This window comes from Streptomyces sp. NPDC007983 (genome assembly GCF_042958345.1).
Taxonomy (GTDB): Bacteria; Actinomycetota; Actinomycetes; order Streptomycetales; family Streptomycetaceae; genus Streptomyces.
Map to the genome: position 1 here is coordinate 29,708 of NZ_JBIBJI010000016.1, position 111,080 is coordinate 140,787.

Annotated in this window: 108 protein-coding genes and 2 pseudogenes; 60 read left to right on the forward strand and 50 right to left on the reverse strand. The window is 71.3% G+C overall.

Annotation, left to right across the window (positions count from 1 at the left end; translation table 11 throughout):
* The 4 genes and pseudogenes from ACFZCY_RS34590 to ACFZCY_RS34605 form a co-directional block, all read left to right on the forward strand.
* Positions 1-363: pseudogene (locus ACFZCY_RS34590) on the forward strand (hypothetical protein); the annotation flags it as partial.
* Positions 364-697: 334 nt separating this feature from the next.
* Positions 698-1,870, forward strand: coding sequence for an ADP-forming succinate--CoA ligase subunit beta (gene sucC / locus ACFZCY_RS34595; protein WP_361475733.1), 1,173 nt, complete (start codon positions 698-700; stop codon positions 1,868-1,870).
* A gap of 21 nt (positions 1,871-1,891) precedes the next feature.
* Positions 1,892-2,776 (forward strand): succinate--CoA ligase subunit alpha, encoded by an 885-nt coding sequence (gene sucD / locus ACFZCY_RS34600; RefSeq protein WP_055546781.1) that lies wholly within the window; start codon positions 1,892-1,894, stop codon positions 2,774-2,776.
* A 191-nt stretch (positions 2,777-2,967) separates the two neighbouring features.
* Complete coding sequence (locus ACFZCY_RS34605; protein WP_391182356.1) at positions 2,968-4,770, forward strand: DUF6350 family protein; 1,803 nt, start codon at positions 2,968-2,970, stop codon at positions 4,768-4,770.
* A gap of 78 nt (positions 4,771-4,848) precedes the next feature.
* On the opposite strand, the gene ACFZCY_RS34610 is transcribed toward ACFZCY_RS34605, so the two are convergent.
* On the reverse strand, positions 4,849-5,766 hold the full coding sequence (locus ACFZCY_RS34610) for a hypothetical protein (RefSeq protein WP_391182359.1): 918 nt from the start codon (positions 5,764-5,766) through the stop codon (positions 4,849-4,851).
* Positions 5,767-6,117: 351 nt separating this feature from the next.
* Between ACFZCY_RS34610 and purN the strand changes: the two genes are divergently transcribed.
* The 15 genes from purN to ACFZCY_RS34685 all read left to right on the forward strand — a co-directional run bounded on the left by purN (position 6,118) and on the right by ACFZCY_RS34685 (position 24,579).
* Positions 6,118-6,765: a phosphoribosylglycinamide formyltransferase gene (purN, locus tag ACFZCY_RS34615; protein ID WP_391182362.1), complete on the forward strand. Its 648-nt coding sequence runs from the start codon at positions 6,118-6,120 to the stop codon at positions 6,763-6,765.
* Positions 6,762-8,327: a bifunctional phosphoribosylaminoimidazolecarboxamide formyltransferase/IMP cyclohydrolase gene (purH, locus tag ACFZCY_RS34620; RefSeq protein ID WP_391182365.1), complete on the forward strand. Its 1,566-nt coding sequence runs from the start codon at positions 6,762-6,764 to the stop codon at positions 8,325-8,327. The genes purN and purH overlap by 4 nt, the downstream gene beginning before the upstream one ends.
* Before the next feature lie 136 nt (positions 8,328-8,463).
* Positions 8,464-9,351: a bifunctional methylenetetrahydrofolate dehydrogenase/methenyltetrahydrofolate cyclohydrolase gene (locus ACFZCY_RS34625; protein ID WP_361475743.1), complete on the forward strand. Its 888-nt coding sequence runs from the start codon at positions 8,464-8,466 to the stop codon at positions 9,349-9,351.
* Entirely contained in the window at positions 9,341-9,910 is a 570-nt protein-coding gene (locus ACFZCY_RS34630; protein WP_391182368.1) for a DUF3017 domain-containing protein, read from the forward strand. The genes ACFZCY_RS34625 and ACFZCY_RS34630 overlap by 11 nt, the downstream gene beginning before the upstream one ends.
* 432 nt (positions 9,911-10,342) lie before the next feature.
* Positions 10,343-11,512, forward strand: a complete 1,170-nt coding sequence (locus ACFZCY_RS34635) for a DUF2690 domain-containing protein (protein ID WP_391182371.1) — start codon at positions 10,343-10,345, stop codon at positions 11,510-11,512.
* Positions 11,513-11,792: 280 nt separating this feature from the next.
* Complete coding sequence (locus tag ACFZCY_RS34640) at positions 11,793-12,782, forward strand: malate dehydrogenase (RefSeq protein ID WP_391182374.1); 990 nt, start codon at positions 11,793-11,795, stop codon at positions 12,780-12,782.
* A gap of 272 nt (positions 12,783-13,054) precedes the next feature.
* Positions 13,055-14,719, forward strand: a complete 1,665-nt coding sequence (locus ACFZCY_RS34645; RefSeq protein ID WP_391182377.1) for a hypothetical protein — start codon at positions 13,055-13,057, stop codon at positions 14,717-14,719.
* Entirely contained in the window at positions 14,706-15,137 is a 432-nt protein-coding gene (locus ACFZCY_RS34650) for a hypothetical protein (protein WP_391182380.1), read from the forward strand. The genes ACFZCY_RS34645 and ACFZCY_RS34650 overlap by 14 nt, the downstream gene beginning before the upstream one ends.
* Position 15,138: 1 nt before the next feature.
* A complete protein-coding gene (locus tag ACFZCY_RS34655) occupies positions 15,139-15,930 on the forward strand; it encodes a hypothetical protein (protein WP_391182383.1) in 792 nt (263 codons plus the stop codon).
* 93 nt (positions 15,931-16,023) lie between these two features.
* On the forward strand, positions 16,024-16,968 hold the full coding sequence (locus ACFZCY_RS34660) for a serine/arginine repetitive matrix protein 2 (protein WP_391182386.1): 945 nt from the start codon (positions 16,024-16,026) through the stop codon (positions 16,966-16,968).
* A gap of 160 nt (positions 16,969-17,128) precedes the next feature.
* Positions 17,129-18,631 (forward strand): aldehyde dehydrogenase family protein, encoded by a 1,503-nt coding sequence (locus ACFZCY_RS34665; RefSeq protein WP_391182389.1) that lies wholly within the window; start codon positions 17,129-17,131, stop codon positions 18,629-18,631.
* Positions 18,632-18,833: 202 nt separating this feature from the next.
* Positions 18,834-20,420, forward strand: a complete 1,587-nt coding sequence (locus ACFZCY_RS34670; RefSeq protein ID WP_391182392.1) for a GMC oxidoreductase — start codon at positions 18,834-18,836, stop codon at positions 20,418-20,420.
* The gene (locus ACFZCY_RS34675) at positions 20,420-21,520 is read left to right on the forward strand and encodes a betaine/proline/choline family ABC transporter ATP-binding protein (protein WP_391182395.1); all 1,101 of its coding nucleotides are present in this window, start codon (positions 20,420-20,422) and stop codon (positions 21,518-21,520) included. The genes ACFZCY_RS34670 and ACFZCY_RS34675 overlap by 1 nt, the downstream gene beginning before the upstream one ends.
* A 46-nt stretch (positions 21,521-21,566) precedes the next feature.
* Entirely contained in the window at positions 21,567-23,588 is a 2,022-nt protein-coding gene (locus ACFZCY_RS34680) for an ABC transporter permease subunit (protein ID WP_391182398.1), read from the forward strand.
* A 1-nt stretch (position 23,589) separates the two neighbouring features.
* Positions 23,590-24,579, forward strand: a complete 990-nt coding sequence (locus ACFZCY_RS34685) for a glycine betaine ABC transporter substrate-binding protein (RefSeq protein WP_391182401.1) — start codon at positions 23,590-23,592, stop codon at positions 24,577-24,579.
* A gap of 51 nt (positions 24,580-24,630) precedes the next feature.
* On the opposite strand, the gene ACFZCY_RS34690 is transcribed toward ACFZCY_RS34685, so the two are convergent.
* Both ACFZCY_RS34690 and ACFZCY_RS34695 read right to left on the reverse strand, forming a co-directional pair.
* Positions 24,631-25,431 (reverse strand): isocitrate lyase/phosphoenolpyruvate mutase family protein, encoded by an 801-nt coding sequence (locus ACFZCY_RS34690; protein WP_391182404.1) that lies wholly within the window; start codon positions 25,429-25,431, stop codon positions 24,631-24,633.
* A gap of 15 nt (positions 25,432-25,446) precedes the next feature.
* Positions 25,447-25,932 (reverse strand): carboxymuconolactone decarboxylase family protein, encoded by a 486-nt coding sequence (locus ACFZCY_RS34695; RefSeq protein WP_055547265.1) that lies wholly within the window; start codon positions 25,930-25,932, stop codon positions 25,447-25,449.
* A 47-nt stretch (positions 25,933-25,979) separates the two neighbouring features.
* On the opposite strand from ACFZCY_RS34695, the gene ACFZCY_RS34700 reads away from it, so the two are divergent.
* From ACFZCY_RS34700 to ACFZCY_RS34710, 3 genes are all read left to right on the forward strand, one after another.
* Complete coding sequence (locus ACFZCY_RS34700) at positions 25,980-27,452, forward strand: aminotransferase class I/II-fold pyridoxal phosphate-dependent enzyme (RefSeq protein ID WP_391182407.1); 1,473 nt, start codon at positions 25,980-25,982, stop codon at positions 27,450-27,452.
* A gap of 84 nt (positions 27,453-27,536) precedes the next feature.
* Positions 27,537-27,890 carry a hypothetical protein gene (locus ACFZCY_RS34705; protein WP_391182410.1) on the forward strand — a complete coding sequence of 118 codons (354 nt, stop codon included), beginning with the start codon at positions 27,537-27,539 and terminating at the stop codon, positions 27,888-27,890.
* A gap of 15 nt (positions 27,891-27,905) precedes the next feature.
* Positions 27,906-29,093, forward strand: coding sequence for a glutathionylspermidine synthase family protein (locus tag ACFZCY_RS34710; protein ID WP_391182413.1), 1,188 nt, complete (start codon positions 27,906-27,908; stop codon positions 29,091-29,093).
* Between the two features lie 47 nt (positions 29,094-29,140).
* Here ACFZCY_RS34710 and rocD read toward each other — a convergent pair whose 3' ends face one another.
* On the reverse strand, positions 29,141-30,367 hold the full coding sequence (gene rocD / locus ACFZCY_RS34715; RefSeq protein WP_391182416.1) for an ornithine--oxo-acid transaminase: 1,227 nt from the start codon (positions 30,365-30,367) through the stop codon (positions 29,141-29,143).
* Positions 30,368-31,010: 643 nt separating this feature from the next.
* Positions 31,011-31,568: pseudogene (locus ACFZCY_RS34720) on the reverse strand (RNA polymerase sigma factor); the annotation flags it as partial.
* A 232-nt stretch (positions 31,569-31,800) separates the two neighbouring features.
* On the opposite strand from ACFZCY_RS34720, the gene trpS reads away from it, so the two are divergent.
* The 3 genes from trpS (at position 31,801) to ACFZCY_RS34735 (ending at position 34,920) form a co-directional block, all read left to right on the forward strand.
* Entirely contained in the window at positions 31,801-32,814 is a 1,014-nt protein-coding gene (gene trpS / locus ACFZCY_RS34725) for a tryptophan--tRNA ligase (RefSeq protein ID WP_391182419.1), read from the forward strand.
* A gap of 311 nt (positions 32,815-33,125) precedes the next feature.
* Positions 33,126-33,728 (forward strand): 2'-5' RNA ligase family protein, encoded by a 603-nt coding sequence (locus ACFZCY_RS34730; protein ID WP_391182422.1) that lies wholly within the window; start codon positions 33,126-33,128, stop codon positions 33,726-33,728.
* 154 nt (positions 33,729-33,882) lie between these two features.
* Positions 33,883-34,920 carry a YhjD/YihY/BrkB family envelope integrity protein gene (locus ACFZCY_RS34735; protein ID WP_391182424.1) on the forward strand — a complete coding sequence of 346 codons (1,038 nt, stop codon included), beginning with the start codon at positions 33,883-33,885 and terminating at the stop codon, positions 34,918-34,920.
* Positions 34,921-34,962: 42 nt separating this feature from the next.
* Here ACFZCY_RS34735 and ACFZCY_RS34740 read toward each other — a convergent pair whose 3' ends face one another.
* Entirely contained in the window at positions 34,963-36,384 is a 1,422-nt protein-coding gene (locus tag ACFZCY_RS34740; protein WP_391182427.1) for a D-alanyl-D-alanine carboxypeptidase, read from the reverse strand.
* Between ACFZCY_RS34740 and ACFZCY_RS34745 the strand changes: the two genes are divergently transcribed.
* Complete coding sequence (locus tag ACFZCY_RS34745; RefSeq protein ID WP_055547269.1) at positions 36,323-36,574, forward strand: SCO4848 family membrane protein; 252 nt, start codon at positions 36,323-36,325, stop codon at positions 36,572-36,574. The genes ACFZCY_RS34740 and ACFZCY_RS34745 overlap by 62 nt on opposite strands.
* A gap of 117 nt (positions 36,575-36,691) precedes the next feature.
* Entirely contained in the window at positions 36,692-37,975 is a 1,284-nt protein-coding gene (locus ACFZCY_RS34750; protein ID WP_391182430.1) for a metallophosphoesterase, read from the forward strand.
* A gap of 18 nt (positions 37,976-37,993) precedes the next feature.
* Here the strand turns inward: ACFZCY_RS34750 and ACFZCY_RS34755 are convergent, their stop codons facing one another.
* From ACFZCY_RS34755 to ACFZCY_RS34780, 6 genes are all read right to left on the reverse strand, one after another.
* Positions 37,994-39,511, reverse strand: a complete 1,518-nt coding sequence (locus ACFZCY_RS34755) for a protein kinase (protein ID WP_391182433.1) — start codon at positions 39,509-39,511, stop codon at positions 37,994-37,996.
* A 149-nt stretch (positions 39,512-39,660) separates the two neighbouring features.
* Positions 39,661-40,434 carry a succinate dehydrogenase iron-sulfur subunit gene (locus tag ACFZCY_RS34760; RefSeq protein WP_391182436.1) on the reverse strand — a complete coding sequence of 258 codons (774 nt, stop codon included), beginning with the start codon at positions 40,432-40,434 and terminating at the stop codon, positions 39,661-39,663.
* Positions 40,434-42,188, reverse strand: a complete 1,755-nt coding sequence (gene sdhA, locus ACFZCY_RS34765; RefSeq protein ID WP_361475790.1) for a succinate dehydrogenase flavoprotein subunit — start codon at positions 42,186-42,188, stop codon at positions 40,434-40,436. Before sdhA ends, ACFZCY_RS34760 begins: the two co-directional genes overlap by 1 nt.
* Positions 42,189-42,212: 24 nt before the next feature.
* The gene (locus tag ACFZCY_RS34770) at positions 42,213-42,683 is read right to left on the reverse strand and encodes a succinate dehydrogenase hydrophobic membrane anchor subunit (RefSeq protein ID WP_391182440.1); all 471 of its coding nucleotides are present in this window, start codon (positions 42,681-42,683) and stop codon (positions 42,213-42,215) included.
* Between the two features lie 5 nt (positions 42,684-42,688).
* On the reverse strand, positions 42,689-43,069 hold the full coding sequence (gene sdhC / locus ACFZCY_RS34775; RefSeq protein ID WP_391182443.1) for a succinate dehydrogenase, cytochrome b556 subunit: 381 nt from the start codon (positions 43,067-43,069) through the stop codon (positions 42,689-42,691).
* 157 nt (positions 43,070-43,226) lie between these two features.
* Positions 43,227-43,847, reverse strand: a complete 621-nt coding sequence (locus tag ACFZCY_RS34780) for a 2-oxo-4-hydroxy-4-carboxy-5-ureidoimidazoline decarboxylase (RefSeq protein ID WP_391182446.1) — start codon at positions 43,845-43,847, stop codon at positions 43,227-43,229.
* Positions 43,848-44,038: 191 nt separating this feature from the next.
* Between ACFZCY_RS34780 and ACFZCY_RS34785 the strand changes: the two genes are divergently transcribed.
* From ACFZCY_RS34785 to ACFZCY_RS34800, 4 genes are all read left to right on the forward strand, one after another.
* Positions 44,039-45,700 carry a family 20 glycosylhydrolase gene (locus ACFZCY_RS34785; protein ID WP_391182449.1) on the forward strand — a complete coding sequence of 554 codons (1,662 nt, stop codon included), beginning with the start codon at positions 44,039-44,041 and terminating at the stop codon, positions 45,698-45,700.
* 330 nt (positions 45,701-46,030) lie between these two features.
* Positions 46,031-47,056, forward strand: coding sequence for a DUF4328 domain-containing protein (locus tag ACFZCY_RS34790; RefSeq protein WP_391182452.1), 1,026 nt, complete (start codon positions 46,031-46,033; stop codon positions 47,054-47,056).
* Between the two features lie 54 nt (positions 47,057-47,110).
* A complete protein-coding gene (locus tag ACFZCY_RS34795) occupies positions 47,111-47,755 on the forward strand; it encodes a sigma-70 family RNA polymerase sigma factor (protein ID WP_391182455.1) in 645 nt (214 codons plus the stop codon).
* Complete coding sequence (locus tag ACFZCY_RS34800; protein ID WP_391182458.1) at positions 47,755-48,957, forward strand: hypothetical protein; 1,203 nt, start codon at positions 47,755-47,757, stop codon at positions 48,955-48,957. Before ACFZCY_RS34795 ends, ACFZCY_RS34800 begins: the two co-directional genes overlap by 1 nt.
* 195 nt (positions 48,958-49,152) lie before the next feature.
* Here ACFZCY_RS34800 and ACFZCY_RS34805 read toward each other — a convergent pair whose 3' ends face one another.
* A complete protein-coding gene (locus ACFZCY_RS34805) occupies positions 49,153-50,061 on the reverse strand; it encodes a peptidoglycan-binding protein (RefSeq protein WP_391182461.1) in 909 nt (302 codons plus the stop codon).
* Positions 50,062-50,194: 133 nt separating this feature from the next.
* On the opposite strand from ACFZCY_RS34805, the gene ACFZCY_RS34810 reads away from it, so the two are divergent.
* Together ACFZCY_RS34810 and ACFZCY_RS34815 are read left to right on the forward strand one after the other, a co-directional pair.
* Positions 50,195-51,769: a methylmalonyl-CoA mutase family protein gene (locus ACFZCY_RS34810; RefSeq protein WP_391182464.1), complete on the forward strand. Its 1,575-nt coding sequence runs from the start codon at positions 50,195-50,197 to the stop codon at positions 51,767-51,769.
* Positions 51,770-51,814: 45 nt separating this feature from the next.
* A complete protein-coding gene (locus ACFZCY_RS34815; RefSeq protein ID WP_055546847.1) occupies positions 51,815-52,027 on the forward strand; it encodes a hypothetical protein in 213 nt (70 codons plus the stop codon).
* A gap of 16 nt (positions 52,028-52,043) precedes the next feature.
* Here the strand turns inward: ACFZCY_RS34815 and ACFZCY_RS34820 are convergent, their stop codons facing one another.
* Positions 52,044-52,754 carry a phenylalanine--tRNA ligase beta subunit-related protein gene (locus ACFZCY_RS34820; RefSeq protein ID WP_391182467.1) on the reverse strand — a complete coding sequence of 237 codons (711 nt, stop codon included), beginning with the start codon at positions 52,752-52,754 and terminating at the stop codon, positions 52,044-52,046.
* 52 nt (positions 52,755-52,806) lie between these two features.
* Positions 52,807-52,944, reverse strand: a complete 138-nt coding sequence (locus ACFZCY_RS34825) for an SCO1431 family membrane protein (protein WP_391182470.1) — start codon at positions 52,942-52,944, stop codon at positions 52,807-52,809.
* A 212-nt stretch (positions 52,945-53,156) separates the two neighbouring features.
* Here ACFZCY_RS34825 and ACFZCY_RS34830 point away from each other — a divergent pair, with 212 nt between their 5' ends.
* Positions 53,157-54,563, forward strand: a complete 1,407-nt coding sequence (locus tag ACFZCY_RS34830; protein WP_391182473.1) for an amidase — start codon at positions 53,157-53,159, stop codon at positions 54,561-54,563.
* Here the strand turns inward: ACFZCY_RS34830 and ACFZCY_RS34835 are convergent.
* Positions 54,560-54,772, reverse strand: coding sequence for a hypothetical protein (locus tag ACFZCY_RS34835; protein ID WP_391182476.1), 213 nt, complete (start codon positions 54,770-54,772; stop codon positions 54,560-54,562). The genes ACFZCY_RS34830 and ACFZCY_RS34835 overlap by 4 nt on opposite strands.
* Positions 54,773-54,835: 63 nt before the next feature.
* Between ACFZCY_RS34835 and ACFZCY_RS34840 the strand changes: the two genes are divergently transcribed.
* Positions 54,836-55,654 carry a HipA family kinase gene (locus ACFZCY_RS34840; protein ID WP_391182479.1) on the forward strand — a complete coding sequence of 273 codons (819 nt, stop codon included), beginning with the start codon at positions 54,836-54,838 and terminating at the stop codon, positions 55,652-55,654.
* A gap of 16 nt (positions 55,655-55,670) precedes the next feature.
* Here the strand turns inward: ACFZCY_RS34840 and ACFZCY_RS34845 are convergent, their stop codons facing one another.
* Positions 55,671-57,698 (reverse strand): BTAD domain-containing putative transcriptional regulator, encoded by a 2,028-nt coding sequence (locus ACFZCY_RS34845; protein ID WP_391182481.1) that lies wholly within the window; start codon positions 57,696-57,698, stop codon positions 55,671-55,673.
* A gap of 135 nt (positions 57,699-57,833) precedes the next feature.
* Here ACFZCY_RS34845 and ACFZCY_RS34850 point away from each other — a divergent pair, with 135 nt between their 5' ends.
* The gene (locus ACFZCY_RS34850) at positions 57,834-58,718 is read left to right on the forward strand and encodes an alpha/beta fold hydrolase (RefSeq protein ID WP_391182484.1); all 885 of its coding nucleotides are present in this window, start codon (positions 57,834-57,836) and stop codon (positions 58,716-58,718) included.
* 13 nt (positions 58,719-58,731) lie between these two features.
* Here the strand turns inward: ACFZCY_RS34850 and ACFZCY_RS34855 are convergent, their stop codons facing one another.
* From ACFZCY_RS34855 to ACFZCY_RS34865, 3 genes are all read right to left on the reverse strand, one after another.
* On the reverse strand, positions 58,732-59,361 hold the full coding sequence (locus ACFZCY_RS34855) for a methyltransferase domain-containing protein (RefSeq protein ID WP_391182487.1): 630 nt from the start codon (positions 59,359-59,361) through the stop codon (positions 58,732-58,734).
* Positions 59,362-59,509: 148 nt separating this feature from the next.
* Positions 59,510-63,064 (reverse strand): DNA polymerase III subunit alpha, encoded by a 3,555-nt coding sequence (gene dnaE, locus ACFZCY_RS34860; RefSeq protein WP_391182490.1) that lies wholly within the window; start codon positions 63,062-63,064, stop codon positions 59,510-59,512.
* On the reverse strand, positions 63,048-63,641 hold the full coding sequence (locus tag ACFZCY_RS34865) for a TetR family transcriptional regulator (RefSeq protein WP_391182493.1): 594 nt from the start codon (positions 63,639-63,641) through the stop codon (positions 63,048-63,050). The genes dnaE and ACFZCY_RS34865 overlap by 17 nt, the downstream gene beginning before the upstream one ends.
* A gap of 122 nt (positions 63,642-63,763) precedes the next feature.
* On the opposite strand from ACFZCY_RS34865, the gene ACFZCY_RS34870 reads away from it, so the two are divergent.
* Positions 63,764-64,144: a hypothetical protein gene (locus tag ACFZCY_RS34870; protein ID WP_391182496.1), complete on the forward strand. Its 381-nt coding sequence runs from the start codon at positions 63,764-63,766 to the stop codon at positions 64,142-64,144.
* 43 nt (positions 64,145-64,187) lie between these two features.
* Positions 64,188-64,934, forward strand: a complete 747-nt coding sequence (locus ACFZCY_RS34875) for a sigma-70 family RNA polymerase sigma factor (protein ID WP_391182498.1) — start codon at positions 64,188-64,190, stop codon at positions 64,932-64,934.
* A gap of 111 nt (positions 64,935-65,045) precedes the next feature.
* Here the strand turns inward: ACFZCY_RS34875 and ACFZCY_RS34880 are convergent, their stop codons facing one another.
* Entirely contained in the window at positions 65,046-65,612 is a 567-nt protein-coding gene (locus ACFZCY_RS34880) for a TetR family transcriptional regulator (RefSeq protein ID WP_391182501.1), read from the reverse strand.
* Between the two features lie 131 nt (positions 65,613-65,743).
* On the opposite strand from ACFZCY_RS34880, the gene ACFZCY_RS34885 reads away from it, so the two are divergent.
* Positions 65,744-66,682, forward strand: coding sequence for an NmrA family NAD(P)-binding protein (locus tag ACFZCY_RS34885; RefSeq protein ID WP_391182504.1), 939 nt, complete (start codon positions 65,744-65,746; stop codon positions 66,680-66,682).
* Positions 66,683-66,690: 8 nt separating this feature from the next.
* Here the strand turns inward: ACFZCY_RS34885 and ACFZCY_RS34890 are convergent, their stop codons facing one another.
* Positions 66,691-66,933, reverse strand: coding sequence for a DUF397 domain-containing protein (locus ACFZCY_RS34890; protein ID WP_391182508.1), 243 nt, complete (start codon positions 66,931-66,933; stop codon positions 66,691-66,693).
* A complete protein-coding gene (locus tag ACFZCY_RS34895) occupies positions 66,930-67,760 on the reverse strand; it encodes a Scr1 family TA system antitoxin-like transcriptional regulator (RefSeq protein WP_391182511.1) in 831 nt (276 codons plus the stop codon). Before ACFZCY_RS34895 ends, ACFZCY_RS34890 begins: the two co-directional genes overlap by 4 nt.
* A 135-nt stretch (positions 67,761-67,895) precedes the next feature.
* On the opposite strand from ACFZCY_RS34895, the gene ACFZCY_RS34900 reads away from it, so the two are divergent.
* Entirely contained in the window at positions 67,896-68,321 is a 426-nt protein-coding gene (locus ACFZCY_RS34900; protein WP_391182514.1) for an ATP-binding protein, read from the forward strand.
* Between the two features lie 274 nt (positions 68,322-68,595).
* Positions 68,596-69,489: a helix-turn-helix domain-containing protein gene (locus ACFZCY_RS34905; RefSeq protein WP_391182517.1), complete on the forward strand. Its 894-nt coding sequence runs from the start codon at positions 68,596-68,598 to the stop codon at positions 69,487-69,489.
* A gap of 5 nt (positions 69,490-69,494) precedes the next feature.
* Here ACFZCY_RS34905 and ACFZCY_RS34910 read toward each other — a convergent pair whose 3' ends face one another.
* From ACFZCY_RS34910 to ACFZCY_RS34925, 4 genes are all read right to left on the reverse strand, one after another.
* On the reverse strand, positions 69,495-70,781 hold the full coding sequence (locus ACFZCY_RS34910; RefSeq protein ID WP_391182520.1) for a DUF5933 domain-containing protein: 1,287 nt from the start codon (positions 70,779-70,781) through the stop codon (positions 69,495-69,497).
* A 592-nt stretch (positions 70,782-71,373) separates the two neighbouring features.
* Positions 71,374-71,988, reverse strand: a complete 615-nt coding sequence (locus tag ACFZCY_RS34915; RefSeq protein WP_391182523.1) for a hypothetical protein — start codon at positions 71,986-71,988, stop codon at positions 71,374-71,376.
* 100 nt (positions 71,989-72,088) lie between these two features.
* On the reverse strand, positions 72,089-72,571 hold the full coding sequence (locus ACFZCY_RS34920; RefSeq protein WP_391182526.1) for a GNAT family N-acetyltransferase: 483 nt from the start codon (positions 72,569-72,571) through the stop codon (positions 72,089-72,091).
* Between the two features lie 50 nt (positions 72,572-72,621).
* A complete protein-coding gene (locus ACFZCY_RS34925) occupies positions 72,622-73,260 on the reverse strand; it encodes a TetR family transcriptional regulator (protein WP_391182529.1) in 639 nt (212 codons plus the stop codon).
* Between the two features lie 126 nt (positions 73,261-73,386).
* Here ACFZCY_RS34925 and ACFZCY_RS34930 point away from each other — a divergent pair, with 126 nt between their 5' ends.
* Both ACFZCY_RS34930 and ACFZCY_RS34935 read left to right on the forward strand, forming a co-directional pair.
* Positions 73,387-74,406, forward strand: coding sequence for an aldo/keto reductase (locus tag ACFZCY_RS34930; RefSeq protein ID WP_391182532.1), 1,020 nt, complete (start codon positions 73,387-73,389; stop codon positions 74,404-74,406).
* A 222-nt stretch (positions 74,407-74,628) separates the two neighbouring features.
* Positions 74,629-75,012, forward strand: a complete 384-nt coding sequence (locus ACFZCY_RS34935) for a VOC family protein (RefSeq protein WP_391182534.1) — start codon at positions 74,629-74,631, stop codon at positions 75,010-75,012.
* 19 nt (positions 75,013-75,031) lie between these two features.
* On the opposite strand, the gene ACFZCY_RS34940 is transcribed toward ACFZCY_RS34935, so the two are convergent.
* Positions 75,032-75,607 carry a TetR family transcriptional regulator gene (locus ACFZCY_RS34940; protein WP_391182537.1) on the reverse strand — a complete coding sequence of 192 codons (576 nt, stop codon included), beginning with the start codon at positions 75,605-75,607 and terminating at the stop codon, positions 75,032-75,034.
* Positions 75,608-75,698: 91 nt separating this feature from the next.
* On the opposite strand from ACFZCY_RS34940, the gene ACFZCY_RS34945 reads away from it, so the two are divergent.
* Positions 75,699-76,718, forward strand: a complete 1,020-nt coding sequence (locus ACFZCY_RS34945; RefSeq protein ID WP_391182540.1) for an alcohol dehydrogenase catalytic domain-containing protein — start codon at positions 75,699-75,701, stop codon at positions 76,716-76,718.
* A gap of 42 nt (positions 76,719-76,760) precedes the next feature.
* On the opposite strand, the gene ACFZCY_RS34950 is transcribed toward ACFZCY_RS34945, so the two are convergent.
* Positions 76,761-77,471 (reverse strand): FCD domain-containing protein, encoded by a 711-nt coding sequence (locus ACFZCY_RS34950; protein ID WP_391182543.1) that lies wholly within the window; start codon positions 77,469-77,471, stop codon positions 76,761-76,763.
* A 170-nt stretch (positions 77,472-77,641) separates the two neighbouring features.
* Between ACFZCY_RS34950 and ACFZCY_RS34955 the strand changes: the two genes are divergently transcribed.
* From ACFZCY_RS34955 to ACFZCY_RS34970, 4 genes are read left to right on the forward strand one after another with little or no spacing between them, the layout of a single operon-like run.
* Positions 77,642-78,136: a gluconokinase, GntK/IdnK-type gene (locus tag ACFZCY_RS34955; protein WP_391182554.1), complete on the forward strand. Its 495-nt coding sequence runs from the start codon at positions 77,642-77,644 to the stop codon at positions 78,134-78,136.
* Between the two features lie 35 nt (positions 78,137-78,171).
* Positions 78,172-79,569, forward strand: coding sequence for a gluconate:H+ symporter (locus tag ACFZCY_RS34960; RefSeq protein WP_391182560.1), 1,398 nt, complete (start codon positions 78,172-78,174; stop codon positions 79,567-79,569).
* Between the two features lie 33 nt (positions 79,570-79,602).
* Positions 79,603-80,373 carry a glucose 1-dehydrogenase gene (locus ACFZCY_RS34965; protein WP_391182563.1) on the forward strand — a complete coding sequence of 257 codons (771 nt, stop codon included), beginning with the start codon at positions 79,603-79,605 and terminating at the stop codon, positions 80,371-80,373.
* Between the two features lie 26 nt (positions 80,374-80,399).
* Positions 80,400-81,455, forward strand: a complete 1,056-nt coding sequence (locus ACFZCY_RS34970; RefSeq protein WP_391182855.1) for an alcohol dehydrogenase catalytic domain-containing protein — start codon at positions 80,400-80,402, stop codon at positions 81,453-81,455.
* A 133-nt stretch (positions 81,456-81,588) separates the two neighbouring features.
* Here ACFZCY_RS34970 and ACFZCY_RS34975 read toward each other — a convergent pair whose 3' ends face one another.
* Positions 81,589-81,939 (reverse strand): MerR family transcriptional regulator, encoded by a 351-nt coding sequence (locus ACFZCY_RS34975; protein ID WP_391182566.1) that lies wholly within the window; start codon positions 81,937-81,939, stop codon positions 81,589-81,591.
* Positions 81,940-82,000: 61 nt separating this feature from the next.
* On the opposite strand from ACFZCY_RS34975, the gene ACFZCY_RS34980 reads away from it, so the two are divergent.
* Both ACFZCY_RS34980 and ACFZCY_RS34985 read left to right on the forward strand, forming a co-directional pair.
* Positions 82,001-82,576 (forward strand): alpha/beta hydrolase, encoded by a 576-nt coding sequence (locus ACFZCY_RS34980; RefSeq protein WP_391182569.1) that lies wholly within the window; start codon positions 82,001-82,003, stop codon positions 82,574-82,576.
* A 283-nt stretch (positions 82,577-82,859) separates the two neighbouring features.
* Complete coding sequence (locus ACFZCY_RS34985; RefSeq protein WP_391182572.1) at positions 82,860-83,801, forward strand: trypsin-like serine peptidase; 942 nt, start codon at positions 82,860-82,862, stop codon at positions 83,799-83,801.
* A 75-nt stretch (positions 83,802-83,876) separates the two neighbouring features.
* Here the strand turns inward: ACFZCY_RS34985 and ACFZCY_RS34990 are convergent, their stop codons facing one another.
* Together ACFZCY_RS34990 and ACFZCY_RS34995 are read right to left on the reverse strand one after the other, a co-directional pair.
* Positions 83,877-84,749 carry a D-alanyl-D-alanine carboxypeptidase family protein gene (locus tag ACFZCY_RS34990; protein ID WP_391182575.1) on the reverse strand — a complete coding sequence of 291 codons (873 nt, stop codon included), beginning with the start codon at positions 84,747-84,749 and terminating at the stop codon, positions 83,877-83,879.
* Positions 84,750-84,906: 157 nt separating this feature from the next.
* Positions 84,907-86,430 (reverse strand): FAD-dependent monooxygenase, encoded by a 1,524-nt coding sequence (locus tag ACFZCY_RS34995; protein WP_391182578.1) that lies wholly within the window; start codon positions 86,428-86,430, stop codon positions 84,907-84,909.
* Between the two features lie 68 nt (positions 86,431-86,498).
* Between ACFZCY_RS34995 and ACFZCY_RS35000 the strand changes: the two genes are divergently transcribed.
* Positions 86,499-87,152: a TetR/AcrR family transcriptional regulator C-terminal domain-containing protein gene (locus tag ACFZCY_RS35000; protein ID WP_391182581.1), complete on the forward strand. Its 654-nt coding sequence runs from the start codon at positions 86,499-86,501 to the stop codon at positions 87,150-87,152.
* 4 nt (positions 87,153-87,156) lie between these two features.
* Positions 87,157-88,485 (forward strand): CoA transferase, encoded by a 1,329-nt coding sequence (locus ACFZCY_RS35005; protein ID WP_391182583.1) that lies wholly within the window; start codon positions 87,157-87,159, stop codon positions 88,483-88,485.
* A gap of 11 nt (positions 88,486-88,496) precedes the next feature.
* On the opposite strand, the gene ACFZCY_RS35010 is transcribed toward ACFZCY_RS35005, so the two are convergent.
* A complete protein-coding gene (locus ACFZCY_RS35010) occupies positions 88,497-89,915 on the reverse strand; it encodes a helix-turn-helix domain-containing protein (RefSeq protein WP_391182586.1) in 1,419 nt (472 codons plus the stop codon).
* A gap of 198 nt (positions 89,916-90,113) precedes the next feature.
* On the opposite strand from ACFZCY_RS35010, the gene ACFZCY_RS35015 reads away from it, so the two are divergent.
* Together ACFZCY_RS35015 and ACFZCY_RS35020 are read left to right on the forward strand one after the other, a co-directional pair.
* Positions 90,114-90,755, forward strand: coding sequence for a DUF4232 domain-containing protein (locus ACFZCY_RS35015; protein ID WP_391182591.1), 642 nt, complete (start codon positions 90,114-90,116; stop codon positions 90,753-90,755).
* Positions 90,756-90,913: 158 nt separating this feature from the next.
* The gene (locus tag ACFZCY_RS35020; protein WP_391182594.1) at positions 90,914-91,477 is read left to right on the forward strand and encodes a dihydrofolate reductase family protein; all 564 of its coding nucleotides are present in this window, start codon (positions 90,914-90,916) and stop codon (positions 91,475-91,477) included.
* Here ACFZCY_RS35020 and ACFZCY_RS35025 read toward each other — a convergent pair.
* From ACFZCY_RS35025 to ACFZCY_RS35075, 11 genes are all read right to left on the reverse strand, one after another.
* Entirely contained in the window at positions 91,439-92,347 is a 909-nt protein-coding gene (locus tag ACFZCY_RS35025) for an oxygenase MpaB family protein (RefSeq protein WP_391182597.1), read from the reverse strand. The genes ACFZCY_RS35020 and ACFZCY_RS35025 overlap by 39 nt on opposite strands.
* Before the next feature lie 24 nt (positions 92,348-92,371).
* Positions 92,372-92,608 (reverse strand): hypothetical protein, encoded by a 237-nt coding sequence (locus tag ACFZCY_RS35030; RefSeq protein ID WP_391182600.1) that lies wholly within the window; start codon positions 92,606-92,608, stop codon positions 92,372-92,374.
* 63 nt (positions 92,609-92,671) lie between these two features.
* A complete protein-coding gene (locus ACFZCY_RS35035; RefSeq protein WP_391182603.1) occupies positions 92,672-93,316 on the reverse strand; it encodes a DUF4232 domain-containing protein in 645 nt (214 codons plus the stop codon).
* A gap of 124 nt (positions 93,317-93,440) precedes the next feature.
* Positions 93,441-93,818 carry a hypothetical protein gene (locus ACFZCY_RS35040; RefSeq protein ID WP_391182606.1) on the reverse strand — a complete coding sequence of 126 codons (378 nt, stop codon included), beginning with the start codon at positions 93,816-93,818 and terminating at the stop codon, positions 93,441-93,443.
* 312 nt (positions 93,819-94,130) lie between these two features.
* Positions 94,131-94,442 (reverse strand): hypothetical protein, encoded by a 312-nt coding sequence (locus tag ACFZCY_RS35045; protein ID WP_391182609.1) that lies wholly within the window; start codon positions 94,440-94,442, stop codon positions 94,131-94,133.
* 55 nt (positions 94,443-94,497) lie between these two features.
* Positions 94,498-95,349: a Scr1 family TA system antitoxin-like transcriptional regulator gene (locus tag ACFZCY_RS35050; protein ID WP_391182612.1), complete on the reverse strand. Its 852-nt coding sequence runs from the start codon at positions 95,347-95,349 to the stop codon at positions 94,498-94,500.
* Positions 95,325-95,849, reverse strand: coding sequence for a DUF6879 family protein (locus ACFZCY_RS35055; RefSeq protein WP_391182615.1), 525 nt, complete (start codon positions 95,847-95,849; stop codon positions 95,325-95,327). The genes ACFZCY_RS35050 and ACFZCY_RS35055 overlap by 25 nt, the downstream gene beginning before the upstream one ends.
* Positions 95,833-96,036, reverse strand: coding sequence for a hypothetical protein (locus ACFZCY_RS35060; protein ID WP_391182618.1), 204 nt, complete (start codon positions 96,034-96,036; stop codon positions 95,833-95,835). The genes ACFZCY_RS35055 and ACFZCY_RS35060 overlap by 17 nt, the downstream gene beginning before the upstream one ends.
* Positions 96,037-96,156: 120 nt before the next feature.
* Positions 96,157-96,672 (reverse strand): DUF6879 family protein, encoded by a 516-nt coding sequence (locus ACFZCY_RS35065; protein WP_391182621.1) that lies wholly within the window; start codon positions 96,670-96,672, stop codon positions 96,157-96,159.
* 60 nt (positions 96,673-96,732) lie between these two features.
* Positions 96,733-96,933 carry a DUF397 domain-containing protein gene (locus ACFZCY_RS35070; protein ID WP_391182624.1) on the reverse strand — a complete coding sequence of 67 codons (201 nt, stop codon included), beginning with the start codon at positions 96,931-96,933 and terminating at the stop codon, positions 96,733-96,735.
* Between the two features lie 12 nt (positions 96,934-96,945).
* Positions 96,946-97,797, reverse strand: coding sequence for a Scr1 family TA system antitoxin-like transcriptional regulator (locus tag ACFZCY_RS35075; protein WP_391182627.1), 852 nt, complete (start codon positions 97,795-97,797; stop codon positions 96,946-96,948).
* Positions 97,798-97,995: 198 nt separating this feature from the next.
* On the opposite strand from ACFZCY_RS35075, the gene ACFZCY_RS35080 reads away from it, so the two are divergent.
* Both ACFZCY_RS35080 and ACFZCY_RS35085 read left to right on the forward strand, forming a co-directional pair.
* A complete protein-coding gene (locus ACFZCY_RS35080; protein WP_391182630.1) occupies positions 97,996-98,325 on the forward strand; it encodes a hypothetical protein in 330 nt (109 codons plus the stop codon).
* Positions 98,326-98,891: 566 nt separating this feature from the next.
* Complete coding sequence (locus ACFZCY_RS35085) at positions 98,892-100,118, forward strand: hypothetical protein (protein ID WP_391182633.1); 1,227 nt, start codon at positions 98,892-98,894, stop codon at positions 100,116-100,118.
* Between the two features lie 31 nt (positions 100,119-100,149).
* On the opposite strand, the gene ACFZCY_RS35090 is transcribed toward ACFZCY_RS35085, so the two are convergent.
* The 6 genes from ACFZCY_RS35090 to ACFZCY_RS35115 form a co-directional block, all read right to left on the reverse strand.
* Entirely contained in the window at positions 100,150-100,713 is a 564-nt protein-coding gene (locus ACFZCY_RS35090) for a DUF6461 domain-containing protein (RefSeq protein ID WP_391182858.1), read from the reverse strand.
* A gap of 236 nt (positions 100,714-100,949) precedes the next feature.
* A complete protein-coding gene (locus tag ACFZCY_RS35095; protein ID WP_391182636.1) occupies positions 100,950-101,345 on the reverse strand; it encodes a VOC family protein in 396 nt (131 codons plus the stop codon).
* The gene (locus ACFZCY_RS35100) at positions 101,342-101,995 is read right to left on the reverse strand and encodes an MOSC domain-containing protein (RefSeq protein WP_391182639.1); all 654 of its coding nucleotides are present in this window, start codon (positions 101,993-101,995) and stop codon (positions 101,342-101,344) included. The genes ACFZCY_RS35095 and ACFZCY_RS35100 overlap by 4 nt, the downstream gene beginning before the upstream one ends.
* A gap of 43 nt (positions 101,996-102,038) precedes the next feature.
* Positions 102,039-103,253: an acyltransferase family protein gene (locus ACFZCY_RS35105; protein WP_391182642.1), complete on the reverse strand. Its 1,215-nt coding sequence runs from the start codon at positions 103,251-103,253 to the stop codon at positions 102,039-102,041.
* Positions 103,254-103,347: 94 nt separating this feature from the next.
* On the reverse strand, positions 103,348-104,787 hold the full coding sequence (locus ACFZCY_RS35110; protein WP_391182645.1) for a polysialyltransferase family glycosyltransferase: 1,440 nt from the start codon (positions 104,785-104,787) through the stop codon (positions 103,348-103,350).
* Positions 104,787-105,764, reverse strand: coding sequence for a glycosyltransferase (locus tag ACFZCY_RS35115; protein ID WP_391182648.1), 978 nt, complete (start codon positions 105,762-105,764; stop codon positions 104,787-104,789). The genes ACFZCY_RS35110 and ACFZCY_RS35115 overlap by 1 nt, the downstream gene beginning before the upstream one ends.
* A 223-nt stretch (positions 105,765-105,987) precedes the next feature.
* Here ACFZCY_RS35115 and ACFZCY_RS35120 point away from each other — a divergent pair, with 223 nt between their 5' ends.
* The 4 genes from ACFZCY_RS35120 to ACFZCY_RS35135 all read left to right on the forward strand — a co-directional run bounded on the left by ACFZCY_RS35120 (position 105,988) and on the right by ACFZCY_RS35135 (position 110,917).
* On the forward strand, positions 105,988-107,331 hold the full coding sequence (locus ACFZCY_RS35120; protein ID WP_391182862.1) for a DUF6716 putative glycosyltransferase: 1,344 nt from the start codon (positions 105,988-105,990) through the stop codon (positions 107,329-107,331).
* A 32-nt stretch (positions 107,332-107,363) separates the two neighbouring features.
* Positions 107,364-108,563 (forward strand): cytidylyltransferase domain-containing protein, encoded by a 1,200-nt coding sequence (locus tag ACFZCY_RS35125; RefSeq protein ID WP_391182652.1) that lies wholly within the window; start codon positions 107,364-107,366, stop codon positions 108,561-108,563.
* Entirely contained in the window at positions 108,564-109,496 is a 933-nt protein-coding gene (locus ACFZCY_RS35130; protein ID WP_391182655.1) for an N-acetylneuraminate synthase family protein, read from the forward strand.
* 167 nt (positions 109,497-109,663) lie between these two features.
* A complete protein-coding gene (locus ACFZCY_RS35135; protein WP_391182657.1) occupies positions 109,664-110,917 on the forward strand; it encodes a hypothetical protein in 1,254 nt (417 codons plus the stop codon).
* The last annotated feature ends 163 nt before the right edge of the window (positions 110,918-111,080 follow it).

The window sequence follows — 111,080 nt, forward strand, 5'->3', positions numbered from 1 at the left end:
CCGACCGACCTGCCGCAGGTCCCGGGCCAGCTGCCCACCGACCTGCCGAACGTTCCGGCTGACCTGCCGCAGGTTCCGGCCCAGCTGCCGACCGACCTGCCGCAGGTCCCGGCGCAGCTCCCGACCGACCTCCCGCAGGTCCCGGCCCAGCTGCCGACCGACCTGCCGCAGGTCCCGGGCCAGCTGCCCACCGACCTGCCGAACGTTCCGGCTGACCTGCCGCAGGTTCCGGCCCAGCTGCCGACCGACCTCCCGCAGGTCCCGGCGCACCTGCCGACCGACCTGCCCACCGTCCCGGCGCAGCTCCCGACCGACCTGCCCACCAACCTGCCGGGCGCCGCGGGCACCCTCCCGGCCGTCTGATGACCCAGGCCGTATAACCGCCGCGTACGGCGGCGCCGACTCCGCCGTACGCAGCCGCTTCATCTGATCGCGGGCAGTCCTCGTTGGGGAGGGGACTGCCCGCTTTCGGTTGCGAGATAGGTGGGTACGGTCGCGATCTGTGACCGTAATCACCGCTCCAGTGTGATCTGCGATTTAGGGGCACAGGTCTCGCGGTTATAACCTGCGAGACGGACATGCCGCGTACCCGGCGCACGTGTGCCGCCCTCGTTATAGATCGCGTCCTCACGCTGGCCACCGCGGCACGCCCGCGCTGATAACGACCGCGATATCCATGGAAAAGGGACGGACGCGCGTGGACCTGTTCGAGTACCAGGCGAGGGACCTCTTCGCCAAGCACGGTGTACCGGTGCTGGCCGGTGAAGTCATCGACACGCCTGAGGCGGCGCGCGAGGTGGCCGAGCGACTGGGCGGCCGCGCGGTCGTCAAGGCGCAGGTCAAGGTCGGCGGCCGCGGCAAGGCGGGCGGCGTCAAGCTGGCCTCCGACCCGGCCGACGCCGTCGAGAAGGCGACCCAGATCCTGGGTATGGACATCAAGGGCCACACGGTCCACAAGGTGATGCTCGCCCAGACCGCGGACATCAAGGAGGAGTACTACGTCTCCTTCCTGCTGGACCGCACCAACCGCACCTTCCTCGCCATGGCCTCCGTCGAGGGCGGCGTGGAGATCGAGGTCGTCGCGGAGCAGAACCCCGACGCGCTCGCCAAGATCCCGGTGGACGCCATCGAGGGTGTGACCCCCGAGAAGGCCGCCGAGATCGTCGCCGCCGCGAAGTTCCCGGCCGAGATCGCCGACCAGGTGGCGGAGGTCCTCCAGAAGCTGTGGACCGTCTTCATCAAGGAAGACGCCCTGCTCGTCGAGGTCAACCCGCTCGTCAAGACCGGTGACGGCAAGATCATCGCGCTGGACGGCAAGGTGACGCTGGACGCCAACGCCGAGTTCCGCCAGCCGGAGCACGCGGCGCTCGAGGACAAGGCCGCGGCCAACCCCCTCGAGGCGGCCGCCAAGGCCAAGGGCCTCAACTACGTCAAGCTCGACGGCGAGGTCGGCATCATCGGCAACGGCGCGGGTCTGGTCATGTCGACCCTCGATGTCGTCGCGTACGCCGGTGAGAACCACGGCAACGTGAAGCCCGCCAACTTCCTCGACATCGGTGGTGGCGCCTCCGCCGAGGTGATGGCCAACGGTCTTGAGATCATCCTCGGCGACCCGGACGTCAAGTCCGTCTTCGTCAACGTCTTCGGCGGGATCACCGCCTGCGACGCCGTCGCCAACGGCATCGTCCAGGCCCTGGAGCTGCTGAAGTCCAAGGGCGAGGACGTCAGCAAGCCGCTCGTCGTGCGTCTCGACGGCAACAACGCGGAGCTGGGTCGCAAGATCCTCACCGACGCCAACCACCCGCTCGTTCAGCAGGTGGACACCATGGACGGCGCGGCCGAGCGTGCCGCCGAGCTGGCTGCGAAGTAAGGGACGAGGTCACCAGAAACCATGGCTATCTTCCTCACCAAGGAAAGCAAGGTCATCGTCCAGGGGATGACCGGGTCCGAGGGGCAGAAGCACACCCGTCGGATGCTCGCCTCGGGCACCAACATCGTCGGTGGCGTGAACCCGCGCAAGGCCGGCACCAGCGTTGACTTCGACGGCACCGAGGTTCCGGTCTTCGGCTCGGTCAAGGAGGCCATCGAGGCCACCGGCGCCGACGTCACGGTCATCTTCGTCCCGGAGAAGTTCACCAAGAGCGCGGTCATCGAGGCGATCGACGCCGAGATCCCGCTCGCCGTGGTGATCACCGAGGGCATCGCCGTGCACGACTCGGCGAACTTCTGGGCCTACGCCGGTCAGAAGGGCAACAAGACCCGCATCATCGGCCCGAACTGCCCGGGTCTGATCACGCCGGGTCAGTCGAACGCGGGCATCATCCCGGCCGACATCACCAAGCCCGGCCGGATCGGTCTGGTGTCGAAGTCCGGCACGCTGACCTACCAGATGATGTACGAGCTGCGGGACATCGGCTTCTCGTCCTGCGTCGGCATCGGCGGTGACCCGGTCATCGGCACCACCCACATCGACGCGCTGGCCGCCTTCGAGGCCGACCCCGACACCGACCTGATCGTGATGATCGGCGAGATCGGCGGCGACGCCGAGGAGCGGGCCGCGGACTTCATCAAGGCCAACGTCACCAAGCCGGTCGTCGGCTACGTGGCGGGCTTCACCGCGCCCGAGGGCAAGACCATGGGCCACGCCGGTGCGATCGTGTCCGGTTCCTCCGGCACCGCCCAGGCGAAGAAGGAGGCCCTGGAGGCCGCGGGCGTGAAGGTCGGCAAGACCCCGACCGAGACCGCCGGTCTGGCGCGCGCCGCGCTGGCCGGCTGACGCCACCGCCTCACGCAGGCGCGGGCCCGTACCCCCGGATGGGTGGTACGGGCCCGCGCCTTTTGCGCTCCCGGGCCGTTTCCGTGGCCGTAGGACGCCGCTCCACAAAAGGTACATAAGCCGATTAGGCCCGACACGCGACCAATCGCTTGATGTGCGGATGAAACGACTGTTATTGGCAGCATGGGCCCGTGACCCAAACGACCGATCGCAGTCCATCGGTGTCCTCACGCGGCAGCGCCGGGCTCCAGCACCCCTCCGTCGCCAGGGAAGCGTTCCTCGGCGGCGTGGTGGCCGCGGGGCTCGGGCTGGGCACGCTCGCCGTCGTCGTCCTGCTGCTGTGGATCACCTCCTCGTCCCCTGAGAGCAGCCCCGACGGGGCGCTGCACATCGCCGCCGACCTATGGCTCCTCGGGCACGGCGCCGACCTCGTACGGACCGAGACGCTGGCCGGGCATCCGGCGCCCGTCGGGCTGACCCCGCTGCTCATCAGCGCGCTGCCCTGCTGGCTGCTCTACCGCGCCGCGCAGCACGCGGTCTACCAGGGCCAGGCGGAGGAGGCCGAGGGCCAGTGGGTGCCCGAGGACTCCCTCGTCGACCCCCGTATCGCCTTCGGCTGGGTGACGGGCGGCTATCTGCTCGTCGGCACGGCGGCCGTGGTGTACGCCACGGCCGGGCCGCTGCACATCGACCCGCTCAGCGCCGCGTGGCATCTGCCGCTCGTCGCCGCGGCCGTCGCCGCGCTCGGCGTATGGGTGGCCGACGGCCGGTGCCCGGTACGGCTGCCCGCGCGGGCGAAGGCCGCGCTGGACCGGATCCCCGGCGCCACCCGGCTGGCGGCGGGCGTCGTCACCTGCGCGTCGTGGCTGCGCGGAAGCTGGTGCCGACGGCGGCGGCTGCTCGCCGCGTGCCGCGCCGGGGCCAGCGGGCTCCTGGTGCTGCTCGGCAGCGGCGCCCTGCTCACCGCGGTCTCGATGCTGAGCCACACCGGCTCCGTGCAGCTGGCGTTCCTCCAGCTCAGCAACGTATGGCAGGGCCGCTTCGCGGTGCTGCTGATCAGCCTGGCGCTGCTGCCGAACGCCATCGTGTGGGGCGCGGCGTACGGCATCGGCGCCGGTTTCGCGGCCGGAGGCGGCAATGTGGTCGCCCCGCTCGGCGTCACCTCCTACCCCCAGCTGCCGCACTTCCCTCTGGTCTCGGCGCTGCCCGCCGAAGGCCCGCACTGGCCGCTGAACTGGCTGATCGGGGCCCTGGCGGGGGCGTCGGTGGCGTGGCTGACGGCGGTCGCGGCGGCCCGGAGGCCCGGCAGGGGCGTGCCCCGGCCCGCGTGGGGCTGGGGCGAGACCGCGGTGCTGGCGGCGCTCGCGGCGATCGGCTGCGCTGCCGTGATGGCGCTGCTGGCCGCCGTATCGGGCGGGCCGCTGGGCGTGGGCATCCTCGCCGACCTCGGCCCCGACTGGTGGCGTACCGGCACGGCCACGCTCACCTGGACCGGGTCGATCGCGGTGCCCGGCGCGCTGGTGGTGCGCTGGGTGCGGCTGTACGTCCCCTCCCGGGCGACCTGGGCGGAGTGGAAGGCGGCCCGCGCGGCGAAGGCCCGGGCCGGGGCGGAGGCGCGGGCGAAGCAGCGGGCGGCCCACGAGGAGGCGCTGGCCCGGGTGGCGCTGGAGCCGAAGCCGGAGCCGGAGGCCGAGCCGATCGACCTGCGGAAGGCCATGGCCGAGCCCTGGTGGCAGTGGCTGAAGCCGGGCCCGCGCCGGGGCGGCAAGCGGAAGCGCGAGCCGGAGCGCGCCCCGGACCCGGCGACGAGCCCGGGTCTCGGCTCCGGGGTCGGCACCGGCATGGGGGCGGGCACCATGGCCGACTTCATGGGCGGCATGGTGGGCGCGACCGGATCGATGGGTCAGCTGGGGCCGATGGGCCCGGTGGGCCCGGTGGACCCGCTGACGCCGCCCCCGCACCGGAAGCCGGACGGCGCGGAGGAGACCTCGTAGGCCGAGCCGCCGTGAGCCGGGGCGCCGCACCGAGTCCGGGGCGGCGCCCCACGGCGCGCTGTGCTGTGCGTCGGTGCGCTATTCGCCGGTGCTCAGGAGGGGCCGCAGCTCCTTGGGGAGCTGGGTCTCGCAGGCGTGCCGCGAGGTCTGGGTGAGGGCGTCGTCCACGCAGGTGTAGTAGTCCTTGTAGACGATCTGGAAGCTGAACGTCGCCGCCACGATGGCGAGCGCGAGCCCGCCCGTGACCAGACCGCTGATCGCCGCCGTCGACTGCGGCTTCGACGAGCCGGAGCCCGAGCCGGGCGCGGGCAGCCGGGCCGGAGTGGCGCCGGGCGGCGGGGGCGGGGCGTTGAGCGGGGCGTTCGCCGGGCCGCTCACCGCGGCGGACGTGGCCGTCGCGGTACGGCGCGGCTTGGCCCGTAGCGAGCTGATGCCCCAGTACAGGGCGAGCACGCCGAGCAGCAGCGCGATCTGCGCCAGGCTGAACAGGGCGAAGAAGAAGGCCCACATGCCCGCCAGCAGTGCGTACCGGGCGCGCCGCTGGGCCGGGTCGGTGGGATCCCAGCCGCGCGGACCGGCCGGTCCGCCGCCCTGGCCGCCGGGCCCGGGCGGGCGGTTGCCGCCGGTGCCGGGGCCGCTGCCGAAGCCGCCGCTCTGGCGGCCGGGCTGGCGGCTGCTCCACTGGCTGCCCCAGGCGGCGGGGGGCTGCTGCCGCTGATCGTCCTGGGAGCCCTGCCCGGCGCCGTTCTCGTCGCCGTCTCCGCTACTGCCGTGGCTGCCGTCGTCGGGCCGGTGCCGGGGCTGCCAGGGCTGGTCGGGCCTGCCCTCGGGCGGCGGCGCGAACGGATTGTCCTCGTGCCGGTCCTCGCCGTGGTGGTCCCCGGGGCCGTGGTGGTCCCCGGGCGAGGCGGAGGAGGACGAGGGGGACGAGGAGGACGACGGTGACTGCTGCTCGTGCAGCAGCGGCGTCGTACGCGACGTGCGGGCGCGCCTCATCGCCGCCCCCCGGTGCGGGTGGGGGTCGGAGTGGGGCGAGGTGCCGCGCGGCGGCGTCGGTCCGGCATCTGGAATGTGTCTTCCCCTTGTGTCGTCGTCCTGCACACCCGGTCCGGGTACGGCTCCTGCGCACGGCTCGGCGGGGCGGGCGCGACGGTCTTTCCCACGGCATCAGTTGGATTCGCAGTCCAGACGCTACCTCCCGTGCCCGCCCCCGTCCCCCGGGGGCCGCTTCGTGTGCCGGTATCGTTGCTGACGGTCGGCGGCTTCGTAGAGTTCCCCGAATTCGACGGGCCATGACCTTGTACGACCACACAAACGGCAGCACCGCCCGCGAGAAAGAGCCCCGCCGTGGCCTCCCCGCCCCTCCCCGCCCGTTCCGGGTCCCCTGCCCGCCTCGTCGTTCTCGTCTCCGGCTCCGGTACGAACCTGCAGGCGCTCCTCGACGCCATCGCCGACGAGGGCGCCGCGGCGTACGGCGCCCAGGTCGTGGCCGTCGGCGCCGACCGCGGCGACATCGCAGGTCTGGAGCGTGCCGAGCGCGCCGGCATCCCCACCTTCGTCTGCCGCGTCAAGGACCACGCGAGCCGCGCCGAGTGGGACGCGGCGCTGGCGCGGGAGACGGCCGCGTACGCGCCGGACCTGGTGGTGTCGGCGGGGTTCATGAAGATCCTGGGCAAGGATTTCCTGGCCCGCTTCGGCGGCCGGTGTGTCAACACCCACCCGGCCCTGCTGCCCAGCTTTCCCGGTGCCCACGGGGTGCGCGACGCGCTCGCGTACGGAGTGAAGGCGACCGGGTGCACCGTCCACTTCGTCGACGACGGGGTCGACACCGGCCCGATCATCGCCCAGGGCGTGGTCGAGGTACGGGACGAGGACGACGAGTCCGCTCTGCATGAGCGGATCAAGGAAGTCGAGCGCTCGCTGCTCGTCGAGGTCGTGGGGCGTCTGGCCCGTCACGGCTACCGCATTGAGGGACGAAAGGTAAGGATCCCGTGACCGCCGAAGGTACCAAGCGGCCCATCCGCCGCGCGCTGGTCAGCGTGTACGACAAGACGGGTCTTGAGGAGCTGGCCCAAGGGCTGCACGCGGCGGGTGTCCAGCTCGTCTCGACCGGCTCGACGGCCGCGAAGATCGCGGCGGCGGGCGTTCCGGTGACCAAGGTCGAGGAGCTGACCGGCTTCCCGGAGTGTCTGGACGGCCGCGTCAAGACCCTGCACCCGCGCGTCCACGCGGGCATCCTCGCCGACCAGCGCCTCGACGCGCACCGCGATCAGCTCGCCGAGCTGGGCGTCGAGCCGTTCGAGCTGGTCGTCGTGAACCTCTACCCGTTCCGCGAGACGGTCGCCTCGGGCGCCTCGCCCGACGAGTGCGTCGAGCAGATCGACATCGGCGGTCCGTCGATGGTCCGCGCCGCCGCCAAGAACCACCCGTCCGTGGCGGTCGTCGTCAATCCGGCGGCCTACGGGGACGTCCTCAAGGCCGCCGCCGACGGCGGTTTCGACCTGGAGCGGCGCAAGCGGCTCGCGGCCGAGGCGTTCCAGCACACCGCGGCGTACGACGTGGCGGTGGCCAACTGGTTCGCCGACGGCTACGCGGCGGCCGACGAGGGCGACTGGCCGGACTTCACCGGCGCGACCTTCACCCGCAAGCAGGTCCTGCGCTACGGCGAGAACCCGCACCAGCCCGCCGCGCTCTACAGCGACGGCAGCGGCACGGGCCTCGCGCACGCCGAGCAGCTGCACGGCAAGGAGATGTCGTACAACAACTACGTCGACACCGAGGCCGCCCGGCGCGCCGCCCATGACCACACCGACCCGTGCGTCGCGATCATCAAGCACGCCAACCCCTGCGGGATCGCGACCGGCGCGGACGTCGCCGAAGCGCACCGCAAGGCGCACGCGTGCGACTCGCTGTCGGCGTTCGGCGGCGTGATCGCCGTCAACCGTCCCGTGACGGTCGCCATGGCGGAGCAGGTCGCCGAGATCTTCACCGAGGTCATCGTGGCCCCCGCGTACGAGGACGGCGCGGTCGAGGTGCTGGCCCGTAAGAAGAACATCCGCGTGCTGCGCTGCGCCGACGCCCCCGCGGCCGCCACCGAGCAGCGCCCCATCGAGGGCGGCACGCTGGTCCAGGCGAAGGACCGGTTCCAGGCCGAGGGCGACGACCCGGCCCACTGGACCCTGGCGACCGGCGAGGCGCTGGACGCCGACGGCCTCGCCGAGCTGGCCTTCGCCTGGCGCGCCTGCCGGGCGGTCAAGTCCAACGCGATCCTGCTCGCCAAGGACAACGCCACGGTCGGCGTCGGCATGGGCCAGGTCAACCGCGTCGACTCGGCGAAGCTGGCCGTGGCCCGGGCGGGCGAGGAGCGGGCGGCCGGTTCGTACGCCGCCTCCGACGCCTTCTTCCCGTTCCCGGACGGCTTCGAGGTGCTGGCCGAGGCGGGCGTCAAGGCCGTGGTGCAGCCGGGCGGCTCGGTCCGCGACGAGCAGGTGGTCGAGGCGGCCGAGAAGGCGGGCGTGACCATGTACTTCACCGGTACGCGGCACTTCTTCCACTGAGCCGCCCCGCGCGACGTACGACACCGGAGGCCGCACCCCGAGACCCTGGGGTGCGGCCTCCGCCGCCCACCCCCGCTCCGCGCCCCCGAAGGGCCCTGAGTGGAATCGATGTCCCCGCATCCGGGAGGATGAAGCCATGACCGCCCAGATTCTCGATGGCAAGGCAACCGCCGCCGCGATCAAGTCCGATCTCGTCAGCCGCGTGGAGGCGCTGAAGGCCAAGGGCGTCCATCCCGGCCTCGGAACCCTGCTCGTCGGCGACGACCCGGGCAGCAAGTGGTACGTCGCGGGCAAGCACCGCGACTGCGCGCAGGTGGGCATCGCCTCCATCCGCCGCGACCTGCCCGACACCGCCACCCAGGAGGAGATCGAGGCGGCGGTCCGCGAGCTGAACGAGGACCCGTCCTGCACGGGCTACATCGTCCAGCTGCCGCTGCCCAAGGGCATCGACACCAACCGGGTGCTGGAGCTGATCGACCCGGCCAAGGACGCCGACGGGCTGCACCCGATGAGCCTCGGCAAGCTGGTGCTGAACGAGACCGCGCCGCTGCCGTGCACCCCGCAGGGCATCATCCAGCTGCTGCGCCACCACGGCGTGGAGATCAACGGCGCGCATGTGGTGGTCGTCGGCCGCGGCATCACCGTGGGCCGGTCGATCGGGCTGCTGCTCACCCGCCGCTCCGAGAACGCGACGGTCACCCTGTGCCACACCGGCACCCGCGACCTGTCCGCGCAGCTGCGCCAGGCCGACATCATCGTGGCGGCCGCCGGAGTGCGGCACCTGGTGAAGGCGGAGGACGTCAAGCCGGGCGCCGCGGTGCTCGACGTGGGCGTCAGCCGGGACGAGCACGGCAAGATCGCCGGGGATGTGCACCCCGATGTGACCGAGGTCGCGGCCTGGATCTCGCCGAACCCGGGCGGCGTCGGCCCGATGACACGCGCTCAGCTGCTGGTCAACGTCGTGGAGGCGGCGGAGCGGGACGCGAAGGCGGCCGCCGACGGCGGTGCCGGTCATGACGGCTGAGGCGAGCGGAGAGCCCGCGGCCGGAACGCCCGAGGCCGGTCAGGAGACCGCTGATCAGAAGACCGCTGATCAGAAGACGGCCGATCAGGCTCCGGCGGCCGATCAGGCTCCGGCGGGCGGCCGGGCCCCGGCGGGCAAGCCGACGGTCGGGGAGCTGCCCGGGCTGCTGCTCCGCAAGTCCCGCCGCTTCCCGCTGATCACCCGGGACACCGCGCGTCCGCAGGGCGGCGGCCGGGCCGCGCCCGGCAGCGCCCCGGCGACCGCCCGGCAGTGGCCGTTCCTGGCGGTGGTGGGCGGCGTCGCGCTGGGGCTGCTGATCGTCGCGCTGGACGGATTCCGGCTGGGCACGGCGCTGATCGGGCTGTCCCTGCTGGCGGGCGCGGCGCTGCGGTGGGCGCTGCCGGAGGTCGGGATGCTGGCCGTACGGTCGCGCTTCACCGACCTGCTGACGTACGGCGGGCTCGGCGCGGTGATCGTGCTGCTGTCGCTGATGGTCCAGCCGGACCCCTGGATCAAGCTCCCGTTCCTTCAGGACGTGGTGCACTTCACGGTCCGCTAGTCCGCGCCCTCCGCGCCCTCCGCGCGGCTGCCAACCGAACGGCGGCCCGTCCTCACCCCCCGCGGGAGGACGGGCCGCCGTTGGCTTGTTCGCATCCCTCCCGCGCCCCGGCGGCGGTCCGCCCTCTCCCCCGAAGAAGGACGGACCGCCTGGTGATCAGGGTTGTGTGTCAGCTGTGCGGGATCAATGGACGTCGACGGCCTGTGGCTCGGAAGTGACCGTTCCGCAACGAGGTATCGGCTGAGCAACGACGAGCGGACGCCGCGGGGGTGCGCTCCCGGGCCCGAAATGCTCCGATGCGCTCCCGCCGGAGGAGCTGACATCCTGGGGCAAGGCATCTCTTTGGGTAGTCAGATCGACGCCCGGGACGCCGGCAGAGGGACCAGAACAAGGGGAACCACCAGGTACGTACGGGGGGACAGGGGGAGGCACATGCCTCGTTGGAGGGACCTGCCCGAGGAACTCGACCCGCAGGTGCGGGAGTTCACCGGGCAGTTACGCGGGCTCGTCGACCACAGCGGGATGAGCGTCGTGGCCATCGCCGACCGCACGGGCTACAGCAAGACCTCCTGGGAGCGCTACCTCGGCGGCAGACTCCTGCCGCCGCAGGGCGCGGTGGAGGCGCTGGCCGAGGCGACGGGCGCGGACGCGGGTCACCTCGGCACTCTGTGGGAGCTGGCGGAGCGGGCCTGGAGCCGCGCCGAGGCGCGGCACGACGTCACGATGGAGGCGATCCGGGTCGACCGGGCGCGGGCCGCGCTGGAGGAGTTCGCGCCGCCGCCGGTGGAGAAGAAGAACGGGCGCAAGCCGGAGAAGTCCCGCCCGGCCGCCTCCCCGGGCGTCCGGAGTGGCCAGAGAGTCCAGGGCGTTGACGTGCCCGGACCCGAACACCCGCTGGTGGAGTCGGCTCCGGCGGCGTCATCGCCCGCGTGGCCCAGGTTGCCCGTACCGGACGCGACACCCACACCACCCGCCCCGCTCGCACCACCGGCATCGAACGCGCCGCCCGCGCCGCCCGCGCCGCCCGCGCCGCCCGTGGCCGACGAGCCGGGCCCGCCGCGTCCCGCCGGGCGGCCCCGGCGCCGTGTCGCGCTGTTCGCCGCGGGCGTCGTCGGCACGCTGCTGATCGTGGCCGGTGCCGTGGTCCTGACCGGCCAGGGCGACGACGGCCAGAAGCGGGCCCAGCAGCCGGTCAAGGCCCCGGCCACCACCGCCTCCCGGCTCCCGGCCGGGGTGAAGTGCTCCGGGAACGGCTGCGCGGGCAAGGACCCGGAGGCCATGGGCTGCGGCGGCAAGCACGCCAGGACGACCGCGGACGCGATGGTCGGGACGGCGTACGTCGAGGTCCGCTACAGCAGGGTCTGCGGTGCCGCGTGGGCCCGCATCGCCCAGGCGGCCCCCGGTGACCTGCTGAAGGTCAGCGCCCCCGCCAAGGGCGGCGGGCCGGGCCGTACCGAGCGCGGCAAGGTCGACGCGGACGGCGACGCGTACACCGGGATGGTCACGGCGGACGCCACCTCGCGGGCCACCGCGTGCGCGACCCTCACCGGCGGACAACGCGGCTGCACGGCGCGGCAGGACGCCCCGCAGGGCGCTCCGTAGGAGTGAACGGCCGGTGCGCCGGCCCCGCCGCGGATCCGTTCGGGGGAATTTTCGAACCGGGGGGAATGACCCCGGGGAATCGGGGCATGCGCACGCCGAGCCCCCCACGGGTGCGGCACCGGGCGGCCGCCTGTACTCCCCCTCCTGACAGGCGGCCGCCGGGGCGTGCCGGTGAGCAGCGACACAGAGGCCCGGGGATGCGAGCGCGGCGCCGTCGGATAGCCTGACGCCGGTATCTCGACACCAAGAGATCTCGGACAACACAGCGCAGGAGACCGCCATGACCCGCACTCCCGTCAATGTCACCGTCACCGGCGCGGCCGGCCAGATCGGCTACGCGCTGCTCTTCCGCATCGCCTCCGGTCAGCTCCTCGGCGCGGATGTGCCGGTCAAACTGCGACTTCTGGAGATCCCCCAGGGGCTGAAGGCCGCCGAGGGCACCGCGATGGAGCTGGACGACTGCGCGTTCCCGCTGCTGCGCGGCGTGGACATCTCCGACGACCCGAACGTCGCCTTCGACGGCGCCAACGTCGCGCTGCTGGTCGGCGCCCGCCCGCGCACCAAGGGCATGGAGCGCGGCGACCTGCTGGAGGCCAACGGCGGCATCTTCAAGCCGCAGGGCAAGGCCATCAACGACCACGCGGCGGACGACATCAAGGTCCTGGTCGTGGGCAACCCGGCCAACACCAACGCCCTGATCGCCCAGGCCGCCGCCCCGGACGTACCGGGCGACCGCTTCACCGCGATGACGCGCCTGGACCACAACCGCGCGCTGTCGCAGCTCGCCCAGAAGACCGGGGTGCCGGTCGGCGAGATCAAGAAGCTCACGATCTGGGGCAACCACTCCGCCACCCAGTACCCGGACGTCTTCCACGCCGAGGTCGCGGGCAAGAACGCCGCCGAGGTCGTCAACGACGAGCAGTGGCTGGCCGACACCTTCATCCCGACCGTCGCCAAGCGCGGCGCCGCGATCATCGAGGCCCGGGGCGCGTCCTCGGCCGCCTCCGCCGCCAACGCCGCCATCGACCACGTCCACACCTGGGTCAACGGCACCGACGCCGGTGACTGGACCTCGGCCGGTGTGGTCTCCGACGGCTCGTACGGCGTGCCGGAGGGCCTGATCTCGTCCTTCCCGGTCACCGCCAAGGACGGGCAGTTCCAGATCGTCCAGGGCCTGGACGTCAACGAGTTCTCCCGCACCCGCATCGACGCGTCGGTGAAGGAGCTGGAGGAGGAGCGCGAGGCCGTGCGCGGCCTGGGCCTCATCTGACGCGCCACCGCATCTGACGCGCCACCGCATCTGATGCGCCACCGCATGATGCGCCGCCGCATCTGAGCACCGCGCTGCGGACTTCCGAAGGGTCACCCTCCGTTATTCACTCCGGAGAGTGACCCTTCGGCTATTCCCTGTCCTTGCGCCCCACCTTCTCCTACCGTAAGAGGGGTTGACGCCGGCCTCGGGGGGAGAGCATGGGCTCAGGCAGTCGCAGTGATCACGCTTCCAGTCACGCTTCCAGCCACGCAGCCAGTGAGGCCACGCGTTTGCTGTGCGCGGGTGCGTATCTGGACGACGACTTCCGCGACGCGGTCGTGGACGAGCTGTTGGTCCACGAGGAGCGCGTGGTGGCGCCGTCGCTGGGCATCGACGCCTCCCGGGTGCTCGCCCACGCGCTGCGCGCCCGCCGTCTGGAGGCGGGCTGGATCCTGCTGTTGATCGCGCTCTGGCTGCTGCACGCGCTGCTGGCCAAGGGCTTCTTCCCCGTCTTCCTGCTGTCCTGCGGGCTGTTGCTGCTGGCGACCTGGGCCAGGGGCGGCGCCTCGGGCCCCTTCCGCGCCGACTATCCGGGCTCCGACGGGATCGCGCCCGCCCGGAGGCGGCTGGCCGCCGTCCTGCGGGTGGTCGGAGTGGTGCTGCTGATCGCCTATGTGTTTTCCGCGCTGGAGCTGGTCCTCGGGGACAAACCGGATCCGAGCGCCCTGGAGAGCGACGTGCTGCAGGGGCTGACGGCCGGGGCGGGTGCCGGTGCCGCCTGGGCCGCGTTGCTGATCCCCGCCGCGATGGCCGCGGCGGTCGCCCTGCACCGCGAGCATGTGGCCCGGGTGCTGTCCACCGACCTCGATCCCCGGACCTTCGCCGCTCCGGACGACGACCCCGCCGAGCGCTCCGGCAGCGCCCGTCTGCGGCGGGTGCGGGAGCTGATCCGGCGCGAGCAGCACGCGCCCGTGATCCTCTACCACGATCAGCACCCGTTTCTCGGGGCGGGCACCGCGCACGCCACCTGGACGCTCGCGGTCGAGCTGCGGCCGCGCGAGGGCCGTACGGCGGTGCCGCTGGACAACCGGGTGATCCTGGAGCGGATCCGGCCGCTGGTGGAGAATCTGCGCACCCCGTCCGCCCGGCCCCCGGCCCGGGACCCCGCCCGGAGCGCCTCGGTGCCGAGGCAGTCGGTCGAGGTCCGCGACCGGCTGCGCGGACTGGAGCTGGACGAGTGCGTGTTCGTGAAGGCCACCGGGTTGCGCAGCCGCTCGCTCGCGCCGCATGGCGAGGCGCACTTCGAGCGGGAGCGTGCCGAGGCGGTCGAGGAGGGCGGCGAGGTCCGGCGGCACTTCCTGCGCATCCGGGTCGGTGCCTGGCAGGAGGAGGTCGTCACCACCGTCTTCGTCCGGGTGCACACCCAAGGCGGCATGCTGATGGTGGAGTTCGCCCCGCACGTGCTGCGCCCGATCCGACCGGACTTCCGCGCGATCGACCGGCTCACCGACTCCCACCGCCGCGGCGGACTGCCGGGCAAGGCGCTGTGGGCGCTGGCCCGGACGCCCACGGCCGCGGGCCGCGTGCTGATCCACGGCTTCCGGATGATCGCCTTCTTCGTGCGGATGTACACGGGCGCCTATGGCGCGGCCATCCCCGACGGGCCCTGGAGATCCGTGCGCGAGCTGGGCAGCGACGGCAGCGCCTCGCTCTTCCAGGAGATGGACGTCAGCCGCTATCTGAAGAGCGTCGAGGACCGGGTGGCCAACGGGGTGCGGCAGGCGCTGGACGAAGCGGGATGGGAGACCGGCGAGTTCGAGCAGAAGATCATCAACGTGAGCGGTGGCGGCATCTTCATCGAGTCCGCGCAGGACAGCGCCATCACCGTCGGCGACCACAACACGGTCAGCAATACCAGGGGCAACGGAGGGGGAGGCGGCCATGGCGACGGCTGAGCGGGACGAGGAACGGGACGAGGAAAGCGGCGCGGGCGCGGCCGGAAGCCAGGGCGGGCGGCGGTTCGGGGACATCCGCATCGGCAATGTGCGCGGCGGGGTCGTCGGCATCGGCGACCACAACCACATCGTGAACGGTCCGCAGGGCGGCGCCGGTTGCGACCCGGCGTACGAGGAGTTGCTGAGCGCCGCCCGGCAGCTCTCCGCCGACCTGGAGCGGCTGGTGGCCAGCCCCGAGGTCAGCGCGCTGTCGGACGAACTGGCCGGCACCCAGGACGAGATCCGGCGCACCGGCCGGGCCGGTGCGGGCCGCCTCGCCCGGCTCCGGGTGCTGCTGCAGGACGCCGGGGCCGGTATCGGCATGCTGGCGTCGGGCGTTGCCGTCGGCCAGGCGGTCGGCGCGCTGCTGGGCGGCTGAGATGAGCACGCCGGGCGACGAGCGCGGCCCGCACTGGGACGAGGCCGCGCAGCGCTGGGTGGGGGAGGGCGCCGAGCCGCCCGCCCCGGGCAGACGGCCGCCGAGCCCGCACCGGGGGCCGGTGCTGCTCGTGGTGCTGGCCGTCGTGCTCATCGGCGGCATCGGCGTCGGCACCTGGCATCTGCTGTCGGGCAGCGGTGACGACACGGCGCAGGGGGACAGCGGCCCCAGCGCGACCTCGTCCGGCTGGGACAGCGGCTCGCCGTCGCCGTCCGATGGCGTGCCGTCGTCGGCACAGCCGTCCGCGTCGCCGTCCGATTCGGTCGCCGCGGGCAGCGGGCCACCGCAGGGGTATGAACGCACCACGGATCCGGAGGGGTTCAGGCTGGACGTCCCGGTGGGCTGGCAGCGCGTCAAGCGCGATACGGGGGTCTTCTACGAGTCGTCCGACGCGAGCCGGCTGATCCAGGTCTTCGCCCTGACCAGCCCACAGGTCACCCCGTACGAGGCGCTGAAGCAGGCCGAGACCAGCCTCAAGAAGAACCCCGACTACAAGCGGTACGGGCTGAAGCGGCTCGGCCCGGGCGACGACGCGGACGCGGAGCTGGAGTACGGCTATCGCAGCCCGAAGTACGGTCCGCGCCGCGTCCTCGACCGTGCCTTCACCGGGCCGGACGGGGTGCAGTACGCGGTGCTGGTGGCGGGCCCGTCCGATGAGTGGCCGCGTCAGGTGGAGCTGCAGCGCGTCGCGTTGGGCGCCTTCTGCCCCACCACGTACTGCCCGGCCACCTGAGCGGAGCCGAGATGAGCGTAGTGGGTACCCATATGTCGGCTAACGCGGTTAACTCTTCTTATCGGTAGAAGAATACGGTTTAGGGGGGCGGGCATGACTGACGGGGGCTCGGAGGGGCCGCGCAGGCCCGAGGAGCAGTGGGGCCCGGAGGAGTATCGGGGGCCGGGGGACACGCAGCAGTGGGAGACCCGCCAGTGGGGGCCCGACGAAAGCCCGCAGGGGCAGCCGGACGCCGGATCCGGCGCCGGACCGGGGGCCGAGACGCGGCGGGTGCTGCAGGCCGTGGCGGTCACGGTGTTCCTGACCGCCGGGATCGCGTTCTCCGGCTGGGTGGCGTTCGGCGGTGACGGGACGACCCGGAACCAGGCGGGCCCGCTGCCCTGGGAGCGCGGGACCCCCGTGCCCTCGGCGACCGCGAAGGCCACCGCGCCCAGCGATGTCTATCCCGCGCCCGAGACCGGTGCGCCCACGGATCTGCCGTCCGGAGTGCCGACCGCCGCGCCGTCCGGTCTGCCCTCGGCGGACCCGTCCGGGGCGCCGTCCGCGTCATCCCCATCGGCGCTCCCGTCCCTGACGGGCTCCGCACCGCCCTCGGGGTTCAGCACCGCGCGGGACCCGAAGGGCTTCGACCTCGCCGTCCCCGACGGATGGCGGCGGACGGTGGAGGGCCCGAGCGTCTTCTACACCTCGCCCGACGACTCCACCCAGATCCAGGTGTTCGAGCTGCACGGCCCCGAGGCCACGCCGTACGAGTCGGCGCAGGAGGCCGAGCGGCTGGCGTCCCGCAGCCGCGACTACGAGCAGATCACCCTCGCCCAGCTCGGCGCGGCCGCCATGGACCCGGCCCAGCTGGAGTACACGTACCAGAGCAAGGAGTCCGGCGCCCGCCGCATACTCGACCGCCGTTTCGCCGCGCAGAACGGCACCATGTACGCGGTGCTGATCATCGGCCCCGCCGGCGACCGGGCCGAGGAGCAGTCGCTCCACGACACCGTGCTGGAGACCTTCTGCCCCACCGCCTACTGCACCGCTTCGTAGCTCCCGAGGCCGCCGCCTCGGGCGGGCGCGCCCTCCGTCGCGCGTGAGCCGGGCCACTTTCAAGGAAAATTTGCGCATACGTTTCGTGCTTCCGGTAAGGGGTCCTTGTTGCTGGCGTGGCCAGCGGGAACGTTCGCAATACCGGAAGGCAGAGGTAGACGTGTCGGCAGTCGAGACCATTCATGTGGACGGGGTGTGGCGGGCGGCCGCATCCAGCGCGCAGCGGGAGGTTCTCGACCCCGCGGACGCCAAGACGCTCGCGATCGTGGCCGAGGGCGGCGCCGAGGACACCGACGCGGCCATCGCCGCCGCGCGCCGCGCCTTCGACAGCGGCCCCTGGCCGCACACCCCTGTCGCCGAGCGGGCGGCGCTGCTGCGGCGGGTCGCCGATCTGCTCCAGCGCGACCGTGAGGTGATCGCGCTCCTGGAGAGCCGCGACACCGGCAAGACCCTGGAGGAGGGCCGGGTCGACGTCGACGACGTGACCAACGCCTTCCGCTACTTCGCCGAGCTGGTCGCGGGCGAGTCCGCCGGCCGGGTGGTCGACGCGGGCAGCCCCGATGTGCACAGCGTCGTGGTGCACGAGCCGGTCGGCGTCTGCGCGATGATCACGCCCTGGAACTACCCGCTGCTGCAGGCCAGCTGGAAGGTGGCCCCGGCACTCGCGGCGGGCAACACCTTCGTCATCAAGCCCAGCGAAGTGACCCCGCTGTCCACCATCCACCTGGTGCAGCTGCTGGGCGAGGCGGGCCTGCCGAACGGCGTGGCCAACCTGGTGACCGGCGCCGGAGACCCGGTCGGCGCCCGGCTGTCCGAGCACCCGGATGTGGACCTGGTGTCCTTCACCGGCGGCCTGGCCAGTGGCACCAAGGTGGCCCAGGCCGCCGCGCCCAGCGTGAAGAAGGTCGCCCTCGAGCTGGGCGGCAAGAACCCGAACGTCGTCTTCGCCGACGCCTGCGCCACCGACGAGGGCTTCGACACCGCCGTCGACCAGGCCCTGAACGCCGCCTTCATCCACAGCGGCCAGGTCTGCTCGGCCGGCGCCCGGCTGATCATCGAGGAGTCGGTGCGTGAGCGGTTCGTCGCCGAGCTGGTCAGCCGCGCCGAGAAGATCAAGCTGGGCCGCGGCACCGAAGAGGGTGTCGAGTGCGGTCCGCTCGTCTCGGCCCAGCAGCTCGCCAAGACCCAGGCGTACGTGGCGTCCGCCCTGGAGGAGGGCGCCGTGCTGCGCTGCGGCGGCAAGCAGCCCGAGCCGTCCGACGTCCGCCCCGCGACCGGCTACTTCTACCTGCCGACCGTGCTCGACCAGTGCCATCGCGAGATGCGCGTCGTGCGTGAAGAAACGTTTGGGCCGATCCTTTCGGTGGAGACGTTCAGCACCGAAGATGAGGCCGTGGCCCTCGCCAACGACACCGAGTACGGCCTGGCCGGCGCCGTTTGGTCGTCCGACACCGCGCGCGCCCGCCGGGTCGCCGCGCGGCTGCGCCACGGCACCGTATGGATCAACGACTTCCACCCCTACCTCCCGCAGGCCGAATGGGGCGGCTTCGGCAAGTCCGGCGTCGGACGCGAGCTGGGCCCGGCGGGCCTGGACGAGTACCGCGAGACCAAGCATGTCTACGAGAACCTGCGGCCCAGCCCGGTGCGCTGGTTCGGCGGCTGACGCCCCACCGCCGGCCCCCGCCCGGGGCGGCACGGCCGGGCCCGGACCTCCCGCCGGGCCCGGGTCCCGTTGCGTCCGGTGACGGCGCCCGGCGTCTCTCCCCCTTCGTCCGTAACCCCCATCCCCTCCGGGGACGGCCCCAGGCCCGCACCCGTGTGGGCCGTCCCGGAAGACCGGAAGACCGCGAGGAGTAACCCCCACCATGCCCGTACCTGACGCATACGATTACGTCGTCATCGGCGGAGGCACCGCAGGATCGGTGATCGCCTCCCGGCTCACCGAGGACCCCGACGTTCGCGTCGCCGTCATCGAGGGCGGCCCCACCGACATCGACCGTCCCGATGTCCTCACCCTGCGCCGCTGGCTGGGGCTGCTCGGCGGCGATCTGGACTACGACTACCCCACGGTCGAGCAGCCGCGCGGCAACTCGCACATCCGGCACAGCCGCGCCCGGGTGCTCGGCGGGTGCTCCTCGCACAACACGCTGATCTCGTTCAAACCGCTGCCGGGCGACTGGGACGAGTGGGCCGAGGCGGGCGCCGAGGGCTGGGACGCCGCCTCGATGGACCCGTACTTCCACAAGCTGCGCAACAACATCGTGGCGGTCGACGAGAAGGACCGGAACGCGATCGCCCGGGACTTCGTGGAGGCCGCCCAGGCCGCCGCCGACGTGCCGCGCGTCGAGGGCTTCAACAAGCAGCCGTTCCACGAGGGCGTCGGCTTCTTCGACCTCTCGTACCACCCGGAGAACAACAAGCGCTCCTCGGCGTCGGTCGCCTATCTGCACCCCTTCCTGGACCGGCCGAACCTCCACATCATGCTGGAGACCTGGGCGCACAAGCTGGAGCTGGACGACAGCGGCCGGGCCACCGGAGTGCACGTCCGCACCAAGGACGGCGAGGAGATCCTCGTCCGGGCGACGACCGAGGTGCTGGTCTGCGCGGGCGCGGTGGACACCCCGCGGCTGCTGATGCACTCCGGTATCGGCCCCAAGGCCGACCTGGAGGCGCTGGGCATACCGGTCAAGGTCGATCTGCCGGGCGTCGGTGAGAACCTGCTCGACCACCCCGAGTCGGTGATCGTGTGGGAGACGGACGGCCCGATCCCGGACAACTCCGCGATGGACTCGGACGCCGGCCTGTTCGTGCGCCGCGACCCGGAGTCCAAGGGTCCGGATCTGATGTTCCACTTCTACCAGATCCCGTTCACCGACAACCCGGAGCGGCTGGGCTACGAGAAGCCCGAGCACGGCGTGTCGATGACCCCCAACATCCCCAAGCCGCGCAGCCGCGGCCGGCTATACCTGACGAGCGCCGACCCCGAGGTCAAGCCCGCCCTCGACTTCCGCTACTTCACGGACGAGGAGGACTACGACGGCCGCACCCTGGTCGACGGCATCCGGCTCGCCCGTGAGATCGCCAAGACCGAGCCGCTGGCCGGCTGGCTCAAGCGCGAGGTGTGCCCGGGCCCGGAGGTCACCTCGGACGAGGACATCAGCGAGTACGCCCGTAAGGTCGCGCACACCGTCTACCACCCCGCCGGCACCTGCAAGATGGGCGCCGCGAACGACGAGCTGGCCGTGGTCGGCCCCGATCTGCGCATCCGCGGCCTGTCCGGCATCCGGATCGCCGACGCGTCGGTCTTCCCGACCATGCCCGCTGTGAACCCCATGATCGGAGTGCTGATGGTCGGCGAGAAGTGCGCGGATCTGCTGGTCGGTGAGCGTGATCAGGTCAGGTACCGGTCGCGTGAACGAGCCGCCCAGCTCGCTCCGGGAGGTGAGGCGTGATGGCTGCGACTCTGGTCCCCGAGACGCCCGACGCCCCCAAGACCCCCGAGACCGGCGACCGCACCCCGGTGTTCTCGGTCCGTGACATGTGGAAGGTGTTCGGCCCGAAGGCCGAGCGCGTCCCCGGCTCGCCCGAGGCCGAGCTGCCCGCCGCGGAGCTGCGCGCCCGCACCGGCTGCACGGCCGCCGTCCGGGACGTCTCCTTCGACGTCGAGCCGGGTGAGGTGTTCGTCGTGATGGGGCTGTCCGGCTCCGGCAAGTCCACGCTGGTGCGCTGCCTCACCCGTCTGATCGAGCCGACCTCCGGGACGCTGAAGATCGACGGCGAGGACGTCATGGCCATGGACAAGTCCCGGCTGCGTGATCTGCGCCGGCACCGTGCCGCCATGGTCTTCCAGCACTTCGGTCTGCTGCCGCACCGCTCCGTCCTCGACAACATCGCCTACGGCCTGGAGATCCAGGGTGTCGGCAGGGCCGAGCGCCGCGCCAAGGCCGCCGAGATGGTGGAGAAGGTCGGCCTGGCCGGTCTGGAGCGCCGTCGCCCCGGCCAGCTCTCCGGTGGTCAGCAGCAGCGCGTGGGCCTGGCCCGGGCGCTCGCCGTCGACCCCGAGGTGCTGCTGTTCGACGAGCCGTTCAGCGCGCTCGACCCGCTGATCCGCCGCGACATGCAGGAGGAGGTCATCCGGCTGCACCACGACGAGGGCCGGACGATGGTGTTCATCACCCATGACCTCAGCGAGGCGCTGCGGCTCGGCGACCGCATCATGCTGATGCGCGACGGCGAAATCGTGCAGCTCGGCACCCCGGAGGAGATCGTCGGCTCCCCGGCCGACGACTACGTACGGGACTTCGTCCGCGATGTGCCGCGCGAGCAGGTGCTGACCGTGCGCCGCGCGATGCGGCCCGCGAAGTCCGACGAGAAGGACGGCGGCCCCGCGCTGACCCCGGGCACCACCGTCGCCGACGCGATCGAGGCCGTGGCCCGTTCCGGCGGCCCCGCGCGCGTCGTCGACGGCGGCCGCTGCCTGGGCGTCGTCGACCACGCCTGCCTGCTCAACGTCGTCGCGGGCCTGGAGGGGAAGGAGGCGGCCGCCGCATGAGCACGCCCCCGACCTTCTTCCCGCCGGGCGGCACCGGGAGGCGCGTGTGAGCGCGACGACCACCCGACCCCGTACCGACCCCGATACCGGGCCGTCCGCGGGCACGACCGCCGCGGACGAAGCGCGCCCCTCGCGCCTGCGCGCGGCCGTCGGCAGCCGGACCGTCCGCAAGCTCGCGGTGCTCGCCGTGATCGCCGCCGTGCTGATACCGCTCGCCCACGCCAAGTGGGCCGGCGCGAGCTGGCCGCACGCGCTGACCGTCGATGTGTCCGGGCCGCTGGGCAAGGCCAGCGACTGGATCCTCGACAACCGCGACAGCCACTGGATCTTCCTCTACTTCTTCGGCCACATCAGCCAGGCCATCATCATCGGCGTCCGGGCCGTCTACGTCGCCCTGCTCGCCCTCGGCTGGGCCGGTGTCACCGCCGGGCTGACCCTGCTCGCCTGGCGGGTGGCCGGGGTGCGGGTCGCGGTGACCACCCTCGTGTCCCTGGCGGTCTGCGGCGGCCTGGGCATGTGGGTGCCGACGATGCAGACGCTCGCGCTGATGGCCGTCGCCGTCACCGTCTCCGTCGTCATCGGCGGACTGCTGGGCCTGGCCGGCGGGCTCTCGGAACGGGCGTTCCGGGCGCTGCGGCCGATCCTCGACACCATGCAGGTGCTGCCCGCGTTCGCGTATCTGCTGCCCGTCGTGATGATCTTCGGCAACGGCGTGCCCGGCGCGGTGCTGGCCACCGTGATCTACGCGGCTCCGCCCATGGCCCGGCTCACCGCCCTCGGCCTGCGCGGCGCGGACGCCGGGGTGCTGGAGGCCGTGGCCTCGCTCGGCGCGACCTGGCGGCAGCGGCTGCTGTCCGCCCGGCTGCCGCTGGCCCGTAAGGAACTGCTGCTGGGCATCAACCAGACGATCATGATGGCGCTGTCCATGGCCGTGATCGCGTCCGTGATCGGCGGCGGCGGTCTCGGTGACCGCGTCTACCAGGCGCTGTCGACCGTCGACGTCGGCAAGGCGCTCGCCGCGGGGCTCCCGATCGTGCTCCTCGCCGTCGTGATGGACCGCACCATCGGGTCGGCGGGCGAGCGGCTCGGCGCGCCCCAGGCCGAGGGCGGGTCCCGGCTGCTGCGCGGCTGGCCCGCGTGGGCGGGCGTCGCGGTGATCACCGCGGTCATCGCCGTCGCCGGAAGGCTGGCCGGCTCCCAGACCTGGCCGGGCGGCTGGACCGTCGCCATCGAGGGGCCCGTCAACCAGTTCAAGGAGTGGATGGTCGACCACCTCTACACCGGGGTGCCGGTCGTCGGCGGTACCGCCGAATGGGCCGCGAACTACCTCAAGTGGATCCTCGACCCGCTGCGTGAGGGGCTGCAGGGCGTCCCGTGGTACGGAATCCTGCTGATCGTCGCGGCGCTGGCCTGGCTGATCGGCACCTGGGCCACCGCGCTGACCGCCACGGCCGCCATGGCCGCGATCGGTGTGCTCGGCGTGTGGCAGTCGTCCATGGACACCCTCTCCCAGGTGCTGGCGGCCGTCGTCGTCACGCTGGTGCTGGGCTTCGCGATCGGCATCTGGGCCGCGCGCAGCGCCCGGCTGGAGCAGATGCTGCGACCGGTGCTGGACGTGTGCCAGACCATGCCGCAGTTCGTGTACCTGATCCCCGTGGTCGCGCTGTTCGGTGTCGGCCGCGCCCCGGCGGCGGCCGCGGCCATCGTCTACGCGCTGCCCGCCGTCATCCGCATCACCACCCAGGGGATCCGGAACGTCGACCCGTCCGCGCTGGAGTCGGCGCGCTCGCTCGGCGCTACCCAGGGGCAGCAGTTGCGCCAGGTCCAGCTTCCGCTGGCCCGCCCGGCGCTGCTGCTCGCTGTCAACCAGGGTGTGGTGCTGGTGCTGGCCGTGGTCGTCATCGGCGGTCTGGTCGGTTCGGGCGCGCTCGGCTACGACGTGCTGTTCGGCCTGGCGCAGGGCGACCTGGCGACCGGTCTGGTGGCGGGCGCGGCGATCGTCTGCCTGGGTCTGATGCTCGACCGGGTGACCCAGCCGACCGCACGCCGCGAGAAGAAGGGGGCCTGAGATGGCTACGGCCCGTAACGCGCGCCGCCGGCAGCTGCTGATGGCCGCCACCGGGGTCACGGCCCTGCTCACCGCGACCGGCTGCGGCGCGGCGGACATGTCCAAGCAGTCCTCGCCGTACGCCAATGTGGGCGGCGCGAAGAGTGTGACGCTCTCCGTCCAGTCCTGGGTCGGCGCCCAGGCCAACGTGGCCGTCGCCCAGTACCTGCTGGAGCACGAGTTGGGCTACCACGTCGACACCGTCCAGGTGGACGAGGTGCCGGCGTGGGACGCGCTCAGCCAGGGCCGGGTGGACGCGATCCTGGAGGACTGGGGCCACCCGGAGCAGGAACAGCGCTACGTCAAGGACAAGAAGACGATCGCCTCGGGCGGCGGCCTCGGCGTCACCGGCCACATCGGCTGGTGGGTGCCGAAGTACTTCGCCAAGAAGCATCCGGATGTCCTCAACTGGAAGAACCTCAACAAGTACGCCAAGACCTTCAAGACCGCGGAAAGCGGTGGGAAGGGCCAGCTGCTCGACGGTTCCCCGTCCTATGTCACCAATGACAAGGCGCTGGTGAAGAATCTGAAGCTGAACTATTCGATCGTCTTCGCCGGTTCGGAATCCGCTCAGATCACCCAGATCAAGCAGTTCGCCAAGCAGAAGAAGCCCTTCCTGACGTACTGGTACACGCCGCAGTGGCTGTTCAACCAGGTTCCGATGGTCGAGGTGAAGCTGCCCAAGTACACCGACAAGTGTGCTGCCAAGGGTGAGAAGAACCCCGATTCCATCGACTGCGCCTACCCGACCACCCCGCTGCAGAAGTACCTCAACGCGGACTTCGCGAAGCAGGGTGGCAAGGCCGCCGCCTTCCTGAAGAAGTTCCACTGGACCAAGAAGGACCAGAACCAGGTGTCCGAGCTGATCGCCTCGGACGGGATGTCGGCGCAGGACGCGGCCAAGAAGTGGGTCACGGCGCATCCGGACGTCTGGAAGAAGTGGCTGCGCTAGCGGTCACCCCCTGAACGACGCGTCCGGCCCGGGCCCCGTCTCGTTCCCCCCTTATGGGGTGGACGGCGCGGGGCCCAGCCGCTGGGCGAGGTCCCGGGCGGCGGCCATCGTCTCGCGGAAGAGCCGGGGGCCGAAGGTGACGCGGGCGGCGCCGAGGCGGCCCAGCTCGGCGGGGGAGGGGCCGTCCGGGGCGAACGCCGACGCGTTGACCGGCACGCCGATGGCGGCCGCGAGCCGGGGCAGCAGCTCCGGGGGCGCGAAGATCGGATAGACGCAGTCCGCGCCCGCCGCCGCATAGGCCCGTCCGCGCTCGATGGCCGCCTCGGCCGCGCGCTCGGCGTCGTCGGCCCCGCCCTGGGCGAACTCCCCGCGGGCGAAGGTGTCGATCCGGGCGTTGATCACCAGGCCGTCGCCCGCCTCGGCCCGCACCGCCGCCAGCCGGTCCGCCTGCTCCCGCGGGTCGGCCAGCTGCTTGGTCTGCGCGTCGGAGTCCTCCAGGTTGCAGCCCACCGCCCCGGTCTCCAGCAGCCGCTCGACCAGCTCCTTGGCGTCGAGGCCGTAGCCGCTCTCCAGGTCCGCCGACACCGGCACCTCCACGGCCCGGACGATCCGGGCCACCGCGGCGAACATCTCCTCGGCCGGTGTCCGGCCGTCCTGGTAGCCCAGCGACGCCGCGATCCCGGCGCTCGGCGTCGCCAGCGCGGGGAAGCCCGCGTCCGCGAAGGCGCGGGCGGAACCGGCGTCCCAGGGGCCGGGCAGCACGAGCGGCGCCCCCGCCTCCCGGCCGTGGTGCATCGCCCGGAACGCCCTGGCCTCCCGCTCGTACGGCATGGCCGTGGCACTGATCGTCATGGGACCCCCTCCTCCTCAGCCCGCGGTCGGCTTGTAGGAGCCCGGGACCAGGCGGGTGGTCACCCCGATCCGGTTCCAGGCGTTGATGGTGAGGATGAGCGCGATGAGCTGGGCCAGCTCCTGCTCCTCGAAGTGCTTGGCGGCCCGCTCGTACACCTCGTCCGGGACGAAGCCGTCGGTCAGGACGGTGACGGCCTCGGTCAGGGCGAGCGCGGCCTGCTCCTTCTCGGTGTAGACGCCGACCGCCTCCTCCCAGGCGTTGAGCAGGTAGATCCGCTCCTCGGACTCGCCCGCAGCCCGGGCGTCCTTGATGTGCATGTCGATGCAGAACGCACAGTGGTTGACCTGCGAGGCGCGGATCTTGACCAGCTCCGTCAGCGCGGGCTCCAGGCCCTTACGGGCCGCCGCGTCCAGCTGGATCATGGCCTTGTAGACCTCGGGGGCCGCCTGCGCGAACCGCATCCGGGGACCGTGCTGATGGGTGCTCTCATGCGTCGTCATGCGGTCCACGCTAGAACCTGACCAGCCCAGAGGTATGGTCCACTTTCATGGAGGATTCGTGGGCCAATTCCGACCCCGGAGAGCCACGCTCCGCGACGGAGAACGGCCTCGGTGCCGATCTGCATCTGGACCTGCCGCGGGGCGGGACCAGCGGGGTGCGGGCCGCGCTCATCCGCTCCCTGCGCGACGCCGTACGCAGCGGCCGGCTCGCCCCCGGCACCCGGCTGCCCTCCTCCCGCTCGCTCGCCGCCGACCTCGGCATCGCCCGCAACACGGTGGCCGACGCCTACGGCGACCTCGTCGCCGAGGGCTGGCTCACCGCCCGGCAGGGCTCCGGCACCCGGGTCGCCCGGCGCGTCGTCCCGCCCGAGCCCGCACCGCCGCGCACCCTGCCGGCCGCCGCCGTGGCCGCCACCCGCCCGGCGTACGACCTGCGGGCCGGGTCGCCCGATGTCTCCGCCTTCCCCCGCTCCGCCTGGCTGTCCGCCGCCCGGCGCGCCCTGACCGCCGCGCCCAGCGACGCCTTCAACTACGGCCACCCCAGCGGGCGGCCCGAACTGCGCCGGGTCCTGGCCGACTATCTCGCGCGCGCCCGCGGGGTGCGGGCCGCGCCCGAACGCATCGTGATCTGCGCCGGGTTCATCCAGGGGCTCGCCCTGCTCGGCCGGACGCTGCACCGGGACGGCCACCGTGCGCTGGCCGTCGAGTCCTGTGGCCTCGACCTCCACTGGAATGTGCTGCGCCGCGGCGGACTGCGCACCGTGCCGCTGCCGGTCGACGGGCGGGGCGCCCGCACCGGCGAACTGCACCGCCTTACCGACGTGCGGGCCGCGCTGCTCACCCCGGCGCATCAGTTCCCCACCGGCGTCGCCCTGGACCCCGACCGGCGGGCCGCCGTGGTGGATTGGGCTTCCCGGACCGACGGGCTGGTGCTGGAGGACGACTACGACGGCGAATTCCGCTACGACCGCCAGCCGGTGGGCGCGCTGCAGGGCCTGGACCCCGAGCGGGTGGTCTATCTGGGCACGGCGAGCAAGAGCCTGGCGCCCGCGCTGCGGCTGGCCTGGATGGTGGTGCCGGATCATCTGCTGGACCGGCTGCTGGCGGTCAAGCGGACGGGGGAGTGGCAGTCGGGCGCGCTGGACCAGCTGACGCTCGCGGAGTTCATCGCCTCCGGCGCGTACGACCGCCATGTGCGCGGGATGCGGCTGCGCTACCAGCGGCGCCGCGACCAGCTGGTGGCGGCGCTGGCCGAACGCGCCCCGCAGGTGCGGGTCACGGGCATCGCGGCCGGGCTGCACGCGGTGCTCGAACTGCCGCCGGGCACCGTGCGCTCCGTCCTCCAGGGCGCGGCCTGGCAGGGCCTGGCCATGGAGGGCCTGAACCGCTACCGCTACCGCGAGGAAGGCGAACCCGGAGGCGGCGGCTCCGAGCCGGACGCGCTGGTCTTCGCCTATGGGACGCCGCCCGATCACGCCTTCGCGGGCGCCCTGGAGGCGCTGTGCCGGGTGCTGCCCTGAGCCGGCAGCTTCCCGCCCCCGGCGTTCACTTGTGCGATAACGCCCTCTAGGGTGGGCGGACCGACGAACGGGGGAGCAGAACCAATGGAACGGACCGGTCCACGACGACTGCGGTCGAGCACGGTGATCCTGGGCGGTATGGGCGCACTCGCGGCGGCCCTCACCTCCTGCGGATCGGAGCCCGACAAGCGCTGTGTCGACCCGGACAGCTACGACGCGGTCAGGGGCTACCGCATCGTCGACTCCAGCGCCTGCAAAAGCTCTTCGAGCTCCACGGGCGGCAAGAAGAAGAGCAGCCGCGGCACCACCAAGCGGGTCGACGGCGACTGGTACTACGACCCGGACGTCGACGGCCGCTGGGCCGACGAGGGCACCTTCAGCAAGAGCCAGGCGGCCGACCGCGGCGGTTTCGGCTGCTCGGGATCCGGCGGCGGCTGACCGGACGGCGACCCGATGAAGCGTCACACCATCGACCCCCGCCCCGACTGGCAGACCACGGTCGAGGAGCAGGGGGTCATCTACCCCCTGACCCGCTACCCGGACGGCTCGCTGCGCCCGTACTGGGACGAGAGCGCCTACTACGCCTTCACGCTGCCCGAGGTCGAGGCGCTGGAGGAGGTCGTCGAGGAGCTGCACCGGATGTGTCTGGAGGCGGCCGCCCACATCGTCGACGCCGACCGCTTCGCCGACCTCGGCATCGAGGATCCGCGGGTGGTCAAGCTGGTCGCCGAGTCCTGGCGCCGAAGGACCGAACAGCCCAGCGTCTACGGCCGGTTCGACCTGCGGTACGACGGCGGCCCGGGCCCGGCGAAGCTGCTGGAGTACAACGCGGACACACCCACCTCGCTGGTGGAGGCCGCGAGCGCCCAGTGGTTCTGGATGGAGGACCGCTTCCCCGGCGCCGACCAGTGGAACTCGCTGCACGAGCGGCTGGTCGACGCCTGGCGGAACCAGGCCGCCCTGCTGCCGCCGGGCGTGCCCCTGTACTTCGCCCACTCGGCCGGTGACGAGCTGGGCGAGGACCTGATGACCGTCGCCTACCTTCGGGAGACGGCCGAACAGGCGGGGCTGCGGACCGAGGCGATCTCCGTGGAGGACATCGGCTGGGAACGGCTCTCCGGCCGCTTCGTGGACCTGCGGCACCGCTTCATCCGCGGCTGCTTCAAGCTCTACCCCTGGGAGTGGCTGGTCACCGACGAGTTCGGCCCCCATGTGCTGGACACGATCGACAACGGCGGCGGCACCGGCTCCACCCTGTGGATCGAGCCCGCCTGGAAGATGCTGCTGTCCAACAAGGCGCTGCTGGCCATCCTGTGGGAGCTGTACCCCGGCCACCCCAACCTGCTGCCCGCCTACCTCGACGGACCCCGCGAACTGGCCCGCACCAGCGGCTACGTGGCCAAACCGCTGCTCGGCCGGGAGGGCGCGGGTGTCACCGTGCACGAGCCGGGTGCGGAGCCCGTCGTCAGGGACGAGGCCTGCTGCTACCAGGAGTTGGCCCCGCTGCCCGATATGGACGGCAACCGCGTCGTGCTCGGTGCGTGGGTGGTGGAGGACGAGCCCGCGGGGCTCGGCATCCGGGAGTCGGCCGGGCTGATCACGGACGAGTACGCGCGCTTTGTGCCACACGTGATCCTTTAAGCGGCGCCACGGCGATGTGCGGCGTCGGGCCGCTCCGGCAGCACGCCTCATTCCGCCAGCACCGCCCTGAGCTGGTCCAGGCCCCAGTCCAGATCCTCCTTGCCGATCACCAGGGGCGGTGCGATCCGGATGGTGGACCCATGGGTGTCCCTGACCAGCACCCCGCGGTCCATCAGCCGCTCGGAGATCTGCCGCCCGGTGCCGCGCGACGGCTCGATGTCCACACCGGCCCACAGCCCGCGCCCCCGCACCTCGTCCACCGCGCCGCCGCGGGCCATCTGCGCCAGCTCCCGGTGCAGATGCTCGCCCAGCTCGGCCGCGCGCCCCTGGAACTCCCCGGTCCGCAGCATGGCGATCACTTCCAGCGCGACCGCGCAGGCGAGCGGATTGCCGCCGAAGGTCGAGCCGTGCTCGCCGGGGCGGTGGACGCCCAGCACCTCGGCGGAGGACACCACCGCCGACACCGGCACCACCCCGCCGCCCAGCGCCTTGCCCAGCACATAGACATCCGGAACGACGCCCTCGTACTCACAGGCGAAGGTCTTCCCGGTGCGGCCCAGGCCCGACTGGATCTCATCGGCGATGAACAGCACGCCCCGCGCCCGGGTCAGCTCGCGCACCCCGGCCAGATACCCGGGCGGCGGCACCAGCACCCCCGCCTCGCCCTGGACGGGCTCCAGCAGCACGGCGACCGTCTCCCCGGCCCCGGCGTCGAGCGCCGCCTCCATCGCCGCCAGGTCGCCGTACGGCACGATGTCGAACCCCGGGGTGTACGGGCCGTGGTCCGCGCGGGCCTCCGGGTCGGTGGAGAAGCTGATGATCGTGGTCGTACGGCCGTGGAAGTTGTTGGCCGCGACGATGATCCTGGCCCGCCCGTCCGGCACGCCCTTGACGCGGTAGCCCCATTTGCGGGCGGTCTTGATCGCCGTTTCGATCGCCTCCGCGCCCGTGTTCATGGGCAGCACCGTCTCCATCCCGCACAGCGCCGCCAGCTCCGCGCAGAAGGCGGCGAACCGGTCGTGGTGGAACGCGCGCGAGGTGAGCGTGACCCGCTCCAGCTGCGCCTTGGCGGCGTCGATCAGCCGCCGGTTGCGGTGCCCGAAGTTGAGAGCGGAATACCCGGCGAGCAGGTCCAGATACCGGCGGCCTGCCACATCGGTCATCCATGCCCCCTCGGCGGAGGCGACGACGACCGGAAGCGGATGGTAGTTGTGCGCGCTGTGGGCCTCGGCGGCCGCGATGGCGCGCTCCGAGGGGCGGTCGGTCGAGGTCAAGACGTCCTCCGTTCCGGGACACCGTTCTGGACACCGTTCTGGGGCACTGCTCTGTGACGTTGCTCTGTGACGCGGCTCTGTGACGCGGCTCTGTGACGCGGCTCTGTGACGCGGCTCTGTGACGCGGCTCTGTGACGCGGCTCTGTGACGCGGCTCTGGGACGCCACCGAGAAGCTGCGACACCACCCAGGGTGGGGGCGTGCCCCGTGACCGGCGAGCCGAGCGTCGAACCGTCGGAGGTCAGGCTTGAGGCGGCCGAGGCGAGGGCGGCCTGTCGCGCCGCCGGTCCGCCGACCGGCCGGGGGTGCTTGTGGGCCCCTGCCCGGCCTCGAGCCCGGGCAGCTCCTGCCACCACTGCTCCTCATGGATGCGGTCACCGGGCGCCGCCCGATCCGGCATGCCCACGATCCGGGCCAGCACCCGCTCGGCCATCGTCTCGCCGCTCGCCGACGGCATGCTGTTTGCCTGGCGGCCGCCCTCCCAGGGGCTGTCCCCCCGGGGGCCGTCCTCCTGGAGGCCGTCCTCCTGGGAGCCGTCCGCCGGCGGGTCGGCGGGCCGTGGCCCCTCCAGTGCGCGCCCGAGCGCCCGCAGCTCGCCGGGCAGCCCTTCCCCGTCCATCCTCTATGCCTCCCTGCCGTGCCCGCCCCGGTCCCTCACCGGACGGGGCCACCTCGTCCGCTTCCAGCAGCAGCTCCAGCCGCCGCAGCGCGCGGCTCAGCCGCGACTTCACCGTGCCGCGCGGCCAGCCCAGGGCCGCCGCCGTCTCCGCCTCGTCCAGATCCAGCAGATAGCGGTAGGTGACCACCCACCGCTGTGGCTCGCTCAGCTCTTCCAGCGCGGCCATCAGCCGCGCCCGCCGCTCGTCCGCGAGCGCCACGGCCGCCGGATCCGCGCTCTCCGGTATCGCCGGATCGGCTCCGATCATCGCCCCCTCGCGGTCGACCGCCGTCTGCTGCCGACGCGCCGAGCGCACCGCGTTCCGCGTCTCATTGGCGACGATCCGCAGCAGCCACGGCCGGAAGGCGGCATCGCCCCGGAAGGTGCCCAGCGCGAGATACGCCTTCACGAAGGCGTCCTGCACCACATCCTCGGCGTCGGCGCCCGCGCCCATCAGCGCGGCGGTGCGCAGCGCTATCGGCGCATGGGCGCGCACCAGCTCGGCATACGCCTCGGTCTCCCCGGCCCGCACCCGAGCGATCACGGCCGCATCCGGCCCTGCCGCGGGCGCTGCTTCGTCCTGCGCCGCGTCCTGTCCTGCGTCCTGCGCCGCTTCCTGCCCTGTTTCCCGCCCTGTGTCCTGTGCTGAGTCCTGTGCTGCGTCTTGCCCTGCGTCTTGCGCGACGAGGTCCCCCTCCCGCGCCCCCTCACGAGTCCTCACACCTTTGATACACCGGCGGACCGAGTCTGGTTCCACACCTGAGAGAATGGGTGGCATGGCCCTTGATCGTCCCCGTGCGCTCTCCGGTATTCAGCCCACCGCAGGCTCGTTCCACCTCGGGAATTACCTCGGTGCGATCCGGCAGTACGTCGCGCTGCAGGAAACCCACGACGCGTTCTACACCGTCGTCGACCTGCACGCGATCACCGTGCCGCAGGATCCGGCGGAGCTGCGAGCCAACAGCCGGCTTGCCGCAGCCCAGCTGCTCGCCTCCGGTCTCGACCCGGACCGCTGCACGCTCTTCATCCAGAGCCATGTGCCCGAGCACGCTCAGCTCGGCTGGGTGATGAACTGCCTCACCGGCTTCGGCGAGGCCTCCCGCATGACCCAGTTCAAGGACAAGTCGGCCAAGCAGGGTGCCGACCGGTCGACCGTCGGCCTCTTCACGTACCCGATCCTCCAGGTCGCGGACATCCTGCTCTACCAGGCCAACCACGTCCCGGTCGGCGAGGACCAGCGCCAGCACATCGAGCTGACCCGCGACCTCGCGGACCGTTTCAACGGCCGCTTCGGCGAGACCTTCACCGTCCCCGCTCCGTTCATCGTCAAGGAGACCGGGAAGATCTACGATCTCCAGGATCCGACGATCAAGATGAGCAAGTCGGCCTCGACCCCCAAGGGCATCGTCAATCTCCTCGACGAGCCGAAGGTCTCCGCGAAGAAGATCAAGAGCGCGGTCACCGACCTGGAGACCGAGATCCGCTTCGACGAGGAGAAGAAGCCCGGCGTCAGCAATCTGCTGACCATCTACTCCACCCTCACCGGCAGCTCCATCGCGGAGTTGGAGAACCGGTACGAGGGCAAGGGGTACGGCGCGCTCAAGACCGACCTGGCCGAGGTGCTGGTCGAGTGGGTGACGCCGTTCCGCGAGCGGACCCAGGAATACCTGGCGGACCCGGGGACGTTGGACGGAATCCTGGCCAAGGGGGCGGACAAGGCTCGTGCCGTCGCCGCCGAGACGCTGGCGCTCGCCTACGACAAGGTGGGATTCCTGCCCGCGACGCGCTGAGCGTCCGGGCGGGTGCCGACCGGGGCGTCGAACGGGGGGCGCCAAGGGCGGACGTCCAAAGGAGGCCGTCCAAGGGCGGACGTCCGAGGGCGGACCTCCGAGGTGAGCGCCGAAGGGCGGACGTCCGATGCGGGCGTCGCCTCGGCGACCGCCGACGGAGTGTACCGCTTCCCACCCCTGACCAGGGGGTTCTTCGGCCCGTGCGCCGAAGAATCGAGGAATCTAGCCGCGAAGGCGGCACAGCCGCCACACTGGCACCGGTGCAGCGGACTGAAGCCCAGCAGCCCGGGAGGGCCAGGAGGGAGAACGCAGTGGGGACCGTAACGCTCGGCGTTTCGATCGCGGTCCCGGAGCCGTACGGCAGCTTCCTCCAGGAGCGGCGCGCGGGCTTCGGGGACCCGGCCGCTCATGGCATCCCCACGCATGTCACCCTCCTTCCGCCGACCGAGGTCGAGGCCGCGGCGCTGCCCGCCGTCGAGGACCATCTGGCCCAGGTCGCGGCCGAGGGGCGGGCGTTCCCGATGCGGCTGGCGGGGACGGGCACCTTCCGTCCGCTCTCGCCCGTCGTCTTCGTCCAGGTGGTCGAAGGCGCGGACGAGTGCATGGTGCTGCAGGAGCGGATCCGGGCGGCGCACGGGCCGTGCGCCCGTGAGCTGCAGTTCCCGTACCACCCGCACGTCACCGTCGCGCACGGCATCGACGAGGACGCGATGGACCGGGCGTTCGCGGAGCTGAAGGACTTCGAGGCGGCCTGGACGATCAACGGCTTCGCGCTGTACGAGCAGGGGGCTGACGGGGTGTGGCGGCTCGACCGCGAATACCCCTTCGGTTCGGGCGAACCGTCGGAGGGGGGCTCCCCTCTGGTGCCCCGTCAGGTCGATGTCACTCGCCCGACCGCCCCCTCACCCTGGTGAGCCCTGCTGAGCCCTGCTGAGCCCCGGTAGCTCCGGGCGTACGCCTCGCCCGGAAAGGGCGCTCGGCGAAGTGGAGTAACGGAGTCGTGGAGTAGCGGAGAAACGGGAACCCGCCGCCGAGGAGTAAAAATCGGCGGAAGGGTAGTTGTTGATCATGGATTGGCTGACCCGGTTGCCGCTCATCGGCCCCGCCCTCGCCCGGGTGATGCGCACCCACGCCTGGCGTTCGTACGAACGGCTGGAACGCGTCCACTGGACCCGCCTGGCGGCCGCGATCACCTTCATCAGCTTTCTGGCCTTCTTCCCCCTCGTCACCGTGGGAGCGGCCATCGGCGCCGCGACGCTCACCGAGTCGCAGATGCATCAGCTGCAGCGGAAGCTCGCCCAGCAGATCCCCGGCATCTCCGGTCAGCTCGATCTGAGCGGTCTCATCCAGAACGCGGGGACGATCGGGATCGTCGCGGGTGCCCTGCTGTTGTTCACCGGCATCGGATGGGTGGGCTCGCTGCGCGAATGCCTGCGCGCCGTCTGGGAGCTGGACGAGGACCCCGGCAGCAATCCCGTGGTGCGCAAGCTCAAGGACGGTCTGGTACTCATCGGCCTGGGCGGCGTCGCCGTCGGCTCGTTCGCCGTCTCGACGCTCGCCGTCACCCTCGTCAACCGGGTGACGCAGCTCCTCCACATCCCCGAGAACGGGGTGGGTGGCTGGCTGCTGCGCATCGCCGCGTTCCTGATCGCCGTAGCGGCCGACTTCCTGCTGCTGTGTTACGTCCTGACCTGGCTGCCCAGGGTCGAGCCGTCGCGCCGGAGGGTCGTGGTCGCGGCGCTCATCGGCGCGATCGGCTTCGAACTGCTGAAGCTGCTGCTGAGCAGCTATCTGCAAGGGGTGGCGGCCAAGAGCATGTACGGGGCGTTCGGCGTGCCTATCGCGCTGCTGCTGTGGATCAACTTCACCGCGAAGCTCACGCTCTACTGCGCCGCCTGGACCGCCACCGGATCGGCCGTCGAGGAACTGGGCAAGGAGAAGGAGAAGGAGAAGGAGCCGGAGAAGGAGCCGGAGAAGGAGAAGGAGCCGGAGAAAGAGTCGGAGAAGGGGAAGGAAAAGGGGGCGGGAGAGAAGACCGCCGAACCCGACACGGACACCCTCGGGCCGAACGGCCGGGCCGATGGGCCCGGCCGTTCGGCGGCGTAACGACTCGTCCGTCGTACGGCGCCCCGGGGCGGGCACCCTCCGTCAGCCCCGGCGCGGCCAGCGGCGGTGCACCGCGTACGCCACCGCGCCCAGCACGGCCAGCGAACCGGCCGCGATCCCCGCCGCCGTCCACATGCCGCCGGAGGCACCGCCGCCCGAGACGGACGCCTGGGCGTGCTCATGCCCCTTCTTCGCGCCGCCCGTCGAGGCATTGCTCTGGTCCAGGCCCGCCGGACCGGGGCGGACGAGGGTGCCGACCGGATTCACCGAGTCCGCCGCCTTGAATCCCCAGTCGAACAGCTTCGCCGTCTCCTTGTAGACCCCGTAGGGCTCCGCCTTCTGCGGGTTCATGACCGTGACCAGCAGCACCCGCTTGCCGCGCTGGGCCACACCGGTGAAGGTGGAGCCCGCCTTGCTCGTATAGCCGTTCTTGACCCCCGCCAGCCCCTTGTAGGCCTTGACGTCGATGCCGGTCAGCAGGCGGTCGGTGTTCTGAATCCCGAAGCTCATGCGGACCTTCTTGCCCTTTTTATCCTTTTTGTATTCCCCCGGGAACTGGGCAGTCGCCGTCGAGCAGTACTCCCGGAAGTCCGCCTTCTGCAGTCCGGACCGGGCGAACAGCGTGAGGTCGTACGCGCTGCTGTACTGGCCGTCCTCGTCATAGCCGTCCGGCGTGACGACGTGCGTGTCCAGCGCGTTCAGCTGTTTGGCGTGCGCCTGCATGTCCCGCACGGTCGCCGGGACGCCGCCGTTCATCGCGGACAGCACGTGCACCGCGTCGTTGCCCGAGCGCAGGAAGACGCCCAGCCACAGGTCGTGCACCGTGTAGCTCAGGTTCTCCTTCACACCGACCAGGCTGCTGCCCGCGCCCATCCCGGCCAGGTCGGACGTCCGCACCGTGTGCTTCTGCGTCTTGGGGAACTTCGGCAGCACGGTGTCCGCGAACAGCATCTTCAGCGTGCTCGCGGGCGGCAGCTGCCAGTGGGCGTTGTGCGAGGCCAGCACGGCGCCCGACTCGGCGTCCGCCACCATCCAGGACTTACCGCTCAGCTCCTTCGGCAGCGCGGGCGCGCCCCGCTTCGGATCCACCTGGGTGCCGGGGCGGCCGAGCCGCGTCCCGCCCACCGTGGACATCCGGTCGGGAGGCTGCGCTGCCTCGGCTCCCTGGGCGCCGCCCGGGTCGTCGGCGGCGAGCGCGGGGGAGGTGGACAGCAGGGTGGACAGCAACAGGGCGGCGGTGATGGCCAGCGGCGCGGCGGCGCCTCGCGACGGGAAGGTGTTCGAAGAGATCGGCACGTCTGCGAACGTACCCGCAGCCGCGCCGGACGGCGAAAGCACCGCCGTCTTCCGGGTGGTGGACCCCCGCGTGGAGGTACGGGCGGGGGTGCCCATACTGGAGACCATGAAGCTCAGCCGCCCCGTGTCCTGGTTCCTGCTCGCCTTCGGGGTCTGGAGCTGGGTCATCTGGTTCACCTTTGTCAAGAACTTGTGGAAGGACGCCAGCGGGCTCGCTTTCGACGACGCCGGCGACCCCACCGCGTACTTTTGGGTGCACCTGCTCCTCGCGATTACGTCCTTTCTCCTGGGGACGGCCATCGGGGTGATCGGGTTGCGCGGACTGCGCGCTCTGCGCCGAAATGACGCCGAAGAGTAGCCGTCCAGATCGCCGCACAGCCGCAAGCCGCACACAGCCGCAAGCCGCACAGAGCCGCAAGCCGCACGCAAGCCGCACAACCGCATAGCTGCATAGCCGCATAGGGGAGGACCGGGGATGGTCGTGCTCTTCATCCTGATCGCACTGGCCGTCGTCGGTCTGCTCGTCGGCGTGCACTGGTACGTGTGGCGGCGGCTGATCCGCGACACCACGGCGCCCGGCGGGCGGGCACGCCGTACGGGCACGGCGGCGGCCTTCGCGCTCCCGCTGATCAGCGTCGGGGCCCTAGTCGCGGGGCGTACGGGGGTGCCCTTCCCGATCCAGCGGGTGCTGGCCTGGCCGGGGTACCTGTGGCTCGCGCTGCTGCTGTATCTGACCCTGGCCCTGCTGGTCGGCGAGGCGGTACGCCCCCTCCTGAGCGCCTGGCTGAAGCGCCGCGCCGCCGCCGAAACCGTCCCCGCGCCCCCTCCCGCCCCCGCCCCGGTGCCCGCAGCCGCGCCGGGAGGTGCGGCGGCCATGACGGCGGAGGCGCCCGAGGCAGCCGGGACACCCGAGAGCCCCGAACCGGTCCGTACGCCGTCGCGGCGGCTGTTCGTCGCCCGGACCGTGGCCGCGGGCGCCACCGTGGCGGCCGCCGGGACGGTCGGGTACGGGACGTACACCGTGCTGCGCGGCCCGCGGGTCAAGCGGGTCACCGTGCCGCTCGCCAAGCTGCCGCGCCGCGCGCACGGCTTCCGGATCGCCGTGGTCAGCGACATCCACCTCGGCCCGGTCCTCGGCCGCTCGCACACCCGCCGCGTCGTCGAGACCATCAACCGTACGAACCCCGACCTCATCGCCGTCGTCGGGGACCTCGTGGACGGCAGCGTCGCGGACCTCGGCCCCGCCGCCGAGCCGCTGCGCGGGCTGCGCAGCCGGCTCGGGAGCTTCTTCGTCACCGGGAACCACGAGTACTTCTCCGGCGCCCGGGAGTGGGTCGACCACGTCCGCGAACTCGGCGTCCGCCCCCTGGAGAACGAGCGCGTCGAGCTGCCCTGGTTCGACCTCGCCGGGGTCGACGACGTGGCGGGCGAGGACGAGGGGCAGGGGCCCGACTTCGACCGGGCGCTCGGCGACCGCGACCGGGCGCGGGCGTCCGTCCTGCTCGCCCATCAGCCGGTGGTGATCGACGACGCGGTCGAGCGCGGCGTCGACCTCCAGCTGTCCGGCCATACGCACGGCGGGCAGCTGTGGCCCGGCAACTACGTCGCGGAGCTGGCCAACCCCACCGTGGCGGGGCTGGAGCGGTACGGCGACACCCAGCTCTACGTCACCCGCGGCGCGGGCGCCTGGGGCCCGCCGGTGCGGGTCGGCGCGCCGCCGGACGTCACCGTGGTCGAGCTGGCCTCGACCCGCGCCTGAACCGTACGAGCCGGCTTTCTACGAGCCCTCCTTCGCGTCCTTGGCGTCCTCGGCGTCCTCCGGGCCCTTGGTCTGTTCGAACGAGCCGAGGAAGATCCCGAGTGCCTGCTTGTTCTCCTTGGCGTTCCAGTCGTCCGCCGGTGTCGTCCACCGGATGGAGAAGCCCCGGCCGCCGCCGACCAGGAAGCCGCGGCCGAAGGTGCGCAGGTGGTCCTTTCCGACCGCGGTGGTCCACTGCATGTCGGCGGCCTTCCAGCCGCGGTAGTCGACCCGGCGGATGTCGTCGATCCGCTGGAAGCCGGGGTAGAGCTTCTCGATCGTCGGGATCAGGCGCTTCCAGCCGTCGACGGGGTCCTGTTCGGGGCCCTTCCCGAAGGTCACCACCAGATTGCGGTCGTCGCCCTCGGCGGTGAACTTGATGTGGAAGCGCGAACCGCTCTTGACCTGCTTCCAGCCCTTGGGGAGGTCGATGGAGAACCCGCCCGAATCGCTGGTGTAGCGGTAGTAGCCGGGTGGCGGCGGGTCGTCGGGGCCGGGGTAGGCGCCGCCGCCGGAGCCGGCGGGCGGGGGAGCGGACGAGGACGGCGGGGGCTGGCCGGGGGCGGACGACCCGGGCGGGGCCGAATCCCCCGGGGTGGAGGGTGGCGGGTCCTCGCGCGGCAGGCTCGGGGCGGCCCCGCCCGCCGGTGGGGCGGAGGGGGAGGTGTCGGAGGCGCGGTCGTCGCCTCCGGTCAGGCCGCTGGTGGTGACCAGGGCCAGCACGGAGGCCGCCGTTCCGAGGACCAAGGTCGCGATGGCCAGCGCGAGCGGGCCGACCCTGCGGCCCCCGCGCCCGTCGCCGTGCCTGTCGCCGTGCCTGTCACCGCGCCCGCCGCCGTTCCCGCCGCCGCGCCGCGCCGACGGGAACCACGCCTCGTAGGTGTTGCGCAGCCACGGCATGCGCGGCGCGGCGCGGATCGCGACGGGCTCGCCCTCGTTGAGGATGCGCTCCAGGGCGCGCCGTACGACCGGTGCGGTCAGCCGCTCCCGCGGATCGTCGCGCAGCAGCCCGTGGATCACCTGAACCAGCGGTCCGGCGTGCGGCGGGGGCGGTACGGGCTCCTCCCGGATGACCCGCAGCGTCTCCTCCGGTGAGTCCCGGCCCCGGTGCGGCGGGCGGCCCTCGACCATGGCGAACAGGACCGCGCCCAGCGCCCACAGGTCGGACGCGGCGCAGGCGCCGGTGCCGCGCGCCTGCTCGGGGGAGGCGTACGCGGGGTCGGTGACCTGCCGCGACGGCTCGGCGCCGACATGGCCGAAACCGGAGAGGACGACCTCGCCGTCCGAGCGCAGCAGGACCCGCGCGGGGCTGATGTCACCGTGCACGATGCCCGCGCGATGGGCGGAGTCGAGGACGGCGAGGAGTTGCAGCCCGATGCGGGTGGCGCGGACCGGATCGAGCCCGCCGCGCCATGCGAGTTCATCACTTAACGGGCGGCTGTCGCTCATGGGCCGGCCGATTCGTTCCTCAGCGCCGCGCTCCTGCGTGCCGGTCACGCTTTCACCCCTTGATGAACGTGCCCCATCCACCCTCTTCCCCAGGAGGTACGTCGGGGTCGAGGCGGGCGTTCAACGGCTGTGAAAACGCGGCGGGCCCGCCCCCGGGCAATGGGGGCGGGCCCGTCACGAGCAGACCTGCGGGCGGCTCAGAAGCGACGCGTGATCAGCGCGCGCTTCACCTCCTGGATGGCCTTGGTGACCTCGATGCCACGCGGGCACGCGTCGGTGCAGTTGAAGGTGGTGCGGCAGCGCCAGACGCCGTCCTTGTCGTTCAGGATCTCCAGCCGCTGCTCACCGCCCTCGTCGCGCGAGTCGAAGATGAAGCGGTGCGCGTTGACGATCGCCGCCGGGCCGAAGTACTGGCCGTCGTTCCAGAACACCGGGCACGAGGAGGTGCACGCGGCGCACAGGATGCACTTGGTGGTGTCGTCGAAGCGCTCGCGGTCCTCGGCGGACTGCAGGCGCTCCCGCGTCGGCTCGTTGCCCGTCGTGATCAGGAAGGGCATCACGTCGCGGTAGGCCTGGAAGAACGGGTCCATGTCCACGACCAGGTCCTTGAGGACCGTGAGGCCCTTGATGGCCTCGACCGTGATGGGCTTCTCCGGGTTGATGTCCTTGATCAGCGTCTTGCAGGCCAGCCGGTTGCGGCCGTTGATCCGCATGGCGTCGGAGCCGCAGATGCCGTGGGCGCAGGAACGGCGGAAGGTCAGGGTGCCGTCCAGATCCCACTTGATCTTGTGGAGGCCGTCGAGGACGCGCTCCTTGGGATCGATGTCGAGCTGGAAGTCCTCCCAGTACGACTCGGCCGCGACCTCCGGGTTGAAGCGCCGGATCCGGAAGGTGACCGTGATCGTGTGCGCGGCGGTGGCGTCGGCCGGCTCCGGGGCCTTGTCGGCCTTCTCAAGCGTGGGGGTGCTCATCAGTACTTACGCTCCATCGGCTGGTAGCGGGTCTGCACGACCGGCTTGTAGTCGAGGCGGATGGACTCGGAGCCGTCCGCGCCCACCTCTCGGTACGCCATGGTGTGCCGCATGAAGTTGACGTCGTCGCGGTTCGGGTAGTCCTCGCGGTAGTGGCCGCCGCGCGACTCCTTGCGGGCCAGCGCGGAGATGGCCATGACCTCGGCCAGGTCGAGCAGGTTGCCCAGCTCGATGGCCTCCAGCAGGTCGGTGTTGAACCGCTTGCCCTTGTCCTGGACGGAGCAGTTCTTGTAGCGCTCGCGCAGGCTGCCGATCTCCTCGACGGCCTCCTTGAGCGTCTGCTCGGTGCGGAAGACCATGACGTTCTTGTCCATGGTCTCCTGCAGCGCCCGGCGCACCTCGGTGACCCGCTCGGTGCCGGTGGCGTCGCGCAGGTTCTCGACCTGGTCGCGGACGAACCCGGCCGGGTCCTCGGGGAGTTCGACGAAGTCGGCCGTGGCGGCGTACTCGGCGGCGGCGATGCCCGCGCGGCGGCCGAACACGTTGATGTCGAGCAGCGAGTTGGTGCCCAGCCGGTTGGCGCCGTGCACGGACACGCACGCGACCTCGCCCGCGGCGTAGAGCCCCGGCACGACGGTGTCGTTGTCGGAGAGCACCTCGCCCTCGACGTTGGTCGGGATGCCACCCATCGTGTAGTGCGCGGTGGGCTGGATCGGGATCGGGTCGGTGTACGGCTCGATGCCCAGGTAGGTGCGCGCGAACTCGGTGATGTCCGGCAGCTTGGCGTCCAGCTGCTCCGGCGGCAGGTGGGTCAGGTCGAGGAAGACGTGGTCGCCCTCGGGACCGCAGCCGCGGCCTTCGCGGATCTCCGTGTAGATGGAGCGGGAGACCACGTCGCGGGAGGCGAGGTCCTTCATGACCGGCGCGTACTTCTCCATGAAGCGCTCGCCGTCCTTGTTGCGGAGGATGCCGCCCTCACCGCGGGCGCCCTCCGTCAGCAGGATGCCCATGCGCCAGATGCCGGTCGGGTGGAACTGGAAGAACTCCATGTCCTCCAGCGGCAGCCCGCGCCGGTAGGCGACCGCCTGGCCGTCACCGGTGAGGGTGTGGGCGTTGGAGGTCACCTTGAAGAACTTGCCGCAGCCGCCGGAGGCGAAGACGACGGCCTTCGCCTGGAAGACGTGCAGCTCGCCGGTGGCCAGCTCGTACGCCACGACACCCGCGGTGCGCTTGACCCCGTCGACCTCGGTCATCAGGAGGTCCAGGACGTAGAACTCGTTGTAGAACTCCACGCCCTCCTTGACGCAGTTCTGGTACAGCGTCTGGAGGATCATGTGGCCGGTGCGGTCCGAGGCGTAGCAGGACCGGCGGACCGGGGCCTCGCCGTGGTTACGGCTGTGGCCGCCGAAGCGGCGCTGGTCGATCGTGCCGTCCGGGGTCCGGTTGAACGGCAGGCCCATCTTCTCCAGGTCGAGGACCGAGTCGATGGCCTCCTTCGCCAGGATCTCGGCGGCGTCCTGGTCGACCAGGTAGTCGCCGCCCTTGATCGTGTCGAAGGTGTGCCACTCCCAGTTGTCCTCCTCGACGTTCGCGAGGGCGGCGGCCATGCCGCCCTGGGCGGCGCCGGTGTGGGAGCGGGTGGGGTACAGCTTGGTGAGCACCGCCGTACGGCTGCGCTTCGTCGACTCGATGGCCGCGCGCATGCCGGCGCCGCCGGCGCCCACGATGACGGTGTCGTACTTGTGGATCTTCATGAGTGGATACCTCAGCCCCGGGGCCTAGCGGATGTTCGGGTCGAAGGTGAAGATCACCAGGGTGCCGAGCACGATGGTGAATCCGGCCGCCGTGTAGAGCAGCCCCTTCAGCCACAGGCGGGTGTTGTCCCGCTCCGCGTAGTCGTTGATGATCGTGCGCAGGCCGTTCGCGCCGTGCAGCGTGGCGAGCCACAGCATGATCAGATCCCATGCCTGCCAGAACGGTGAGGCCCACCGGCCGGCCACGAAGGCGAAGCCGATCTTGGTGACGCCGCCGTCCAGCACCAGCTGGATCAGCAGATGGCCCAGGACGAGGACGACCAGCACGATGCCGGACAGGCGCATGAAGAGCCAGCCGTACATCTCGAAGTTGGTACGGGTCGTCTTGGGCGTCTTACGGGTACGGGCCCGCGGCGGCTCGATGACCGGGGCCGGGTGGTCCACGTCGTACGCGCTGACCGCGTCGGTCGCGGGGTTGGTGGTCTCGGCGGACATGTGCGTCAGCTCCCGAACAGTTCGCGCAGCGTGTGCTGCAGGACCGGGTAGAAGGCACCGGCCATGAGCACGACCCAGATACCGACGACGGACCACAGCATCTGTCGCTGGTACTTCGGGCCCTTCGACCAGAAGTCCACGGCGATGACGCGCAGGCCGTTGAGGGCGTGGAACAGGATGGCGGCCACCAGGCCGTACTCCATCACGTTCACGAGGGGCGTCTTGTACGTCGCGACCACGTCGTCGTAGGCCTCGGGGGACACACGGACGAGCGAAGTGTCCAGGACATGCACGAACAGGAAGAAGAAGATGAGGACGCCGGTGACTCGATGAGCCACCCAGGACCACATACCTTCCCGGCCGCGGTACAGCGTTCCAGCCGGCACGGAAAACCCTCCGGAAGCGGGGACTGGGGCCTGCCGGCTTGACTGTCGGTCGGGCCCGGCCGGGTACGGTCCACCGGCCCTGGCCATCGTAGCGACGTGCTGTCGGAGGGTTCGCGCGGGGGGCTCAGGTGTGATCAAAGAAGCACGGGTGGGCAGCTCACGCCGGGCGGAACCGGGCGATATCCGGCATGGGGCTGCCCGGCGTCGCCAGCCGGGTGAGCCGCCCACGGGCGATGCGGCGCAGCTCCTCGGCGGAGTTGATCCGCTCCTCCTCGGGCTCGTTCCCCAGCCGGTCCCGGATTCCGGTCAGCAGCCGGTCCAGCGTCTCGTCGGGGGCCAGGCCGTCCAGGCAGATCACGAAGGCGTGACCGAAACGCTGCTCGTACGCGGCGTGCGCGGCGCGTAACGCGGTGTGCGCGGCCAGTGAGCCGACCCCGGGCTCGGCGGGCAGCGGGTGGCCGGTCATGGACTCGTCGGCCAGTGCCTCGGCGAGATCGGCCGGGGTGAGGTCGTAGCTCGCCTCGTCCCCGGCGGCCAGCAGCGCGCCGAGATCGGGATACGGGCGGTGATCCGCGATCAGCCGGGCCCAGCGGCGGCTGCCGCAGCAGGAGAGCAGCGCCGCCTCGGCGGCGCCGGCGGTCATGCGGTTGAGCCGGTCGAGGCCGTCGGTGCCGCTGGGCCTGGGACGGGGTCCGGGGCCGGACCGGGGGCTGGACCCGGGGCTGGACCGTGGGCTGGACCTGGACAGCGTGGACTCCTTGGGCGCGCGGGGACACACGGGGCGTGCGGGACGCACAGGGCGCGTGGGGGAGGTGTGCTGGGGATTGCGAGCAGTACACGGTAACGACGTGGAGAGGCCGGTGTGGCGGAGAGAGCGTAAATTCACTCGGAGGGGGACGTTTTGTGGCGTGAAGTAGACGGGAGCGTGACGGAGACAGCAGTGCCGCCCCGACCCAGGAGGTGCGCGCCATGGGGTTGCCCGTCAGAGCCGCCAAGGCGGCCATCCTCCGCGGCGGCGTCGCCGGTGCCGCCGCGACCGTCGTCCTGATCGGCCTCGGCTGCCAGCAGACGCAGTCCACGCACCACGGCACGGCCTCCCCAAGGGCGCCGACCCTCCCCACGCGGCAGCACACCACCGGCTCGCCGGCGGCCACCCGCACCACCGCGGCGCCCACCTCCGCCCCGGCCACCCCGCCGCCCTCCGCCGCGCCCCGCACGATCCCCTCCGTCCGCGAGTTCACGCCGCGGTCCGGACCCGGCTGGAAGCCCGGCAAGAACAGCCGGGTGGTCGCCGACCTCAAGGGCCCGCTGGCCGACGAGGCCCGCATGATCGCCGGGGAGCTGGGGCTGCACACCGCCTCCGGCGCCCCGCACCGCGGCGACCTGTCCCTCGCCGTCGCGGCCGGCCAGGGCGGCGGCACCGAGGGGTACACGCTCACCGTCCACAAGGGCAGCGCCCGCGTCACCGGCCCCGCCACCGCGGGCGTCTTCTACGGCACCCGGACCGTGAAACAGGCTCTGCGCTCCGGCGGCAAGCTCCCCGAGGGCGTCATCCACGACCGCCCCGACCGCCCCCAGCGCGGGCTGAACCTGGACATCGCGCGCAAGTTCTACACCGCCGGATGGATCGAGGCGCGGCTTCGCGAGATGGCCGACCTCAAGCTCAACCAGCTGGGCCTGCACTTCTCGGACGACCAGGGATTTCGTATCCAAAGCGATACCCACCCCGAGATCGTCTCCGCGCGGCACCTCACCAAGGCCCAGGTCCGGGAGATCGTCGCGCTCGCACAGCGGCTGCACATCACCGTCGTGCCCGAGATCGACTCGCCCGGCCACCTCGGCGCGGTGATCCGGCAGCACCCGGAACTGCAGCTGCGCAACGCGGGCGGCACCTCGTTCCAGGGCGACGTGGACATCTCCAAGCCGGCTTCCGCCCGGATCGTGGACCAGCTGATGCGCGAGTACGCCCCGCTCTTCCCCGGCCGCTACTGGCATCTGGGCGCCGACGAGTACCTGGCGCTCACCGTCAAGAACCCCGAGGCCTCGTTCCCGCAGCTCGTCGCCGCCGCGCAGCGCAAGTACGGCTCGAAGGCCACGGTCCAGGACCTGGCCACCGGCTGGCTGAACGACCGGGCGGCGGTCGCCCGCTCGCTCGGCAAGGAGCCCAAGGCGTGGAACGACGGCTTCTTCACCGGCGGCGTGATCTCCCCCGACAAGAACATCCAGGTCGAGTACTGGACCGGCCGCACCAAATGGCCCGCCCGGCCGCCCGTGGAGTATCTGCGCGAGGGCCGGAACGTGGTGAACCTCAACTCCGAGTACCTCTACTACGTGCTCGGCGAGCCCAACGGCTTCTCCTACCCCACCGGCAAGCGCATCTACGACGAATGGACCCCCGGCACCCTGCGCGGGACCCAGCCCATCTCCGACAAAAAGCTGACCGGCCCGAGCCGCGTCCTCGGCGCCCGCTTCGCGGTCTGGTCCGATCAGCCCGGCGCACAGACCGAGCAGCAGGTCGCCAAGGGCATCCGGCTGCCGCTCGCCGCGCTCTCCCAGCGCCTGTGGAACCCCGGAAACCCCCCGCTGAGCTGGTCCGCCTTCACCCGTCTCGCCGACCGGCTGGGGGTCTGAGCAGCACGGGAGCGGGCGGAAAGGCGCGGGAAGGGGGTGGGGCGGAGGGACGGCCGGGGCCGCCACCCCCCACAGGAGAGGCCCCGACCGCCGTCCAGCGTGGGCCGGTGAAGGCCCTTGCTCCTTATAGCGTCGCACGCTTCGGATACGTCACACCCGCCGCGGACTCGAAACCTGACCGTTACGGGCACGCCGGGCGGGTCCATGCCCTGGGCCGACTCTGGACGGGACCGGTCGGATGCCCGTAACGTGCAGGTCCGCGCTGTGGGCGCGGTCAGATTATTTTCTCGCGTGGTTCCGATCGGGCCACGTCCCCAGGGGGATCAAGAAATGTATCCGTGCGGGAACTGCCGCGCCGTCGCCGTCGGTCCCGACGGTCGTTGCGCGGCGTGCGGCACCTATCAGCAGCAGCTGCAGCAGCATCCGGCCCCGGCCGCGGGGCCCGGGGGCTATCCCGCCGCCTCGCCGATGGGCATGCCGACCGGCGGCGTCGACCTGCGCCGCGGGCTGTCCACCACGCTCACCGTGCTGTTCGCCCTGATGATCCCCACGCTGATCCTGGTCACGATCGGGCGCGGGGGCCAGTACGGGGTCGTCTCGGACATGCTCGACAACAGCAGCGACGTGTCCCTCGACGACGCCAACGACGCCGACAACTTCTATCTGGGCATGTCGGTCCTCAACGCCCTGGTCACCATCCCGGCCACGATCGTGTGGGCCATCTGGTTCCGTCGGCTGCGGCTGAACGCCGAGGCGTTCGCGCCCGGCCAGCACCGGATGGGCCCCGGCTGGGCCGCCGGATCCTGGTTCACCCCGGTGGTGAACCTCTGGTTCCCCAAGCAGATCGCCAACGACATCTGGCGTGCCAGCTCCCCCCAGGGGCCGCACCGGGTCAACCGTGCTCTGCTCAACGGCTGGTGGGTGACGCTCCTCGTCTCGATCGGCGTCGGCCTGGTGGGAAGCATGCAGTACACGGCCGCCGACACGAGGCTGACGCAGATGGAGAGCGGCGACATCAGCGGCGGCATCGGCGAGGTGCGCGGCGTGATCGAGGACATGAAGTCGGCCCTCGGCATCAGCATCTTCGCGATGGTGATCACGATCGCCGCCGCGATCCTCGCCCTGCTGCTGGTCCGCCAGATCACCGCCATGCAGGAGCAGCGCGCCGCGCTGCCGCCGCAGATGGCACCGATGGGCCCGATGGGCGGTGCGCCCGGCACCCCGGGCGGCCCGTCGCCGTACGGCGCGCCCGGCCCGTCCCCGTACGGCGGGTCCCCGTACGGCGGCGCCCCGCAGACGCCCCCGGCCATGCCGCAGAACCCGCCCGGGACGTACCCTCCCTACGGCCAGGGCTAGCCCACCGCGACGCCATCGCGGACCTCAGATCTCCGAGTGGGGCAGGAAGAGAGCGTGCAGGGGGACGACGCGGAACTCACCGCCGCCGTGCGTGCGGCACAAGGTGGGGACGAGACCGCCTTCCGGACCGTGTACCGGTGCGTCCACCCCCGCCTGCTCGGATACGTGCGCACCCTGGTCGGCGACGCCGACGCGGAGGACATCACCTCCGAGGCGTGGCTGCAGATAGCCCGCGACCTCGGACGGTTCGACGGGGACGCCGACCGGTTCCGCGGCTGGGCCGCCCGCATCGCCCGCAACCGCGCCCTGGACCACATACGGATGCGCGGCCGGCGCCCGGTCATCGGCGGTGACGAGACCGAGTTGGAGACCCGGGCCTCCGAGGCCGACACCGCCGGAGAGGCCCTGGAAGCCCTCGGCACCGGCCGCGCGCTCAACCTCATCGGCCAGCTCCCGCAGGACCAGGCGGAGGCGGTGGTGCTGCGCGTGGTCCTCGGCCTGGACGCCAAGAGCGCGGCCGCGGTGCTCGGCAAGCGCCCGGGCGCGGTACGGACCGCCGCCCACCGCGGTCTGCGGCGGCTGGCCGATCTGCTCGGTGACACGCCCGTGCTCGACGGGATACCCGGGCAGCGCGAGACGGGGGTGGCCAGGTCCGCGGGTGTGACGGAATCAGGCGCGCCAACGCAGAAAGACATGTGATGGCCGACGACCACCGCTACAGCTGGCTGGATGACAAGGCCGCGGAGCGGCTCCTTCGCGGTGAACCGGTCGAGGGGCAGCACGGCACCCCCGACGACCGGAGCGATCGGCCGCACGCCGAAGCGGAACGGCTGGCGGCCGTGCTCGGCGCCGTGGCCCAGATGGCCCGCCGCCCGGACGGCGCCGCCCCCGACGGCACGGCCCCGCTCCCCGGCGAGGAGGCGGCGGTGGCCGCGTTCCGCGCCGCGCGGGCCAAGCCGACGGTGGTTCCGATGTCGGCAGAAGGCCAGGTCGGGGCCGAGTCGACGCGCATAGCGCGATCGGGCGAGGCCGCCGCTGCCCCCGCCGGGCGGCGGACCGGATGGCGCGGGCTGCGCCGTCCGCTGCGCGCGGGCATGGTGGCCGCGGTGGCGGCCTGTACGCTCAGCGGCTTCGCGGTCGCGGCGGCGGCCGGTGTGCTGCCGTTCGGGCACGGCGACGGCACCCCGGGCCCCGGCGCGAGCGTGTCGGACACCGGCCCCGGCGGCGGGGAGTCGGTGCGGCCCGAGATCTCCGGGGGCGGCGGTTCGTCCACGGCGCCCGACGACACCGGCGGCGGCAGCTCGGAGGGCCCCCAGGGCCGGGGCGTACCGGGCGGCGACGAGGGCCACGGCAAGGACAAGCACGGCAAGCACGACGGGCACGGCAAGGACAAGCACGGCAACCAGGGCAAGGGGGAGAAGGGCGCCCCCGGGGCCTGGAAGACCGGCACCGGCCAGGGCGACGGCAACGGCCAGCGGGCCCTGGGCGCCTGCCGCCGCTACCTCGCGGCGGAGGCCGGTACCGGACCGGCCGTCGGCAAGAACGCGCTGAACAAGCTCACGCGGGCGGCGGGCAGCCGCTCCGGCATCCATGACTACTGCGTGGGGCTCGTCGGCGCCGGGTCCGTTCCGCGCGGCGGCACCAACGGCACGGACGATTCCGGGAGCGGCGACGACGGCGACGGGTCCTCCCACCCCGCGCCCCCACCGCCCTCCGACACGCCCTCCGGAGACGACGGCGGTACGCCGAGCCCGGAACCCACCACATCCGGCACCTCGTCGCACACCCTGTCCGACACCCCGTCCGGCAGTTCCTCCGGCAGCGCGTCCGGCAGCCCGTCCGGCAGCCCCTCCGCGAAGCAGTCCGACTCCGCGAAACCCGCGGAATCCGACGCTCCCTGAGGGGCCACGGATCCAGGTGTGACGTTTTTTTCAGGGGGGACGCAGTAAGAAACGGGCCGACTGGTCATCGGCCGCGCGAGAGCCGAGGTTCCCCCCGTACCGACGGCTCCGCGCATCGGCGCGGGCAGAGCACGTTCCCCCGGCTCTGCCCGCGCCACTTTCTTCACGGGATGTAGCGGCGTCTACTTGAGGCGTCTACTTGTAGACCACGACCTTGTCGCCCGCCTTCACCTGGTTGAAGACCGCGGCGATCTTCTTCTTGTCGCGGACGTTCACACATCCGTGCGACGCCCCGCTGTAGCCCCGGGCGGCGAAGTCGGCCGAGTAGTGCACGGCCTGGCCGCCGCTGAAGAACATCGCGTACGGCATCGGCGTGTGGTAGATCGTCGAGACGTGGTCCCGGCTCTTGAAGTTGACCTGGAACAGCCCCTCCCGGGTCGGCGTGTACTGCGAGCCGAACCGCACGTCCATGGCCGACACGACCCGGCCGTTGATCATCCATGCCAGCGTCCGGCTGCCCTTGCTGATGCACAGCACCCGCCCGGTCAGGCACCGCGAGTCCGGCTTGGCCAGGGGGCTGGTGGTCGGCGGGTACAGCTCGTCGCGGGTGGGTGCGGTGGTGCGGGACCGCAGCGAGGTCCAGGTGCGGCTGTCCACCGAGCCGGTGGCCGCCAGGCCGCGGGCGCGCTGGTACGAGGCGACCGACGCGCGGGTCACCGTGCCGAAGTAGCCGGTCGGGTTGCGGCCGAAGTGCCCGAGTTCGCGCAGCCGCGCCTGGAGTTCGCGCACCCGTTCGCCGCTGGTGCCGAAGGCGACGACGGGCGGGGCCACCCGCGGTGCGGTGCGCGGCTTCGCCGCCACCCGGGTGCGCGGCGGGGCGGCCCGGTGCGGCGTGGCCCGCGGGGTGTGGGTGAACGTGCGGTGCGGGCGCGGCGCGGCGGCCGGGGCGCGGGGTGCCGCGCTCGCCGTGCTCGCGCCCGCCCGCGGCTCCGCTCTGGTATGTCGCTGTCCGTCCAGGGTCACCGTCTCGCCCCGGCAGCCCGCCACGAGGGCCGCCGCGGCGGCCGTGGCGAGCGCGGTGCGGACGACCGATCTTCCGTGCATACATCCCCCTCTTCGCCGGTTCGTCGCCCGGAATGCTGCCCGGGGCTGCCGTGCGGTGAACATCGGCGCATGCTGTGAAGAAGGCCCTGAATGGGTACAAGGGCAGGTATAAGCCAGCAGAAGGCAGGGACTCATGGCGCGCGAGTCGGAGTCGGGATTCCCGATCGAGCCGGTGTACGGGCCCGGTCGTGACCATGGCGGCCTGGGCGAGCCCGGCGCGTACCCCTTCACTCGCGGCGTCTATCCGTCGATGTACACCGGCCGTCCGTGGACGATGCGTCAGTACGCGGGGTTCGGCACCGCAGCCGAGTCCAACGCCCGCTACCGGCAGCTGATCGAGCACGGCACCACCGGCCTGTCGGTCGCGTTCGACCTGCCCACCCAGATGGGCTACGACTCCGACGCGGCGCTCGCGCACGGCGAGGTCGGCAAGGTCGGCGTCGCCATCGACTCGGTCGAGGACATGCGCGTCCTGTTCGACGGCATCCCGCTCGACCAGGTCTCGACCTCGATGACCATCAACGCGCCCGCCGCGCTGCTGCTGCTCCTGTACCAACTCGTCGCCGAGGAGCAGGGGGTGCCGGGGGACCGGCTGACCGGCACCATTCAGAACGACGTCCTCAAGGAGTACATCGCGCGCGGCACGTACATCTTCCCGCCCGCGCCGTCGCTGCGGCTCATCGCGGACATCTTCCAGTACTGCCGGGCCGAGCTGCCCAGGTGGAACACGATCTCGATCTCCGGCTATCACATGGCCGAGGCCGGTGCCTCGCCCGCGCAGGAGATCGCCTTCACGCTCGCGGACGGCATCGAGTACGTCCGCACGGCCCTCGCGGCGGGCATGGGCGTGGACGAGTTCGCGCCGCGCCTGTCCTTCTTCTTCGTCTCCCGTACGACGCTTCTCGAAGAGGTCGCCAAGTTCCGCGCCGCGCGCCGGATCTGGGCGCGGGTGATGCGCGAGGAGTTCGGGGCGCGCGATCCGAAGTCGCAGATGCTGCGCTTCCACACCCAGACCGCGGGCGTCCAGCTCACCGCCCAGCAGCCCGAGGTGAACCTCGTCCGGGTCGCCGTCCAGGGGCTGGCGGCCGTGCTCGGCGGCACCCAGTCGCTGCACACCAACGCCTTCGACGAGGCCATCGCCCTGCCCACCGCCACCTCGGCCCGGCTTGCGCTGCGCACCCAGCAGGTGCTGGCGTACGAGACGGATGTGACGGCGACCGTCGACCCGTTCGCGGGCTCGTACGCGGTGGAGGCGCTGACCGACGCCGTCGAGGAGGCGGCGGTGGACCTGATGCGCCGGGTCGAGGACCTGGGCGGCGCCGTGGCCGCCATCGAACGGGGCTTCCAGAAGGACGAGATCGAGCGCAACGCGTATCGCGTCGCCCGCGAACAGGAGGCGGGGGACCGGGTGGTGGTCGGCGTGAACCGGTTCCGGATCGACGCGGAGGAGCCGTACGAACCGCTGCGCGTGGACCCGGCCATCGAGGAGCGCCAGCGCGACCGGCTCGCCCGGCTGCGCGCCGACCGGGACCGGGCGGGCGTGGGGGCGGCGCTGTCGGCGCTGAAGAAGGCGGCCGAGAGCGAGCCGGGGACGGCCAATGTGCTCTACCCGATGAAGGACGCGCTCGCGGCGCGGGCCACGCTCGGCGAAGTGTGCGACGCGCTGCGGGACGTGTGGGGCACGTACGTCCCGGCTGACGCGCGCTGAGACATTCGGAGTAAGGGTGCGGGGCGGGTGAGCGACACTGGGGTCATGTCTGCTCCCCGCCGCACCTGTCCGGTCTGCACCCGTGAGATCGCGGTGGTCGGTGGGCGCTTCGCCCGCCACGACCCGCCGGGCCGCCGCTCCGACTACGAGCTGGTCTCGTGCCCGGGCTCGCGGCGGATCGCGCCGCTGCTGACCACGCCGCCGAAGCTGTTCGGCGGGGACGAGCCGCCGACGCCGGGGCAGCAGCCGCTGTTCTGAGCGTTCACAGCGTGGGTCAGCTCACCAGCCGGGAGGCGATCTCGACCCCGGGGCTGGACTCCGCCAGCGCCTCGCCGAGCCGCTCACCGGCCGCCGTCAGCGCGGCGTCGTCCATCGGCCCGAGCGCGTCCAGCACGAACATGGCCCGGGTGGTGGTGTGGGTGAGCCGGGTGCGGGTGCACTGCCGCCAGTTCCAGCGGCGGCAGGTGACGCCCGCGTCGTCCCGCCACACCACCTCACCCGGCGCGGGGTGCTCCACGGCGGGCTCGCCGCTCGCCGTCGTCTCGAACACCTCGTCCCCCGTGGCGCGCACCAGCCGGGCCGCTCCGGTGTAGTGGTCGAGGTCCTCGCCGCCCAGCGGGAGCACATGGCCGACCGAGATCGCGTTGTAGAGGTCGGTCAGCCGGTCCACCCGGGGCAGTCCGGCGTCCAGCCGGCGCAGCAGCGCCTCCGCGCTGGGCCGGGTGCGCTTCGGCTTCGCCCCGAAGGCGCGGAACGCCTCGTGCCAGGCGGCCAGATGCGGATGCTCCTGCACCGGCCCGTCCCCGAACCGCTCCCGCGCCTCCGTCTCGGCGGCGGACAGCCACTTCTCGCTCAGCTCGTCGCTGGGCCCGGGGCGCAGGCCGTCGGCGGTGATGAGCAGCGCGCGGTAGTCGGGGCGCAGGGCGTGTACGGCGGGGTCGATGGTGGCGGATGCGAGCCAGTGGGATGCGGTGGACGTCGTCATGGAGTCCACTATGGCATACGTGATAGTGCAGCTCTTTGTACTGAGTGGCCGGCTAGAACAGGCCGAGCTGTACGGCGAACATCGCCATGGCGATGGCGAGGGTCCACCCGATGGCGTGCTCCATCAGTTCGTCGTGGCCGAAGCCGGAGGGGCCGCCGGTGCGGGCGCGGCGGACGGCGATGTCGGTCATGCGGGTCGTCCTTGCTGCTCGGAGAGGGTCAGGCTGCTCGGGGCGGATCAGGCTGCTTGGAGATGCTCAGGAGGATGGTGATGATAGTGATGAAACGGGCAACGACTGTTGCCCAGGGTGCGCGGGTTCCCCTCCCCGGGTAAAGAGGGAGTGGGCTAACTCACCCAGGTGTTCGAGCGAGTCCGGGCGAGTCCGAGCGAGGAGGTCCATCGTTGACCAGCGTCATTCCCAAGGGGCTGGGCCAGCAGGTCAGGGCGCTGGCCGACGGCGAGGTGACCTCGCAGGCGCTGGTCGAGCAGGCGCTGCGGCGCATCACCGGGACCCAGGCCACCCTCAACGCCTTCCGGCGCGTGCGGGCCGAGGCCGCGCTGCGCGAGGCCGCCGACGCCGACCGGCGGCTGGCGGACGGCGAGCGACTGCCGCTCCTCGGGGTGCCCATCGCGGTCAAGGACGATACGGATGTGGCGGGCGAGCCGACCGCCTTCGGCTGCTGTGGCGACTTTCCGGCCAAGACGGAGGACGGCGAGGCGGTGCGGCGGCTGCGGGCGGCCGGGGCCGTGATCGTCGGCAAGACGAACACGCCCGAGCTGGGCCAGTGGCCGTTCACCGAGGGCCCCGCGTTCGGCGACACCCGTAACCCCTGGAGCCTCGCCCACACCCCCGGCGGGTCCTCCGGCGGCGCCGCGGCCGCCGTCGCCGCCGGGCTGGTCCCCGCCGCGCTCGGCTCGGACGGCGCGGGCTCGGTCCGTATTCCGGCCGCCTGGACCCATCTCGTCGGCATCAAACCGCAGCGCGGCCGGATCTCCACCTGGCCGGACGCCGAGTCGTTCAACGGCATCACCTGCAACGGCCCCCTCGCCCGCACCGTCGCCGACGCCGCCCTGCTGCTGCACGCGGCCAGCGGCAACCGCGACGGCGACCTGCACTGTCCGGATCCGATCGACGTGCTGGCCGCCCCGGGCCGCGACCCGGGGCGGCTGCGGATCGCCCTGTCGTTCAAGCCCGCCTTCACGGGCACGCCGAAGAGCCTGGACCCGGCCGTCCGCGCCGCCGTGACCGCTCTCGCCGAACGGCTCGCCGCCCTCGGGCACGAGGTCGAGGAGGCCGAGCCGCGCTACGGCGCCGTCGGGCTCTCCTTCCTGCCCCGCGCCACGGGGGGCCTGTACGAATGGGCGGGCCGCGTCCCCGATCCGCTGCTGCTGGACGTACGCACCCGCGCCGCCGCCCGCAACGGCCGCCTCCTGCGCGGCACCCTGCGGCTGGCCCGCGCCGCCGAGGGACCCCTGCGGCGCCGGGTCGGGGCCATCTTCCGGCGGTACGACGTCGTGCTCTCCCCGACGACCGCCACCCCGCCCCTGTCGATCGGCGCCATGGCCCGGCTGTCCGGCTGGCACACCGACCGCGCCATGATCGCGGCCTGCCCGTACGCCTGGCCCTGGAACGTGCTGGGCTGGCCCGCCGTCAACGTCCCGGCGGGCTTCGCCGACCCCGCCGCCACCCTCCCCCTGGGCGCCCAGCTCCTGGGCCCGGCCTGCAGCGAGCCCCAGCTGATCTCCCTGGCCGCGCAGCTGGAGGCCGACCAGCGGTGGTACGAGCGCTGGCCCTCGGACACCCCCTAACGCCGGTCGGCGGTGTGCTGGGCCCTGGCCCGCTCCAGCGCGGCGTCGAAGTCGCGCTGGGTGTCGTCGCACCAGTGCAGCAGGTCGGCGAGGAGCAGCCGCAGGGTCTCGCCGGGGCTGCGCCGCCAGCCGTCGCCGGAGAGCGTGTACGTCTGCAGGGCCTCGTTGGCGCGCCGCACGGCCTCCTGGTGTGCGCTCGGTGTCGTCATGCCACCATAAAACTGCAACGCACTGTATATTTGCAACACAGTTCATTTGGGGAGGCGTGGACGGTGGAAGCTGGGGCAGCGCACGCGCTGCGCGAGGTGACGGCCGTCCGGTACGTCACCCCGCTGCGCACCGGGGGCTCCGTGCCCGGCGTGGTGGAGGCCGACGACCTGGGCACGTACGTCGTCAAGTTCACCGGCTCGGCGCAGGGGCGCAAGGCGCTCGTCGCCGAGGTCATCGTGGGCGAGCTGGCCCGGCGACTGGGCTTGCGCGTACCGGAACTGGTCCTCGTGCACTTCGATCCCGCGGTCGCGGCGGAGGAGCCGCACCAGGAGATCCAGGATCTGCTGCGCGCCAGCGCGGGCCTCAACCTCGGCATGGACTACCTGCCGGGCGCCGCCGACTTCACACCGCACGCCCCGGACGCGCCCGACCCCGACCCGCTGGAGTGCGCCCGCGTCCTCTGGCTGGACGCGCTCACCGCCAACGTGGACCGCACACCGCACAGCACCAACCTCATGACCTGGCCCACCTCCGGCCACCAGCCGCCCCGGCTGTGGCTCATCGACCACGGCGCCTCGCTCGTCTTCCACCACCGCTGGGAGACCGCGGCGGACGCGGTGGCCAGGCCGTACGACCTCCGCGGCCACGTCCTCGTACGCGGCGCCCCCGCCCTCCCGGAGGCCGACGCCGAACTCGCCCCCCGGGTCACGCCACGGCTGCTCCGCGAGATCGTGGCCACGGTCCCCGACGCCTGGCTGACCGCCGAGCCGGGCTTTCCGTCCCCCGCCGACCTCCGCGAGGCCTACGTCAGCCACCTGGCCGCCCGCGCCCGCCGCTCCGCCGAATGGCTCCCGGGCGGCGGCTGCGTCATACGCGGCTGACGGCCCGCCCGCGCCCTCACCCCGTCGGCCGTGCCGCGCCCGACGCCGCCGCGATCGCGGCCAGCCAGCCGTCCACCGGACCGGCCGTGAGCAGGCCGCTGCCCGCGCCCGCGAGCTGGCCCGCCGCCGGGAGCAGGCGGGCGTGGGCCCGCTCCAGGACATCCCGGTCGCCGAGGTCCCGGGCGACCGCCGCCTCCAGGCAGCACAGCGCCTCGTACAGCAGATCCGCCGGCGGCTCCGGCAGGGCGCGCAGCGCCGCCCGCGCCCCGGCGGCGTCACCCCCGCCGAGCAGCGCGAACGGCTCGGCCCAGGGGCTGTACGGGCCCCACTCCGCGCCCGGATCGACGCCCCGGGCCGCCTCCCGCGCGGACTCCCCGCGCGACAGCCGCAGGCACAGCAGCGCCAGCGGCAGCAGCCCCCGCTCCACGCCCGGCATCCCGGCCCCCTCCAGCCGCCCGGCCGCCGCCCGGTACGCGGCCTCGGCCCGCGCCGCGCGCCCGGCGGCGGCGAGCCGCAGCGCCCCGTACCACTCGGTGAAGACGCCCACCAGCGGCAGCTCATGGCGCGCGGCCAGCCGGTCCGCGGCGGCGGCGTGCCCGTCCGCGGCCGGGAAGTCGCCGAGCGCGCCGCGCGCCTGGAGCCGGACCAGATGGCCCAGCACCTCGTACGTCACCAGCCCGTGCCGGGCGGCCACCGCGATCAGCTCCGCGCCGATCGCGTCCCGCCGCGGCGCGAGCCCGGCCCGGGTGCAGGACTGCATGAACGCGCCGTTCAGGGCGAAGACCAGCAGTGCCGGATCGTCCAGCCGCCGGGCGATCTCCTCGGCCTCGCGCGCGGCCTCGGGCCCGCGCGGGGAGCGGGTGCCGCGCATCTCCAGCGCGATGGTGGCCAGCAGCCGGCAGCGCGCCGCGCCGCGCTCCGGGGGCAGCGCGGCCAGGGTGCGTTCGGCCGCGCCGACGATCCGCTCCGCCAGTTCGGGATCGTCGCCGCGGGGCCAGATCGCGGGGACGTCGTAGGCGCCGATCACCCGCGCCGTCAGCTCCGGATCGCCGCACTCCTCGGCGGCGGCGATGGCCGCCGGCCGGTGCTGCCGGGCCGCCTCCAGGCCCCCGCCCCCGGTCACCGCGAGGTTCCGGATCAGCCCCACCGTGGCCTCCAGCCGGGCCCGCGCCGCGCCGCCGACCGTACGGTCGTAGTCCGCGGCCGCCTCCGACCACACGCGAGCGGCGACGGCCGCCGCCTCCGTCGGCCCGGGGCCCGCATCCACCGGGCCGGGTCCCGACTCCAGCCCGGGGTCCTGGGCGAGGATGTCCGCCTGGAGGCGGCGGAGGCGGGGGCCGGGATCCAGGCCCAGCTGGTCGACCAGCGTGGTGCGGGCCCGGCGCAGGACGGCCAGCGCGTCCCCCTGGCGGCCCGAGCGGTACAGCGCGAGGGCCAGCAGACGCCAGGCGTCCTCGCGCCAGGGGTGATCGGTCAGATGGGCGTCGAGGTCGGGCACCGCCTCGGCGGCGCGGCCCAGCGCTAGCAGGGCCTCGGCGCGGCGCTCGACGGCCCGGAGCCGCAGCTCGGCCAGGCGGGTGCGTTCGCCACGGGTCCACGCCTCCCCCTCGAACTCGGCGTACGCCGGACCGCGCCACAGCTCCAGCGCGTCCCCGAGCCGTCGCAGCGCCGCCGCGGGCGGCAGGGTCGCGGCCGCGCCGACGGCCGTCTCGAAGCGCCACGCGTCCACGGCGTCGGGCGCCGCCCGCAGCGCGTACCCGGGGCCCTCGGTGACCAGCAACCGGGACCGGGCGCGCGGCGGACGATCCGGTTCCAGGGCGCGGCGGAGGGCGCCGACGAAAGTCTGTACGGCGCCGACGGCTCCCGCCGGGGGCTCGTCCCAGAGGTCCTCGACGAGCCGCGCCACCGGTACGACCCGGCGGCGGGCCACGATCAGCCGCGCCAGCACCGCCCGGTGCCGCGGCCCCTTCAACGCGAGCGCGCCGCCGTCGCCCTCGGCCACCACCGGCCCGAGCACCCCGAACGCGACCCGTTCCCACGCCACCAGGTCACCGTAACCGGGCCCCGGTGGGGCGCCCGCGCCGACCGGCTGCTGACCGGCTGCTGATTGGGACGCGGCAGCCTCGACCTGCCCGCCGGAAGACCCGGCGGACGGATCACCGAATGAGAGCGGCACCCCATGCCAGAGATCCCCGGCTTCGCCCACCACCGCGTCCCCGTCGCCGACGACGGCACCACCCTCCACGTGGCCGTCGGCGGCACCGGCAGCCCGATCGTCCTGCTGCACGGCTTCCCGCAGACGCACCTGATGTGGCGGCACGTCGCGGCCGACCTGGCCGCCGACCACACCGTGATCTGCCCCGATCTGCGCGGCTACGGCGCGAGCGACAAGCCGGCCGAGGCCGGCCCCACCACGTACGCCAAGCGCACCATGGCCGCCGACATCGTGGCCATGGCCCGCGCCCTCGGCCACGACCGGTTCGCCCTGGCCGGGCACGACCGCGGCGCCCTGGTCGCCTTCCGCGCCGGGCTCGACCACCCGGACACCGTCACCCACCTCGCCGCCCTCGATGTGCTGCCCACGCTCGACATGTGGCAGGCGATGCACGGCACCACCGCGGCCGTCGGCTTCCACCTCTATCTGATGGCGCAGCCCCCGGGCCTGCCCGAGCGGTTGATCGCCGCAGCCCCGGACGACTTCTTCGGCCACTTCCTCGACCTCTGGGGCACGGACCCGGCCGCGATCCCCGCCGCCGTCCGCACCGCGTACCTGGACGCCTGCCGCGCCGCCGTCCCCTCGATCGTCGCCGACTACCGGGCCTCCGCCGGTATCGACGTCGCCCACGACCAGGCCGACCGCGACGCGGGCCACCGGCTGCGGATGCCGGTCACCGTCCTCCAGCAGGACTGGGGCGCCGCCCTCGGGTTCGACGCCGAGGCGCTGTGGCGCGCCTGGGCGCCGGATCTGCACCACGCGACCGTCTCGTACGGCCACTTCATGGCCGAGGAGGCGCCCGCCGACGTCACGAAGGCCCTCCGCGCGCTCCTCGCCCGACGTCCCTGAGGGGACGCACGCTTCAGGGGCGGCGGGCCAGCACGTGGGCGTCGAGGAAGCCCCGCTCGGAGGCCGGATCGTGGAGCAGCCGGGCGAACGGGACGAGCCCGGCCCCGGCCAGCGACTCGGCGAACCGGTCCACCGGCCAGCTATAGGCGGGCGTCACCTTGTGGTCGAAGCGGACCGGCTCCGGTCCGTCGGTCCCGAAGAACGAGACCAGGAGCAGGCCCCCCGGCGCCAGGACACGTACCTGCTCGGCGAGCAGCGCGGGCAATTCCCCGGGCGGGGTATGGATCATCGAGTAGTGGGCCAGCACTCCGCCGAGCACGCCGTCCTCGACCGGCAGGGCCTCCATCCGCGCCTCGTCGAAGCGCAGCGCCGGATGGGCCCGCCGGGCGTGGTCGATCATGGCCGGGGAGAGGTCGAGCCCGAAGGCGTCCAGCCCCAGTTCGTGCAGCATGGCCGTCAGATGCCCAGGCCCGCACCCGACATCGGCTGCCCGCGGGTTCCCGGTGCCACGCACCAGCTCGGCGAAGGTGCCGATCATGTTCCGCGAGAACGGATGCGTCTCCAGCCGATCAGCGAACAGCGACGCGTACAGCTCGACGACCTCGTCGTAGGCCGCCCTGGTCTCGTCCTGGTGCTCCATCACGGGGAAGGAAGCTAGCACCCGCGCCCGTCCGCGGCCCCGCGCCCGTGACGCCCGCGCCTTCGTCGCCAGAGTTTCGGCCAATGATCAGACGGGCAGGGCGGATCGCGCCGGACGCGTACGGCGGCGTGGGCCGCAAACCGTAAGCCGCTCACGGCGCCCGGGTCACGGCCACCGCCGCCTTGAGGTCCGCCCAGAACCCGGGCTGGGCGCTGACGCGGTGGCCCAGCCGGTAGACGGTCGTCCTGGCGGGGCCGCGGACCCGTAACCGCACTTCGGTGGGGCCCGGGTGAGCCTGGAGGATTTCCTTCAGCTGCTGGATGGACCGCGGTGTGACACGCGCTTCGAGCATGTCGAGGCACAGCGGCGCGTCGGTGGAGCTCAGGTCGGGCACGGCCAGCTCCATCGCCACCAGCCGGGGCACGTCCTCGCGCTTGTCGAGCCGTCCCTTGACGAGGACGATCGTGTCCTCGACGAGCTGGGTGGACACCAGCTGATACGTGGCGGGGAAGAACATGCAGTCGATCGACCCGGCCAGGTCCTCGACGGTCGCGATGGCCCAGGCGTTGCCCTGCTTGGTCATCTTGCGCTGGAGGCCGGAGATGATGCCGCCGATGGTGACGATCGCCCCGTCGGCGTGCTCGCCGCCGGTGAGCTGGGCGATGGCGGCGTCCGTCTTGTCGCTCAGCAGGTGCTCGACGCCGAAGAGCGGGTGGTCGGAGACGTACAGCCCCAGCATGTCCCGCTCCTGGGCGAGCAGATGGGGCTTGTCCCACTCGTCGTCCGGGAACTCCACGTCGAGCCCGAAGCCGGGGGTATCGCCCTCGCCCCCTCCTCCGAAGAGGTCGAACTGCCCCTCGGCCTCCTTCCGCTTCACCGCCACCACGGTGTCCACCATCGGCTCGTACCGCGCGGCGAGCCCCTTGCGCGTATGCCCGAGCCCGTCGAACGCGCCCGCCTTGATCAGCGATTCGACGGTCCGCTTGTTGCACGCGACCGCGTCGGCCTTGTCCAGGAAATCGGGGAACGAGGCGTAGCGCCCCACGGCCGTGCGGCGGCGGACGATCGAGTCGACCACGTGTCGTCCGACGTTGCGGACGGCGGTCAGGCCGAAGACGATCGTGTCGTCCCCACGCGGCGTGAAGTCGGCCTTGGACTCGTTGACGTCCGGGGGCAGCACCTTGATGCCCATCTTGCGGCATTCGTTGAGGTAGACCGCCGACTTGTCCTTGTCGTCACGGACCGAGGTGAGCAGCGCCGCCATGTACTCGGCCGGATAGTTGGCCTTGAGGTAGGCGGTCCAATACGAGACGAGCGCGTACGCGGCCGCGTGCGCCTTGTTGTAGGCGTAGCCCGCGAAAGGGACCAGCACGTCCCATACCGCCTGGATGGCCTCGTCCGGATAGCCGCGCGCCCGGCAGCCGTCCCGGAACGGGATGAACTCCTTGTCGAGGACCTCCTGCTTCTTCTTGCCCATCGCCCGGCGCAACAGGTCGGCCTGTCCGAGTGAGTACCCGGCGAGCACCTGGGCGGCCTTCTGCACCTGCTCCTGGTAGACGACCAGGCCGTAGGTGATGTCGAGGACCTGCCGGAGCGGTTCCTCCAGCGCCGGGTGGATCGGGGCGATCTCCTGCTGGCCGTTCTTGCGCAGCGCGTAGTTGATGTGCGAGTTCATGCCCATCGGGCCCGGCCGGTACAGGGCGGTGACGGCCGTGATGTCCTCGAAGTGGCTGGGCTTCATCAGGCGCAGCAGCGAGCGCATCGCGCTGCCGTCGAACTGGAAGACGCCGAGGGTGTCGCCGCGGCCGAGGAGTTCGAAGGTTTTGGGGTCGTCCAGCGTCAGGTCGAGCAGCGTCAGGTCGATGCCCTTGTTGGCGCGCACCATCTTCACGGCGTCGTCCATGATGGTGAGGTTGCGCAGGCCCAGGAAGTCCATCTTCAGCAGGCCCAGCGACTCACACGTCGGGTAGTCCCACTGCGTGATCGTCACCCCGTCGGTGTGCCGCACCCACACCGGGACGTGGTCCACGACCGGCTCGCTGGACATGATCACGCCCGCCGCGTGCACGCCCATCTGCCGCACCAGCCCCTCGACGCCCCGCGCGGTGTCGATGACCTTCTTCACGTCCGGGTCGCCCTCGTACATCGACCGGACCTCACCCGCCTCGCCGTAGCGCGGGTGCTCTGGGTCGGTGATCCCGGACAGCGGGATGCCCTTGCCGAAGACGTCGGCGGGCATGGCCTTGGTGATCCGATCGCCCATCGCGTACGGGTAACCCAGCACCCGGGCGGAGTCCTTGATCGCGTTCTTGGCCTTGATGGTGCCGTACGTACCGATCATGGCGACCTTGTCGGCGCCGTACTTCTCGGTCACGTACCGGATGACCTCACCGCGCCTGCGCTCGTCGAAGTCGATGTCGACATCGGGCATGGAGACGCGCTCGGGGTTGAGGAACCGCTCGAAGATCAGCCCGTGCTCGACCGGGTCGAGGTCGGTGATCCCCAGCGCGTACGAGACGATCGAGCCCGCCGCGGAACCGCGTCCCGGGCCGACCGCGATGCCGTTGTTCTTCGCCCACATGATGAAGTCGGCGACCACGAGGAAGTAGCCCGGGAACCCCATCTGGATGATGACGTCCATCTCGTACTCGGCGAGCTTGTCCCGGTCTTCGGGGACGCCGCCGGGGAAGCGCCGGGCCATCCCCTTCCGGACCTCCTCACGGAACCACGTCACCTCGGTGTACCTCTCGGGCACATCGAAGCGCGGCATCAGGTCGCGCTTCTCGAACCAGCCGGTGACATCGACCTGTTCGGCCACCAAGAGGGTGTTGCGGCAGCCCTTCTGCCAGGCCTCCGAGGAGTCGATGGCGTACATCTCCTCCGCCGACTTCAGGTAGTAGCCCGTGCCGTCGAAGCGGAAGCGGTCCGCGACGGCGAGGCTCTTCCCCGTCTGGATGCACAGCAGCGCGTCGTGGGCCTGTGACTCGTGCGCGTACGTGTAGTGCGAGTCGTTCGTCACCAGCGGCGGGATGCCCAGCTTCTTGCCGATCTCCAGCAGCCCGTCCCGGACCCGGCGCTCGATCTCGATGCCGTGGTCCATCAGCTCCAGGAAATAGCGGTCCTTGCCGAAGATGTCCTGGTACTCCGAGGCGGCCTTCAGCGCCTCGTCGAACTGGCCGAGCCGCAGCCGGGTCTGCACCTCACCCGATGGACACCCGGTCGACGCGATCAGCCCCGCCGCATGCTCGGCGATGACCTCCTTGTCCATCCGTGGCCACTTCTGCAGCCAGCCCTCCGCGTACGCGTCCGACGACAGCCGGAACAGGTTGTGCAGCCCAGTTTTGTTCGCCGCCCAGATCGTCTTGTGCGTATAGCCGCCGGAACCGGACACATCGTCCCGCTTCTGGTGCGGTTGTCCCCACCGGACCTTGCGCTTGCTGCGCCGCGATTCGGGCGCCACGTAGGCCTCGATGCCGATGACGGGCGTCACGCCCGCGCCCGTGGCCTGCTGGAAGAAGTCGTACGCGCCGTGCAGATTGCCGTGGTCCGTCATGGCGATGTGCGACATGCCCATCTCCTGGCAGGCCGCGAACATGTCCTTGAGCCGCGCCGCGCCGTCCAGCAGCGAGTACTGGGTGTGGACGTGGAGGTGCGCGAAGCGGCGCGTGGCCGGCCGTGACACTCCCGCCTCAGGCTTCGCACTCATCAAGGTCCTGGGCAATCCTCCGCAGCCCCGCGGCCACCTCCCGCGCAGACGGGGCATGTTCGGGGTCGATCAGCCACTGCTGGGTCAGGCCCGCGATCAGGGCCATGTGCACCGAGCCGACCGCGCGGGCCAGTTCGCCGTCCTCCGCGCTGTCGGTGGCGTCGATACCGTGCAGATCCGCCGCCATTTCCGTACGGGACCGCTCGAAGGCGTCCGCGATCTGCTGCCGGATCTCCGGGAACCGCTCGGCCTGGGCCAGCGCCTCGGCGCTGGCCACCAGCAGCGGCCGGTCCGTGGTCCCGGACGCGACGACCCCCGCCCACATGGCGTCCAGCCGCCGCCCCGTCCCGGCATCCCGGGCGGTCCCCGCCGACCGCGTGAGGACCTTCTCGCCCCACTCGTGCAGCGTCTCCAGCAGCGCCGCGTTGAGCAGCCCTTCCTTCGAGCCGTAGTGGTAGTTGATCGTGCCGAGCGGTGCGTTGGCGGCGGCGGCGATGTCACGCGAGGTCGTACGGGCGTAACCCCGCTCCTCCAGGCACTGCTTCGCCCCGGCCATCAGCTGTTCGCGGTGTCGCATGCGGGGTAGCGTACCTCACTTCTGAACGTCCGTTCAGAACGCTCGTTCAGATAGTGGGGGACTCGGATGATCGGCGACCGGGTACGAACCGTGGTGTGTGAACGAACGGGGGCGAGGCGGGTATGGAATCGGATCTGTCGATACGGGTGCGCGGTGCAGCCGTATGGCTGCTGATGATCGCGGTCCTGGTGATCACGGCTCTGGCGGTGGCCACCCGGACGACTCCGACCGGCTCGCCCTGGTCGCTGGTGCCCGTGGTCGGGCTCGCGGCCTTCCCGCTGGCGGGCGTCGCGTTCCTCGTCGCCCCCTGGCCGCTCCGGCTGCTGTCCGCGCTCAAGACCAGCGGACACGCCATGCTCCTCAGCGCGGGCATGGTATGGATCAGCCCGGAGAGCATCGGTTCCGCCGTATTCCCGGTCGTTCTCCTCTCCATGGCGCTCACGTTCGCCATGTGGCGGGCCAACAAGGCGGAACGCGCGGCGGAGGCCGAAGCGCGGACGTAGCGGCGGGAACGGCGATGGCTGAGCCTTCGGGCATGCTGGGGGCGTGACCGCCGAGGCTGCCGCAGAGTTCGAATCGCAACGCTCTCGGCTCTTCTCGCTCGCGTACCGGATGCTCGGTTCGGCGAGTGAGGCCGAGGATGTCGTGCAGGAGACGTATCTGCGCTGGAGTGCGGCGGAGCCCTCCGCCGTCCGCGTACCGGCCGCCTGGCTGACCAAGGTCATGACGAACCTCTGCATCAACCAGCTCACCTCCGCCCGTGCTCAGCGGGAGCTGTACGTCGGGCCCCGGCTCCCCGAGCCGGTCTTCACGCACGCCGTCGCCGGGCAGCCCGACCGGCTCGGCCCGCTGGAGAGCGCCGAGCAGCGCGAGTCCGTGTCGCTCGCCCTGCTCACCTTGTTGGAACGGCTCACTCCGGCGGAGCGCGCCGTGTTCGTCCTCCGGGAAGCGTTCGGGCACAGCCACCGGGAAATCGCCGAAGCCGTCGGTGTCGAAGAGGCACACTCGCGGCAGTTGCACCGCCGGGCCCGCGAACGACTCGGCCACCCGCGACGGCACTTCGACGTCGACGCGTGCGTCGCGGGCAGCGTCGCCGCCTCCCTCACCGGCCGCGTCCCCAAGCCGTTGCGCCTGCACTACGTCTGGCAGAACATCAGCCTCGGCCGCCGCGACGGCCTCACCCAGTTCACCCGTGCCGACGACAGCCCGGTCGCCGCCGTCCTCACCGGCCGCGCCTCGGCCCGCTTCAAGGAGGCCGTCACGAGAAGCACGGTGCTGGCCCTGCGCCGCTGATCGAGGCCGAGGGCTGCCGCTCGGGGCTCGGCGCTCACTCCGCCGCCACTCCATGGAGCCCTCCTCACTCATGGGCGGGCTCACACGCTTCCGGCCGCCGACGCGTGCGGGCTACCGCGTGAAGCGCGGGCTGACTCCTGCCACGGTCACGTCGAGCAGTCGGTGCGCCTCGGCGGCGGGGTCCGGGTGGTGTTCCGTGGCCAGGACGATGCCCGTGACCAGGGTGACCAGGTCGGCGACGGTCACGCCCGGCGCCACCGCGCCGGCCCGCGCGGCGTTCCGCAGCAGCGGGTCGGCCGACTCGGTGAGCTTCGCCGAGCAGGCGTTCACATGGTCGGGGTCGGCCACCCCGTCCGGGAGCAGCGCGTCGGCCATGCCCCGCGCGGAGGCGGCGTACGTGGTGAGGGCGCGCAGCCAGTCCAGCAGTGCGGCCCGCGCGTCGGGCGTCCCGGCCAACTCCTCGGCGTATGCGCACAGTTTCTCGATCCGTTCGCCGAACACCGCCTCCAGCAGCGCGCGCCTGCTGGGGAAGTGCCGACGCACGGTGGCCGATCCGACGCCCGCGGTGCGGGCGATCTGCTCCAGGGAGGCGTCGGCGCCGTGTGCGGCGACCTCTTCCTCGGCCACGGCGAGGATCCGCGCGTAGTTGCGCCGGGCGTCCGCGCGTTGGGCGGTCATGGTGTCACCTCCGGGCCTGCCGGTCTGCCGGGCTTACCGGTCTTGCTAAGTGGCGGGGCCCTCCGTATCGTACCGGGAACGTAAGTGGCGGGCCCCGCCACTTAGTTGTATGTCGCCCCCTGAGGAACGCCATGACGACAGAATCCGCGCCCGTGCTGGTCATCGGAGCCACCGGTCAGCAGGGCGGTGCCACCGCCCGCGCCCTCCTCGCGACGGGCGTTCGCGTCCGCGCGCTGGTACGCGACCCCGCCACCGACCGGGCGGCGGCGGTCGAAGCACTCGGTGCCGAACTGGTCACCGGCGACCTGTACGACCGCGACTCCGTGAGCAGGGCCGCCGAAGGAACCCGTGCCGTCTTCTCCGTCCAGATGCCCGACATGAACGGACGCGGCTTCGAAGGCGAAGTCGCCCAGGCCGTCCATCTGATCGAGGGCGCGCGGGCCGCCGGGGTACCGCAGTTCGTGCACACCTCCGTTTCCGGAGCCGGGCAGCACACCAGCTGGGTCAAGGACTCCTGGGCGTGGATGGAGCCGTACTACACCGCGAAGGCCGGGATCCAGGACCGCGTGCGCGAGGCGGGCTTCACCCGATGGACGCTCATCAAACCGGGCTTCTTCATGGAGAACTTCCGCCCCTCCGCGAAAATCATGTTCCCCCGCGGGGTCGAAGGCGGCCTGGTGACCCTCCTGAAGCCCGCGACCGTGCTGTCCCTCGTCGCGGTCGAGGACATCGGCAAGGCGGCCGCCGCTGCCATCGCCGCACCCGAGCGGTTCGACCGCGTCGAACTGGAACTGGCGAGCGACTACCTGACGATGACGGACATCGCCGAGATCCTCTCCCGCAACCTGGGTACGGACCTGACCGCGCCCGACATGACGGCGGAGGAGGCGACCGCCGCCGGGATGCCCGCCATGGGCTTCGGGCAGGCACGCATCAACGAGTCCCCCCAGCCCGCCCACCCGGCATACGCGCGGGACCTCGGCCTGCCCCTGACCACCTTTGAGGCATGGGCCCGAGAACATCTGCGGGGCCACCGGAGTGGGCCGTCCCTGGGGAACGGCCCACGGTGATGGCCGTCTCAGGCGCGGGAGGCGTAGCCGACGAAGGCGGTCCAGGCGGCGGGCGTGGCCGTGAGCTGGGGGCCGTCGGGGTTCTTGGAGTCACGGATGTGGATGGTGCCGGTGGGAGTGGCGGCGACCTCGACACAGGCGGGGCCGTCGTCGGTGCTGTGGCTGCTCTTCATCCATGCGACCTCGACGCAGTCGGGTCCGTCGGGCGTGCTGTAGCTGCTTTTTATCCACTCGGAAGGCTTGAGGGTCATGTCTCTCCCAGCACTTTCTCGATAAAGGCAAGTGACTCCCGCGGCGTGAGAGCCTGCGCCCGGATGATCCCATAGCGGGTGTCAAGGATTTGGGCCTCTTGGGGGTTGGTGATCACGCGGCTGAACAGCTGAACTTCGACGTATCCGAGCGTGGTGCCGTCCTTGAGCTTCAGCAGCCGGAACGAACCGTCGAGGCCGGGGTTCTCCTGGCAGCTCAGAGGGAGGACCTGGAGGTCTACGTTTCGCAAGTTGCCCAGTTCCAATAGGTGTTCGAGCTGCCTCCGCATCACCATCTTGCCCCCGATGGGGCGGCGCAGAGTCGCCTCGCACTGCACAAAGTTGAAGACTGGCCGTGCCTTCGTGGGGTCAAAGATCTCCTGACGCGCCATGCGAGCCGCCATCCGCCGATCCACCTCTTCCTCGGTGAACGTCGGGCGTCGGGTGGCGAACGACGCCAGCGCGTACTCTTCGGTCTGCAGCAGCCCATGGATGATCGAGTTGTTGTACGCACACAGCTCGGTCGCCTCGGCCTCCAGCTTCTTCAGGTTCCGTACCTTCTTCGGGTACCTGGCCTCGGCGACGTCCTTCTTCATCTCGGCGATCTTGCCGCCTGCCCCCAGGACCTCATCCGCCTTGTCCAGGAACTCCGGCTTGGGGATGCGCCTCGCCCGCTCGACGGCCGAGACCTGTTCCTCCCCGTACCCGATCAACGCCCCCAGCTCCGCCTGCGTCAATCCGGCCGCTTCCCGCCACAGCTTGATCTGACGGCCCACCGTTCGCAGCACGGCACCACTGTCGTCTTCGTCCAGGCCCAGGTCCTCACTCATGCGGGTCCACCTCCGGAGTCCGTTCGCGCCGTCACGGCGTACTGGCCGGACAGGACCCGGCCAATGCCGGACAGTCACCGTACGTATTGACGTCGCTACTTTTCAGCCTAGGCGGGGGCAGCCACTCTGAGTGACGTGAGCCAACAAATCACCCGAACCAGCACTTCCGCTTCGCACTACACCGTGCTGCTCTCCGCCACCCGCAAGGGCGCCCGCCTCGCCCGGTTGCTCGCGACCGAGCGTGTCCGCTCCTGGGGGCTGCCGCACGAGAAGGCGGCGCTGATCGTCGCCGAGCTGGCCGCGAACGCCGCGCTGCACGGCCGCGTGCAGGGGCGGAACTTCCGGCTGGCGCTCAGCGCGACCACCACCACGCTCCGCATCGAGGTACGGGACTCGAAGGCGGAACGCCTGCCCGCTGTCCGGCCGAAAACCGAGACCGGTGAGCAGCCGCGCGAATCGGGGCACGGGTTAGTCCTCGTCGAGGAGTTGGCGGATCGCTGGGGCGTCCAGGTCGAGCTGATTGGCAAAACCATCTGGGCCGAGCTCGATCTCCGTCCCTGAGCCCGTCCACCGGAGGCCGGGAACCCTGGACCCGGTGGGGCGCGCATCGGTGCGGCGGGCCATCAAAGACCAAGAACTGCGGGAAAGAACCCACCCAACCCATCCAAACCTCGCACCAGTCACCCGGACGGGTGATTCCGCCCAACTCGGCTGGCGCGAGGATGGTTTGGCGCGGCAGGCTCGGCCACAACAACCCCAGACATGCGACGGCCCCCGGCCGGGACTGGCATCCCGCGTCGAGGGCCTGACCAACGAGGAAGAAACAGGCTTCCCGATGGCTGAGCAGCACCCTAGCGCGCCCGCGCGCGTACTTCCCCTGGTTCGCCGATCCCCCGGCGGCATCACTCATGTGAGGGAGCGCCACCCGAACCGCTACACGATGGTCGGCAATCACCTCACCCAGCACCGCGAACTCTCCCTCACCGCGATCGGACTCGGCGCGCACATCCAGTCGCTCCCCGAGGGTTCGCCGGTGGACATCCGCACGCTGGCCGAGAGGTTCCCGGAGGGCCGGGACCGGATCGCCGCCGCGCTGCGGGAGTTGGAGGCGTACGGGTACATCGAGCGCGTACGGGAACGCACCCCGAGCGGCCGCATGGTCACCCGTACCGTGTCGTACAACCATCCCGAGGCCACGCGCGCCCGCCGTACGGGCCGTACGCGCGAGCCGTGCCCCGTACGGCCCGTACGGCCTGTACGGGAGCCGCAATCCGCGCGCCCGGCCCCGCCGACCAGCGGCGCACCGGAGCGCCCCGCACCGCCACCGCCGCCCCTCCCTCAGCCCGACACCCCCGCGCCTCACCCCGCCGCGACGGCCCTCCTCGCCACCCTCCGTCGCGACGACGACCGCTTACTCCTCCCCGAGCGCGACGTACGCCGCCTCGCCCCGGCCGTGGCCGTCTGGCTGGAGCGCGGCGCGGCCCCCGACGCCGTACGCCGCACCCTGACCGCGAACCTGCCGCCCGATCTGCGATATCCCACCGCCTTGCTGGCCCACCGCCTCAGCACGCTCCTGCCGCCGCCCCTCCCGGCGGGCCCGGCGGCGGGTACGGCGCCCGACCCCCGGCCGGTGGTGGTGCCGCTGCAGGAGTGCGACGGCTGCGACCGCGCCTTCCGGGCCCCCGCGCCCGGGCTGTGCCGCGACTGCCGCCAGGCGGCGGCAGCGTGAGGCGGTCAGGCGACCCGGGGCTGTGGTTCCGGTTGCAGCGCGGGCGTGGCTATCGGCTCCCATGATTTGGTGGTCCGTATGTAGCCGTGGATCACCGAGCCCATCGCCAGAAGGAGAAGGGGGCCGAACAGCCACGGGTGTTTGGCCATTTCCAGCGGCAGATAGCGATAGGCCACCAAGAGCGCGGCGAAAACCGCCGTGCCGTGGGCGACCAGCTGTGTTCCTGAACGGTCCCAGCCGCGTGCGAGTGAACGCAGCGCTGCCTCGATCGTGAGCGCGAACACCACACCGGCGATGAGGTCCACGCCGTAGTGGTAGCCGAATCCCAGCGTCGCGCTGAGCGTGGCGACCAGCCAGAACGTGCCCGCGAATCGCAGAACGCGCGGGCCCTTGCGCGAGTGGATGAAGATGGCGGTGGCCCACGCCGTGTGCAGGCTGGGCATGCAGTTGCGGGGGGTGAGCGTGTCGAATGACACCGGGTGCGGAGGGGCGATCGGCGGTGGCGTATGCGGCCACAGGCTGGCTATCGCCCAATGCTCACCGCCGGTGCCGAAGGCGCCGCCGCCATAGGCGAAGACCGGCCCGACCACCGGGAAAATCATGTAAATGGCGGGACCCAGGAGGCCGATGACCAGAAAGGTCCGCACCAGATGGTGGGCCGGGAAGCCGCGCTCGGCCGCCACTCTGCGCATTTGGTACAGCGAGATGACGACCGCGGCCACGGGGAGCTGAATGTAGACGTAGTCGAGCACATGGGAACCGATCGGGCCGGCGGCCGCGAGAATCCGGCCTGCCACCCACGACGGATTGCCCAGCGCGTGATCGGCGGTCGCCAGATACGTGTCGAGCACCGCCGGGCGGGTCTTCGCCGTGATGAGCAGCCACGTATCACCGGTCTTACGCCCGGCCACCAGCAGCAGGCCCAGCCCCACGCCCTTCAGCAGCAGGGCGCGTTCCCGGCCGGTGCGGCGCGTGACAGCGATGACCGCATATCCCAGAATCACCCACAGAGCGCCGTTGCCGAAGGGGTGCCCGTCGGTCACCTTGATGTCGGCCGCCCACCGCACCAGAAAGAAGACGACGTCGATGCCGATCGCGACACCAAGCGCGATGAACCGTTCCCGCCAGGTGAGCACCACCATCATCAACGCCATGCCGGCGTACAACAGGAACCCCGACTTGGGGGCGATGACCACCTCTTGCATCTGGGTGGTGATCGGCCCCGGCAGGCCGTAGCGGCGCGCGGCGACCTCCAGCGCGACGAGGAATCCGAGGGTCGCCACCCCTGCCACGGCCCACAATATTGTCCGTGGTTGACTGCGTATTCGCGAAAACACCCGCGATGCTATAGGTATCAATTGGTCAGCCGCTTTGTTAGGTGTAAGTCAAATAGGTCACTCTTCGCGCCGGATAGCAGGGTTTTTCGGGGCAGGGCGGGTGATCGGGGCGCTCGTCGTGAGTTGGCCATGCTATCGGAGTGGTGCGGGTGGGGTCCGCTGTCCCGGGGGACGCGAAGGCGGGGACGCTCCCGCGCCCGGCGTTTCCGCAGCCCGCGCGGGCCGCGGACGGCGGCTCCCAAGCCGTGAGCCACGAGACGGGCTTGAGCTGAGGGGATGTCCCACCACGGCAAAAAGGGCCTGGCTCCACCGCTTGTGCGGAGGAGCCAAACCCAGGAGCTTCGTGGACGTCTAGTTCTTCTTACACTTCTTGGTGTCCTTGTTGACGTCCATGATCTCGTTGATGTGCGCGAACTTGTACGTGCCCTTGGTCATTCCCTCGAAGGTGACGTACTTGTCGCGAGTGATCAAAAGGTGGTCGCGATCACTCAATCTCCCGGGCGGGTATGCGTCAACCCCTGAGTTCCACCGATTCCCGTCGCGGGGCTTATTCGTGGGCGCTGATCACACCGCCGGCGCTGAGCACGACGTACACGCCGTTGGCGTTGAGCCCGGCGTCGCGCTGGTTCGCCTCCAGCGTGCCGTAATCCTCGCCCTCGTCGTTGAGGAACTGCGCGCGGTAACGAAGCTCGCCGACCTTCTTCACCTTGACCGTCCAACCACCCGCGATCTTGAACGTGCCCGGTCCCTGGTGTCCGCCGCCCATCCAGGAGTGGATCTGGCCGTCCGACGAGAGCACGACGAACATGTCGTTGGCGTCGAGCCCGGCCTCGGTGTCCTTCGCCTCCAGCGTGGCCAGGACCTCACCGCGGGCCACGATCTCGGCGCGGTAGTGCTGGTCGGCCACCTTGTAGATCTTGGCCTTGCTGATGCCGTCCGCGAGGGTCTGGGTGCGGACCAGGGACCCCGCCTTGTTCGTCGTGCCCGCCTTGGCGGCTTCGACCTTGACGTCGGAGCCCTGCGCGGCGGCCGCGGGCTTCGGGTCGGTGCCGCCCGAGCCGGAGCAGGCGGTCAGAGTCAGGCCGGCGGCGGCGACCAGGGCCGCGGCGGCAAGGCGCAGGGTGCGGCGACGAGCGGTGCGGGCAGTGGTGTTGGCGTTCATTTCGGGTCCCCCCGGGGTGGTCGGTGTCGTTGTCTCCTCGGTACGTCACCCACTCTGCTCGGGGCCCCTATCGCAAGCCTGCCGCTCGGCTAACGACCGGCTAACGGGGCTGTGAGTGCGGGGCGTTGAACGGTAGATCTCGGTGGAAGACGGCCATGGGTTGGCCCGGGCCGTTGTAGTCGTCGACGACCTTCGCGTCGAAGCCGAGGCTGCGGTGGAAGGCGATCGAGCCGGTGTTCTCGACCGACGTGATCGCCTTCAACCGCCGTGCGCCGTGACGTTCCGCGGCTTCGGCGAACGCCGTATACAGGCGACGCCCGAGCCCCGTGCCACGGGTGTCGTCCCGTGTGGCGATCAGATGCACATAGCCGGTGCGGTCCTGGGTGACGAACCCGAAGACGTACCCACGGATTCCGTCCTCCGCCCGGGCGACCAGGCAGGTGGGACCGAACTCCTGGACCAGTGCCAGAAGGTGCAGCGACCGAAGGTCGCGGTCGCCCCAGTAACGGGGGTGATCAGTCAGGACCTGGTGGAAGTCCGCCACTTCGGCCGGTGCGATGTGTATCCCCATGACGCCGATCATGGCAGGCGCTTCGGCCGTGCCGGGGAAGCGGAGGGTTTTTGCCGGCGCTGTCACTCGTCGCTGTCGCTCGGCCCGGTCGGTCGGCGTAGTCCCGCGATCAGCAGGGCGGCCAGCCGGCGGGGGTCGTAGCGGGGGTCGCCGTTCGCGCCGATGCAGAGGTTTCCCACGCCGCGCATGAGCTCGTAGGCCTCCACGTCGGAGCGGATCTCGCCGGATTCGGCCGCGGCGTCGAGGAGTTGGGTGCACACGGGCACGAGGCGGTCGAGGAAGTAGGCGTGCAGCGTGTCGAAGCCGGAGCTGTCGGACTGCAGGACGGCGGCGAGGCCGTGCTTGGTGACGAGGAAGTCGACGAAGCGGTTGATCCACGCCCCCAGCGCGGCGTGCGGGGTGGCGCTGGAGGCCAGCAGGGCCGGACCGGCCTCGGCGCAGGCTTCGACCTGGTGGCGGTATACGGCGATGATGAGGTCCGCCCGGGTGGGGAAGTGGCGGTAGATCGTGCCCATGCCGACGCCCGCCTCGGCCGCGATGTCGCGTACGGGCGCCTCCACGCCTGATCTGACGAAGACCGTGGCGGCCGCGTCGAGCAGCGTCTCCTTGTTGCGCCGGGCGTCCTTCCGTTTGGACTGGGGCGCGCGCCCCGTGCCGTCCTCGCCGGTGTCGTTCACCGCGCCGCTCCCTCCGTTGCCCATGTGCGACCTTGCCAAAGCGGAACAGCGTTCCGTATCGTCAAGTGGAACGAGGTTCCGTTTGCTCATGATGGCAGAGCGGGGACCCGCGACCAAGCCATGCCTTGCCCTCGATGGAGGAACACGACCATGCACTACCGCACCCTGGGCCGCACCGGCGTACAGGTCAGCACTCTCGCGCTCGGCGCGATGAACTTCGGCGCGATCGGGCGCACCACCCAGGACGAGGCCACCGCCATCGTCGACGCCGCCCTCGAAGGCGGGATCAACGTCATCGACACCGCCGACATGTACGGCGACGGCGAGTCGGAGGAGATGGTCGGAAAGGCCATCGCGGGCCGCCGCGACGACATCGTGCTGGCCACGAAGGCGGGCATGCCCATGGGTGACGAGCGCAACCACCGGGGCAGTTCACGCCGCTGGCTGGTCACCGAGCTGGACAACAGCCTGCGCCGGCTCGGCGTCGATCACGTGGACCTCTACCAGATCCACCGATGGGACCCGAGCACTGGCGACGAGGAGACGCTGTCGGCCCTGACCGACCTCCAGCGCGCGGGCAAGATCCGGTACTTCGGCTCCTCGACCTTCCCCGCCTACCGCCTCGTAGAGGCCCAGTGGGCCGCCCGCGAGCACCACCTGAGCCGTTACGTCACCGAGCAGCCCAGCTACTCGATACTGCAGCGCGGGGTCGAGACCCACGTCCTGCCGGTGACCGAGCAGTACGGGCTCGGGGTGCTGGTGTGGAGCCCGCTGGCCTCGGGCTGGCTGTCGGGCGCGGTCCGCGCGGGCCGGGAGATCGCCACCAGCCGCTCGGCGTTCATGCCGGAACGCTTCGACACCGCCATTCCCGCCAACCGGGCCCGGCTCGACGCCGTCGAGCAGCTGGCCAAGGTGGCCGACGAGGCGGGCCTGACGATGATCCAGCTCGCGCTCGGCTTCGTCACCGCGCACCCCGCCGTCACCAGCGCGCTCATCGGCCCCCGCACCCTGGAGCATCTGCACGGGCAACTCGCCGCCGCCGACACCGTGCTCTCCGCGGACGTCCTCGACGCGATCGACGCCATCGTGGCCCCCGGCACCGACCTCGCGCCGCACGAGAAGTACGACACCCCGCCCGCGCTGCTCGACCCGTCGCTGCGGCGCCGCTGACGGCAACTTCCAAGCCCGGGAGCCCTGTTGATGTTCCTGGTGGCGGCCGGTAGGTTCGGTCGGGTGACTGCCGGGTCGGCCCCTGAGGGCCATTCACGAGCGAGGCGCCCGGCCTCGGCGTGAGCGCGAGGCGGGCCAGAGCCCCGCCGCCCCTCTCCGTTGTTCATCGTTTCGCACCGCGGCCTTTTGCGCCGCCACCACGACGACACGGAGACACCTCACATGAACATCCAGCTGAACCACACCGCCGTCTACGCCTCGGACCGGCACCGGTCCGCCGAGTTCCTCGCCACGGTCCTGGGCCTGGAGGTCGGCGCCCCGTTCGGGCCGTTCCTGCCCGTCGACCTCGGCAACGGCGTCACGCTCGACTACTACGAGAAGCGGGACGAGCCGATCCAGGCGCAGCACTACGCGTTCCTCGTCCCCGAGGAGCGGTTCGACGGCATGATCGCCCGGCTGGAGACGGCCGGGGTCACCTATTACGCGGACCCGCACCACACCGAACCCGGCAAGGTCAACGACCTCTTCGGCGGCCGCGGCGCCTACTTCGAGGACCCGGACGGCCACAACATGGAGATCATGACCCGGCCCTACGTCCGGCCGTAGGCGTGAGGGGCGCCCGCCCTCATGAGCAGACGAACGACCGCCGCACCGTCTCCGACAGGGCCCGGCGGCGGCGGTCGTGCTCCTCGGGGCGGTCGTCCTGCGTCGCGGTGGCGTAGGGGCTCGCCGCGGACCAGGTCAGGGCCATGGAGGTGATCAGGGCGAGGATGTCCTGAGGGTCGAGCGAGGCGATGACCCCGCCGTTCCGCTGCGCCTCGGAGAGCGCCCGCAGTTTGGCGGCGACCGCCGGACTCCCGGGCGCCAGGCTTCCGGTGTGGATCCCCTCCAGCTTCGCCCAGGTCACCAGGCGGACCAGATCCGGGCGGGCGAGGAACGCGTCGTAGAGCCGCACGGCGTAGTTGGCGAGGTCCGTGGCGGTGAACGGGACGGCGTCGGCGACGGCGTCGGCGTGCAGGCGGAAGACCGCGTCGAACAGGCCGAGTTTGTCGCCGAAGTAGGCGTAGAGCTGGGCCTTGTTGACGGCGGCGGCGGCCGCGATGCGGTCCACGCGCGCCCCCGCGACGCCGTGGGCGGCGAAGTCCTCGGTGGCGGCGTCCAGCAGGCGGCGGCGTGTGGCGTCGGCTTTCGCGGGGGACATGGCGCCAGATTACCAACTGGTTGGTTGCCCTCCGCGGTTCTCTGCCCTACTGTAAAACTAACTAGTTGGTTTTCCGGAGAGGCGGTAACCCGTGTCCGTACGCGCATATGCGGTGGAGCAAGCCCGAGGGCCGGTACGGGTGCGGGAGTACGAGCCCGCGCCCCTCGGCCCCCACGAAGTGGATGTCGCCGTCACCCACTGCGGTGTCTGCCACACCGACGTCGCCATGATCGACGACCTGCACGGCATCTCCCGCTTCCCGGTGGTCGCCGGGCACGAGGCGGTCGGCGTCGTCGCGGCGCTGGGCAGCGCGGTCGACCGCACCCGGCTGTCCATCGGGCAGCGGGTGGGCGTCGGGGCGACCGCCGGCGCGTGTTTCGCCTGCGAGTGGTGTCTGAGCGGTCGACAGCATCTCTGCCAGGACAAGGACGACCTCGTGCTCCGTGGCGACGGTGGCGCGTTCGCCACCCAGGTGCGCGCCGGTGACTGGCGGTATGTGCAGCCCCTCCCCGACGCCCTCGCGTCCGAGCAGGCCGCGCCGCTCATGTGCGCCGGTTCGACGGTGTTCTCGGCGTTGGTGCGGCACGGGGTGCGGCCCACGGACCGGGTCGCCGTGGTCGGCGTGGGCGGCCTGGGCCACCTCGCCCTCCAGTTCCTCGCGAAGTGGGGGTGCCATGTCACCGCCCTCTCCTCGACGGCCACCAAGGCGGACGACGCCCGGCGGTTCGGGGCGCACGAATTCGTCGTGGCGGGCACGGCGGGGGAGGGGCTCGCGGGGCTCTCCGGGGCGTTCGACTTCGTCCTGTCGACCGTCTCCGCGGACCTGCCGTGGGACGCGTACCTGGCGACGCTGCGGCCGCAGGGGAGCCTGAGTGTCGTCGGGGTGCCCGAGTCCGCGTTCACCGTTCATCCGCTGTCCCTGCTGCTGGGCGAGAAGACCCTCGCCGGGGGGCTCGTGGGGACCCCCGTGGAAACGGGGCAGATGCTCGACTTCGCGGCCCGGCACGGCATCCGGGCGGAGACCGAGACGTACCCGGTGTCGCGCATCGAGGAGGCGCTGGACCGCGTGCGGGGCGGGCGGGCCCGCTACCGCGCGGTCCTGGAATTCTGACGAACGGTCACGCGGTCGGTGAGCCGCCCGGGGCCCAGGGGCCTACGGCGCCAGGATGTCCAGCTCGCGCATCGCGCCCACGGTGATCTCGCGGGTGTAGCGCTCCGCGCGCTCCGCGTCGCCCGCGCGGACCGCTTCGGCGACCCGGACGTGGAGGGTGACCGCCTCCGGGTCCGGGTCGCTGAACATCACCTGGTGCTCGGTGCGGCCCGCCAGCACCTCGGCCACCACGTCGCCGAGGCGCGCGAACATCTCGTTGCCCGAGGCGCGCAGGATCACCCGGTGGAAGGCGACGTCGTGGACGAGATAGGCGGGCAGCTGCTCGCCGCGCGAGGTGGCGACCATGTTGAGGGCGTGCTCGGTCAGCTCGGCGCACTGCTCGGCGGTGGCGTGCCCGGCGGCCAGGGCGGCGGCGGCCGGTTCGATGGCCGAGCGCAGGGAGGTCAGGGAGCGCAGCTGGCGGGGGCGGTCGGGGCCGGCCAGGCGCCAGCGGATGACCTGCGAGTCGAAGACGTCCCACTCCTCCGGGGGGAGGACGGTCACCCCGACGCGGCGGCGGGAGCGGACCAGGTGCATGGATTCCAGGACCCGCACCACCTCGCGGACCACGGTCCGTGAGACGTCGAAGCGGCGCTCCAGCTCGTCGGTGCGCAGCACCGTCCCCGGCGGGTAGTCGCCCGCGGTGATCGCGGGCCCGAGGGACGCCAGCACCCGAGCGTGCAGTCCCCGGCCTGCGGGCCCCTGGTTGTCCATGGGGTCAGACTACGTGGCCGCCTGCGCAGCCCCTCGCATTTAAGTATGACTTTTAAGTCACGAACTCTTGAATACGTCGTACCTGTGGGGTTGAGTGTGCTGCCAGCGGTGCCGAGGTCGAAAAGACAGTCGAGGAAGACAGCACCGGAGCAGACAGCGAGGTTTTCCACATGCATGCCCCCCTGGTCGTCGTCATGGGAGTGTCCGGTACGGGCAAGACCACGATCGGACCCCTGCTGGCCGACGCACTCGGTGTGCCGTACGCCGAGGCCGACGACTTCCACCCACCGGCCAACATCGCCAAGATGTCGGCCGGTACCCCGCTGGACGACGAGGACCGCAGGCCGTGGCTGGACGCCATCGGCGCCTGGGCCCATGACCACGTGAGCCACGGCGGCGTGGTCAGCTGCTCCGCGCTCAAACGGAGCTACCGGGACCGGCTGCGCGCCGCCGAGCCCGGTGTCGTCTTCCTCCATCTGACCGGCGACCGCAAGCTGATCGCCGACCGGATGAAGGAGCGCAAGGGCCACTTCTTCTCCGAGAAGATGCTCGACTCGCAGCTCGCCACCCTGGAGCCGCTCCAGCCGGACGAGCACGGCATCGCCGTCGACATCGCCCCGGGCCCCGAGACCATCACCGAGCGGGCCGTCGCCGCGCTGCGATAGCCCACCACGTCAGTCACGCACGTTAGGAACCCTCCGTGACCAGACTCAGCGCCGAGATGCTGGCAGCGGACACCGTCGACCCGATCACGTCGGCCGGTCACGCACAGCTGGGCATAGCCGTCCTCGTCGGCATAGCCGTTCTCGTCCTGCTCATCACCAAGACCAAGCTGCACGCGTTTCTGTCGCTGACGATCGGCTCGCTGGCGCTCGGCGCCGTCGCGGGGGCGCCGCTCGACAAGGTCATCACCAGCTTCTCGGGCGGGCTGGGCGACACCGTCGCGGGCGTCGGCGTGCTGATCGCCCTCGGGGCGATCCTCGGCAAGCTGCTGGCCGACTCCGGGGGCGCCGACCAGATCGTGGACACGATTCTCGCCAAGGCGAGCAACCGGACGATGCCCTGGGCGATGGTTCTCATCGCGGGGATCATCGGCCTGCCGCTCTTCTTCGAGGTCGGCATGGTGCTGATGATCCCGGTGGTGCTGCTGGTCGCCAAGCGCGGCAACTTCTCCGTGATGCGGATCGGCATTCCGGCGCTCGCGGGCCTGTCCGTGATGCACGGCCTGGTGCCGCCGCACCCCGGCCCGCTCGCCGCGATCGACGCGGTCCACGCCGACCTGGGCGTGACCCTGGCGCTCGGCGTCCTTATCGCGGTGCCGACCGCGATCATCGCGGGCCCGGTCTTCTCGCGCTTCGCCGACCGCTGGGTCGACGTCACCCCGCCGGACCGGCTGATGCCGACGCGCCCCTCGGAGGACCTGGAGCGGCGGCCCGGATTCGCCGCCACCGTGGGCACCGTGCTGCTTCCGGTCGTGCTGATGCTGATCAAGGCACTGGTCGACATCGCCGTGGACGACCCGGAGAACACCGTCCAGCGGGTCGCCGACGTCATCGGCAACCCCCTGGTCGCGCTGCTCGCGGCGGTGATCGTTGGCATGTTCACCCTCGGCCGGGCGGCGGGCTTCACCCGGGACCGGATCTCCAGCACCGTGGAGCACTCGCTCGCCCCGATCGCCGGAATCCTGCTGATCGTCGCGGCGGGCGGCGGCTTCAAGCAGACACTCATCGACATCGGCGTCGGCAACATGATCATGGACATCTCGAAGGACTGGAACGTTTCCGCGCTGCTGCTCGCCTGGCTGATCGCGGTAGCGATCCGGCTGGCGACCGGCTCGGCGACCGTGGCCACGATCTCCGCCGCCGGGCTGATGGGGCCGCTCACCGCCGACATGTCCACCACCCACGTGGCGCTGCTGGTGCTCGCCATCGGCGCCGGGTCGCTCTTCTTCAGCCATGTCAACGACGCGGGATTCTGGCTGGTCAAGGAGTACTTCGGGATGAGCGTGGGGCAGACGGTGCGGACCTGGTCCGTGATGGAGACGGTCATCTCGGTCGTCGCGCTCGTCTTCGTCCTGCTGCTGTCGCTGGTCATTTGAGGTCCGGAAGGGCCCGGAAGGAATACGTACGTCATGACGACACATCCGCTCTTCGACATCGCGGGCCGCACCGCCCTGGTGACCGGCTCCAGCCGCGGCATCGGGCACGCGCTCGCCCGCGGCCTGGTGGAGGCCGGTTGCACGGTCGTCCTCAACGGCCGTGACGAGGAGGCCCTGGACAAGGCCGCGGCCGAACTCGGCGGCGCGGAGGCGGGCGTGCACACCGCCGCCTTCGACGTCACCGACGGCCCGGCCGTCGCCGCCGGGATCGCCGACGTGGAGGAGCGGGTCGGCCCGCTCGACATCCTGGTCAACAACGCCGGGATGCAGAACCGCGCACCGCTGCTGGAGTTCACCGACGAGGCCTGGCGGCAGATCGTGGACACCAACCTGACCAGCGCGTTCCTGGTGGGCCGGGAGACCGCGCGGCGTATGACCGCCCGCGGCCACGGCAAGATCGTCAACATCTGCTCGCTGCAGAGCGAGGTGGTCCGCCCGGGCATCGCCCCGTACTCGGCCACCAAGGGCGCGCTGAAGATGCTCACCAAGGGCATGTGCGCCGACTGGGGCCCGTACGGCATCCAGGTCAACGGGGTCGGTCCCGGCTACATCGAGACCGAGCTGACCCGGCCGCTCGTCGAGGACGAGCAGTTCAGCACCTGGGTGCGCGGCCGGACCCCGGCGGGCCGCTGGGGCCGCACCGAGGACCTGATCGGGGCGCTGCTCTATCTCGCCTCGCCCGCCGCCGACTTCGTCAGCGGGCAGGTGCTGTATGTCGACGGCGGCATGACGAGCGTGCTGTGAACCACATGACGAAGGAGGCAGGGCGGATGGTGCTGGGCTGTGTGATCCATGGGCAGGGAGATCTGCGGGTCGACGAACTCCCCGAACCGGAGGTGGCGCCCGGCCAGGCGCTGGTGGCGATCCGGTACGGCGGGATCTGCGGGTCGGATCTCCACTACCACCAGCACGGCGGCGTGGGCGACTTCCGGCTGAAGCAGCCCATGGTGCTGGGGCACGAGGTCGTCGGCACGGTCGTGTCGTACGGCGAGGGCGCGAGCGGGCCCGCCCCCGGCACCCCGGTCGCCGTGCACCCGGCGACGCCGTGCGGGGTGTGCCCCGAATGCGCGGGCGGCCGCGCCAACATCTGCCGCGACACCCGCTACCTGGGCAGCGCGGCGCGCTTCCCCCACGTACAGGGCGGCTTCGCGTCCCGTATCGCCGTACCCGCAGGACAGCTGCGGACCCTGCCCGAGGGTCTTGACCCGCGCCGGGCGGCGCTCGCCGAACCGCTGTCCGTCGCCCTGCACGCGGTGCGCCGCGCTGGCGATCTGACCGGACGTCATGTGCTGGTCACCGGGTCCGGGCCGATCGGCTGTCTGGCCATCGCCGCCGCGCGGGCGGCGGGCGCCGCGGCCATCACCGCGACCGATGTGCTGCCCCGGGCCCTGGAGTTCGCGGCGGCGGCCGGTGCGACGGCGTGCGTACGGGCCGATGACCCGGACGACCCGAACTGGCCCACCGATGAGGTGGATGTCGCGATCGAGGCGTCGGGCGTCGCCGCCGGGCTCGACACCTGTCTGCACCGGGTGCGGCGCGGCGGGGTGATCGTCCAGCTGGGCATGCTGCCGCCCGGGCAGAGCCCGTTCGCCGGAAACCTGCTGGTCGCCCGGGAGATCGACCTGCGCGGCGCGTTCCGCTTCCACGAGGAGTTCGACGACGCGCTGCGGCTGCTCGCGGCGGAGCCGTCGTTCGACGCGCTGATCAGCGGGGTCCGCCCGGTGCGGGAGGCGGCGGAGGCGTTCGCCCAGGCCGCCGACCGCCGCCAGTCCTGCAAGGTGCTGCTGGACTTCGGCGGGGCGCTCCAGGCGGGCGACGCGCCGTGAGTGGTTCGTGAACGAGGCGAGGCCTCTGGTTCCGGTGTGGATTGCGACATCTGTACCGCCGCCAGGGGCCTCGTTGATCCACCGCTGACGCCCCGCTGATCCCGACCCGGCCGGCGGCGTCTGGTCATCCGCCTCAGCCACCGGATGTGAGCTCGCTCAATCGCCGTTGTGCGGCACGGAGTTCGGCTTGCCTGGCGTCGAGCCGTCGGGCCAGGGCAGCCAGCTCGGCTCGTAGGTCGGGGCACATCTCCAGGGTGGTGCCGTGTTCGCCGCTGCGAGCGCAGTCGAGGTACCGCCGGATGGTCGAGGTGCCCAAGCCGGCGGAGATCATCGTCCTGATCTGCGCTACGCGGGTGACGTCGGACTCGGCGTAGTTCCGGTACCCGCTGCTGTTGCGAGCCGGGACCAGTAGTCCTCGGTCCTCGTAGTGGCGCAGCGCTCGCGTGCTCACTCCGGTCAGCTCGGCGAGTTCGCTGATCAGCACCGTTACTTCCCCCTCATCGGCTTGACCTTCACGCTGACGTGAACCCATACCGTCCTGCGGCATGACAACAGGAACAACCCAGCGGCGTGCCTCGATCATCCACGGCTACGGGGCATCCCCCGAAGATCACTGGTTCGGCTGGCTGGGCGAACAGCTCGACACGGCCGGCATCGTGACCACGATCCCGGCCCTCCCGAACCCACAAGACCCAGACCCCGCGCAGTGGACGGAAACCGTACGCACCGACGTGGGAACGCCTGACGAGAACTCGATCATCGTCGCGCACAGCCTGGGCTGCCTGACAGTGCTGCGCTACCTGCGATCACTTCCGGCCCCTTGGCGCCTTGGCACCCTCGTGCTGGTCTCCGGATTCGTCGACCAGCTGCCCGCGCTTCCGGAACTGAACTCCTACATCGGAGACGGCTGCGACGTGGAGGAGCTCAGCAACCACGTCGGGCGACTTACGATCATCCGGTCGGACGCGGACCCATACGTTCCCCCTGGTCACACCGACCGTCTCGCCGGCCTGCTCGGGGTCTCCGCAGAGGTGGTCCCCGGAGCCGGTCACTTCCTCGCTTCTGACGGCGTCACATCACTGCGCGAAGTCCTTGAAGCGATCGCGCCGTCATGGGGATAAGTGGGCGGCCGGCCTGGCAGTCGCCGTACGGTCCGCCGTCGCGCCGGGCACACCGCGCGGTATCCGATCCGCCGGACAAGCCCTGGGTGTGACCCCGATATAGGGCTATCCCTAGAGAAGGCGCCGGGTGTCGTGGCGGGCCGTGCCCGCCATGGCACCCTACGTGTCGACAACGCGTCGGACAACGTTGTCGTCGTCCGGCGTCCGGGCACTTCAACTGACTTGGAGTCGACCGCCAATGAGACGCGTCGGTACCTTATTCAGCGCCCTCACCCTCGCCACCGTGACCCTGGGCACCGCTGCCCAGGCCGCCCCCGCCCCGGCCCCTGCTGAGAACTTCGGCGCCGCCATATCCGCCGGCGACCAGCGCGCCGCCGAGCGCTACTGGACGCCCGAGCGGCTGCGCGGCGCCAAGGACGTCACGACCCTGCCCGCCGCCCGCGCCGCGCACCTCGGCAACGCGCCCACGACCGGCGAGCCGGTGACCGTGCCGCCGGTCCAGGGCCCCGCCGCCGCGACGCCCGAGTCGCCCTCGGTCCGCGCCACCTCGCCCACCGCCTGGACCGGCGGCGGGCTGATCAGCACCACCGCGGGCAAGGTGTTCTTCAACAACGCCTCGGGCGGCACCTTCGCCTGCTCGGCCACCGTCGCCAACAGCGACAACAAGTCCGTCGTCCTCACCGCGGGCCACTGCACCGTGGACGCCGCCACCGGCACGGGCTACCGCAACTGGGTCTTCATCCCGGGCTACAACAACGGCAACCGCCCCTTCGGCACCTTCGCCGCGCGCCGCCTCTTCTGGGAGCCCCAGTACGTCTCCACCCAGGGCAACGCCAACTGGGACTACGCCTTCGCCGTGATGAGCACGCTGAACGGCCGGTCGCTGGTCGACACCGTCGGCGCGCAGGGCATCGCCTTCAACTCGCCCACCGGCCGCCACGTCCACTCCTTCGGCTACGGCGGCTCCGCGGCCGAGGGCAACGGCGAGCGGCTGAACCACTGCGAGGGCAACGAGTTCCCCGACCCCGGCCGTCCGGGCTCCACGATGTGGGGCATCGACTGCGTCCAGACCGGCGGTTCGAGCGGCGGCGGCTTCCTCGCCGACTTCGCGAACGGCGCGGGCTACCTCGTCGGCAACATCAGCGTGAGCGCGGGGCAGAACGAGTACCACCCGACGCTGGGCAACGAGGCCCTGGACCTCTACCGCCGGGCGGGTGCGGAGTGACGCACACCGCCTGATAAGCGCGAAGGGCCTGCTCGCGCGGCGCGCGAGCAGGCCCCTTCCGGTGTGCGTGCGTCCTTACCGCTTGAAGCCGTAGTCCAGCAGCTTCTTCGCGTCGGTGGTGCGGGTGCCCACCGCGGAGGAGGCGAGGACGGTGCCGATGACCGTCTTGTTGCTGCGGGTGGCGGCGAAGACCAGGCAGTACTTGGCCTCCGGGCCCGAACCGGTCTTCACGCCGATGGCGCCCGAGTAGGTGCCGAGCAGCGGGTTGGTGTTCTCCCACGTCATGTTGCGGTAGCCGCCGCTCTTGGTGACGGTCTTCTGCGTGGTCTTCTTCGTCTTCACGACCGAGCGGAACGTCGAGTACTTCATCGTGTTGCTCGCGAGCTTCGTCAGGTCGCGCGGCGTGGAGTAGTTCTGGCCGTGCCCTATGCCGTCGAACGAGTCGAAGTGCGTGTTCTTCAGGCCGAGGCTCTTGGCGGTGGAGTTCATCTTGCCGATGAACGACTTCACCCGCGCGGCCCGGGTCGAGCCGGTGCCGAACTTGTCGGCCAGGGCGTACGCGGCGTCACAGCCGGACGGCAGCATCAGCCCGTAGAGCAGCTGGCGGACGGTGACCTTGTCGCCGACGATCAGCCGGGCCGAGGAGGCCCAGTTGTTGTCGACGATGTAGTCGCTGTACGCCTTCTGGACCGTGACCTTGGAGTCGAGGTTCAGGCCCGGCTGGGCCAGCACCACACGGGCGGTCATGATCTTGGTGGTGGAGCCGGTGGAGAGACGGGTGTCGGCGGCCTTCTTGTAAAGGTCCTTGCCCGTCCCGTTGTTCATCACGTACCCGCCCTTGGCGGTGATCGTGGGCGCAGCGGCGGTGGCGGCCTGCGCGGGGACGAACGCCCCGGAGGCCAGGACGGATCCCGCGGCGAGAACGCTCAGCGCGGAGAGACGACGCATGCGCTTGGTGGTGGTTTTCAAATGAATACTCCAATGTCCCGGTGGGCGCGGCCGTCCAGAGGGAAAGCCGTCGAGCCAGGGACGCATGAGAGCGGTCAATGGATGTGCGCTCCGCGATGTTATCCGTACCCGCTGTGCGGTTTCCCGTCGTATCGTCCTACGTGCCCAACGTGGCCAGATATCCCGTCATCTCGTCCGTACGGTCGGCGGCGCGATCGGCCGCGCACCCCACGTACCCGTCCGGCCGGATGACGAAGACGCCCTGATCCCCGTACCCGTCGCGGATGTGGCCGTCCGGGTCGAGCAGATCGGGGGCCGGGCCGCCGACACGATACGCAACCACGGACGCGCGGCCGGGGGCGGGCGGTTCCGCGCCGCCGAGTGCGAGCACCGTCACATGTGGGCCGCGGAAGGCGTCGAAGAGACGGAACGGGGTGCCGTCGGGGAGTGTGCAGGGGGCGTCGGGCGCGCGGTCGCCGGGGCGTAGCGCGGTCTCGGCCACGGTGGATCGCAGGTCGACGGCGAGTGCCGCGCCGCGGTAGGTCAGCCCCAGTTGGTGCACCTCGGCGGTGCGCCGGGGCTCCTTCGCGTTGCCGGCCATCCCGGCGCGGTGGATGCGGGTGCTGATGCCCAGCACCCCGGCGGCGACCGGCATCCGCTCCTCCTCGTAAGAGTCCAGCAGCGCCGGATCCGCGCCGCCCCGCAGCACGGCGCCCAGCTTCCAGCCCAGGTTGTACGCGTCCTGGATGCCGGTGTTCAGCCCCTGGCCGCCCGCGGGGGAGTGGACGTGCGCCGCGTCGCCCACCAGGAAGACCCGCCCGTCGCGGAACCGCTCCGCCATCGCCGCCCGGACGCGGAACGGCGAGGCCCACAGCACCTCGCCCACATCGGACTCCGTCAGATGCGTCCGCTCGGCGATCAGCCGCCGCACCGCCTCCGGAGCCGGGTCGGGGACGGCGTCCTCGTCGTCGTACTGGGCCAGCGCCTGGAACAGGTCGGTCCCGGCGAGCGGGCACAGCGACAGCCCGCCGCCCTTCGCCTGCTGCCACACGTGCCAGTGGTCGCGGTCCGGGCCGGTCAGCCGGATGTCGGCCACCAGCCGCGGGACCGGGTCGACGGACTCGCCCGTCATGCCGATGCCGAGCGCCTGGCGGACCGCGCTGCGACCGCCGTCGGCGGCCACCGCGTACGCCGCCCGTACGGCTCCGGTCGAGCCGTCGGCGTACGCGAGCCGCGCGGTGACGCCGTCCGCGTCCTGCGTCAGGCCTGTGAACTCCGCGCCGAACTCGACCTCGCCGCCCAGCTCCCGCAGCCGCGCGTACAGGATCTCGGCGGTCCGCCACTGCGGCAGCATCCAGATGTCGTGGTACGGGGCGCCGGGGGTGGGGTCGTTGCGGACGATCATCTCGAACGCCCCGAGCCGCCGGTCGCCCTCCCAGCCCATCATCGGCGGGTACGGGCCGCCCGCCGCCCGGACCGCGTCCATGACCCCGAGGTCGTGGAAGACCTCCTGCGTCCTCGGCTGGAGCCCCTTGCCGCGCGACCCCGGGAACAGCCGCTCGCCGCGCTCCACGATCCGCGCCGCGATGCCGCGCCGGGCCAGGTCGATGGCCAGGGTCAGCCCGGCCGGGCCCGCTCCGACGATCAGTACGTCCGCGTCCTTAACGTTGTTAAGTTCCATGGCGCCGAGGATGCACTTAACATTGTTAAGCTGTCAAGGGGGCCGGGCTGAGCTGCGAGGATGAGAGCATGGCGACGACGCGACTGGACCGGGACCAGGTGGTGGAAACCGCGCTGCGGCTGCTCAACGAGGTGGGCCTCGAAGGGCTCACCCTGCGCCGCATCGCCAAGGAGCTGAACGTCCAGGCGCCCGCCCTCTACTGGCACTTCAAGAACAAGCAGGCGCTGCTGGACGAGATGGCCACCGCGATGTTCCGGCGGCTGGCCGAGGAGTCGGCCGACCTGGACCCGGCGGCGCCCTGGCAGGCCCGTCTCATCGCCTCCCAGCGCGCCCTGCGCCGCGCCCTGCTGGGGTACCGCGACGGGGCGAAGGTCTTCAGCGGCACCCGCTTCATCGGCACCGACCACGCGGGCCCCATGGAGGCCCAGCTCGGCGCCTTCGTGGCGGCGGGCTTCACCCCGGGCGCCGCCGCCCGCGCCGCGTTCATCGCGTACAGCTTCACCCTCGGGTTCGTGATCGAGGAGCAGGCCGTCGAGCCCATGGCGGGCGAGCGCGCACCCGGCTACGACCTGGCGGAACGGACCGCCCTCATCGGCCCCGACTACCCGCTGACCGCGGCGGCCGGCGCTGACCTCTTCGAGGACTACGAGACCCGCTTCGAGGAGGCCCTGCGCACGATCGTCGCGGGCATCGAGGCCACGCTCGGCCCGGCGGCACAATGACCCCATGACACTCGACGCGGCCACTTCTCACGCCTGGGACGCGCTCGGCGGGCCGACCGAACTCGCCGAGCGCGTCACGTACGTACCGGCGGGCCCGGTGCTGCCCGCCCGGCTGCCGGTGCGGCAACTGGCCCGGGCCACCGTGGGCGTGTGCTCGCTGGCCGCCGCCGAACTGGCGGCGCGGCGGACCGGGGGCGGGGTACCAGCCGTACGGGTGCACGAGGGCGCGGTCGCCACCGCGTTCGTCAGCGAGCGCCATCTGCGGATCGACGGCCGCGAGGCCACCACCTTCGCCCCGCTGTCCGGCTTCTGGCGCACGGCCGACGGCTGGGTACGCACCCACGCCAACTACCCGCACCACCGCGCCCGGCTGCTGACCGCGCTGGGCCTGCCGGAGCGCGCCGAGCCGGACGCGCTCGCCGCCGAGCTGGCGCAGCGCCCGTCACGGGAGGTCCAGGAGACGGCGTACGCGGCGGGCGCGCTGGCGGTGGCCGCCGCACCGCCGGGCGAACTCCCGCTCCGTACCCTCCCCTTGGCGGAATCCCGGGACACCGGCGGCGGCACCCCACGCCCCCTCCCGCCCGCGGCACTCCCCGCCGAGGGGGTCCGGGTCCTGGACCTGACCCGGGTCATCGCCGGTCCCGTCGCGACCCGCACCCTGGCGCTGCTGGGCGCGGACGTCCTGCGCGTCGACTCCCCGCACCTCCCCGAGGACCCCGACGCCCACGCCGACACCGGCTTCGGCAAGCGCTCGACCCGCCTCGACCTCGCCGACCCCCACGACCGGCGGACCTTCGACGAACTCCTCGCCCAAGCCGACGTCGTGGCCACCGGCTACCGCCCCGGCGCCCTCGACCGCTACCTCACCGATCACCCCGGGCTGATCGTCGCCCGGCTGGGTGCCTGGGGCTGGACCGGGCCGTGGGCCGCCCGGCGCGGCTTCGACAGCCTGGTGCAGGCCGGGACCGGTATCGCCCTGACCGAGGCGTCGGACGACGGCCGCCCCGGTGTGCTCCCCGCCCAGGCCCTCGACCACGGCACCGGCTATCTGCTCGCCGCCGGGGTGCTCCGCGCCCTGACCGACCGCATGGACACGGGCGGCGGCCGCCACCTCCGCCTCTCCCTGGCCGGAACGGCGTCCTGGCTCCTCCACGGCATCACCCCCGCACCGCCGCCGGACGGTACGTACGCCCCGGACCCCTGGCTGACCGAGACGCCGGCCCCGTACGGCCGCCTGCGCCACGCCCTCCCGCCGATCGCGTACGACGGCGCTCCCCGCGACTGGGCCCGCCCGCCCGGCCGGTGGGGCACCGACGCCCCGGCGTGGATCTGACAGCCTGGTCTTTACTCGGCCCGATCGATCCACTCCGTGCCGCCCAGCGGGTAGTCGTAGCCGGGGCGGCCGACGTTGGCGCTGGTGCGGAACGGGGCGCCGCTGTTGTCGATGTGGACGGTGCCGCGGCGGTTGCCGCTGGACCAGTCCAGGGCGAGGTCCCAGCGGACGTCGTGCGCCTTGGTGCGGGCGGTGATGTAGAAGACCTCCGGGTCGGACTCGCTGACCTTGTACGGGAAGTCGCGCTGGCCGTTCTTGACGGTGACGGTGGGGCTGCCGTTGTCGAGGTCGATGTCGAACGACTTGGTGTCCACGCCGCCGCCGCAGCCGACGCCCATCGAGTAGTCGTTCCAGGCGAGCGGGGCGTTCTTCGTGACGACGCGTACGTGCAGCGCCTCCAGGACGACGGTGTCCTTCCCGGTGCCCTGCACCGTGAGGGCGACGCGCTGCTCCCCCGAGGAGACCGCCCCGTTCGCGGCGGCCCAGCGGGGTGCGTCCCGCTCGGCGGCGGGCGGGCCGACCTGTTCGGGTTCCCTGTTGACGAGGAAGTGCTGGCTGCACGGGCTGTCGTAGACGTAAGGGCGGGTGCCGACGTTGAGCGGTACGCCGCCGATGCCCCGCTCGGCGGCGCCGCCGCCGTCGTGGGCGGCGGCCTCCGATGGCGGGGCGGAGGGCGTGCCGGTCTTCGCGCTCCGGGACGGGGATGGGGAGGCCGACGCGGAGGGCCGCTTGTCGTTCGCCCGGCCGGTGTGGGGGGCCGTAGGCGTGGCGGAGTGGGCGCCGGTCACCGGGGTGGTGTCCCCGGCGGCCTTCCGGTGGCCGCCGTCGCTCCCGGCGCCGCCGGAGGACGGCAGGCTCACGGCGAGCGCGACGGCGCCCAGGACGGCGGCCGCGGCGACGGAGGCCACGAGCGCGGTGCGGCGCCGACGGGGCCGCACGGTGGCGGACGGGACCGTGCCGCCGACGACGGGTTCGTCACGTCCGCCGGATGCGTGGAGTTCACCGCCCACGGCCGCCGGTTCCGTCCCACCCGAATCGGCAGGGCGGGCCTCGGCGCCGGGGGCTAATTCAGGCGCCGGTGCCCCCTTGGGCTCCTCGGCCTCGGCCCCGGCGCCGCGTATCACGTCATTCGGCCCCGGCCCCTTACGTCTTCGCGCCGCATCCGCCAGAATCCACCGCCGGTGCAGCTCGACCAGTTCCTCGGGGGTCGCCCGGCACACCCGGGCGAGCCGTTCGACCGGCGCGTAGTCGGCCGGCACCGCGCTGCCGTTGCAGTAGCGGTGCAGTGTCGACCTGCTCATGTGCAGCCGCTTGGCGAGCGTCCCGTAGCTCAGCTTCGACTGTTCCTTGAGCCCCCGCAGCAGTTCCGCGAACGCCTCCGCGTCCCCGGCCGCCCCGCTCGCCTCGGTGGCCCCTGTCACCCCTGACACCGTTCCCTCCCCTTCCCCGCTGGCCCGACGCGTCCCATCTCCGCGTTCCAGGCGCTTTACGTTCCCCCTGGTAAAAGCCCGTTTCGGCGTTCCAGCGTTCCAACCTGCCCGGAATTTGTGGCGGTTGGGACAGATGGCCCCACAAGCTCAGGTCATCCAAGCAGCACATCCACCGCACCGCCGAAGGGACTCCCTCACATGTCCGGCACCCGCCTCTCCCGCACCCGCCTTTTGGCCGTCGCCGCGACCGCCGCGGTCGCCACCCTCTCCCTGACCGCGTTCAGCGACGGATCGGGCGCCCGTGCCGAGGGTGCGTCGGTCTCCTCCCACGAGGACGCGAAGTCCTTCGCCGGTTCGAAGCCGGTCGCGAACGCGTCCGCGGTGTCGGCGAACAGCAAGGCCGGCACGAACCGGGCCGCCGTCACCTGCCAGGGCTCCAACACCAAGACGACCGCGGCTCCCCTGGCCCGCCCCCTCAACCACATGCTGCTCACGGTCACCAACACCGGCAGCTCGCCCTGCTACCTCTACGGCTACCCGGCCGTCCAGTTCGAAGAGGCCCAGTCGGTGCCGCCGGTCATCGAGGCGTCGAAGCCGCAGGCCGTCGTCACGCTCGCCCCGGGCAAGTCCGGCTACGCCTCCGTGAACCTGTCCGCCGCCGACGGCAGCGGCTCGAACGGCTACACCGCGAAGTCCCTCGCCGTCTACTTCTCGGACCGCAACGGCGACAGCCTCTCCTCGGCCGCCCACCCGTCCCTGCCCGCCAAGGGCGTCTACATCGACGACTCCATCAAGGTCTCGTACTGGCAGCAGGACCTGGACGACGCCATCATCTGGTAACCCGACCGCCGCCCCGCCCCCCCCTCGCCCGGGCCGAAAGGCCCTGGCGGGGGGTTCGGTGCGTAGCCGGCCTTCTCGTCCCCCGAGGAATGCTCCGCGATGAGTTTCGCGGTGTTCGGCGGTCCTACTGTCGAACCTGTCACGGAGGAGGACTTCTGATGCGCAACGTGACCTATTCGATGGGCGTCTCCCTCGATGGCTACATCGTCGGGCCGGACGGCGGCTTCGACTGGACGGCGCCGGACGAGGACGTCTTTCGCTTCTGGATCGACGAGATCCGGGAGGTCGGCGTCCACCTGCTGGGGCGACGGCTGTACGAGACGATGCTGTACTGGGAGACCGCCGATCAGGACCCCTCGCTCGACGACGCCATGCTCGAGTGGACCGCGCTCTGGAAGCCGCTCCCGAAGGTGGTGTTCTCCACCACGCTGTCGGCGGTGCAGGGCCATGCCCGCCTGGCTTCCGGCGGGCCGGCGGAGGAGATCGAGCGGTTGCGGGCCGAGCCGGGGGAGGGCGATATCGCGATCGGTGGCGCGACCCTCGCCGCCGAGGCGGCCGTGTCGGGTCTGATCGACGAGTACCGGGCCATGGTCTACCCCGTGCTGGTCGGTGGTGGCATTCCGTACTTCCCCCGGCACGAGCGCCGGGTGGACCTCGAACTCGTCGAGACCCGCACCTTCAGCTCAGGGGTCGTCTATCTCCGCCACCGCGTGGTGCGCTAGCCGCGCCCGGGCGGCGGCCTGGATCCGGGAGGGTCCGAGCCCCCATTCGAGGGTGCGTCCGACGGCCGTCGCCAGGGGCCGGTCCCAGGCGGTGCGGACGGGGGCCGGGCGGTGGATGCCGAGTTCGGCGCGGGCCCAGTCGGGGAGGAGCCCGACCGAGGCGTTCATGAGCAGGCCGACGACCAGCCGCTCCCGTCGTGTGCGTCCGAAGCGGCGGAGGAACAGCACCGAGTCCAGCGCGGCAGCAGTGGCGTGGAGTTGGGGGCGGAGGCGGGCCAGGTAGCGCTCGGCTTCGAGGGACGTGCGCGGTACGTTCCGCGCGCCCAGCGCCTCGGCCACGGGGGCGGCCTGGCGGTAGTAGGCGTCGCACTCGGCAGGGGTCAGCCGGAGCGACCGGGGCGCGTAGGCCTGGTGGCCGGCGAGGAAGCTGCGTACCTCGGCGGTGTGCACCCAGGTGAGCAGGTCGGGGTCGTCCGCGCGGTACGGCCGGCCGTCGGGGGCGGTGCCGTGCACCCGGGTGTGGATCCGCCGGACGAGGTCGATCACCTCGCGGGCGGCGGCCGAGGAGCCGAAGGTGGTCGTGGTGATGAACCGTACGGTTCCGTTCAGCCGCCCGACCGGATCGGCGCGGAAGTCGGAGTGCTGGTCGACGCCCGCCATGGCCAGCGGATGCAGCGACTGGAGCATGAGCGCGGCGAACCCGCCGGTGAGCATCCCGGTGGCATGCCCGTGCACCCGCCACACCGGATCCCCCGGCGCGATCCCGAACAGCCCGGGATCACCGGGCGGCCCCGCGTACCGCTCCAGCTTGAGATCCCCGCCGTGCATGGTCGCCGTGAGTTCCGCCGAGATCCGTTCCCGCAGTCCCACCAGCACCTCCAGGATCGGTGTCCCTCAGCCGAGGGTACCGATCCGCCCGGCGAGCTTGGCCACGAGGATGAGCAGTCCGCACAGGGGATTGGTGCCGAACGCCCGCCCGCAGGCCCCGGCATCCGCGGGGTCGGCCCGCCGTGCCTGCCACCCCAACTGCCCCGCGACCACGCACAGTCCGGGCCAGTACAGCGGCCCGAGCCCGGCCACGACCCCGAACCAGGCGAGCAGCACCACACACCCCGCGTACGCGCCGCCCACCAGCACCCGGCGGCGCAGCCGGGTGCTGGTGGGGCTCGTGAGGCGGCGCCGGTCACACCGAGATCAGCCGATGGGGTTGACGAAGGTGGCCGGGTGGGTGGCGCCGGTCTGGTCGACGAGCGGGCCCCAGGGCCACTTCAGGGTCAGCGCGGAGGTCTCGTTCGGCGGGGTGAGGGCCACGGAGGCGGGCATCCAGGCGTTCTCCTCGTCCTCCCCGGCCAGGGCGAGGTTGATCGTGAAGTCGGTGCTGTCACCGGGCGCCAGGGTGATCGAGCCGTACTTGGCCGACGAGCGCTGGAGCGACCAGCTCTGACCGCCGTTCTCGGACCTGAGGTCCACGCCCGGGAAGCCGCCGATCTTGCAGGTGCGGCTGCCCTTGTTGGTCAGCACGATGCTGGTGGTCGTCGGGCCGTCCGCGTTCGGGTCCGGGGTCGCGTCCTCGCCCGTGGCGAACGCCGCCTTCAGGCCGGAGGTGTGGCAGCGCTGGACGTTCGAGCCCGCCTCGACTCTGATGTCGGAGCCCTGCGCCCCGGCGGAGGCGCCCTTGCCACTGGACTCGGCGGTGGCCGCGGACTTCGCGCCGGTGTCGCCGGTGTCGCCCGAGCCGGAGCAGGCGGTCAGGCTGAGGCCGGCGGCTACGGTCAGGGCGGCGACGGCGACGCGAAGGGTGCGGCGGCGGGCGGCGCGGATGGTGGTGTCGGTGCTCATTTCAGGTCCCCCCCAGGGGTAGTCGGAGTCGTTGTCTCCTCGGTACGTCACCCACTCTGGTCGGGGCCGCTGTCGCAAGGCTGCCGCGCCGCTAACACCCGGCTAACGGCGGTCACGTCTGGGGTCACGGGATCTCAGGTCGCATGCGGTGCGGGCTGCACGCGATCAGGCATACGGACAGAAATCTCCGACCCGTGAGATACCAGCCGCCGACCAGGTCCTCGCCACTGGTGACCCGACTGACGGCTCGGCCTACCGCGTCGCGGTCGTGTTCCGAGACGAACCACGCGGCGGCGTCCCGCGCTTGCGCACCGAACCATTCCGCCGCCTGGCTTGGATCGGTCCACGTTCCCTGGATGAAGGATGCGGGCTTCAGCAGCCAGTTGGCCAGTTCCAGGGGGACGACCTTGCTGGATCTGAATTCCGGGCGCGGTGGGCGTCGGGGGCCGTCCTTGAGTAATTCGTGTGCGGATCCGAGCCAGGTGTAGCCGTGGTGGTGCATGTGCTCGCTCTCTCAGTGGCGAGCGGTCCCCACCCGAAGCGGGGACCGCCCTGTCTCACCCGCTACTGACGACCACAGCCGTCACCATCACCACAGCCGCCCTGTTGCCCGCCCTCGGTCGGTCCGTCGTCCTCGGGGTCCTGTCGGAGGACAGCGGCCTTGAATCCGCGTAAGCGCATCGGGATGATTCCCTTCGGTGCTGTCAGCGCGGGGCCTTCCTCGCGCCGTCGTGCACGTGCACCCGTTCCGCGCTGGGCTCGACCTGCCAGGGCTCCGGTCCAGCCGGGACGGGGGTGTGAAAGGGGCCGCCGCTCAGCCCGCGGCGGCCCTCTTGGTCTGCTCCTCCAATGCGGCGCGCATGAGGATTTCCGCGAGGCGGTTCGCGCTGTCGAGCGGAATGCGGCCGAGAGCGACCATGGGGTGCCCCGAGACCGTCACCTCGCCCCGCAGGACGGGCCAGAACAGGTCCTCGGTTTTTGCGCCGTGGGGTACGGCTACGTCGGGAGTGAAGCCGAGGCGCCCCAGCGCCTCCCGCAGTAATTCGGCGACTGCCCTTGCGTCTGCTCCAGCCGCCCGGTGGCGCGCGGAACGCATGGCGTCGATATGTTCCTCGGTGATTTTCATAGCACTCCCGGCCGATGTGGGCTGGGCTCAATCCATGGGCACCTCGGAAGGGTCTCTAGTCTGTTTCCTGTTCATGCAAGAAGTCGTCTCGCACGCTCCCGACCATTCTCCGCATGCCGTCGCCGCTGAGAGCCGTGGACGCGAATCCCTCGAACTTACTGACGTACTGAGAAACGTCTCTCGGATCCGTCACCACAAGTTCGGCGTGGATGGCCTCAACGGTCACGGTCCTGCCGTCTCGGATGACGAACGCATGGTTCGCTATATCGGCTTGCTTGGCGGTGAAAGGTACGACGCGGATATCGATATGAGGCAGCCGTGACAGCGAGATGAGCCTATCCATCTGCTCAGCCATCCTGGAGGACGATACGATGCGCCAGCGCAGCACGTTCTCGGTGATGACGAAACGCAGGCTCTTGGAGTCGTCATACAGAATCTGCTGGCGATCCAAGCGGGCTGTGATGGTACGCGTCAGTGTCTCTTCGCTTAGGTCATGGCGAGCAAGTACGGCGCGGATGTACTCGGGAGTCTGCAACAGGCCGGGCACCAGGGCGGGTTGGAAAAGTTGCAGTAGTGTCATGCGTGCTTCAAGCACCCTGGTCTGCTGTTGTGCTTTGTGCACTCCCAGTCGGCGTACGAGTCGCCACGCCGTGGTCTCGGTCGCTGCCACCCGCACGACGTCGAGGTACTCGGCTTTGACCTCGTCGGAGACGCCGAGTGCCGCCAGGATGCTTTCGACATCCACCACGGATGGCGCGACTTTCCCGGTCTCAATCTTGCTCAGCTTGCTGGTGGACATAACAGCGCTGCGGGCGACGGCTTTGGCTTCCTTTCCGGATGCCAGCCGAAGCGCCCGCAGTGCCGCTCCCAGTTCGCCTCTATTCACTCGCCGTGTTTCGACCACCATTGAGAGAACGGCTCCGCGTGAGCGAGGGCCGTATCCCGGTAGCCGATGAACTCTGCCGCCCGCTCATCGGACAGCGTTTCACGCCCGGTGACGGCCCCCGAGGCGTCGTAGGACATGGTGACCGGGGTCTGGGCGTCGAAGAGCCAGAAGTCTCCTACGCCTTCGAGGGGGTTGGGCTTGTCGGTGGTGTCGAGGATGAAGAATTCCTCACCGCCGGTCTGGTTCGTACGGTAGCCCCAGCCGAGTTCGAAACGGAGGTAGGGCGTGAGCGGTCGCGAAAGGATGTGCACCCGGTAGACGCGCTTTCCCCGGCCGGTGTGCGAGCGAAGCTCCGCCACCCATTCGGCGTTGTAGCCCTCCGGCCGGGGATCTCCCGCCAGGAACCTTCCGTACGCGCCCGTGTTGCCCGACCCGCCGTAGTCGTCCAGCGTCTCCAGCCGGAACGCCTCCCGTTCGAAGGTGTCGAACAGCTCGCCGAGGCTCTTAGACGAGGTTGTCACGAAGGCCCTTCCGGATGAGGTCGAGGATCAGTTGTGTGGGGATCTCCACGATCCCTTCGTGCGCGGGAATGTTCAGCCCGTGGTCGGTGGGCACCTCGCCTTGCACGAGGAGGGTATCCCGGTCGGTGGCGTAGATGGTCGGACAGTCCTTGATGTCGCACGTACTCACGAGCTTCGATACCTTCATGAGTCCCCTCCCTGGTGTGCCGTGTCGAGCACCGATGCTCGCGAGAATCAGTGCTCGCCCGCAAGAAGTTCTCGTTTCCAGAACAGGAAATCGCCACCAGGCCGCTTGGGTAAGGGTGGTTCACCAGGGGCGATACGCCGAGTGCGGTACTGCCCGTTCCCAAATGGATTCGAACGCTGAGGCGACCATCCCTGCCGTGTCCGGATCGGTCCGTACCTCCATGCCTGTGGCGGGATCCCAGTTCCCATTGCCGTCGAAGTGGTTGAAGATGACGATCTCCTGATCGATCAGCCAGCAGTCCGCGCCCGGAAGCGCGAGGTCGGCCGCGCGCCTCCGAGGCAGCCAGCGCACTTCTTCACCGGCGGCGATGTTATGGCTTGCCGTCACGTCGTACTCGAACTTGATGTACTCGCTGACGGGCTCCGAGACGATACGGGCACGCCGCATCCGAACACCACGCGAAACGGTCGACACGACGAGATCGAACCAGCTCCGCCACCGTTCGGCGGGGTCGAAGCGGACGCCGGCGCGCCAGTCGGCGAAATCCGGGTCGTCGGGCGTGTAGATATCCCGCATCTCCAGATGCACCGTCGAGCTCCGAGCCTGCCTCAATGCCTCACGTACTGCTGTGGTCATCGACCTTGAACTCCTCGTGCGGGGTGGCGCGTCGCCACACTGCCTCGAAGGCCGCAGCGATCAGAGGTCGGCGACGTGGTCGAACTGACCTGCCTTGGCGGCGCGTATGAAGGCTCTCAGGGGTGTGCGCGTGGTGGAGAGCGTGGTCTCGGGGTGTTCGCTCTCCTGGAGCACTATGGCGTCACGCTCGCCCACGCGGACGTACAGGCAGTTGGACCCCTCCACGCTGTAGGACGACTTTCGCCAGTGACGTTCGGACACGTGGGCTTCCTCTCAAGTGTCGAGCGCGACGCGGTGCATCAAGTCCCGTGACGCGGGCGGATCAAGCGCGGTTTCCTCCAGCCGGTCCAGAACGGACCGGTACTTCACCAGCTGCGCTTCTGCGTCCAGGAACTCGCAGCCGTGATCGGTATCCAACGTGACCGTATCGAGCTGGGGCACAGCGCCGTATACGTAATCGATCGGCTGGCCTGAGCCGGGGAACGGTCCGCTGCCGAAGGGAATCACGTGCACGGTGATGTTGTCGCGCTCGCTCATTTCCATCAGGTGCTCCAACTGCGCCCTGGCGACCTTCGGTCCGCCGCAGCCCAAGCGCAGGGCGGCCTCGTGAAGGATGACCTTGTACGGCATCGGCCGCTCGCCGTGGAGGATTCCCTGCCTGCGGACGCGGAAGGCGACCCGGTGCTCCACCTCGTACGGTTCGAGGGCCGGGACAGTTTCGCGGTAGAGGGCACGGGCGTGGTCCACGGTCTGGAGCAGTCCGGGCATGTGGACTGCCAGGGCGACGCGCAATCCCGCGGCTTCCTGCTCCAATTCGGCGATGTCGAGCATGACCGTGGGCAGGACTTCGCGGTATTCCTCCCACCAGTGACGGTCTCGTCGTCCAGCCATGGCGGCCAGGGCGTTGATCAGGGCTTGATCGGCGGCGTCGTAGCTGCGCGCGAGTGTCCGCACGCGCTCGGCGCTCACTGCGTATCGTCCGGCCTCAAGGTTGCTGATCCGCGCCTGGTTGACGCCGTTGAGCACCGCTGCCGCGGTGGACGTCAGCCCTGCGCGTTCGCGCAACTTCCTTAGCTCGATTCCCAAACGGCGCTGGCGGACGGTCAATGCGTCCCTTGGTGGCATCCGGCTTCTCCTTCTCGCGCCTGGGCACAGTGTGTCGCGAAAATCCTCCAGGGCCAACTAGAAGATCATCTAATGGATTATAGAAACCCTTCTAGTCGCTGCTCTATGCTGTGAGCCAGACCACTTCAGCGCGACGGTGGCCGCCGACCACGCATGGCCGGTCCTGGCCAACTGCGCTTCTTGGTAAGGAGACATGTCATGACCGCCGTACCCCCGCAGGAAGCCACCCCCGAGCCGTTCGACCTCGGCAAGGAACTCCGCGCCCTCGCCCTCGCCACCGCGCCCCGCCTCTTCGCCGTGGCCCGCATCCACCCGTACGAGGGCACCGACGAGGCGGACGTGGAGATCGCCGCGTGGGGCATGGCCTACGACGGTGGGCACACCGAAGTCATCGCGTCGGGGCAGCGGTTGGTGCTTACCTCGCTCGAGCGGGCGGAGGTGTGGTTCTCCCGGGGTGGGGTCACCGCGCAGCTCGTGTGGCTCGGGCCGGCCGCGGCGGCCTCGCTGGAGCCCGGTCTGGCCGCCTGATGGTCCAGTGTCTACCGTTCCCTGCGGCATGGGCCCCCTGACCGGGGTGGGCCTTCAGTGAAAGCGCCGGCTGGCCCCTGCCCCTTGCGCGCGCCGATAGCCGCGCGCAAGGGGCAGGGGCCAGCCTTCATCGTAGGGCCGACCCAATCAGCTGTGGCCTAGCCCACTTGCCGCCCCTGGTCGATTGAACGACTGGAATTGCCCTTGCCGAATGCGCCTGGGCAGCGAAAACCACAGCATCTCAGAGCAGAATCCTCACCTTCCCTAAGCCGCGCGTGGTTTCGGGCACAGAACAGATGAGTCTTTGAGCCTTTGGAAACGGCTTGCCCATGCCGTTGCTGAGCTGCGAGCGTGCCGTGAACCTCCCGCACCAAAGAGCCGCCGGATCCGCCGGTGGCCATGTCGTGCTGCTCGAAAGGTACTTTGTGATAAGACGCATCCTCTTGCCCGGCCTTGCTGCAGCCGCACTTCTCACAGGTGCGGCAGTCCAGCCCGCTGTCTCCGCCACCCCCACCCGCGACGAACGACCGATAGCGGCTTCCGCCCCCGCCTCCGCATCCACCTCCGTGGACAAGGAGCGCCTGGACATCAGCGGCAAACGGTCCGGCCCCACCGAAGAAGACTGCGCAGCTGCCGCAGCACGAGCCAGACGTGCCGGAGGTGTGAAGCGTGCGTACGGATGTCTGACGCGGCTCTCGCCCGCGGAGGGGAAGGCTGCGCTCCGTGCTGCGGCGGCATCTGCGGGGTCTGCGTCCGGGGTGTCGGCTGCTCCGCTGCCGGTCAACGAGTGCACGGGGGATGAGGACGGCTACTGGTACGCCACGCGCACCATGCAGTGTCAGATCGACCCGAACGTGCAGTACACCTACCGCGACAGCAACAATCAGGTCAAAGCCACCGCTCTGTTCGCCACTGCGCAGCAGCTGGACCTGAAGGTGAACAGTCTGCAGTGGACGGAGACCGATCAGATCACGATGCTCTCCCACACTGGCACTCTGCCCGCCGGCCTGGGCGTGTCGTGGACCACGAACTGTACGGCTCCATGCGCTCCTTCAAGCACCAAGCCGTGGGCCAGGACGCCTATCGCCGACAGCCAGAACCTGACGTCGACTTCCACATTCGTCGCACAGCAGCCAACCAGCGGCTACCAGTACATAGACGTCGACTATCAGCTCTCCATCGGCTCCCCCGACGCCATCGATCTCCTGCCCCCCATTACCTGGGGCGGCGTAGAAGTCCGCTGCGACGACCAGTACGCCGTCACCAACACCGGCGGCTGTGTGGTGCCCTGGTATACACCGACCCTCAAACTCCCGCGCTCCAAGTACGGCTCGTCCGCCGACATGATCGAGTGGGCCCAGCACAACCTCTCCGGCCACTGGGGACTCCGAGGCACCGGCCAGCCCCTCCACCGGCTGCAGGGTGATAGCCAACGGAGAGCGAACCGGAACATCATTTGCGGAAGCACTAAATTCACACCGGACCCGAACGTGCAAAGTGACACCTGCGACGAATTCCCCTTCGCTGGAACGTACGAAACCGGCGCCCTCAACGGCATCACCCACGGCAAGGACTGCGCCCAAGTGACCGCCGTGCGCGCGGGCACCAGCGGCGACCTCGCCGTGGACTGGCCCACCGTCACGACGGTCGGCATCGTTACCGGCACTGAAAAATGCGTCCGTGGGCACATACCCGGAGCACTCAACTCAGACCTGGGATCGACCTACGGCGGCTTCGTGGTCAGCGAGCGACTCGCAGACAGTGACCCGTTCTGGCTGGCCATCACCTTCTGACCCTCTGGCATGGGCCATTCGACTTCGACGGTCAGCTTCGCAGGTGATGGAGGCTGACCGTCGGCAGGGGACTCTCTGCGGTCCCGGACGACAGTGTGAGGCCGAACTCCCGCTCCACCGCAACCAGAGCCATCGCTGGCGGTGACCAGTCATCGTCGAATTCATCGTCGGCTGGGAAGAACCCGGCTTCCTCCAGGGCATGGTTGACACGTGAGGGATCTGCGCCCGTCGTGAGATGCACAGCGTCATCGTCGTAGTGAGCCATGAGCTGCCTGTCGATCGCATGAGCGATGCGGGTCGTACCATCCATCACATGCCAGACCGAAACTGCCTCGGTCCCCACCGACAGGCGCGTGAGCACCGGGGTCTGGAGCAGCAAACCGTGGGCGTCGACGTCGAGAAGGAAGGTCCACTGACCGGCCTGGCAGATACGTGCCGCGGGGTTCTCGTGGCCGAATCCCAAGCGCCGGACAGCCTCGCCAGGGGTGTAGAGCGGGTACGGTGCCTGATCCGTGACGCTCAAGCGGGCCAGCACCTCGTCCGGCGAGACATCACGCACACACGTAAGGCCGAAGTGATCCGACGGCACGCACATGGCCAAGGATGATTCCGTCACTGCATCACGTCTTCCCCTGGGGCGGCCGGCGTGCCCTCACTGACGCTCGGGCAGCGGGTCGGCGGGCCGCACGTCTGTTCGCATGGATCACCAGAACTGTACCGCTGCCCCCAGGGGCGGTTGATGAATGAGTGGGTTGTTTGGGCAAACCCCCGGCCGCCCACGCGACAGCGGACGAACAGCGACGTCTCATCACCCCAACCGAAACGGCGAGGCTAATGGGGTGGTTCCAGGGTGCGCAGGACGCAGAATTCGTTGCCCTCGGGGTCGGCCAGGACCACCCAGCTGCGGCCGGGGCCCTGGCCCACGTCCACCTTGGTGGCGCCGAGGCCGAGCAGCCTGGTCACCTCGTCGTCGGTACTGCCGTCGATCGGGCTGACGTCCAGGTGGAGCCGGTTCTTCACGGTCTTGCCCTCGGGCACCCGGATGAACAGCAGGGTGGGTGGCATCTGCCGGTCCCGGACCTTTTCGACGGTCGGCTCCCAGGAGCCGATCTCGACGTCGCTCTCGCTCCGTTCGATCACGGTGAAGTCCAGGACCGCGCACCAGAAGGCCGCGAGGCGCTCCGGATCGTGGCAGTCGACGACCAACTCGGTGAACCTGCTGGTCATGAATCCTCCGTGCGCTTGCGGATCAGGGTCTTGGTCTCCTCCGGCAGGGCGTCGGCGGCCAGGAGGCGGGGGAGCAGGGTGGCTTCGCGGGTCAGGGCGCGGAAGGCCAGGGCGATGGTGATGTCGTGGGTGGGGCGGCGGGCGACCTCGATCGGGTCGCCGGGAGTGATGGCGCCGGGGACTATGACGCGCAGGTAGGCGCCCGGCAGCGCGGCTTCGGTGAAGCGTTTGATCCAGCCGTCGCGCTCCAGCCAGCCCTGGAAGGTCGCGCAGGGAATCCGGGGGCAGGAGACCTCCAGGACCACTTCGGGGCCGATGTGCCAGCGCTCGCCGATCAGTGCGCCGTTGACGTCCAGGCCGAGGGTGGTGAGGTTCTCGCCGAAGACGCCGTTCTTCAGGGGCCTGCCCAGCTCGGCTTCCCAGCCGTCGAGGTCCTCGCGGGCGTAGGCGTAGACGGCCTGGTCGGGGCCGCCGTGGTGTTTCACGTCGTACGCCCGGTCGCCGTCGAGGCCGACCGCCCCCGTGCCTTTGGGGCCGGGGGCGGTGACGGTGACCGGGCCGTCGACGGGGCGTTTGTCGATGCCCGTGGCGCTGAGGCCCTTCCACGGGTTGGGCCGGGGCGTGCCGACGTTCACGGAGAGCAGCTTCATGGGGGTGACGGTAGGGACCGCCGGGCCCTGAAGCGAAGTATTTTCAGCGCACCCGGGCCGCCGAGAGGGAGCGTTTCAGCACCGGGGTGAGGCGCTGTTCCACGAAGCGGTAGAGCAGCCACGCAAGGGTCAGCATCAGCAGGATGGTCAGGGCGAAGGTGGCGTACGAGGGGAGGCCGAGGGTGCGGTGGAGGTAGCCGACGACGACCCAGCCCAGGTGCTCGTGGACCAGGTAGAACGGGTACGTCAGCGCGCCCGCGACCGTCAGCCAGCGCCAGTTGGCCCACTGGAGCTTGCCGAGGGCGACCAGGGCGACGGCGAGGTAGCCGAAGGCGACGATCGCGACGATGCCGAAGGCGGAGCGGTAGGAGAAGAAGTCCGGGTTGGGGCGGTGCCACAGCTCGGAGACCGCGTAGTGCTGGCCGATGAGGAAGCTGAGAGCGACGATGCCCCAGGCCGTGGCGTCGTGGCCGTAGCGGTGGATCAGGTAGAGGCCGATGCCGCCGATGAAGTACGGGGCGTAGTTCGGCATCAGGACGAGGTCCAGCAGGGGCTGGTTCGCCGCGTCGGTGATCGCGGCGGCCAGGGTCCACACCGCGCAGAAGAGGACCACGCGCTGTCGGCTGGCGCCCGGCAGGACGACGAACAGCGCGAAGAGGGCGTAGAAGCGCAGCTCGGCCCAGAGGGTCCAGCACACGCCCAGGACCCGGTCGGCGCCCAGCGGTTGCTGGAGCATGGTCAGGTTGAGCAGGGTGTCGCTGGGCGAGACCGTCTCGAACGCCACCCAGGGCAGCGCGAAGACGACGGTGATCAGCAGGATCGCGGCCCAGTAGGCGGGGAAGAGCCGGGAGACGCGGGAGGCGAAGAAGGAGCGCAGCGGGCGTCCCCAGCCGCTCATGCAGATGACGAAGCCGCTGATCACGAAGAAGATCTGGACGCCCAGGCAGCCGTACGCGAAGTACGACGAGGCGGTGGGGAAGATGTGGCGCGGGGAGGTGCCCCACGCCTGGGCTATCTCGCCGTCGCGGCCGCCGTAGTGGTACGCGGCGACCATGAGCGCGGCCAGCAGCCGCAGCCCGTCCAGGGCGCGCAGCCGCACCGGCTGCCCCTTGCGGCCCGGGGCCGGCTGTCCCGGTCCCTGCCCCGGCTCGGGCTGCCCCGGCCCCAGCCCCGGTTCGCGCTGGGACGGGACCGAGACGGGGGCCGGGGCTATCGGGCCCGCTTCGGGGGCGGGCGGCGCGCCCGCGCCCGCGGTCATGACGCCACCCCCGAGGCGCCGGTGCGTATGTGGCTTACCCCGTGGTCGGCGGTCACGCCGTGGCTCCTTCTGGTAAGACGAGCAGTCGGATGGGTCAGCTGGTGGCGGTCTTCTTCAGCGCCGCCTTCTTCAGCGCCCGGGCGCGGCGCGCGACCCGCCGCACCGTCTCGTTGCGCGGGATGAAGCCGAGCTGGGACGGGACGGCCCCGGGCAGGGCGAGCGCGGTCAGCCGGCGGCGCTTGAAGTAGCGCCAGGTGTGGGCGTCCAGATGGGCGGCGAGATAGCGCTCCGCGGCGGGCCGCAGACCGGGGTAGATCTTCGCCTGCATGCAGAAGCCGACGGCGGAGACGAGCCCGTTCAGCTTCTGTCCCGACCGCTCGTCCACCGGACCGGCACCCGTACCGGCGGACACCGCCTTGTGGTCCTCCAGGTCCGGCAGCAGCGCGTCCACGATGGTGACGGGCACCCGGTTGCTGTTCTGGTACGGGGTCAGCCGCTCCAGCAGCACATCGGTGCCGATGCGGGCCACCGGCAGTCCGTAGAAGACGCTCGCGGTGAGCAGCGCGGTGGAGAAGCAGCCGATGACCAGGCCGGGTTCCATGCGCTGGTACAGCACCTCGGCGAGGACCGGGGTGTCCATGACGGTCAGCTCCGCGCCCAGTTCCGCGGCCTTCTTCTCCAGCATCCGCGACCAGCGCGCCGGGGCGGTGGGGTGCGGTTTGAAGACGACGGTGCGGTGGCCGAGCGCGACCGCGCCCCGCAGCATCCGCACATGCAGCTCTTCCTCCTCCTCCGGAGTGAGGATGTCCAGCGCGGACAAGTACTGACCGAGCATCAGGGCGGGCCCGGTGCCGGTGGCGACACGCTCAGTCGAAGAAGCAGTCGCGGAGGCGACGGTGCGCGGGGCGGCCTCGGCGATCTCGGCGAGCACCTTGGTGAACGTCTCGGTCGGCAGCACCTCGGCCGGTACGTCGAACTCGGTGAGCAGCAGCGGCTTCAGCCCCGGCACCAGGTCGAGGTGGAGCAGCCGGCGGATGCGGGTGCCGACCAGCGGGTGGAGCTTGTTACGGGTCGGGCCGTAGCTCATCAGCCCGTCGGCGTAGACGTCGATGGGCGCGCCCTGGAACACCTGGGCGATCGCCATCGCGGGGCTGACCTGGATGGACTCCAGGATCAGCTCGATGTCGTCCTCGCCGAGGTTCCACAGCAGCCGCAGATGGCGCTCCCACAGCGGGGCGTCGTCCTGGCGCGGGGACCAGCCGCCGGGGTGGAAGGGGCTGATCGTCTCGTTCCAGGACAGCACCCGGTCGAAGCGCGGCCGCAGCCGCTCGAAGCCCGGCATGTCGTCGACGGCGGGCGTGGTCTCCGGCGTCGCGGCGTTGTTGCTGACCAGCAGCAGACGGCGGTCGGCCGGTCCGACGCTGCCCGCGTCGATCGCGGCGGCGAGGGTGGCCGCCCCGTACAGGGTGGAGGCCATGAAGATCTGGGTGCGCTTGCGTTCGCCGCGCGGGGTGTACGTCATGGTCGCGGACATCAGGCCGCCACCTCCGTACCGGCGCCGCGGCGCTTCATCCGCCGCAGCCGGGCGGCACGCTCGTAGTCCATGGAATCCAGCGCGTCCTTCAGTACGTCCTGGGGCATGCGCTTCAGCGCGGCCGCCGACATCGAACGGAGCTTGCGGGCCACCTGCGGCTCGAAGCGTTCGATGTTTCCGAGATGGTGGGAAATGATCGCGCAGTAGGTGCGCACGGCCTTGGGGAGCAGGGTGTCCGCGTCGCGGTCCCGCGCCGTTTCCTCGATGACCTGGTCGAAGGCGCGGATGAAGTCGAGCTGCCGCACATCGCCGATCTGGGTGAGCGAGGAGGAGACGCCGCGCCGGTAGAAGACGCCGTGCAGGCCGAGGACGGCGAAGCTGCGCGCCTCGCGGTGCAGCCGCCAGATCCAGGGCCGGTCCTCGGCGGTGCGCAGCCCGTGGGTGAAGTGGAGAAGCCCCTCGTCGGCCAGCCGCCGGTGGTACATGCCCGCCCAGGCGAAGGCGTAGTCGACCGAGGTGGAGCGGTCGGCGGGGAGGATCACCTCCCGCGGGTTCATCACCTGGTCGCGCAGGCCGTGCGGCACCCGGTGGACCGACCGCTTGCGGCCGGTGCACTGGACGTGGTCGGTGCGCACGAAGTCGCACCCCAGGTCCTCCATGGCGGCGAGCAGCTGCTCGTAATACCCGGGGGCGAGCCAGTCGTCGCCGTCGAGAAAGGTGATGTACTCGCCGGTGGCCGCGTCCAGACCGGTGTTGCGCGCGGTGGCGAGCCCGCCGTTCTGCTCATGACGGATGTAGACGGCCCCCGGAAGCTCGCGCTCGGCGCGCTCGAGGATCTCCGGTGTCCCGTCGGTCGCATGGTCGTCGACGAGAATGAATTCGAAGTCCTCGCGTGCGTTCGCACGAAGACTTCTGAGCGTGTCAGGGGCATAGGTCTGCACGTTGTAGAACGGCACGATGACGGAGAGCTTAACCACGCGGGTGACGCTAGGTCGCCGGGCGGCATTCGTCTTGACCGTAGGTGTACGTGAAGGTGAACGAAGAACGTCGGAACGGTTAACCCGCTGCTCCGGCCAGCCGATTCGCCATTCGTCGACGCGCTGTTAACCCTTTGTTGCTCCTGCGTTGGGCCGTGAATCGAAATCCCTTCCTAGCGTCTCCGACGTGCCCTCACGTATCAAATCCTCTGTGCGAGTAGCCGTGCTCGCCGACTCCGACACCCGGTGGAAATGGGGCGCGCTCACCGCGCAGCGCCTCGTCCCCGACAGCTCGGATTCCCAGGAAGCGGGTTCAGCGGATTCAGGCCGACGCCTGGACGGCTACCTGCTGCGCGGCCGCGCCACGCCGACCGTCCGGCAGCTCGCCGAGGTCGGGGTGCGCACGGACTCGCTGCGCGAGGTGACGGGCATCGAGTTCATCCGGTCCATGGACCGCGAGAAGTACGACGTGATCGTGCTGTCCCTGGTGGGCGGCGGCGTCCAGGCCATGCTGCACGCCCTCGCCCACGCCTGGCAGGGCGCCACCCGCCGCCCGGTGATCGTCACCGGCTATGTGGGCGTCGTCTACGAGAAGCTGGCCGACGGGCTGCTGCTGCGGCACGGCGCCGACGTGGTGCTCGCCAACTCGCGCCATGACGCCGACCGGTTCCGCGAGGTGTACACGGGCGTCGGCGCCTCCGGCGACAGCGTCACCGAGTGCGCGCTCCCCTTCCTGGGCGGCGCCCGCTACGACGAGAAGGCCCGGCAGGCGCGTAGGTACCCCGGCGGCACGGTGGTGTTCGCCGTCCAGCCGTCCGTGCCGGACAACCGCGCCGACCGTACGTACCTGCTGCGCCGGGCCGTCGATCACGCCCGCCGCCACCCGGACCGCGAGGTCGTGGTGAAGCTGCGCTCCAAGCCGGGCGAGCACACCACGCACATCGAGGAACTGCCGTACCAGAAGCTGATCGCCAAGTTCGGCGACGGGCTGCCGCCCAACTTCCGCCTCGCGTACGGGAACATGGGCGAGGTCCTGGACACCACCGACCTGCTGGTCACCATCAGCTCCACGGCCGCCCTGGAGTCCCTGCACCGCTCCATCCCGACCGCGATCCTCACCGACCTCGGGATCCGCGAGCCGCTGGGCAACCACCACTTCCTCGGCTCCGGCTGTCTGGCCTCGTGGGACGAGCTGGACGCCGGATACCGGCCCGAGCCCGACCCGGAGTGGCTCGCCCGCCAGGGCGTGGCCGCCGAGGGGTCGTACGAGACCGCGTTCGACACCGCCCGGGACAAGGTCTCCGCCCTGGCCGCCGCCGAAACCCTCCCGGCGCTCGCCCCCTACTACACCCCGGCCACCGCGCCCGGCTATCTGCCGCGGATCCTCGAGCGCTACGGCTTCGAGCCGGACGGACGGCCCCGCCCGGGCGCCGCCTCCCTGGACGAGGCCGAGGTCAGCGGATTGCGGCGGGTCGTACGCAACACCATGCGGGACGCGGCGCGCGGCGCCTACCGGCATGGCGTCCAGCGCGTGGCCCCGGTCATCCGGCGGATGGGGGAGCTGTGAGCGTCTTGTCCGAATCCCCTGAAGGAGCCGCCATGCCCGCATCGAGCCCCTGTGTGCTCGCCGTGATCCCCGCCCGCGGCGGGTCGAAGGGCGTGCCCGCCAAGAACCTCGCCGCCGTCGGCGGTGTGCCGCTGGTCGCCCGCGCCGTCGGGGAGTGCCGGGCCGCCCGCCTGGTGACCGACGTGGCCGTCTCCACCGACGACGCGGGCATCGCCGCCGCGGCGCGCGGCGCGGGCGCCGTGGTCATCCAGCGGCCGACCGACATCGCGGGCGACACCGCCACCAGCGAGGCCGCGGTCATCCACGCGATGGACGCGTACGAGGCGATGCACGGCACCACCGTGGATGTCGTCCTCCTGGTGCAGTGCACCAGCCCGTTCATCGTCCGCGAGGACATCGACGGGGTGGCCGGCGCGGTCGCCGAGCAGGGCGCGGACAGCGCGCTGACGGTGGCCCCGTTCCACGGCTTCGTCTGGCGCGAGGGCGACGATCCGGCCGCGGACGGCGGCGACGGCGTCAACCACGACAAGTCGTACCGCCCGCGCCGCCAGGACCGCCCCCAGGACTTCCTGGAGACCGGCGCCGCCTACGCCATGGACGCGCGCGGTTTCCGCGAGGCCGGGCACCGCTTCTTCGGCCGCACCGAGCTGGTGCGCACCGACGCCGCCCGGGTGCTGGAGGTCGACGACCCGCACGACCTGGCCCGCGCCCGCGCCCTCGCCCCGCTGCTGGACGCGGAGCGCCCGGGCGCCCTCCCCACCCGCGACGACATCGACGCGGTGGTACTCGACTTCGACGGCACCCAGACCGACGACAGGGTGCTGATCGATTCCGAAGGACGTGAACTCGTCTCCGTGCACCGCGGCGACGGGCTCGGGATCGCCGCACTGCGCCGCGCCGAGCTGGCGCTGCTGATCCTGTCCACGGAAAAGAACCCGGTCGTCGCCGCACGGGGCCGCAAGCTGCAGGTCCCCGTGCTCCACGGCATCGACCGCAAAGATCTCGCACTGAAGCAGTGGTGCGAGGAGCAGGGCATCGCGCCGGAGCGCGTGCTCTACGTCGGCAACGACGTCAACGACCTCCCGTGTTTCGGCCTCGTCGGCTGGCCCGTGGCGGTCGCAGGTGCGCACGACGTCGTGCGCGGCGCTGCACGTGCGGTCACCTCCACCCCCGGAGGAGACGGCGCGATCCGCGAGATCGCCTCGTGGATTCTCGGAAAGGAACTGTCTTAAGTGAGCTCCAACTCTCGCCTCCGCACCCTCGGCGCGAAGACCGCCGGACCCGGCCAGCCGGTCTACGTCACCGGTGAGATCGGCATCAACCACAACGGCGACCTGGAGAACGCGTTCAAGCTGATCGACGCCGCCGCCGAGGCCGGCTGTGACGCGGTCAAGTTCCAGAAGCGAACCCCGGAGATCTGCACCCCGCGTGACCAGTGGGACATCGAGCGGGACACGCCCTGGGGCCGGATGACCTACATCGACTACCGCCACCGCGTGGAGTTCGGCGAGGACGAGTACCGCGCCATCTCCGAGCACTGCAAGAAGCGCGGCATCGACTGGTTCGCCTCCCCGTGGGACACCGAGGCCGTCGCCTTCCTGGAGAAGTTCGACGTCCCGGCGCACAAGGTGGCCTCCGCCTCGCTGACCGACGACGAGCTGCTGCGCGCCCTGCGGGCGACCGGCCGCACGATCATCCTGTCGACGGGCATGTCCACCCCGAAGCAGATCCGCCACGCGGTGGAGGTGCTCGGCAGCGACAACATCCTGCTGTGCCACGCCACCTCCACGTACCCGGCCAAGGCCGAGGAGCTGAACCTGCGCGTGATCAACACGCTGCAGGCCGAGTACCCCAACGTGCCGATCGGCTACTCCGGCCACGAGACCGGTCTGCAGACCACGCTGGCCGCCGTCGCGCTCGGTGCCGCGTTTGTCGAGCGCCACATCACCCTGGACCGCGCCATGTGGGGCTCGGACCAGGCCGCCTCCGTCGAGCCGCAGGGTCTCGCCCGCCTGGTGCGTGACATCCGCGTGGTCGAGGAGTCGCTGGGCGACGGCGTCAAGAAGGTCTACGAGAGCGAGCTGGGCCCGATGAAGAAGCTGCGCCGGGTCTCCGGTGTGGTCGCCGACGCCGAGGCCGACGACCGCGAGCCCGTCGCGGTCTGAAGCTCTCTTCCGTGATTCCACCGGCCGGTCGGACCGGCCCACGCCCGGAAGCGGCGGAATCCCCCGACTCCTCGGGGGACACCCGCCGCTTCCGGGCCCTGCCCTTGGACGGTGTGATGTCTTCGGACGGTGTGATGTCTGTGGACGGTGCAACTGTGGACGGTGCCATGTCTGTGGACGGGGCGGAGCCCGGGAACGGCGCGAAGACGGCCACCACCCTCGCCTTCGTCGAAAGCCCGGTCCAGCTCCTCAACGTGCTGGAGTGGGCGTACACGGACGCGCTGCGCGCCGCGGGGCCGGACCCGGCCGCGCCCCCGGGGCCGCCGGGTCCCGGAGACGAGCCGTCCCCGCTGCCGTCGCTCGGCCGGGCCGCCGACCTCACCGTCGTGGTGCTCTCCCCGCACGATCCGATGACCCGCGGCCAGCTGCGCCGGATGGCCGAGCTGGCGCGCGACGAGGGCATCGCGGTGCGCTGGGAGGACGCGCGGGGCGGGGCGGGCGCCCCCCTGAAGACCATCGGCGGGCTGCGCGGACCGCTGCGGCGGGCCGCCCGGATCGTGATCGGGGACCCGTTCTCCCGCTACGTCCAGCTGCTGCTGACCCTCACCCGGGCCAAGGACCTGGTCGTGGTGGACGACGGCACGGCCACCATGGAGTTCATCTCCCAGCTGGCCAACGGGGAGCGCCTGGTGCGCTGGCACCGGCGCGGCAGCAGCCGCGGAGCGCGGGACATGGTGTTCGCGCCGTTCTCCGCCACCGCGCGCCGCAAGCTCACCCCGGGCCAGAAGCGCCGGGTCGAGGTCTTCAGCTCGATGCCGGTCGAACCGCCCCCCGGGGTCACCATCACCGCCAACGACTTCGCGTGGACCCGGGCCCGCTTCGGCCCGCCCCGGCTCACCCGCGGCACCGACCTGGTCGGCACCTCCCTGGTCGAGACCGGCGTGGTCGACCTGGAGCGCTATCTGGAGGCGGTCGGCTCGCTGGCCGAGGCCCACGGCGCGACCCGCTACTTCGCCCACCGCCGGGAGAGTGCCGAGAAGCTCAGCCGGGTCTCGCACGAGGTGGGGCTGGAGATCGTACGGCCGGATCTGCCGCTGGAGCTGATAGCGCGGCGCGGCCCCATCGGGCACACCATCGTGAGCTTCCCGTCCACCGTGGTGCACACCCTGCCGCTGGCGCTCGCGGGCACCGACGTGAAGGTCGCCGTGTACGACGTCGACCCCGCCTGGCTGACCAGCGACGCGTCCCCGCGCGCCCAGGGATTCCTGTCGGGCGTCACCGGCACCGCCCGGGACGTCCACCGGCTCAGCTCGGTGCCGTCGCCCGCCGACCGCGCCGCCGACCGCCCGGAGCCGTCGGCCACGATCCCGCCGGCCGCCGTGCCCCCGGCCGCGCCCGGCGCCCCGGTGACCGCGTCGTGAGACGGGTCCCCCATGTGGCGCTTCTCACGAAAGGATCACACGCTCGCCGAGAAACGCTCTGTTATACCCCCTGACTAGGGAGATCATGCACCGGCCGGGGTACTTTCCCGCCCCGAACGGGTTGAAGTTTTGTTGATCGACATTCGCCGCACCCCAAGGTCGT

Excerpts from the sequence above, each read along its gene's own strand:
- ACFZCY_RS34700 (WP_391182407.1), top strand. The coding sequence starts at position 25,980 with ATGGAGGATTCGTGGGCCAATTCCGACCCCGGAGAGCCACGCTCCGCG.
- ACFZCY_RS35110 (WP_391182645.1), bottom strand. The coding sequence starts at position 104,787 with ATGTCCGCGACCATGACGTACACCCCGCGCGGCGAACGCAAGCGCACC.
- ACFZCY_RS34750 (WP_391182430.1), top strand. The coding sequence starts at position 36,692 with ATGGTCGTGCTCTTCATCCTGATCGCACTGGCCGTCGTCGGTCTGCTC.
- ACFZCY_RS34880 (WP_391182501.1), bottom strand. The coding sequence starts at position 65,612 with ATGACCGCCCAACGCGCGGACGCCCGGCGCAACTACGCGCGGATCCTC.
- ACFZCY_RS34920 (WP_391182526.1), bottom strand. The coding sequence starts at position 72,571 with ATGATCGGCGTCATGGGGATACACATCGCACCGGCCGAAGTGGCGGAC.
- ACFZCY_RS34670 (WP_391182392.1), top strand. The coding sequence starts at position 18,834 with ATGCCCGTACCTGACGCATACGATTACGTCGTCATCGGCGGAGGCACC.
- ACFZCY_RS34655 (WP_391182383.1), top strand. The coding sequence starts at position 15,139 with ATGAGCACGCCGGGCGACGAGCGCGGCCCGCACTGGGACGAGGCCGCG.
- ACFZCY_RS34660 (WP_391182386.1), top strand. The coding sequence starts at position 16,024 with ATGACTGACGGGGGCTCGGAGGGGCCGCGCAGGCCCGAGGAGCAGTGG.
- ACFZCY_RS35050 (WP_391182612.1), bottom strand. The coding sequence starts at position 95,349 with ATGGTGGTCGAAACACGGCGAGTGAATAGAGGCGAACTGGGAGCGGCA.
- ACFZCY_RS34770 (WP_391182440.1), bottom strand. The coding sequence starts at position 42,683 with ATGTCCGCCGAGACCACCAACCCCGCGACCGACGCGGTCAGCGCGTAC.
- ACFZCY_RS34885 (WP_391182504.1), top strand. The coding sequence starts at position 65,744 with ATGACGACAGAATCCGCGCCCGTGCTGGTCATCGGAGCCACCGGTCAG.
- ACFZCY_RS34940 (WP_391182537.1), bottom strand. The coding sequence starts at position 75,607 with ATGTCCCCCGCGAAAGCCGACGCCACACGCCGCCGCCTGCTGGACGCC.
- ACFZCY_RS34745 (WP_055547269.1), top strand. The coding sequence starts at position 36,323 with ATGAAGCTCAGCCGCCCCGTGTCCTGGTTCCTGCTCGCCTTCGGGGTC.
- ACFZCY_RS35065 (WP_391182621.1), bottom strand. The coding sequence starts at position 96,672 with ATGACCACAGCAGTACGTGAGGCATTGAGGCAGGCTCGGAGCTCGACG.
- ACFZCY_RS35125 (WP_391182652.1), top strand. The coding sequence starts at position 107,364 with ATGCCCGCATCGAGCCCCTGTGTGCTCGCCGTGATCCCCGCCCGCGGC.
- ACFZCY_RS34735 (WP_391182424.1), top strand. The coding sequence starts at position 33,883 with ATGGATTGGCTGACCCGGTTGCCGCTCATCGGCCCCGCCCTCGCCCGG.
- ACFZCY_RS34625 (WP_361475743.1), top strand. The coding sequence starts at position 8,464 with ATGACCGCCCAGATTCTCGATGGCAAGGCAACCGCCGCCGCGATCAAG.
- ACFZCY_RS34610 (WP_391182359.1), bottom strand. The coding sequence starts at position 5,766 with ATGAGGCGCGCCCGCACGTCGCGTACGACGCCGCTGCTGCACGAGCAG.
- ACFZCY_RS34710 (WP_391182413.1), top strand. The coding sequence starts at position 27,906 with ATGAAGCGTCACACCATCGACCCCCGCCCCGACTGGCAGACCACGGTC.
- ACFZCY_RS34835 (WP_391182476.1), bottom strand. The coding sequence starts at position 54,772 with ATGACGACACCGAGCGCACACCAGGAGGCCGTGCGGCGCGCCAACGAG.
- ACFZCY_RS34675 (WP_391182395.1), top strand. The coding sequence starts at position 20,420 with ATGGCTGCGACTCTGGTCCCCGAGACGCCCGACGCCCCCAAGACCCCC.
- ACFZCY_RS34930 (WP_391182532.1), top strand. The coding sequence starts at position 73,387 with ATGCACTACCGCACCCTGGGCCGCACCGGCGTACAGGTCAGCACTCTC.
- ACFZCY_RS34955 (WP_391182554.1), top strand. The coding sequence starts at position 77,642 with ATGCATGCCCCCCTGGTCGTCGTCATGGGAGTGTCCGGTACGGGCAAG.
- ACFZCY_RS34890 (WP_391182508.1), bottom strand. The coding sequence starts at position 66,933 with ATGACCCTCAAGCCTTCCGAGTGGATAAAAAGCAGCTACAGCACGCCC.
- ACFZCY_RS34790 (WP_391182452.1), top strand. The coding sequence starts at position 46,031 with ATGTATCCGTGCGGGAACTGCCGCGCCGTCGCCGTCGGTCCCGACGGT.
- ACFZCY_RS35105 (WP_391182642.1), bottom strand. The coding sequence starts at position 103,253 with ATGACCGCGGGCGCGGGCGCGCCGCCCGCCCCCGAAGCGGGCCCGATA.
- ACFZCY_RS34810 (WP_391182464.1), top strand. The coding sequence starts at position 50,195 with ATGGCGCGCGAGTCGGAGTCGGGATTCCCGATCGAGCCGGTGTACGGG.
- dnaE (WP_391182490.1), bottom strand. The coding sequence starts at position 63,064 with ATGAGTGCGAAGCCTGAGGCGGGAGTGTCACGGCCGGCCACGCGCCGC.
- ACFZCY_RS34805 (WP_391182461.1), bottom strand. The coding sequence starts at position 50,061 with ATGCACGGAAGATCGGTCGTCCGCACCGCGCTCGCCACGGCCGCCGCG.
- ACFZCY_RS35000 (WP_391182581.1), top strand. The coding sequence starts at position 86,499 with ATGGCGACGACGCGACTGGACCGGGACCAGGTGGTGGAAACCGCGCTG.
- ACFZCY_RS34685 (WP_391182401.1), top strand. The coding sequence starts at position 23,590 with ATGGCTACGGCCCGTAACGCGCGCCGCCGGCAGCTGCTGATGGCCGCC.
- ACFZCY_RS34690 (WP_391182404.1), bottom strand. The coding sequence starts at position 25,431 with ATGACGATCAGTGCCACGGCCATGCCGTACGAGCGGGAGGCCAGGGCG.
- ACFZCY_RS34935 (WP_391182534.1), top strand. The coding sequence starts at position 74,629 with ATGAACATCCAGCTGAACCACACCGCCGTCTACGCCTCGGACCGGCAC.
- ACFZCY_RS34850 (WP_391182484.1), top strand. The coding sequence starts at position 57,834 with ATGCCAGAGATCCCCGGCTTCGCCCACCACCGCGTCCCCGTCGCCGAC.
- sucD (WP_055546781.1), top strand. The coding sequence starts at position 1,892 with ATGGCTATCTTCCTCACCAAGGAAAGCAAGGTCATCGTCCAGGGGATG.
- ACFZCY_RS35045 (WP_391182609.1), bottom strand. The coding sequence starts at position 94,442 with ATGAAAATCACCGAGGAACATATCGACGCCATGCGTTCCGCGCGCCAC.
- ACFZCY_RS34915 (WP_391182523.1), bottom strand. The coding sequence starts at position 71,988 with ATGAACGCCAACACCACTGCCCGCACCGCTCGTCGCCGCACCCTGCGC.
- ACFZCY_RS34650 (WP_391182380.1), top strand. The coding sequence starts at position 14,706 with ATGGCGACGGCTGAGCGGGACGAGGAACGGGACGAGGAAAGCGGCGCG.
- ACFZCY_RS34785 (WP_391182449.1), top strand. The coding sequence starts at position 44,039 with ATGGGGTTGCCCGTCAGAGCCGCCAAGGCGGCCATCCTCCGCGGCGGC.
- ACFZCY_RS35015 (WP_391182591.1), top strand. The coding sequence starts at position 90,114 with ATGTCCGGCACCCGCCTCTCCCGCACCCGCCTTTTGGCCGTCGCCGCG.
- ACFZCY_RS34760 (WP_391182436.1), bottom strand. The coding sequence starts at position 40,434 with ATGAGCACCCCCACGCTTGAGAAGGCCGACAAGGCCCCGGAGCCGGCC.
- ACFZCY_RS34695 (WP_055547265.1), bottom strand. The coding sequence starts at position 25,932 with ATGACGACGCATGAGAGCACCCATCAGCACGGTCCCCGGATGCGGTTC.
- ACFZCY_RS35100 (WP_391182639.1), bottom strand. The coding sequence starts at position 101,995 with ATGAAGCTGCTCTCCGTGAACGTCGGCACGCCCCGGCCCAACCCGTGG.
- ACFZCY_RS34865 (WP_391182493.1), bottom strand. The coding sequence starts at position 63,641 with ATGCGACACCGCGAACAGCTGATGGCCGGGGCGAAGCAGTGCCTGGAG.
- ACFZCY_RS35080 (WP_391182630.1), top strand. The coding sequence starts at position 97,996 with ATGACCGCCGTACCCCCGCAGGAAGCCACCCCCGAGCCGTTCGACCTC.
- ACFZCY_RS34950 (WP_391182543.1), bottom strand. The coding sequence starts at position 77,471 with ATGGACAACCAGGGGCCCGCAGGCCGGGGACTGCACGCTCGGGTGCTG.
- ACFZCY_RS34965 (WP_391182563.1), top strand. The coding sequence starts at position 79,603 with ATGACGACACATCCGCTCTTCGACATCGCGGGCCGCACCGCCCTGGTG.
- ACFZCY_RS34635 (WP_391182371.1), top strand. The coding sequence starts at position 10,343 with ATGCCTCGTTGGAGGGACCTGCCCGAGGAACTCGACCCGCAGGTGCGG.
- sdhA (WP_361475790.1), bottom strand. The coding sequence starts at position 42,188 with ATGAAGATCCACAAGTACGACACCGTCATCGTGGGCGCCGGCGGCGCC.
- ACFZCY_RS34905 (WP_391182517.1), top strand. The coding sequence starts at position 68,596 with ATGGCTGAGCAGCACCCTAGCGCGCCCGCGCGCGTACTTCCCCTGGTT.
- ACFZCY_RS34640 (WP_391182374.1), top strand. The coding sequence starts at position 11,793 with ATGACCCGCACTCCCGTCAATGTCACCGTCACCGGCGCGGCCGGCCAG.
- trpS (WP_391182419.1), top strand. The coding sequence starts at position 31,801 with ATGGCCCTTGATCGTCCCCGTGCGCTCTCCGGTATTCAGCCCACCGCA.
- ACFZCY_RS34970 (WP_391182855.1), top strand. The coding sequence starts at position 80,400 with ATGGTGCTGGGCTGTGTGATCCATGGGCAGGGAGATCTGCGGGTCGAC.
- ACFZCY_RS35135 (WP_391182657.1), top strand. The coding sequence starts at position 109,664 with ATGTCTGTGGACGGGGCGGAGCCCGGGAACGGCGCGAAGACGGCCACC.
- ACFZCY_RS34800 (WP_391182458.1), top strand. The coding sequence starts at position 47,755 with ATGGCCGACGACCACCGCTACAGCTGGCTGGATGACAAGGCCGCGGAG.
- ACFZCY_RS35035 (WP_391182603.1), bottom strand. The coding sequence starts at position 93,316 with ATGAGCACCGACACCACCATCCGCGCCGCCCGCCGCCGCACCCTTCGC.
- ACFZCY_RS34825 (WP_391182470.1), bottom strand. The coding sequence starts at position 52,944 with ATGACCGACATCGCCGTCCGCCGCGCCCGCACCGGCGGCCCCTCCGGC.
- ACFZCY_RS34705 (WP_391182410.1), top strand. The coding sequence starts at position 27,537 with ATGGAACGGACCGGTCCACGACGACTGCGGTCGAGCACGGTGATCCTG.
- ACFZCY_RS34630 (WP_391182368.1), top strand. The coding sequence starts at position 9,341 with ATGACGGCTGAGGCGAGCGGAGAGCCCGCGGCCGGAACGCCCGAGGCC.
- ACFZCY_RS34895 (WP_391182511.1), bottom strand. The coding sequence starts at position 67,760 with ATGAGTGAGGACCTGGGCCTGGACGAAGACGACAGTGGTGCCGTGCTG.
- ACFZCY_RS34815 (WP_055546847.1), top strand. The coding sequence starts at position 51,815 with ATGTCTGCTCCCCGCCGCACCTGTCCGGTCTGCACCCGTGAGATCGCG.
- ACFZCY_RS35075 (WP_391182627.1), bottom strand. The coding sequence starts at position 97,797 with ATGCCACCAAGGGACGCATTGACCGTCCGCCAGCGCCGTTTGGGAATC.
- ACFZCY_RS35090 (WP_391182858.1), bottom strand. The coding sequence starts at position 100,713 with ATGTGCGTGCCGTCGGATCACTTCGGCCTTACGTGTGTGCGTGATGTC.
- ACFZCY_RS34820 (WP_391182467.1), bottom strand. The coding sequence starts at position 52,754 with ATGACGACGTCCACCGCATCCCACTGGCTCGCATCCGCCACCATCGAC.
- ACFZCY_RS35020 (WP_391182594.1), top strand. The coding sequence starts at position 90,914 with ATGCGCAACGTGACCTATTCGATGGGCGTCTCCCTCGATGGCTACATC.
- ACFZCY_RS34990 (WP_391182575.1), bottom strand. The coding sequence starts at position 84,749 with ATGCGTCGTCTCTCCGCGCTGAGCGTTCTCGCCGCGGGATCCGTCCTG.
- ACFZCY_RS35040 (WP_391182606.1), bottom strand. The coding sequence starts at position 93,818 with ATGCACCACCACGGCTACACCTGGCTCGGATCCGCACACGAATTACTC.
- ACFZCY_RS34870 (WP_391182496.1), top strand. The coding sequence starts at position 63,764 with ATGGAATCGGATCTGTCGATACGGGTGCGCGGTGCAGCCGTATGGCTG.
- ACFZCY_RS35005 (WP_391182583.1), top strand. The coding sequence starts at position 87,157 with ATGACACTCGACGCGGCCACTTCTCACGCCTGGGACGCGCTCGGCGGG.
- ACFZCY_RS34995 (WP_391182578.1), bottom strand. The coding sequence starts at position 86,430 with ATGGAACTTAACAACGTTAAGGACGCGGACGTACTGATCGTCGGAGCG.
- ACFZCY_RS34925 (WP_391182529.1), bottom strand. The coding sequence starts at position 73,260 with ATGGGCAACGGAGGGAGCGGCGCGGTGAACGACACCGGCGAGGACGGC.
- ACFZCY_RS34980 (WP_391182569.1), top strand. The coding sequence starts at position 82,001 with ATGACAACAGGAACAACCCAGCGGCGTGCCTCGATCATCCACGGCTAC.
- ACFZCY_RS34740 (WP_391182427.1), bottom strand. The coding sequence starts at position 36,384 with ATGACCCAGCTCCAGACCCCGAAGGCGAGCAGGAACCAGGACACGGGG.
- ACFZCY_RS35060 (WP_391182618.1), bottom strand. The coding sequence starts at position 96,036 with ATGAAGGTATCGAAGCTCGTGAGTACGTGCGACATCAAGGACTGTCCG.
- ACFZCY_RS35095 (WP_391182636.1), bottom strand. The coding sequence starts at position 101,345 with ATGACCAGCAGGTTCACCGAGTTGGTCGTCGACTGCCACGATCCGGAG.